96 protein-coding genes and 1 pseudogene (1 of these 97 only partly in view) are annotated in these 115,343 nt (G+C 71.5%); 47 read left to right on the top strand and 50 right to left on the bottom strand.

All coding sequences use genetic code 11. The features are described from left to right. Positions 1-508 precede the first annotated feature (508 nt). Entirely contained in the window at positions 509-1,744 is a 1,236-nt protein-coding gene (locus GWK25_RS12080; RefSeq protein WP_215449804.1) for an acyl-CoA dehydrogenase family protein, read from the top strand. Between the two features lie 234 nt (positions 1,745-1,978). Here GWK25_RS12080 and GWK25_RS12085 read toward each other — a convergent pair whose 3' ends face one another. The 6 genes from GWK25_RS12085 to GWK25_RS12110 all read right to left on the bottom strand — a co-directional run bounded on the left by GWK25_RS12085 (position 1,979) and on the right by GWK25_RS12110 (position 7,303). Next, entirely contained in the window at positions 1,979-2,563 is a 585-nt protein-coding gene (locus tag GWK25_RS12085) for a GAF domain-containing protein (RefSeq protein WP_184900606.1), read from the bottom strand. A gap of 37 nt (positions 2,564-2,600) precedes the next feature. Beyond that, positions 2,601-3,203, bottom strand: coding sequence for an ATP/GTP-binding protein (locus GWK25_RS12090; RefSeq protein ID WP_215449805.1), 603 nt, complete (start codon positions 3,201-3,203; stop codon positions 2,601-2,603). Then, complete coding sequence (locus GWK25_RS12095) at positions 3,181-3,549, bottom strand: DUF742 domain-containing protein (RefSeq protein ID WP_033529367.1); 369 nt, start codon at positions 3,547-3,549, stop codon at positions 3,181-3,183. Before GWK25_RS12095 ends, GWK25_RS12090 begins: the two co-directional genes overlap by 23 nt. Before the next feature lie 4 nt (positions 3,550-3,553). Further along, on the bottom strand, positions 3,554-3,991 hold the full coding sequence (locus tag GWK25_RS12100) for a roadblock/LC7 domain-containing protein (protein WP_033529461.1): 438 nt from the start codon (positions 3,989-3,991) through the stop codon (positions 3,554-3,556). Further along, positions 3,978-5,777: an ATP-binding protein gene (locus tag GWK25_RS44265; RefSeq protein WP_215449806.1), complete on the bottom strand. Its 1,800-nt coding sequence runs from the start codon at positions 5,775-5,777 to the stop codon at positions 3,978-3,980. Before GWK25_RS44265 ends, GWK25_RS12100 begins: the two co-directional genes overlap by 14 nt. Positions 5,778-6,346: 569 nt before the next feature. Beyond that, a complete protein-coding gene (locus GWK25_RS12110) occupies positions 6,347-7,303 on the bottom strand; it encodes a helix-turn-helix domain-containing protein (protein WP_215449807.1) in 957 nt (318 codons plus the stop codon). A gap of 362 nt (positions 7,304-7,665) precedes the next feature. Here GWK25_RS12110 and GWK25_RS12115 point away from each other — a divergent pair, with 362 nt between their 5' ends. The 5 genes from GWK25_RS12115 to GWK25_RS12135 all read left to right on the top strand — a co-directional run bounded on the left by GWK25_RS12115 (position 7,666) and on the right by GWK25_RS12135 (position 11,905). After that, positions 7,666-9,129 (top strand): ATP-binding protein, encoded by a 1,464-nt coding sequence (locus GWK25_RS12115; RefSeq protein ID WP_215449808.1) that lies wholly within the window; start codon positions 7,666-7,668, stop codon positions 9,127-9,129. After that, a complete protein-coding gene (locus tag GWK25_RS12120; RefSeq protein WP_215449809.1) occupies positions 9,126-9,539 on the top strand; it encodes a roadblock/LC7 domain-containing protein in 414 nt (137 codons plus the stop codon). Before GWK25_RS12115 ends, GWK25_RS12120 begins: the two co-directional genes overlap by 4 nt. Next, positions 9,536-9,928: a DUF742 domain-containing protein gene (locus GWK25_RS12125; protein ID WP_215449810.1), complete on the top strand. Its 393-nt coding sequence runs from the start codon at positions 9,536-9,538 to the stop codon at positions 9,926-9,928. The genes GWK25_RS12120 and GWK25_RS12125 overlap by 4 nt, the downstream gene beginning before the upstream one ends. Further along, positions 9,906-10,508, top strand: a complete 603-nt coding sequence (locus GWK25_RS12130; protein ID WP_215449811.1) for an ATP/GTP-binding protein — start codon at positions 9,906-9,908, stop codon at positions 10,506-10,508. The genes GWK25_RS12125 and GWK25_RS12130 overlap by 23 nt, the downstream gene beginning before the upstream one ends. Positions 10,509-10,603: 95 nt before the next feature. Beyond that, positions 10,604-11,905, top strand: a complete 1,302-nt coding sequence (locus tag GWK25_RS12135; protein ID WP_215449812.1) for a cytochrome P450 — start codon at positions 10,604-10,606, stop codon at positions 11,903-11,905. Positions 11,906-12,013: 108 nt separating this feature from the next. On the opposite strand, the gene GWK25_RS12140 is transcribed toward GWK25_RS12135, so the two are convergent. Beyond that, a complete protein-coding gene (locus GWK25_RS12140; protein WP_215449813.1) occupies positions 12,014-13,261 on the bottom strand; it encodes a cytochrome P450 in 1,248 nt (415 codons plus the stop codon). A 198-nt stretch (positions 13,262-13,459) separates the two neighbouring features. On the opposite strand from GWK25_RS12140, the gene GWK25_RS12145 reads away from it, so the two are divergent. Then, a complete protein-coding gene (locus GWK25_RS12145; RefSeq protein WP_215457336.1) occupies positions 13,460-13,846 on the top strand; it encodes a hypothetical protein in 387 nt (128 codons plus the stop codon). Positions 13,847-13,927: 81 nt separating this feature from the next. Here GWK25_RS12145 and GWK25_RS12150 read toward each other — a convergent pair whose 3' ends face one another. Then, positions 13,928-14,350 carry a DUF6114 domain-containing protein gene (locus GWK25_RS12150; protein ID WP_251829714.1) on the bottom strand — a complete coding sequence of 141 codons (423 nt, stop codon included), beginning with the start codon at positions 14,348-14,350 and terminating at the stop codon, positions 13,928-13,930. 47 nt (positions 14,351-14,397) lie between these two features. Continuing rightward, positions 14,398-15,057, bottom strand: coding sequence for a DUF6230 family protein (locus GWK25_RS12155; RefSeq protein ID WP_184900622.1), 660 nt, complete (start codon positions 15,055-15,057; stop codon positions 14,398-14,400). A 734-nt stretch (positions 15,058-15,791) separates the two neighbouring features. On the opposite strand from GWK25_RS12155, the gene GWK25_RS12160 reads away from it, so the two are divergent. After that, complete coding sequence (locus GWK25_RS12160) at positions 15,792-16,445, top strand: Tat pathway signal sequence domain protein (protein ID WP_215449815.1); 654 nt, start codon at positions 15,792-15,794, stop codon at positions 16,443-16,445. A 104-nt stretch (positions 16,446-16,549) separates the two neighbouring features. On the opposite strand, the gene GWK25_RS12165 is transcribed toward GWK25_RS12160, so the two are convergent. Further along, positions 16,550-17,614, bottom strand: coding sequence for a lytic polysaccharide monooxygenase (locus tag GWK25_RS12165; RefSeq protein ID WP_251828833.1), 1,065 nt, complete (start codon positions 17,612-17,614; stop codon positions 16,550-16,552). A 406-nt stretch (positions 17,615-18,020) separates the two neighbouring features. Here GWK25_RS12165 and GWK25_RS12170 point away from each other — a divergent pair, with 406 nt between their 5' ends. From GWK25_RS12170 to cyc2, 4 genes are all read left to right on the top strand, one after another. After that, positions 18,021-19,835 carry a S8 family serine peptidase gene (locus tag GWK25_RS12170; protein WP_215449817.1) on the top strand — a complete coding sequence of 605 codons (1,815 nt, stop codon included), beginning with the start codon at positions 18,021-18,023 and terminating at the stop codon, positions 19,833-19,835. A gap of 139 nt (positions 19,836-19,974) precedes the next feature. Further along, positions 19,975-20,601 (top strand): hypothetical protein, encoded by a 627-nt coding sequence (locus GWK25_RS12175; RefSeq protein WP_251828834.1) that lies wholly within the window; start codon positions 19,975-19,977, stop codon positions 20,599-20,601. Beyond that, positions 20,594-21,748 (top strand): damage-control phosphatase ARMT1 family protein, encoded by a 1,155-nt coding sequence (locus GWK25_RS12180; protein WP_215449818.1) that lies wholly within the window; start codon positions 20,594-20,596, stop codon positions 21,746-21,748. Before GWK25_RS12175 ends, GWK25_RS12180 begins: the two co-directional genes overlap by 8 nt. Positions 21,749-21,955: 207 nt before the next feature. Beyond that, positions 21,956-24,163 (top strand): germacradienol/geosmin synthase Cyc2, encoded by a 2,208-nt coding sequence (gene cyc2 / locus GWK25_RS12185; protein WP_215449819.1) that lies wholly within the window; start codon positions 21,956-21,958, stop codon positions 24,161-24,163. On the opposite strand, the gene GWK25_RS12190 is transcribed toward cyc2, so the two are convergent. Next, the gene (locus GWK25_RS12190) at positions 24,151-24,939 is read right to left on the bottom strand and encodes a hypothetical protein (RefSeq protein WP_215449820.1); all 789 of its coding nucleotides are present in this window, start codon (positions 24,937-24,939) and stop codon (positions 24,151-24,153) included. The genes cyc2 and GWK25_RS12190 overlap by 13 nt on opposite strands. A 185-nt stretch (positions 24,940-25,124) precedes the next feature. Here GWK25_RS12190 and GWK25_RS12195 point away from each other — a divergent pair, with 185 nt between their 5' ends. Continuing rightward, positions 25,125-25,997, top strand: a complete 873-nt coding sequence (locus GWK25_RS12195) for a LysR family transcriptional regulator (protein ID WP_215457338.1) — start codon at positions 25,125-25,127, stop codon at positions 25,995-25,997. Positions 25,998-26,119: 122 nt separating this feature from the next. Continuing rightward, entirely contained in the window at positions 26,120-26,815 is a 696-nt protein-coding gene (locus GWK25_RS12200; protein ID WP_215449821.1) for a PDZ domain-containing protein, read from the top strand. Between the two features lie 16 nt (positions 26,816-26,831). On the opposite strand, the gene GWK25_RS12205 is transcribed toward GWK25_RS12200, so the two are convergent. After that, on the bottom strand, positions 26,832-27,587 hold the full coding sequence (locus GWK25_RS12205) for a metallophosphoesterase (RefSeq protein ID WP_215449822.1): 756 nt from the start codon (positions 27,585-27,587) through the stop codon (positions 26,832-26,834). 255 nt (positions 27,588-27,842) lie between these two features. Here GWK25_RS12205 and GWK25_RS12210 point away from each other — a divergent pair, with 255 nt between their 5' ends. Beyond that, positions 27,843-28,955: an aminopeptidase P family protein gene (locus tag GWK25_RS12210; protein ID WP_215449823.1), complete on the top strand. Its 1,113-nt coding sequence runs from the start codon at positions 27,843-27,845 to the stop codon at positions 28,953-28,955. A 47-nt stretch (positions 28,956-29,002) separates the two neighbouring features. Further along, positions 29,003-29,941, top strand: a complete 939-nt coding sequence (locus GWK25_RS12215; protein WP_215449824.1) for an aminoglycoside phosphotransferase family protein — start codon at positions 29,003-29,005, stop codon at positions 29,939-29,941. A 128-nt stretch (positions 29,942-30,069) separates the two neighbouring features. Here GWK25_RS12215 and treZ read toward each other — a convergent pair whose 3' ends face one another. Then, on the bottom strand, positions 30,070-31,815 hold the full coding sequence (gene treZ, locus GWK25_RS12220; RefSeq protein ID WP_215449825.1) for a malto-oligosyltrehalose trehalohydrolase: 1,746 nt from the start codon (positions 31,813-31,815) through the stop codon (positions 30,070-30,072). Positions 31,816-32,017: 202 nt separating this feature from the next. On the opposite strand from treZ, the gene GWK25_RS12225 reads away from it, so the two are divergent. From GWK25_RS12225 to GWK25_RS12235, 3 genes are all read left to right on the top strand, one after another. Then, complete coding sequence (locus tag GWK25_RS12225; RefSeq protein WP_215449831.1) at positions 32,018-32,569, top strand: DUF1707 and FHA domain-containing protein; 552 nt, start codon at positions 32,018-32,020, stop codon at positions 32,567-32,569. Positions 32,570-32,735: 166 nt separating this feature from the next. Beyond that, positions 32,736-34,163 (top strand): M14 family zinc carboxypeptidase, encoded by a 1,428-nt coding sequence (locus GWK25_RS12230; protein WP_251829716.1) that lies wholly within the window; start codon positions 32,736-32,738, stop codon positions 34,161-34,163. Continuing rightward, the gene (locus GWK25_RS12235) at positions 34,160-34,567 is read left to right on the top strand and encodes an SSI family serine proteinase inhibitor (RefSeq protein WP_215449835.1); all 408 of its coding nucleotides are present in this window, start codon (positions 34,160-34,162) and stop codon (positions 34,565-34,567) included. Before GWK25_RS12230 ends, GWK25_RS12235 begins: the two co-directional genes overlap by 4 nt. 130 nt (positions 34,568-34,697) lie before the next feature. Here GWK25_RS12235 and GWK25_RS12240 read toward each other — a convergent pair whose 3' ends face one another. The 3 genes from GWK25_RS12240 to glgX all read right to left on the bottom strand — a co-directional run bounded on the left by GWK25_RS12240 (position 34,698) and on the right by glgX (position 40,791). Continuing rightward, entirely contained in the window at positions 34,698-35,951 is a 1,254-nt protein-coding gene (locus GWK25_RS12240; protein WP_215457339.1) for a M14 family zinc carboxypeptidase, read from the bottom strand. A gap of 199 nt (positions 35,952-36,150) precedes the next feature. After that, complete coding sequence (gene treY / locus GWK25_RS12245; RefSeq protein WP_215449837.1) at positions 36,151-38,475, bottom strand: malto-oligosyltrehalose synthase; 2,325 nt, start codon at positions 38,473-38,475, stop codon at positions 36,151-36,153. Between the two features lie 168 nt (positions 38,476-38,643). Then, positions 38,644-40,791, bottom strand: a complete 2,148-nt coding sequence (gene glgX / locus GWK25_RS12250) for a glycogen debranching protein GlgX (protein ID WP_215449838.1) — start codon at positions 40,789-40,791, stop codon at positions 38,644-38,646. Between the two features lie 326 nt (positions 40,792-41,117). Here glgX and GWK25_RS12255 point away from each other — a divergent pair, with 326 nt between their 5' ends. The 3 genes from GWK25_RS12255 to GWK25_RS12265 all read left to right on the top strand — a co-directional run bounded on the left by GWK25_RS12255 (position 41,118) and on the right by GWK25_RS12265 (position 43,718). After that, positions 41,118-42,365, top strand: coding sequence for an SAV2148 family HEPN domain-containing protein (locus GWK25_RS12255; RefSeq protein ID WP_215449840.1), 1,248 nt, complete (start codon positions 41,118-41,120; stop codon positions 42,363-42,365). A 148-nt stretch (positions 42,366-42,513) separates the two neighbouring features. Then, a complete protein-coding gene (locus GWK25_RS12260) occupies positions 42,514-43,236 on the top strand; it encodes a 3'-5' exonuclease (RefSeq protein WP_215449842.1) in 723 nt (240 codons plus the stop codon). Then, on the top strand, positions 43,233-43,718 hold the full coding sequence (locus GWK25_RS12265) for a GNAT family N-acetyltransferase (protein WP_215449844.1): 486 nt from the start codon (positions 43,233-43,235) through the stop codon (positions 43,716-43,718). Before GWK25_RS12260 ends, GWK25_RS12265 begins: the two co-directional genes overlap by 4 nt. 16 nt (positions 43,719-43,734) lie before the next feature. Here GWK25_RS12265 and GWK25_RS12270 read toward each other — a convergent pair whose 3' ends face one another. Beyond that, positions 43,735-44,598 carry a phosphotransferase enzyme family protein gene (locus tag GWK25_RS12270; RefSeq protein ID WP_215449846.1) on the bottom strand — a complete coding sequence of 288 codons (864 nt, stop codon included), beginning with the start codon at positions 44,596-44,598 and terminating at the stop codon, positions 43,735-43,737. 143 nt (positions 44,599-44,741) lie between these two features. Here GWK25_RS12270 and GWK25_RS12275 point away from each other — a divergent pair, with 143 nt between their 5' ends. From GWK25_RS12275 to GWK25_RS12295, 5 genes are all read left to right on the top strand, one after another. After that, positions 44,742-45,689 (top strand): carbohydrate ABC transporter permease, encoded by a 948-nt coding sequence (locus GWK25_RS12275; protein ID WP_215449848.1) that lies wholly within the window; start codon positions 44,742-44,744, stop codon positions 45,687-45,689. Then, positions 45,686-46,519 carry a carbohydrate ABC transporter permease gene (locus tag GWK25_RS12280; RefSeq protein WP_215449850.1) on the top strand — a complete coding sequence of 278 codons (834 nt, stop codon included), beginning with the start codon at positions 45,686-45,688 and terminating at the stop codon, positions 46,517-46,519. Before GWK25_RS12275 ends, GWK25_RS12280 begins: the two co-directional genes overlap by 4 nt. Continuing rightward, positions 46,519-47,802 (top strand): ABC transporter substrate-binding protein, encoded by a 1,284-nt coding sequence (locus tag GWK25_RS12285; protein ID WP_215449852.1) that lies wholly within the window; start codon positions 46,519-46,521, stop codon positions 47,800-47,802. Before GWK25_RS12280 ends, GWK25_RS12285 begins: the two co-directional genes overlap by 1 nt. Positions 47,803-48,071: 269 nt before the next feature. Next, the gene (gene mgt, locus GWK25_RS12290) at positions 48,072-49,262 is read left to right on the top strand and encodes a macrolide-inactivating glycosyltransferase (RefSeq protein WP_215449854.1); all 1,191 of its coding nucleotides are present in this window, start codon (positions 48,072-48,074) and stop codon (positions 49,260-49,262) included. 260 nt (positions 49,263-49,522) lie between these two features. Further along, a complete protein-coding gene (locus tag GWK25_RS12295) occupies positions 49,523-50,467 on the top strand; it encodes a CDP-alcohol phosphatidyltransferase family protein (protein WP_215449856.1) in 945 nt (314 codons plus the stop codon). A gap of 110 nt (positions 50,468-50,577) precedes the next feature. On the opposite strand, the gene GWK25_RS12300 is transcribed toward GWK25_RS12295, so the two are convergent. Next, positions 50,578-52,854 carry an MMPL family transporter gene (locus GWK25_RS12300; protein WP_215449858.1) on the bottom strand — a complete coding sequence of 759 codons (2,277 nt, stop codon included), beginning with the start codon at positions 52,852-52,854 and terminating at the stop codon, positions 50,578-50,580. Between the two features lie 245 nt (positions 52,855-53,099). On the opposite strand from GWK25_RS12300, the gene GWK25_RS12305 reads away from it, so the two are divergent. Then, positions 53,100-53,648 (top strand): DUF1697 domain-containing protein, encoded by a 549-nt coding sequence (locus tag GWK25_RS12305; RefSeq protein WP_215449860.1) that lies wholly within the window; start codon positions 53,100-53,102, stop codon positions 53,646-53,648. Between the two features lie 7 nt (positions 53,649-53,655). Here GWK25_RS12305 and GWK25_RS12310 read toward each other — a convergent pair whose 3' ends face one another. The 19 genes from GWK25_RS12310 to GWK25_RS12400 form a co-directional block, all read right to left on the bottom strand. Beyond that, on the bottom strand, positions 53,656-54,399 hold the full coding sequence (locus GWK25_RS12310; RefSeq protein ID WP_215449862.1) for a sirohydrochlorin chelatase: 744 nt from the start codon (positions 54,397-54,399) through the stop codon (positions 53,656-53,658). 5 nt (positions 54,400-54,404) lie between these two features. Then, positions 54,405-55,319, bottom strand: coding sequence for an ABC transporter permease (locus GWK25_RS12315; protein WP_215449864.1), 915 nt, complete (start codon positions 55,317-55,319; stop codon positions 54,405-54,407). After that, the gene (locus GWK25_RS12320) at positions 55,306-56,091 is read right to left on the bottom strand and encodes an ABC transporter ATP-binding protein (RefSeq protein ID WP_215449866.1); all 786 of its coding nucleotides are present in this window, start codon (positions 56,089-56,091) and stop codon (positions 55,306-55,308) included. The genes GWK25_RS12315 and GWK25_RS12320 overlap by 14 nt, the downstream gene beginning before the upstream one ends. A 36-nt stretch (positions 56,092-56,127) precedes the next feature. After that, positions 56,128-57,237, bottom strand: a complete 1,110-nt coding sequence (locus tag GWK25_RS12325) for an aliphatic sulfonate ABC transporter substrate-binding protein (protein WP_215449868.1) — start codon at positions 57,235-57,237, stop codon at positions 56,128-56,130. Between the two features lie 235 nt (positions 57,238-57,472). Further along, positions 57,473-58,807, bottom strand: coding sequence for a sulfate adenylyltransferase subunit 1 (locus GWK25_RS12335; RefSeq protein WP_215449872.1), 1,335 nt, complete (start codon positions 58,805-58,807; stop codon positions 57,473-57,475). 2 nt (positions 58,808-58,809) lie between these two features. Continuing rightward, positions 58,810-59,748 carry a sulfate adenylyltransferase subunit CysD gene (cysD, locus tag GWK25_RS12340; protein WP_215449874.1) on the bottom strand — a complete coding sequence of 313 codons (939 nt, stop codon included), beginning with the start codon at positions 59,746-59,748 and terminating at the stop codon, positions 58,810-58,812. Continuing rightward, entirely contained in the window at positions 59,745-60,290 is a 546-nt protein-coding gene (gene cysC / locus GWK25_RS12345; protein ID WP_374105888.1) for an adenylyl-sulfate kinase, read from the bottom strand. The genes cysD and cysC overlap by 4 nt, the downstream gene beginning before the upstream one ends. Before the next feature lie 83 nt (positions 60,291-60,373). Continuing rightward, positions 60,374-61,144: a phosphoadenylyl-sulfate reductase gene (locus GWK25_RS12350; RefSeq protein ID WP_215449876.1), complete on the bottom strand. Its 771-nt coding sequence runs from the start codon at positions 61,142-61,144 to the stop codon at positions 60,374-60,376. Then, positions 61,141-61,320: a hypothetical protein gene (locus GWK25_RS43390; protein ID WP_251828837.1), complete on the bottom strand. Its 180-nt coding sequence runs from the start codon at positions 61,318-61,320 to the stop codon at positions 61,141-61,143. Before GWK25_RS43390 ends, GWK25_RS12350 begins: the two co-directional genes overlap by 4 nt. A 103-nt stretch (positions 61,321-61,423) precedes the next feature. Next, positions 61,424-63,115 carry a nitrite/sulfite reductase gene (locus tag GWK25_RS12355; protein WP_215449877.1) on the bottom strand — a complete coding sequence of 564 codons (1,692 nt, stop codon included), beginning with the start codon at positions 63,113-63,115 and terminating at the stop codon, positions 61,424-61,426. Between the two features lie 345 nt (positions 63,116-63,460). Further along, positions 63,461-64,042 carry a GNAT family N-acetyltransferase gene (locus GWK25_RS12360; protein ID WP_215449878.1) on the bottom strand — a complete coding sequence of 194 codons (582 nt, stop codon included), beginning with the start codon at positions 64,040-64,042 and terminating at the stop codon, positions 63,461-63,463. An 87-nt stretch (positions 64,043-64,129) separates the two neighbouring features. Continuing rightward, positions 64,130-65,530 carry a hypothetical protein gene (locus tag GWK25_RS12365; RefSeq protein ID WP_215449879.1) on the bottom strand — a complete coding sequence of 467 codons (1,401 nt, stop codon included), beginning with the start codon at positions 65,528-65,530 and terminating at the stop codon, positions 64,130-64,132. A 193-nt stretch (positions 65,531-65,723) separates the two neighbouring features. Further along, a complete protein-coding gene (locus GWK25_RS12370) occupies positions 65,724-67,052 on the bottom strand; it encodes a helix-turn-helix domain-containing protein (protein ID WP_215457340.1) in 1,329 nt (442 codons plus the stop codon). A 373-nt stretch (positions 67,053-67,425) separates the two neighbouring features. Beyond that, entirely contained in the window at positions 67,426-69,069 is a 1,644-nt protein-coding gene (locus GWK25_RS12375) for an acyl-CoA dehydrogenase family protein (protein WP_215449880.1), read from the bottom strand. Between the two features lie 112 nt (positions 69,070-69,181). Continuing rightward, complete coding sequence (gene sbnA, locus GWK25_RS12380) at positions 69,182-70,192, bottom strand: 2,3-diaminopropionate biosynthesis protein SbnA (protein WP_215449881.1); 1,011 nt, start codon at positions 70,190-70,192, stop codon at positions 69,182-69,184. A 46-nt stretch (positions 70,193-70,238) separates the two neighbouring features. Continuing rightward, positions 70,239-71,297 carry a 2,3-diaminopropionate biosynthesis protein SbnB gene (gene sbnB, locus GWK25_RS12385; protein ID WP_215449882.1) on the bottom strand — a complete coding sequence of 353 codons (1,059 nt, stop codon included), beginning with the start codon at positions 71,295-71,297 and terminating at the stop codon, positions 70,239-70,241. Next, positions 71,294-72,391, bottom strand: coding sequence for a TauD/TfdA family dioxygenase (locus GWK25_RS12390; protein ID WP_215449884.1), 1,098 nt, complete (start codon positions 72,389-72,391; stop codon positions 71,294-71,296). Before GWK25_RS12390 ends, sbnB begins: the two co-directional genes overlap by 4 nt. Continuing rightward, on the bottom strand, positions 72,388-74,895 hold the full coding sequence (locus GWK25_RS12395) for an amino acid adenylation domain-containing protein (protein WP_215449887.1): 2,508 nt from the start codon (positions 74,893-74,895) through the stop codon (positions 72,388-72,390). The genes GWK25_RS12390 and GWK25_RS12395 overlap by 4 nt, the downstream gene beginning before the upstream one ends. 14 nt (positions 74,896-74,909) lie before the next feature. Further along, the gene (locus tag GWK25_RS12400; RefSeq protein WP_308404220.1) at positions 74,910-77,396 is read right to left on the bottom strand and encodes a Pls/PosA family non-ribosomal peptide synthetase; all 2,487 of its coding nucleotides are present in this window, start codon (positions 77,394-77,396) and stop codon (positions 74,910-74,912) included. A gap of 605 nt (positions 77,397-78,001) precedes the next feature. Between GWK25_RS12400 and GWK25_RS12405 the strand changes: the two genes are divergently transcribed. Both GWK25_RS12405 and GWK25_RS12410 read left to right on the top strand, forming a co-directional pair. Further along, the gene (locus GWK25_RS12405) at positions 78,002-79,126 is read left to right on the top strand and encodes a YihY/virulence factor BrkB family protein (protein WP_215449891.1); all 1,125 of its coding nucleotides are present in this window, start codon (positions 78,002-78,004) and stop codon (positions 79,124-79,126) included. 260 nt (positions 79,127-79,386) lie between these two features. Next, on the top strand, positions 79,387-80,073 hold the full coding sequence (locus tag GWK25_RS12410) for a helix-turn-helix domain-containing protein (RefSeq protein WP_215449895.1): 687 nt from the start codon (positions 79,387-79,389) through the stop codon (positions 80,071-80,073). 49 nt (positions 80,074-80,122) lie between these two features. Here the strand turns inward: GWK25_RS12410 and GWK25_RS12415 are convergent, their stop codons facing one another. Continuing rightward, positions 80,123-80,527, bottom strand: coding sequence for a VOC family protein (locus GWK25_RS12415; protein WP_215449896.1), 405 nt, complete (start codon positions 80,525-80,527; stop codon positions 80,123-80,125). Between the two features lie 128 nt (positions 80,528-80,655). Here GWK25_RS12415 and GWK25_RS12420 point away from each other — a divergent pair, with 128 nt between their 5' ends. Further along, entirely contained in the window at positions 80,656-81,309 is a 654-nt protein-coding gene (locus tag GWK25_RS12420; protein WP_215457341.1) for a hypothetical protein, read from the top strand. Between the two features lie 212 nt (positions 81,310-81,521). Here GWK25_RS12420 and GWK25_RS12425 read toward each other — a convergent pair whose 3' ends face one another. From GWK25_RS12425 to GWK25_RS12435, 3 genes are all read right to left on the bottom strand, one after another. Next, entirely contained in the window at positions 81,522-83,621 is a 2,100-nt protein-coding gene (locus GWK25_RS12425; RefSeq protein WP_215449898.1) for a sulfatase, read from the bottom strand. A gap of 190 nt (positions 83,622-83,811) precedes the next feature. Continuing rightward, the gene (locus GWK25_RS12430) at positions 83,812-84,852 is read right to left on the bottom strand and encodes a LacI family DNA-binding transcriptional regulator (RefSeq protein WP_215449900.1); all 1,041 of its coding nucleotides are present in this window, start codon (positions 84,850-84,852) and stop codon (positions 83,812-83,814) included. 245 nt (positions 84,853-85,097) lie between these two features. Further along, positions 85,098-86,153, bottom strand: coding sequence for an aldo/keto reductase (locus GWK25_RS12435; RefSeq protein ID WP_215449902.1), 1,056 nt, complete (start codon positions 86,151-86,153; stop codon positions 85,098-85,100). Positions 86,154-86,258: 105 nt separating this feature from the next. Here GWK25_RS12435 and GWK25_RS12440 point away from each other — a divergent pair, with 105 nt between their 5' ends. Next, entirely contained in the window at positions 86,259-86,888 is a 630-nt protein-coding gene (locus tag GWK25_RS12440) for a TetR/AcrR family transcriptional regulator (RefSeq protein ID WP_215449904.1), read from the top strand. Between the two features lie 341 nt (positions 86,889-87,229). Beyond that, on the top strand, positions 87,230-88,819 hold the full coding sequence (locus GWK25_RS12445; protein ID WP_215449906.1) for a carboxylesterase/lipase family protein: 1,590 nt from the start codon (positions 87,230-87,232) through the stop codon (positions 88,817-88,819). A 29-nt stretch (positions 88,820-88,848) separates the two neighbouring features. Here the strand turns inward: GWK25_RS12445 and GWK25_RS44270 are convergent, their stop codons facing one another. Continuing rightward, entirely contained in the window at positions 88,849-89,604 is a 756-nt protein-coding gene (locus GWK25_RS44270) for a GbsR/MarR family transcriptional regulator (protein WP_215449908.1), read from the bottom strand. Positions 89,605-89,872: 268 nt separating this feature from the next. Between GWK25_RS44270 and GWK25_RS12455 the strand changes: the two genes are divergently transcribed. From GWK25_RS12455 to GWK25_RS12465, 3 genes are read left to right on the top strand one after another with little or no spacing between them, the layout of a single operon-like run. Beyond that, a complete protein-coding gene (locus tag GWK25_RS12455) occupies positions 89,873-90,544 on the top strand; it encodes a DUF4097 family beta strand repeat-containing protein (protein ID WP_215449911.1) in 672 nt (223 codons plus the stop codon). A gap of 26 nt (positions 90,545-90,570) precedes the next feature. Then, positions 90,571-91,524: an ATP-binding cassette domain-containing protein gene (locus GWK25_RS12460; protein ID WP_215449912.1), complete on the top strand. Its 954-nt coding sequence runs from the start codon at positions 90,571-90,573 to the stop codon at positions 91,522-91,524. Beyond that, positions 91,521-92,333: an ABC transporter permease gene (locus GWK25_RS12465; RefSeq protein ID WP_215449913.1), complete on the top strand. Its 813-nt coding sequence runs from the start codon at positions 91,521-91,523 to the stop codon at positions 92,331-92,333. Before GWK25_RS12460 ends, GWK25_RS12465 begins: the two co-directional genes overlap by 4 nt. 105 nt (positions 92,334-92,438) lie before the next feature. Here GWK25_RS12465 and mmuM read toward each other — a convergent pair whose 3' ends face one another. Continuing rightward, positions 92,439-93,392, bottom strand: a complete 954-nt coding sequence (mmuM, locus tag GWK25_RS12470) for a homocysteine S-methyltransferase (protein WP_215449928.1) — start codon at positions 93,390-93,392, stop codon at positions 92,439-92,441. 136 nt (positions 93,393-93,528) lie between these two features. Here mmuM and GWK25_RS12475 point away from each other — a divergent pair, with 136 nt between their 5' ends. Next, positions 93,529-94,929: an amino acid permease gene (locus GWK25_RS12475; RefSeq protein ID WP_215449930.1), complete on the top strand. Its 1,401-nt coding sequence runs from the start codon at positions 93,529-93,531 to the stop codon at positions 94,927-94,929. A 35-nt stretch (positions 94,930-94,964) separates the two neighbouring features. On the opposite strand, the gene GWK25_RS12480 is transcribed toward GWK25_RS12475, so the two are convergent. Further along, positions 94,965-95,408 (bottom strand): peptidase inhibitor family I36 protein, encoded by a 444-nt coding sequence (locus tag GWK25_RS12480; protein WP_215449932.1) that lies wholly within the window; start codon positions 95,406-95,408, stop codon positions 94,965-94,967. A 140-nt stretch (positions 95,409-95,548) separates the two neighbouring features. Here GWK25_RS12480 and GWK25_RS12485 point away from each other — a divergent pair, with 140 nt between their 5' ends. Continuing rightward, entirely contained in the window at positions 95,549-96,535 is a 987-nt protein-coding gene (locus GWK25_RS12485) for a helix-turn-helix transcriptional regulator (RefSeq protein ID WP_215449934.1), read from the top strand. A gap of 18 nt (positions 96,536-96,553) precedes the next feature. Here GWK25_RS12485 and GWK25_RS12490 read toward each other — a convergent pair whose 3' ends face one another. Then, entirely contained in the window at positions 96,554-98,671 is a 2,118-nt protein-coding gene (locus GWK25_RS12490) for an autotransporter (protein WP_215449936.1), read from the bottom strand. Positions 98,672-98,896: 225 nt separating this feature from the next. Here GWK25_RS12490 and GWK25_RS12495 point away from each other — a divergent pair, with 225 nt between their 5' ends. Both GWK25_RS12495 and GWK25_RS12500 read left to right on the top strand, forming a co-directional pair. Beyond that, on the top strand, positions 98,897-99,979 hold the full coding sequence (locus tag GWK25_RS12495; protein ID WP_215449938.1) for a family 43 glycosylhydrolase: 1,083 nt from the start codon (positions 98,897-98,899) through the stop codon (positions 99,977-99,979). 11 nt (positions 99,980-99,990) lie between these two features. Then, entirely contained in the window at positions 99,991-101,403 is a 1,413-nt protein-coding gene (locus GWK25_RS12500; RefSeq protein ID WP_215449940.1) for an RICIN domain-containing protein, read from the top strand. A 7-nt stretch (positions 101,404-101,410) separates the two neighbouring features. Here the strand turns inward: GWK25_RS12500 and GWK25_RS12505 are convergent, their stop codons facing one another. Continuing rightward, a complete protein-coding gene (locus GWK25_RS12505; protein WP_215449945.1) occupies positions 101,411-103,030 on the bottom strand; it encodes a rhamnogalacturonan lyase B N-terminal domain-containing protein in 1,620 nt (539 codons plus the stop codon). A 191-nt stretch (positions 103,031-103,221) separates the two neighbouring features. Between GWK25_RS12505 and GWK25_RS12510 the strand changes: the two genes are divergently transcribed. After that, positions 103,222-104,265: a rhamnogalacturonan acetylesterase gene (locus GWK25_RS12510; protein WP_215449946.1), complete on the top strand. Its 1,044-nt coding sequence runs from the start codon at positions 103,222-103,224 to the stop codon at positions 104,263-104,265. Positions 104,266-104,573: 308 nt separating this feature from the next. Beyond that, the gene (locus GWK25_RS12515) at positions 104,574-106,340 is read left to right on the top strand and encodes a DUF2264 domain-containing protein (RefSeq protein ID WP_215449947.1); all 1,767 of its coding nucleotides are present in this window, start codon (positions 104,574-104,576) and stop codon (positions 106,338-106,340) included. Between the two features lie 278 nt (positions 106,341-106,618). On the opposite strand, the pseudogene GWK25_RS12520 reads toward GWK25_RS12515, so the two are convergent. From GWK25_RS12520 to GWK25_RS12540, 4 genes and pseudogenes are all read right to left on the bottom strand, one after another. Beyond that, positions 106,619-106,894 (bottom strand): annotated as a pseudogene (locus GWK25_RS12520) (hypothetical protein); the annotation flags it as partial. A 144-nt stretch (positions 106,895-107,038) separates the two neighbouring features. Continuing rightward, positions 107,039-107,764: a hypothetical protein gene (locus tag GWK25_RS12530; RefSeq protein ID WP_215449948.1), complete on the bottom strand. Its 726-nt coding sequence runs from the start codon at positions 107,762-107,764 to the stop codon at positions 107,039-107,041. Next, positions 107,751-108,269 (bottom strand): SigE family RNA polymerase sigma factor, encoded by a 519-nt coding sequence (locus GWK25_RS12535; RefSeq protein WP_215457342.1) that lies wholly within the window; start codon positions 108,267-108,269, stop codon positions 107,751-107,753. Before GWK25_RS12535 ends, GWK25_RS12530 begins: the two co-directional genes overlap by 14 nt. A 203-nt stretch (positions 108,270-108,472) precedes the next feature. Then, positions 108,473-108,982 carry a SigE family RNA polymerase sigma factor gene (locus GWK25_RS12540; RefSeq protein WP_374105890.1) on the bottom strand — a complete coding sequence of 170 codons (510 nt, stop codon included), beginning with the start codon at positions 108,980-108,982 and terminating at the stop codon, positions 108,473-108,475. A gap of 390 nt (positions 108,983-109,372) precedes the next feature. On the opposite strand from GWK25_RS12540, the gene GWK25_RS12545 reads away from it, so the two are divergent. From GWK25_RS12545 to GWK25_RS12565, 5 genes are all read left to right on the top strand, one after another. Continuing rightward, the gene (locus GWK25_RS12545; RefSeq protein WP_215449953.1) at positions 109,373-110,308 is read left to right on the top strand and encodes a hypothetical protein; all 936 of its coding nucleotides are present in this window, start codon (positions 109,373-109,375) and stop codon (positions 110,306-110,308) included. Next, positions 110,305-111,720, top strand: coding sequence for a peptidoglycan-binding protein (locus GWK25_RS12550; RefSeq protein WP_215449955.1), 1,416 nt, complete (start codon positions 110,305-110,307; stop codon positions 111,718-111,720). Before GWK25_RS12545 ends, GWK25_RS12550 begins: the two co-directional genes overlap by 4 nt. Then, entirely contained in the window at positions 111,717-112,442 is a 726-nt protein-coding gene (locus GWK25_RS12555) for an ABC transporter ATP-binding protein (RefSeq protein WP_215449958.1), read from the top strand. Before GWK25_RS12550 ends, GWK25_RS12555 begins: the two co-directional genes overlap by 4 nt. Continuing rightward, a complete protein-coding gene (locus GWK25_RS12560) occupies positions 112,439-113,785 on the top strand; it encodes an ABC transporter permease (RefSeq protein ID WP_215449961.1) in 1,347 nt (448 codons plus the stop codon). The genes GWK25_RS12555 and GWK25_RS12560 overlap by 4 nt, the downstream gene beginning before the upstream one ends. Positions 113,786-113,929: 144 nt before the next feature. Beyond that, positions 113,930-115,343, top strand: the 5' end (the start) of a protein-coding gene (locus tag GWK25_RS12565) for a S8 family serine peptidase (protein WP_308404222.1). The gene runs 1,976 nt beyond the window's last position; the window shows 1,414 of its 3,390 coding nt (coding positions 1-1,414); its start codon is at positions 113,930-113,932; its stop codon lies beyond the right edge, outside the window.

Here is a 115,343-nt window from a genome sequence, read left to right on the forward strand (position 1 = left end):
GGCCGGAGAGCGCCGGGGGAGGAGCGGCGGAGCGTAAGGTTCCGGGGGCGTCACGGAAAGCAGACTTGTCGACACGGCAGCCCCGCAGGATCGGCACCTCATGGCCACAATCGCCTGCTTGGGGCGTGGCTTGAAATCTATGGCGACCTGCTCAAACCCCCACACGGGGCGCCGCGGTTTGGTATTTGGCGGTGCACATCGCGAACCATCCTTGTGCCGTACGGGGTTTGGCTGGTCGTCCCGTCCGCCGTCGCCTGGTCCCCAGTTGAGGCAGTCGTGCAAGTTCGGCTCGGAAAGTATCAAAATATGGACATCGGCGTACTCGTATCTCACATTTGGGCTCATAATTCAACTGTCAATATTTCGGCCAAACCCCCTAAACGATCTTGGCGTAAGAGGTTGATTTGTAGACCATGTTCCAGTCGGTCAGACTCCCAACCGGAACCATGATCGGCGCACAGCCACCGCGTCTCCCCCGGGCGCGGGTGAACGCCTAGAAGGGCTTGGCGTGGAACACGTCTTCACAACCCAGGACCACGAAGATCTACGGCAGCGCGTACGCGAGTTCGCCGAGCGGGTGGTACGCCCCCTGATACCCGAGATGGAGGCCTCCCGCACCGCCCTGGTCGGGCTCTCCCGTCTGATCGCCCAACAGGGGTGGATCGGTGCCACCATCGACCCGGTTCACGGTGGCATGGGCGCGGGCCACCTCGCCAAGACCATCATCATCGAGGAACTGTCCCGGGTGAGCGGCGCGATGGGGGCCATGGTCCAGGCCTCCCAGCTGGGCGTCGCCAAGATCATCCACTTCGGCGACGACAACCAGAAACGGCACTGGCTGCCGAAGATCGCCGCCGGAGAGGTGCTGCCCACCATCGCCGTCACCGAGCCGGGGTCGGGGGGCCATGTGGCCGGCATGGAGAGCAGCGCGGTACGGGACGGCGACGACTACATCCTCAACGGCCGCAAGGTCTTCGTCGGCAACAGCCATGTCGGCGACGTGCACGGGGTCGTGGTGCGCACCGGGCCGGGCTCGAAGGGCATGACGGCCTTCCTCGTGGAGTCCGACCGTCCCGGCTTCTCCCTGGCGCCCCAGGTGCCCTCCATGGGCCTGCACGGGTTCAGCTTCGGGGAGCTCATCTTCGACAACTGCCGGGTGCCGGCCGCCAACCGGCTCGGCGAGGAGGGCGAGGGGCTGGCCGTCGCCTACTCCTCGTCGGTGCTCTACGGCCGCCTCAACCTCACCGCGGTGTCCCTGGGCATCCACCAGGCGGTGTTCGAGGAGACCGCGCGGTACTGCGGGGAGACCCAGCGCTACGGCAAGCCGCTCGGGCACCTGCCCAACATCAAGATCGAGCTGGGGCGGATGCTGCAACGCCTCACCCTCGCCCGGCAGAGCGCCTATCTCGCCGCGCACCTGCTCGACAACGGGCGGCCCTGCGACGTCGAGTTGATGTCAGCGAAGCTCTACAACGTCGAGGCGTCCATCGAGTCGGCCCAGGAGTCCGTCAAGATGCACGCCGCGTGCGGTCTGTTCACCGACCGCCCGGTGGAGCGCTATCTGCGCGACGCCTTCCACATCTACGCGCCCGCCGGCACCTCCGAGATCCAGGGCCTGAGGCTGGGCGAGTTCGCGCTCGGCGAGAACAAGGGCGAGTGGTCCGAACGGCTCGCCGAGCTGGTTCGAACACCGCAGGTCGAGCAGCGGCAACCGGAACCTGTCCCGGTCGGAGAACTGGTCTGAGAGCCGGTCGAAAAGGTTCCGCGGGTTCGGAAGCGGCACCGCGCCCCGCAAGGGGCGCGGGGAACTGCGAGGCAAGCCCCACCGGCCCGCGGGTCATGACGGCTCACCCGGCGCGGGCAAACGCAGAGAACCGCGGACACGACGACGTGTCCGCGGCTTTCGTCTCCCGGGGGCCGGAACACCCCGCGGCCCGTCTCCCCTCGACCGCGACGGACCGGCGGCGCCGGATCGGCCTCAGTGGCCGCCGGCGATGGCCTGGATCCGGTCGGACATCTCCTGGGCCATGTGCTTGATGATCTCCAGTCGCTGCCGTCCCCAGGTACGGGAGTCGGTGTCGACGACGCAGATCGTGCCGAGGTTCATGCCGCCCAGCGTGTCGACCAGCGGCGCCCCCATGTAGGAGCGGATGCCGATCTCGTCGACGACCGGGTTGCCCGCGAACCGCGGGTAGTCGCAGACGTCGTCGAGCACCAGGGCCGCCGTCCGCTTGACGGTGTGCGGGCAGAACCCGTGGTCCAGGCGCATCTCCCGGCTCATCGAGGTCTCGGCCGCCTGCCCCTGCGCGATGTTCACGGGGCCGGCGTCCGGCGTGTAGAGCCCGGCGAAGAACTGACGCCTGTCGTCGACGAAGTTGACCATCGCGTACGGAGCGTCCAGCTCCAGGGCCAGCCGGCGCGCGAACGCGTCGAACTCGGCCCGGGGGGTGTCGGCGAGCCCCAGCTGGGCGAGCCTCGCGGCACGCTGCGGCGCCCCCGGATCCTCGGGGGTGAGGAGCAGGCGGTCGAGCGGTGGCTCATAGGCGGAATAGGGGCTGTTCATCAGAACTCCGTTCGAGGTCGGCCGAGTTGAGCTGGCGTCAACGCAGCGCGGGCGGCTGGTGCGAAGCCACGGGTGGGGTCATGCTGAGCAGATGCTGCACGAGTTCGACGAGCACGCCCGTACCGGAGCTGCAGTGCCGGGCGTCGCAGAACACGATCGGTGCGTGGGACTTCAGGCCGATGGCGTCCCGGACCTCCTCGACGGAGTACTGGTAGGCACCGTCGAACTCGTTCACCCCCACGACGAACGGGATGCCCCGCACCTCGAAGAAGTCCACCGCGGGGAAGCACGCGTCGAGCCGACGGGTGTCGGCGAGCACCACCGCGCCCAGCGCCCCGTCGGAGAGTTCGTCCCACATGAACCAGAACCGTTCCTGCCCCGGCGTGCCGAACAGGTACAGCACATGGTCCGAGCCGAGGGTGATCCGGCCGAAGTCGAGGGCCACCGTGGTGGTGGACTTCTCCTCGACCCCGGTGAGGCTGTCCGTGCCGGCGCTGGCCGTGGTGATGACCTCCTCGGTGCTCAGCGGCGCGATCTCGCTGACCGCCCCCACGAAGGTCGTCTTGCCCACCCCGAATCCGCCCGCCACGAGGATCTTCAGGGCGGTCGGGAACGGGTCAGAGTCGTGCGCGTAGGCCATCAAGCACCGCCTCCAGAACTTCTCGGTTGGCCGCGGAGGCCGCCTCTACGGCACGGGGCGCCCGTGCGGTGAGCGCCTCGTGCTGCACCAGGTCGGACAACAGGACTTTGGTGACCGCGATCGGCAGGTTCATTCGCGCGGCCACCTCGACCACCGGCACCGGCCTGACGCACAGCCCGAGCACCATGTCGTGATCGGGGCCGAGGTCTGCGAGCGGCCGGACACCGGTGGCCATCACCAGAGTGAGCAGGTCGAAGGATGTCGAGGGTCGAGTGCGCCCGTTGCTGACGGTGAACGGCCGTACTAAGCGTCCGGCCTCCTCGTCCAGGAACAGCTCGTCCGTCATCGCGTCACATCCCCGCGCTGGACGGCGCGATGGTCGGGCGGCGGGCAGGCGTGGCGAGGAACGGCTGCACGGCCCGGATGAGCATGCCCATCTCGTAGCCGAGCGTCTCGGTGTGCGTGGACGCGTCCGCGGTCACCGCCAGCACGGCGCCGTGGCCCGCGGAGGCCACGATGAGGATGCCGTTGTGCAGCTCCACGATGACCTGGCGCACTGTGCCGCCGTTGCCCAGCACCCTGTCGTGACCGAAGGAACGGCCCAGGGAGTTGAGCCCGGAGGCTATCGCCGCCAGCCGGTCGGCGTCGTCGGTGCTCAGATCCACATGTGCCTTGCTCAAGCCGTCGGACGACAGCAACAGGACCTGCCGGGTACCGGGAACGGTCTTCTTGAGGTTGTCCAGCAGCCAGTCGATGTTCTGCCCGGTGGGGTGGCTATCGCTCACCATGGTGGGGTTCTTCTCCTTGCGGTTGGGGCGGGGCCCAGCGCGCGTCGTCGACGGGGATCGCGTCGGAGATCGCGCCGGCGAGACCGAAGCCTCGATTGATTCCGGCCAGGAGGCCGGGGCTGAAGTTCAGCTCCTGCTCGGTGGTGTCGGGACGCGGCACGGGGCCCTGGCGGAGTTCGGGCGCCAGGTGCTCCATCGCACGCCGCTTGGGCAGGTTCGGCCTGCCGGACGCGCCGGGTCCGCGCGGGGCGGCCGCCGGGCGGTCGTACCCGGAGGGGCGGTACTCCGACCGTACGTCGGAGACGGGCTGGGCCCGCTCGTGCCGGGCGGCCGCCGGGGGCGGCGCGGGCGCGGCCGACCGCTGCGGCATGCCCGGCGGGGGACCGGCCGGGGAGGGGGTGTGGGCCGGGGGAGCCGCGTGCGCGTGCGACGGTGCGGCGGCCGGGGGAGCCGCGTGCGGAGATGGCTGCCAGGCGGCGGGCGGGGGCGTCTGCGCCGGCCGGGGGGCGGCGGGCGGCCGTGCCTGGACCGGGGCCTGGACGGGTGCCTGCCCCTCCTCGTCGCCCAGCAGACCCTGCGGGAGCACCAGGATCGCCTGCACACCGCCGTAGATGTTGCCCTGCAACTGGACCGCGATGCCGTGCCGGCGGGCCAGCGAGGAGACCACGAACAGACCGATCCGGCCGTCGGCGAGCAGCTTGGCGACATCGATGCGGGCCGGGTCGGCGAGCAGGGCGTTGATCCGGTCCTGGTCCTCCTGGGGTATGCCCAGGCCGCGGTCCTCCACCTCGATGGCGATGCCGGCGGTCACCCGGCGGGAGCGCAGGAGGATCTGGGTGTCGGGGTGGGAGAACATCGTGGCGTTCTCGACCAGCTCGGCCAGCAGGTGGATGACGTCGGCGACCGCGTGGCCGCGCAGCGTGCCCTCGATGGGCGGCACCAGTTTGACGCGGGAGTACTGCTCGACCTCGGCGATGGAGGAACGCAGCACCTCGGTCAGGGTCACCGGGTTCGTCCACTGGCGCCGGGAGACCGCCCCGCCGAGCACCGCGAGGTTCTCGGCGTGCCGGCGTATTCGGGTGGCCAGGTGGTCGATGCCGAAGATCCGGCGGAGCAGGTCCGGGTCCTCGACCTGGTTCTCCAGGTCGTCCAGCTCACGGATGGTGCGGTGCACCAGCGACTGGAGCCGGCGGGCCAGGTTGACGAAGACCTCGACCTTGTCGCTGTTGTCGTCGGAGGCCGCCTGGAAGTAGCTCGCCGCCCAGACGAGGGCCTCCCGGGCCCGGTGCTGGGCCTCGGTGACGTCGTACTCCAGCTTCTGGTACGGGTCCTCGCCGCGTGGGGCCTGGTAGGCGAAGCCGCGCGAGAGCAGCTGTTCGCCGCGCTTGAGGCGGGTCAGGTCCTCGTCGAGCGCCCAGTTGCCGCTGGTGATGGCCTGGCGCAGCGACTCGGCACGCCGCGCGTCCGACCTCGCCCGCTTCCTGGCCGACAGCACGGCGCCCGCCAGGCAGCCGCAGCCCAGCACCGCCCCGCCCGCCAGCACTCCCCAGGTTGCGGGGTCGGCCGTGCCCTCCTGGAGCCGCAGGACCGTGCCCGTGACGGCGGTGGATATTCCAGCCATGAAAGCGGCCGGGAGAACGGCGAGCCGTGTCAGTCGGGACTGTGCTGCGGAGGAGTTCGCGGAATCCGACACCCCGGGCTTTCCGTGCCGGTGACGGGACGGGGCAGTGGTGGTGTCCCGCCGACCGTGATCCGGGGTCGTTGCGAAGGGTGGGGGTTCAGGCATCGGAGTCCTCTCGATCAGCCAGTACGCGACAGAGTAGCGAAGAACGTCAACTATCTGACCAGCGGTCCTAGACGCTCAGTGGAGGTCTGTCACCTGAGGTGCCGTCAGCGCGGCAAGGGTCTGTGACGCCTTTCTACCTTCTCCGCGCAAGGCGGCGCCGGTGGAGTTCTTCACACCTCCGTCATGGTGTCGCGCCGGCTGTGAACGAGGGGCTGCCGGGCGGGGGGTCACCTGCGGATTCGGCCGTTCCGGGTGCTGCTCCCGGCCGTGGCGATCGCATGATTCACGCCAGCGCGCGGTGCGTTGCCTCGTGTCAACGCCCGGCCGGACGAGCGGAGTCGGGTGCGAAAGGTGCGAGTTCGCACCCGGTGGGCACGACGCATTCCAGGAACATTCACACCACGGGGGCCGGAAAGCGGTCAGGGGCGACCGTCGGCCATGCTTTGACCAAGCTTTAGACTTCAATGGAACGATACGGCAGTCTGATGTGAGAATGTGAGAACCTGCTCGCGGATGGACCCAGTTGCCCCGGTCGCGCCCGAACTCCCTTGTTAGCACGATCAGTTGAGTCAGCGTATGCTCTGTCGCATCTCCCGGGGGCTGACGCCGTAGCGTCGCCGGAAGGCCGTGCTCAAGGCGCTCGCGGACGAGAAGCCCGCGGCGTAGGCGAGGTCGGTGATCGTCAGGTGCTCGCACTCCGCGCACAGCAAGCGGTCCCGGACCAGGCGCAGCCGTTCCTCCCGGATCAGCTCTCGGGGCGTGGTGCCCGCTTGCTGCAGGGCCAGTTGGATCTGGCGCAGCGACCAGCCGAGGGCGCGCGCCACCGCCGTACCCGTGAGATTCGGATCCGCCGCGTGGTCGCGCACATAGCGGCGGACCATCGCCTCCACCTCGCCCAGCTGCCCGGGGGCGTCGGGGCGGTCGTCGCCGACGGTCAGCATGCACACCAGCTCCACCACCCGGTCGGAGACGGCGTTGAACTCCGGGTCGGTGAGGTGTTCGCGCTCCTCGTGCAGTCCCGTCAGCATCGAGCCGACGATCCGGCCGAGACCGGTGGCGAGGTTCAGTCCGCTGGCCACGGGTGACCGGGTGTTGAGCCGGCCGTCCACCTCGCGGGCCGGGATGGTGAAGATGAACGCGTCGATGGCGTCGCTCTGCAGGCACTGGAACGGAGAGGCGAAGGTGACCAGCGCGGCCGTGCCCGGGGTCAGCCGGGCCTCCTCGCCCCCCTGCCGCAGCACGATCTCACCGCTCATCGGCAGCAGCAGCCGGTAGTCCTCGTCGGGATCCTGGCGTACCTGACGCATCGTGCGGGTGTACTCGATCTCGTCGGACCGGTACTTCACCAACTGGTACGTGTCGGTGCGCTGTCGGAGCGTCTCGCCGCGGAAGTTCTCCGCCCGTGCGTATCTGAAGCCCATCCGGGACTGGTACGAGCCGATCTGCTCGGTCCAGAAGTCGGCACGCTCGCGCGGGGCCAGCTCCTCGGTGGTCAGCGCCTCGACGCTGTAGCTTCCCGCGGGCAACGCTCTCCCTCCCTGGTGCCGGGCCCCCGACGACGTCCTCGTTGTCTTTTACGGTCTCCCGTAGGAAAATCTTCAACTTCTGCTTGATCAAAGATAGTTACCGTCCGGTCGGACACGGAGGGCACCCTAGCGCGGCAAGCGGTTGCCGTGCCGCCCGGCCGATTGGCTGAATATGCCTCTGGGAACCTCGTCCTTGGCATCGTGCCCCTTGCGCCACTTCTGCGCCCTGTGACAACTTCCCTGCGCGTCACGGAAAGTACCCGCGCGGTCGCGCCGCTAGCGTCGTGCGCTCCGTCAACTCCCGCCGGCGTCCCGGGACCCCCCGTCGCCTGGGGACTTGAGGACGTTAGGACTCGTACTTCATGACCGAACCGATATCGCAGGCGGTGATCTGGGCTCTCGCGGCGGCCCTGCTCGCCACCGCCGTACTCCTGCTGCGCCAGCACGGGATCACCAGGCGACTGCGCGGGAGGAACGCCGTTCTGGCCGATGAGGTGCGGGTCCGGGACGAGGAGCTGCGCCATCTGGTCACGGTCCGTCTGCCGGCCCTCGTCGACCGTCCCGGCCAGGCCGTGCCCGGCGTCGGACCGCTCGACGGCCGTCTCGCCGGCACGGACTTCGGCAAGGGACTCGACGAGGTGCTCGCCCGCTTCTCCGGCGCCGTCGAGCACGCGCAGCACCGCGCCGACCAGTCCGCGAAGGCCGCGCTCAAGGCGTCCATGCGCTCCATCCAGGCCCTCGCCAACGAGCAGCAGATGTCCATCTCCGAGATGCAGGAGCGGCACGACGACCCCGACGTGCTGCGCGACCTCCTCGAAGTCGACCACACCAACGCCCAGTTCGGGCGGCGTGCCCAGGCCATCGCCGTCCTCTGCGGCTCCTGGCCGGGCCGGCAGCGGGCCACCTCCCCGCTCGTCGAGGTCGTCCGGGGCGCCACCTCGCGCATCCGTGACTACCGGCGCGTCCGTGTCCACGGCCAGGTCGACCTCGCGGTGGTGAGCCGCGCCGTGGAACCGGTCGTCCTCGCCCTCGCCGAACTCCTCGACAACGCCGCCCGGCACTCCCAGCCCAACACCACCGTCGAGGTCAACGTCCAGACCGTGCACAACGGCGCCTGCGTGATCGTCGACGACGCCGGTGTCGGCATGGACGCCCACGGCGTGCGGCGCGCCACCCTGCTGCTCTCCGGCGACGACGAGGTGGACGTCACCCGCCTCGGCGACCCGCCCCAGTTCGGCCTCGCCGTCATCGGGATGCTCGCCCGGCGCTACGGATTCACCGTCTCCGTGGACACGCGCTCCCCGTACGGCGGTGTCCGCGCCGTCGCCTTCCTGCCGAACGCGCTGCTCACCCACGGGGAGCCCGCCGCCCCGGAGCCACGGCTCGACCGTACGCCCGTGACCGAGGCCGCCCCCGGCCCCCGCCCGGCGACCGTCGAGACCGCTCCCGCCGAAACGACCGACGGCGGACTGCCCAAGCGCCGCCGACGCACCCCCAGGCGGACCGCGGCCCCGGAACCGGAGCCCGTGGCACGGGCCGAGGAGCCTCCCGGCCGCTCGCCCGAGGAGAACGCCCGCCTCATGGGCGCCTTCGCCCGCGGCACCCGGTTCGGCCGGGCGGCGGGACGCATCCTCGACGAGGAGGAGTACGTCCCGGACCGCGACCGCGACCGCGACCGCGACCGCGACCGCGACCGCGACCGCGACGGTGACCGCGACCGCGACCGCGACGGTGACCGCGACCGCGACCGCGACGGTGACCGCGACCGCGACGGTGATCCCGCGGCGCCCACCCCCCACCAGAACGAAGGGACCCCCCACGCATGATCGAGCCCACGAACAACGAGCTGGGCTGGATGCTCGACGACGTGCTGCAGGTTCCCGAGGCGCGGCACGCCATCCTGCTCTCCGCCGACGGCATGCTCCGCGCCCACTCCGCCGACATCGACCGCGACGACGCCGAGCGCCTCGCCGCCGGACTCTCGGCGTTGCAGTCCATCAGCCGCAGCACCTCGGAGTTCTGCGGCCCCGCCGACCGCCCGTGGCGCCAGACCCTGATCGAGTTCGGACACGGCTTCGTCTTCCTCGTCGCGGCCGGCGAGGGCGCCTACCTCGCGGTCTCCACCGGTGACGAGGTCGACATGGAGGCGGTGACGTACCGCATGCACAAGCTCGTCGACCGCCTCGGCAAGGAACTCACCAGCCCGGCACGGCTGGACACGGGCAGCAGGTCATGACCCCCCGCCGGCCACGGGGGCGGCTGGTGCGGTCGTACGTCGTCACCGACGGCCGCGCCCGTCCGACCCGCAACACCCTGGACCTGGTCACGCTGCTGGTCGCCGCGACCGATCTGCCGCTGACCGGGCTCAGTCCGGAGAAGCGCCGGGTGATGGACCTGTGCCGGCCCGGCTCGCTCTCCCTGGCCGAGGTGGCGAGTCGTCTGGAACTGCCCGTCAGCGTGACCAAGGTGCTGGTCGCCGACCTGATGGACAGCGGCCACATCGTCACCCGCGCATCGTCACCCGCGCTCGAACACGCTCGCGCGCGGGCATCCCGCTCGGCCGCCCGGCCGTCCGACGCGAAAATCCTCCAGGAGGTCCTCGATGGGCTCCGCGCCCGCCTCTGACGACGTCTACCTGCGGCCCACGGTGAGAACGGCGGCCAAGCTGCTGGTCGTCGGTCACTTCGCGGTCGGCAAGACCACGTTCGTCGGCACGCTCTCCGAGATCCGGCCGCTGCGCACCGAGGAGGTCATGACCGAGGCCGGCGCGTTCGTCGACGACCTCGCGGGCACCCATGACAAGACCACCACCACGGTCGCCCTGGACTTCGGCCGGCTCACCCTCGACGACTCCCTGGTGCTGTACCTGTTCGGCACCCCCGGACAGCAGCGCTTCACCAGGCTCTGGAAGGACATGACCCGCGGCGCCCTCGGCGCGCTGGTCCTCGCCGACACCCGCCGGCTGTCCCACTCCTTCGAGGTGATGGGCGTCCTGGAGGAGCTCGACCTGCCGTACGCCGTCGCCGTCAACGACTTCGACGGCGCGCCCGTGCACGAACTGGACGAGGTGCGCGAAGCGCTCGACCTGCTGGACGAGACGCCGCTGGTGCGCTGCGACGCCCGTGACCCGGACTCCTCCACCCGGGCGCTGATCGCCCTCGTCGAATACCTCCTGGACCGCAAGACCGAACTGGAGCCCGCGTGACCCCCGCACCGCCGTCCGGTCCCTCCGCCCCCCTCGGTCCCTCCGACTCATCCGGCCCGTCCGGTCCGCCGCCGGGGTGTCCGGCCCACCAGTCCATGCACGGGCCGGAGTTCGCCGCCGACCCGGCCGCGTTCTACCGGCGGGTGCGCGCGACCGGCCCGACCGCACCCGTCGAGCTGGCCCCCGGCGTACGGGCCACGCTCGTCACCTCCTACGACGCCGCCCTGCACGTGCTGCGCAGCACGGAGACCTTCTCCAAGGACCCACGACGCTGGAACGACCTCGCGGACGGCACGGTCCCCCCGGACAGTCCCGTCGTCCCGATGATGATGTACCGCCCCAACGCCCTGTTCTCCGACGGCGAGGAGCACCGGCGGCTGCGCGGTGCCATCACCGACAGCCTCGCCCGCGTCGAGCCCCACACCCTGCGCGGCTATGTCGAACGCAGCGCCGACACCCTCATCGACCGGTTCGCGCCCACGGGCAGGGCGGATCTCCTCGGCGAGTACGCCCAGGTGCTGCCCCTGCTGGTCTTCAACCACCTCTTCGGCTGTCCGGCCGAGCTGGGGCTGAAGCTGGTGGAGGGCATGTCCGGCATCTTCGACGGGGTGGACGCCGAGCGCGCGAACGAGCTGCTCACCACCACGCTCTTCGAACTGGTCACGCTCAAGCGGAAGCGGCCGGGGGCCGACGTGACGTCCTGGCTGACCCTGCACCCGGCGGAACTCACCGACGAGGAGATGATCCACACCCTCGTCGTGCTCATGGGGGCGGGCACCGAGCCCCAGCAGAACCTCATAGCGGGCGCGCTGCGGCTGCTGCTCTCCGACGACCGGTTCGCCGGTGATCTGTCCGGGGGCAGCCTCCCCGTGGAGGACGCGCTCGACGAGGTGCTGTGGACCGATCCGCCGATGGCCAACTACGCCGTGCACTACCCGAAGCGGGACGTGGTGTACGAGGGCGCGCTGCTGAGGGCCGGCGATCCGCTCGTCGTCTCGCTGGCGGCGGCCAACACCGACCCGGCACTGACGAGCGATCAGCGGACAGGCAACCGGGCCCACTTGGCGTGGAGCGCGGGCCCGCACAACTGCCCCGCGCAGAGCGAGGCCCGGCTGATCGCGTCGGTAGCGGTGGAGAAGCTCCTGGACCGGCTGCCCGACGTCGATCTCGCCGTGCCCGTGGGGGCGTTGGAATGGCGGCCAGGCCCCTTCCACCGGGCCCTGGCGGCACTGCCGGTGACCTTCCCGCCGACGACGACGGTGGTCACGCAGCCCCCGCGCCCCAGGCTCGCAGCCCCGGACCGCCCTCGCGACCCGAACGACACCCCCCGGCCCCCCGCCCCCACCCGCCCGGACAACGGCTGGTCCCGCCTGCTGGCCTGGTGGCGGGGAGAGTAAGGGGCCCTGCACCCCCGGCGGTGGCGACCGGGGCTGGGCGGTGGCGACCCGGGCTGGGCGGTGGCGACCGGGGCGGGGCAGAGGCGGCGGGGCCGGCGCCGGGCCTCGTCAGACGCGGCGGACCGGCAGGCGGCGGTGGCCGTTGGAGATGAAGGACTCCACGTGGCCCAACTGTTCTTCTGTGTCCGCCAGTTCGAGCGCCGGGAAGCGGGCGAAGAGTGCCGGGAGTGCGATGCGGGCCTCCAGACGGCCGAGCGGGGCACCCAGGCAGTGGTGGACTCCGTGGCCGAAGGCGAGGTGTTCCTTGTCGGCCCGGGTGACGTCGAAGGCTTCGGCCTCCTTCCCGTGCCGCTCGGGGTCGCGCCCGGCGGCGGCGTACGCGGCCAGGATCGGCTCACCCTTGGCGATCACCACCCCCTCGGGCCCGCCGAGTTCGGCGAGGGCGAGGTCCTCCACGGCGTAGCGCAGCGGCAGGCTCGCCACCGGCGCCTGCACCCGTAGCGTCTCCTCGATCACGTCGTCCCAGGTCGCCCGCCCCTGTCGGACATGGGCGAGCTGCTCGGGGTGGGTCAGCAGGGCGTGAACGGCCTGGTCGAGGAGGTTGACGGTGGTCTCGTGCCCGGCACTGATCATCAGCACCAGCGTGTCGATGAGTTCCTGCTCGCTGAGCCGGGTCTCGTCCTCGTCGCGGGCGGAGATCAGCCCGGAGGTGAGGTCGTCGCCGGGCGACTCCCGCTTGGCGAGGACGAGTTCGGCCAGCACGGCCTGCAGCCGCCCGAACGCGGCGGTCATCTCACCGGGGTCGGCGGAGGTGTCGAAGATCCTGTCCACCAGGTCCCGCAGTTCCAGGCCCCGTTCCTCGGGCAGCCCGAAGAGTTCGGTGATCACCTGGATCGGCAGCGGATAGCAGAACTCCTCCCGCAGATCGACGGTCCCGGAGCGCCGGAAGCCCTCCTCGATCCGGTCCAGCAGCCCCTTGGTGATCTCCTCGATACGCGGCTGGAGGGCGTTGGTGCGGCGCGCGGTGAACGCCTTGGCGACCAGCGTGCGCAGCCGTTTGTGGTCCCCGCCGTACGCGGTGAACATGTTCTGCACGGCCACCCAGGTGAACAGCGGCCACTCCGGCGTGATCTCACCGGCGGCGAACCTCGGCCAGTGCTGCCGCGCGTCCTTCGACACCCGGGGGTCGGTGAGCAGCCGCTTGAGCAGCTCGGGGCTGCTGACGGCCCATGCCTCGACGGCCGGCGGCCCCGGCAGCACGACCCGGGTCGCCGGACCCGTCTCGCGGATACGGGCGGCCTCACCGTGGATGTCACGGCCGGTCGGATCGATCACTAAGGGGCTCGGGTGGCCCATGGGGGTCCTCCTGGGTCGAAGACGGTCCAACAGCGCAACGTGCAAGCCCGGTCACGCTACGGCTCGACGGCACGGCCGGGCGAGATCGTGTCCCGTGCGCTGCGTACGACGGCAACTTCCCTGCGCGTACTCGCAAGTCGGCCGCGGGGACCGCTCCTAGGATCGGGCCCACCCCCCCACGAAGAGCCGGTGAGTTCCATGATGGTCAGCAGGGCCCCGCGCTGGATGTGTTCCTACAGCCCCGAAGTACGCACCGTGCCCGCCGGGCGGTGGTGGAACGCCGTACGGGTGCCGGTCGCCCTCGGCGCACCGGCCCTCGCGTCCCTCGGGCACGAGAGCGGCGCCGTCATCAAGGACGGCTACGGCGGCATCATGTACTGGCTGGTCCCGCCGGGCGACGCGTCCGCCTGGCACCTGCCCGACGTCCAGGTCCTCGGCCGGGGCAGCCACGTGGCCGTCCCGCCGCTGCGCCGTACCGCGGGCCCCGGCCTCTACTGGCGCGTCCCGCTCACCCACGACACCTACTGGACGAACATGGCCCGGCTGCACTCGGCGCTGACGGCGGCGGCGTCGGCCTCCTTATGAACGCCGAACCCCGCACCCCTCAGGGGCGCGGGGAACCGCGCGAACAACCACGACGGACCGGTACTCGCCCGACAACCGCGACTACCCGAGCTCTGCGGCGTGCTTCTCCGAAGCCGAAGCCGAAGCCGAAGCCGAAGCCGAAGCCGAAGCCGGCGCCTGTGCCGAAGCCCGCGCCGCCTTCTCCGCCCGCTTCTCCGCCCGCTTCCGCCGGGGTTCCTGATCGGGCAGCCAGCCGAAGGCCAGCGTGCTGCCCACCGCCCCCATCAGCAGTCCGACGACGAACCCGCCGATGTTGGACGTGAGCCACGTGCCCAGCGAGAGCATGATCCCGAGGATGGAGTAGAACAGGCGCTGAGCGGGGTTGAAGATGATCAGCAACCCGCACACGATCATCAGCGAGGGCAGGAGATAGCCCGCCAGCCCCTGCATTCCGATCTTCAGGATGACCGGGAGCGGCGCCTTCATCGTCAGCAGGATCTCGGCGCCGCCCAACGCCAGCAGCAGACCACCGGCGAACGGCCGGTGACCTCTCCATTCCCGGAAGTCGCTCACTAGTCGCAGCCCTCGCTCCGGAAGTTCATGTGCAGGTCGGGGAGCTTGAAGACGGCCGCCGTGGCGGCGTAGTTGTGCTGGTACAGGTCGGTGATGGTGACCGTGTCGGCCTGCTGTCCGTAGACACCGGGCTGACCCTTCTGGTCCACCTTGTCGAACGTGCTGGAGTCACGGCCGATCTCGATGTTGTTGAACGAGGCGTCACCCGAGATGTCGTCGGAGTCGATCGCCAGGTTCTTCACGCTCACCGGCGTGCCCTTGTTGCCGGCGGTGAGGACCAGCTGGATGCCGCCGAGGTCCACGCTCTGGCAGAGGTTCGTCAGCTTGCCGTTCTTCACGACCGAGGTCACGACCAGCACCTGACCGCCGGTGTCACCCTCGTTCGGGCTGTTCTCGATCATGTGGTCCAGTGCGCCGAACTGGGCGAAGCCCTCGCCGTCGAGCTTGTCGGCGGTGACGACGAACGGCATGCCCGAGATGGCGAACTGGACACCCAGAGCACCCTGCGCGGTCATGATCATCAGACCGGCGGCGACCGCCGTGGCCGGCACCGCCATCACCGCGGCGCGCTTCAGACGGACCCGCCCGCGTCTTCCGGACGCTTCGGGACCCTCGGGTCTTTCGTTGGTGGACGCCGTGGCGTCCGAGGACGAGGCCATGTGTGCTCCCTGGACTTCCAAGTCATTGCAGTTGGGGCAACGGCACGTTGTCCTGGCGCGGACAGCGGTTGCGGCGCACGCCTGAGAGCACCTCCCGTGGTGCAAGGGCTTACTTGCTACGCCGCAGTAGCCATTCGGGAAGTTACCGGTGGTTACAATCAAGGGTCAAGGTGCTTGTGGCAAAAGGATGTTGGTTGTGCCGTCCCTGTGAAAGGTGAACATCTCTCACCTTTGGTTTTGTCCCCGGAAGCCGCTGATCTCGGCCAACCCCGAGGCGATGCTTGGCCATCAACTTGCTTGCGATGCCTTGACGTTGACTCTTCTTCAGGTCTACAACTCTCCCGGGTTTCCCCCACGGATCCGTGGCGCCGGATCCGACGCGCAGCGCCTGTCACCGTCCCGAACGCCCCGTCGCCGACGGGGCGTGGGTGACCCACCTGAACGCGCTGCGCGGCCCACGCAGCACCACCCCTCGCCGCGGTGCCGGGCACGGTCGCCTTCCCCTCCACTGGGCCGTGTCCCGGTCCCCGGCTGTCGCTGCCGGTCCGTCACGTACGGAGAAGGCGTGCCACGGATCGGCGGCGACCGTACGGCGCCGTGCGGCATCGCCGCGTTCCCCCGCGCGAACGGTGACCACTCGCGCGCGATCACCGCAGTCCACGCACCGTCGAGGGCTGTCACCCGCACTTGCCGAGGGCCCGACCGGCCCTCGCTTCCCGAGAAGAGGCACCCCCATGCGTACGCGATCCCTCCTTGCCCTCGCCGCCGGCACCGCCGCCCTGCTGGTGTCGGCCGTCAGCCCCGCCTCCGCCGCGGACACCGTGCTCACCACCGGCGGTCCCGCCGGTGACGCGGTCGCGGTCGGCGACGTCCTCAGCGCCTCGCTGGCCTCCGGCACGGCGGCCACGTTCTACTCCAGCGCGACCGGGACGAGCGGCGTCTCCTGCGCCGCGTCGAACTTCACCGCCACGGTCACCGACAACCCGGCGGCCCCCGGCACGGCCACCGAGACCGTGGACGCCCACACCTTCGGCAGCTGCACCAGCAACGTCTTCGGTGTGACCGGCGTCAACAGCGTCACCGTCAACAACCTGCCCTACACCACCTCCGTGACCTCCGACGGCGTCGTCACGGTCAGCCCGGCCGCGGGCTCGGTCCTGCAGACCACCGTCGTGCTGCGCACGCTGCTGGGCACCATCAACTGCGTCTACCAGGCGCCCAGCATCACCGGCACCTCCAACAACACCGACAACAGCATCAACTTCACGGCCCAGGTCTTCACCAAGACCTCGGGCTCCTCGCTGTGCTTCGCCAACGGCTACTTCACGGCGAAGTACGCGCCCGTCACGGACACCACCCAGGGCGGCGCGACGGTCTTCACCAACTGACCGCACCAGCAGGTCGGTCACCGGTCCGGCGGTCGGTGACCGGCCCGAGGCGCTGACCGGTCGTCCGGCCGGCGCCTCGATCGGCGGCCAGGTCGCTTGCCCGATCAGCCGTCGACGCGAGAGCGGCGCCCTCGTCCGCGGAAGTGGAGGGCGGCGCCCACGGTGAGCACCAGGACCGTGGCGCCGCCCGCCACCAGCGGTACGGAGGTGCCGCTCTCGTCGGTCGTGGAGGCGACGGGACGGCCTGCGTCGGCCGCCCGCGCATCGCCCCCGGCGTCGTCGGGACCGGTGGCCGGTGCCTCGGTGGACCGCGTCGGCGCCGTCGTCGCGGGCTCGGGCTTCTCCTCGCCCGCCTTCCCGGTGGCCGGCTCGTCGCTGGCCGGCTTCTCGGCCGCGGTCTCCTCGCCGCCGGCCGGCGCCCCGTCCGAACTCCCGCCGCCCGCACCGGAGTCGGCCCGTTTCGCCTTCGGGAACACCACGTCCGAGCACGAGTAGTAGGTGTCGACCGTGCTCGTGTTCTGCCAGATCGTGTAGAGCACATGGTGCCCGGCCCGATCGGCCGGCAGTTTCGACGAGAATCGGTACGCGCCGTTCCGCAGCGGCGGGTCGGTGACCGAGGCGAACGGCTCCTCGGGCAGATCCGACCACTTCAGCGGCTTCGCTGGGTCGTACCCCGGCTTCGTCAGGAACAGCTTGAAGGTCCCGGAGTGCGGGATCGTCGACCGGTACGTCAGATCCAGCGTGGCCCCGGGGGAGAAGCGGGTCGACGGCCAGTCGGCGCGGGCCAGGTCGAGCCCCTTGTAGGCCGCGAGCCCTCCACTGCACAGCCGCCCGTCGGGGACGACCTCCCGGTCCCGCCCGTTCACACCGGCGATCCGCATGTTGTCCCACGCGGTGAAGGGCGCCCCGTTCGCGGCGACGGCGGCCCGGCACGCCGCCGTGCCCTGACCGTCCCCCTCCGGTGAGCACGCCGAGACCCGGCTCACCGGATCCGTCGGCGCACCGTGCGCCCGGGCCGGTCCGGCGACGCCCACGGTGAGAAGCAGAGGCGCCACCGCGGTGGCCGCGGCGGCCAGGACGACGGCGCGGCCACCGCGGCCACGACGAACGGTCGCGGGGCGGCCGGTGCCACGACGGGCGGTCGCGCGGTGGGCGGACAAGCGGTACATCCGGTACGTCCGATCCATGGAGGTCGAGGGCTGACGGTCGGTGCACCGTGTCGTACGGGACCCATGAGCGCCGCGTTCAACGCCCGAGCCTGTTCGACCGGTCGGATCCGGCCAGCGGGTCGTGCGGCGGCGGAGCGTCGGCAAAACCGGCGAAGCGGCACATCGAGCCACGACTCCCGGGCGGCGTAGGGGAGTTCCCCAGGGGTCGAGGGTTTTCCCCGTATCCCCATGACCTGGGCCTTGCCTAATGTCATCGCACAGCCGAACCATAGGTAACCCCTGGTGGAACGGCCCGCGCTTGGCCGGTTTCTGCGCCATCCCTTTCCGGACCCCCGCCGCTTCGATGAAGAAGCGCTTCACCGCCGGCTCCTCCCCTGACATGAGCAGGCCACGAAAGGCGAAGCCCTTGCGTACTTCTCCCTCTCGTACCGCAGGACGGAAGCTCATCTCCGTCGCCGCGGTCTCCGTCGCCCTGGTGGCGGGCATGACCTCCTCGGTCGCCGTCGCCCAGGCCCCGTCCGCGAAGGCAGACACCGCCGCCCCCGCCGTGGCCGGTGCCACCGAGGCCGCGCCCGGCACCGTCGCCGAGCGCCTGATCGTCGGCTACAAGTCCGGTGCCGCCGAGGCCACCTCGAACAAGGCCGCCGACGCCGACGCCGCCGCCAAGGGCAAGGAGGCCGGCGAGAGCCTCGACTTCCAGCGCCGGCTCGGCAGCGGTGCCGCCCTGGTCGACCTGGGCGACGACCTCACCAAGACGGACGTCGCCGACGTCATCTCCGAGTACCGGGCCGACCCGCAGGTCGCCTATGTCGTCCCGGACCGCCTGAACAAGGCGCTGGCCACCCCGAACGACACCGAGTACACCAAGCAGTGGGACCTCTACGAGTCCACGGCTGGCATGAACCTGCCAGGTGCCTGGGACAAGACCACCGGTTCCGGTGTGACGGTCGCCGTCATCGACACCGGTTACGTCGCCCACTCGGACCTCGCCGCGAACATCGTCGGCGGCTACGACTTCATAGCCGACACCACCGTCGCCAACGACGGCAGCGGCCGTGACAGCAACCCGGCCGACCCCGGCGACTGGACGGCGGCGGGCGAGTGCGCCGCGGGCGACCCGGCCGGCACCTCCTCCTGGCACGGCACCCACGTCGCCGGCACCATCGCCGCCGTCACCAACAACAGCAAGGGTGTCGCCGGTGTCGCCTACGGCGCCAAGGTCTCCCCGCTGCGCGTCCTCGGCAAGTGCGGCGGCTACGACTCCGACATCATCGACGCCATCACCTGGGCGTCCGGCGGCACCGTCTCCGGCGTGCCCGCCAACACCAACGTCGCCAAGGTCATCAACATGAGCCTCGGCGGGGGCGGCGCCTGCACCTCCGCGACCCAGTCCGCGATCAACGCCGCCGTGAACCGCGGCACCACGGTCGTCGTCGCGGCGGGCAACAGCAACGCCAACGCGGCCAACTACTCGCCGGCCAGCTGCAACAACGTGATCTCGGTGGCGGCCACCAACCGCGCCGGCTCCCGCTCGTACTACTCGAACTTCGGCTCGGTCGTCGACATCGCGGCCCCCGGCGGCGAGACCCGCACCGTCGAGACCGGCGGCATCCTCTCGACGCTGAACGCGGGCACCTCGACCCCCGGCAGCGAGTCGTACGACTACTACCAGGGCACCAGCATGGCCGCCCCGCACGTCGCGGGCCTCGCCGCGCTGGTGAAGTCGGCGAGCTCCGCGCTGACCCCGGCCCAGATCGAGTCCGCGATCAAGACCAACTCGCGTGCTCTGCCGGGTACCTGCTCGGGCGGCTGTGGCGCAGGCCTCGCCGACGCGGCCAAGACGGTGCAGGCGGTGACCGGTGGAGGTTCCACGGGGGGCACCACCTTCACCAGCACCACGGCCCTGTCCATCCCGGACAACGGCGCGGCGGTCGAGTCCTCGATCTCCGTCACCGGCCGCACGGGCAACGCCCCCTCGGCCCTCCAGGTCGGCGTGGACATCACCCACACCTACCGCGGTGACCTGGTCCTGGACCTGGTGGCCCCCGACGGCTCGACCTACCGCCTGAAGAGCTCCAGCTCGGACTCCGCGGACAACCTGGTCACCACCTACTCGGTGAACGCTTCCAGCGAGGTCGCCAACGGCACCTGGAAGCTCCGCGTCCAGGACGTCGCCGCCGCGGACACCGGTCGGCTGAACAGCTGGCAGCTGACCTTCTGAGTCCCGGGCCGTCAGGCCCGTGACCCCGGCCGATCGGCCGGACCCGATGGACCGCCACCCCCCACTGCCGGCGGCCGACCGATGCGAGCGGGCACCGGTCGGCCGCCGGCGCATGTATGCCGGGCGTTAGCGTATGCGCATGGCGACAGAGAAGTCCGGGGAAGCGAAGCAGACGTCGGCCGGGGCATCTGGTGCGGCTCCGGTCGTGACGGTGTGCCCCCGCTGCGGCGCCTCGGGGCCGTCGGTGCGTACGGTTCCCGATGCCTGCGCCGCCCCCGACTCCCCGGGCTCGGGTCTCTCCGACCGGCTGGCGAAGGCCCCGGGCGTGGAGTCGAGGTTCGACAGCTTCACCCACTTCCTGGAAGGCATGGTCCTGGCCTTCGTCTGCGCGGGCCTCGCCCAGCACGGAGTCCAGAACGACAAGCCCCTCTTCACGATCGGCGGCGCCGTCCTCGCCGTCCTCCTCTTCGCCGGCACCCTCTGGGTGGTCCGCGGCGAGGCCCGCGAACGCGCCGCCGTCGCCGCGGGCAGGCCCCGCGCCGAGGAGCTCTGGACCGCCGCCTGCCACTGCGCGTCCTGCGAGTCCGTCTTCTACCCCACCGGCAGCCCGTGGCCGGGTCCGCTGACGACGGACCAGTTCCGCAAGTACGTCTGGACCGAGGCCGGCTACACCGAGCAACTCGACGAGCAGCTGAAGCAGGTGGAACTGCCGCCCCGCACACCCGCCGACCCCACGGCCCCCGGAGGAGCCCACGGCCATGCCTGACGCCCCCGCCCCCGCCCCGGTCGTCCGCGGCGACGACCCGGCCTCCTTCCCGCACAGCGTCCTCGCCGAACGGCACCCCGCCCTCATCCGCAAGGTCCAGGACGCCACACCCTACGGTCCCGAACAGCGACGCGCGCTCGACGAGTTGCTGCACGACACGCTCCACGGCACCGTCGTGCCACCGGCCGACGACGACTGGTGGGACACCTGGGACGCCCGCCGCCATGCCGGCCGCTCCTGGTTCTCCCTCCCCTTCCTGGTCGCCGAGAGCTGCTTCTACCGCCAACTCCTGCGCGCCGTCGGCTACTTCGACCCCGGCCCCTGGCAGGGGGTCGACCCGTTCCGCCCTTTCAAACTGGCCGAGCTGGAGACCCCCGAGGCCGCCGCCGAACTCACCGCTCTCGGACCCCTGGCGGAACGCCCCCTGCCCGACCAGCTCGACGCCCTCCTCCACGGTTCCCTCTGGGGCAACCGGGCGGACCTCGGCTTCCGTCTCCAGAGCACCGAGGAGAAGGCGACCGACTCCCCGTTGGTCGCGGACGACAGCGACGCGCTCCTCTCCCTGCTGACCGGCCCCGCCGGCCGCACGCTCTGCCTGGTGGCCGACAACGCGGGCCGCGAACTCATCCCCGACCTGCTGCTCGTCGACCACCTCCTCACCCACGGCCACTTCGACCGCGCCCTGTTGCACCTGAAGCCGTACCCGTACTTCGTCTCGGACGCCACCACCGCCGACACCCTGGACGCGGTGCGCCACCTGATCGCGGCGAAGGCCGACGCCGGGCAGCGACTGCACGCCGCGCTCCGCGAGGGCCGCCTGGTCCTGCGCACCCACCCCTTCTCCTGCGCCCCGCTGCCCTACGCGGACATGCCCGCCGACCTGCGCGCGGACTTCGCCTCCGCCGACCTGACCGTGATGAAGGGCGACCTCAACTACCGCCGACTGGTCGGCGACCGCCTCTGGCCCGCCACCACCCCCTTCGCGGAGGTCACTTCCTACTTCCCGGCCCCCGTGGCGGCCCTGCGCACCCTCAAGTCGGACGTCATCACCGGCCTGACCCCGGAAACGGAAACCACCCTCACGACGACGGAAGGCCACCACTGGCGCACGAGCGGCACGAGGGCCGTGATCCAGCTGAACACCTGAACCCCGAGGAGACGAGCGCCTCAAGGGGTGCGGGGACCTGCGCGAGAACCCCCACCGGACCGTCAGACGGGGGTCGAAGGGGCGCAGCCCCTTCAGGACGGGAAGGGCAGGGGCGGCGGGGGGCGAGAAATTCCCCAGGTTCACGCGATGGTGTGATCATGTGCCCCCATCCGGATGCCGGCCGGAGGCCACGGGTAGGGCCCGGCCATGACGCAGCCGTTCGAACTCCCGCACTTCTACCTGCCGTACCCCGCGCGGCTGAACCCCCACCTCGAAGAGGCCCGTACACATTCCTCCGCGTGGGCCCGGGAGATGGGCATGCTGGAGGGCTCCGGCGTCTGGTGCCAGGCGGACCTGGACGCGCACGACTACGGTCTGCTGTGCGCGTACACCCACCCCGACTGCGACGGTCCGGCGCTCTCACTCATCACCGACTGGTACGTGTGGGTGTTCTTCTTCGACGACCACTTCCTGGAGCTGTTCAAACGGTCCCAGGACCGCCCCGGCGGCAAGGCCCACCTCGACCGGCTCCCGCTCTTCATGCCGCTGGACCTCGCGACTCCCGTACCGGAACCGCGGAACCCGGTGGAGGCCGGCCTCGCCGACCTCTGGGCGCGTACGGTGCCGTCGATGTCGATGGACTGGCGCCGCCGTTTCGCCGTCGCCACCGAGCATCTGCTCAACGAGTCGATGTGGGAGCTGTCCAACATCAACGAGGGCCGGATCGCGAACCCGGTCGAGTACATCGAGATGCGCCGCAAGGTCGGCGGCGCCCCCTGGTCGGCCGGTCTCGTCGAGTACGCGACCGCCGAGGTCCCCGCGTCGGTCGCGGGAACGAGGCCGCTCAGGGTCCTGATGGAGACGTTCTCCGACGCCGTCCATCTGCGCAACGACCTGTTCTCGTACCAGCGCGAGGTCGAGGACGAGGGCGAGAACAGCAACGGCGTCCTCGTCCTGGAGACCTTCTTCGGCTGTGACACCCAGCAGGCCGCCGACACCGTCAACGACATCCTGACCTCCCGGCTCCACCAGTTCGAGAGCACCGCACTCACCGAAGTCCCCGCCCTGGCCCTGGAGAAGGGCCTCACCCCGGCCGAGGTCGCCGCCGTCGCGGCGTACACGAAGGGGCTCCAGGACTGGCAGTCCGGCGGCCACGAGTGGCACATGCGGTCCAGCCGGTACATGAACCAGGGCGCCGAGTCCGCGCGCGGACCGCTCGACCTCGGGGGCGCGGTCCTCTCCGGCCCCGCCCTCCTCGCCCAGCCCGGTTTCGGTACGTCCGCCGCCGACGTCGGCGCCCTGCTGGCGACCGCCGCCGCGGAACGGTTGCGCGCCCACACCCATGTGCCGTACCAGAAGGTCGGGCCCTCGCGACTGCCCGATTTCCAGATGCCGTTCCAGGTCGAGCTCTGCCCGCACCTGGACAGCGCCCGCCCCCGCCTCATCGCGTGGACGCACGCGATGGGCATGCTGAGCGAGGGCGTCTGGGACGAGGAGCGGCTCGCCGCGGCCGACCTGCCGCTCTGCTCGGCAGGCCTCGACCCGGACGCCACCCCCGAGCAGCTCGACCTCAGCTCCGCCTGGCTGGCCTGGGGCACCTACGGCGACGACTACTACCCCCTCGTCTTCGGCCACCGCCGTGACCTCGCCGCCGCCCGTCTGACCACGGCCCGGCTCTCCGACTGCATGCCCGTCGACGGGGAGCCGGTCCCCGTCCCGGTCAACGGCATGGAACGGGGTCTCGTCGACCTCTGGGCCCGTACGACGGCCGCGATGACCCCCGACGAGCGGCGCGGCCTGAAGGAGTCCGTCGACAAGATGACGGAGAGCTGGGTGTGGGAGGTGTTCAACCAGATCCAGAACCGCGTCCCCGACCCCATCGACTACCTGGAGATGCGGCGCGCCACCTTCGGCTCCGACCTGACCCTCAGCATGTGCCGGATGGGCCACGGCCCGCAGATCCCGCCCGAGGTCTACCGCAGCGGCCCCGTCCGCTCCCTGGAGAACGCGGCCATCGACTACGGCTGCCTCATCAACGACGTCTTCTCGTACCAGAAGGAGATCGAGTACGAGGGCGAGGTCCACAACGCGATCCTCGTCGTGCAGAACTTCTTCGGCTGCGACTACCCGACCGCGCTCGGCGTGATCCATGACCTGATGACCCAGCGGATGCGGCAGTTCCAGCATGTAGTCGCCCACGAACTCCCCGTCGTCTACGACGACTTCGCGCTGTCTCGGGAAGCACGCGCCATCATGGACGGCTATGTGGCCGACCTGCGGAACTGGCTGGCCGGCATTCTCAACTGGCACCGTCGGGTCGACCGCTACAAGCCCGAGTTCCTCGCCCGCCGGGCCCACGGCTTCGTCCCGGACCGGCCACCGGTTCTGTCCTTCACCCCGGCTCACGCGGGCTGACGCGCCGCCGCCCTGGTCGCGTGGTCGACCGCGGCCCGGGCGAACGCGCGCACGATCGGGTGCGGGCGGCTGCCGTCACCGGCCAGCTCCGGCTGGAAGAGCGTCGCCAGGAAGAAGGGGTGGCCCGGGAGTTCGGCGATCCGGACCTGCCCGTCCTCGTCGTGCCCCGAGAACCGCAGACCGTGGGCGCGCAGGGTGTCGAGGTGACGGGTCGGGCCGTACGCGCAGAAGTACCGCTCGACCGACCGCTCGGCGTTCATCACGGACTGCGCGAGCGAGCCGGGTGCGATGACGACCGTCCCCTCGTGCCCGACCAGGGAGCAGGCGAGCGGCTCGATCAGGAAGTCCTCGGCGCCCGGCTCGTTCTCGGCGTGCGCGACCCGGGTGAGCCCGCACACGTGCCGGGCGTACTCCAGCAGCGCGTGCTGGAAGCCACCGCACGTGCCGAGGAACGGGATGCGCTCCTCCCGCGCGGTACGGATGGCGGAGAGCACCCCGGCCTCGCTGCGGTAGGGGCTGCCCGGCACCACCCACACCGCGTCGAACCCCCGTACGGCCGCCGCGTCGGCGGCGGCGTCCTCGGAGGGGATCCAGTACGCGTCGAGGACCAGCCGGTCCTGGCCGGTGAGGGCGTCGAGGAGGAGCGGGATCCGGCTGTGCGAGACGACGTCGGGGGACCGGTCGCCGACGACGGCCAGCCGGGCGGCGGGGGCGGACGGGGCGGTTCGCAAGGAGGTGGTCCGGGGAGGGGCGGGCTGCGCCGCGTTGTTCGTCATGCACGTCATCCTGGGCGCGGCCTCGACTTCACGTCCAACGATGATTTCTGTATCCCCGATAAGCATTCCTGATGAGAACTCCTGATGAGAACTCGTGATGGGCACTCCTGATGGACAGCTCTGTGGGCAGTTCTGATGAGGTCGCCGACGAACCGGCGGCCGCCCGATGCGCGATCCTGTCCGCCATGGACCCGCATCTGCTGCGTACGTACGTCACCGTGGCCCGGCTCGCCTCCTTCTCCGAGGCCGCGCGCGAGCTGGGCTACACCCAGTCCGCGGTGTCCCAGCACATTGCCGCGCTGGAGCAGGACCTCGGTGCCCCGCTGCTGACCCGGCGCCCCGTGCTGCCCACGGCGGCCGGCGAGCGGCTCCTCGAACACGCCGGGCCCCTGCTGCTGCGCCTGGAGGCGGCCCGCGCCGACGTCGTCCGGATCGCGTCCGCGCCCGAGCACGGGCTCACCCTCGCGGTCACCCCGACGGCCCTCGGCCCCCGTGTCCTCGCCGCGCTGCCCGCCGCCGGCGTGACCCTGCGGACCCTCGCCCGCGACGAGATCCCGGCGGCCGTCGCCACCGGCGCCGCCGACCTCGGTCTGGTCGACGGGCTCGCCGCCCCCAGCGACCCCCTCCGGCTCCCCGACGTGGCGCCCCTGACCACCCGGGGCGTCGGCGAGGAACCCGTCTGCGTCCTGCTGCCCGCCGACCACCCCTTCGCGCGCCGCCCCGGCCTCCGCCTCACCGACCTCGTCGACGCCCGCTGGCTCGACGCCCCCGGCGCCGGTCTCCCGCTGGACCGGCTCCGCACCGCGAGCGGCACCGGCGGTGTCCGCACCGCCCTCCGCTACGAGGGCACCGACTTGCGCACCCTCACCACCCTCGCCGCCGCCGGACACGGACTGACCGTCCTGCCGCGCGGCTTCGCCGCCGACGTCCCCGGCGCGGTCGCCGTGCCCCTCGTCGCACCACGCCTCGTGCACCGTACGGAGATCGTCCACGGCGGAACGCCCGGCGGCGCGGCGGCGGCACTGGTGCGGGAGCTGACCGGGGCGGAGCAGCTCTAGATGCCTCATGCGACGGGCCGAGCAGCGCTGGACGCCCTCATGTGACGGGGCGTCAGTCTCACTCTTTCGTGGCTCGTCGTGCCGTGGTGCCCCGGGTAGGTCTCCGGCCGGAGGTGGCCACCATGGAACAGACAGCGTTGCGGCCCAAACCCATGCCGGGCGGGGAGCCCTGCGGCGACCGCCCGTCCGGCCCGACCCGGCGCCCGCACGCCGCGCCCCGCCGCGCCCGGCAGCGACTCGTCACCCTGCTGCTCGCCCTGGCCGCCTGCGTCGCCCTCGTCCTGTCGGGCGTCGGTCTGGGCACGATGGGCGCCACGGTGATCGGCATGAGCAGACTCGCGGAACTGCGGGAGCGGGCGGCGGGCGAGCGAGGAGCTGCCACCCGCCCCGACCCCGACGACCGGGCGCGGAGCGGCGTGCCCAAGTCGACCCCGGGGCAGGGGAGTTCGCTGTCGCCGGGCACCGGCGCGCCCACCCGCCCCACCCTCGGTGTCGAAGCCGTCGACGTGCCCGCATCCGCATCCGCATCGGCACCCGAAGCCGCCCCCGCAGCCACACCCTCCGCCGCCCCCACGTCCGCGGGGGGCGCGGGTCGCGGCGCCCTCGTCGTCGGTGTCCACGTCCCCGGCCCCGGCCACGCGGCCGGCCTGGTCCGTGGGGACACCGTCCTCGCCCTGGGCGGCACCCGGACCGGCTCGGCCTCCGACCTGGCGCGGGCCGTCGCCGCCGCGCGCCCCGGGGTGGCCCTGAAACTCCTCGTGCGCCACGCGAACGGCACCCGGCAGTACCTGGTCGCCGTCCCGGGCGTCGTGACCTGAGTGGCCCCGCCGCCCCCTACACGGCCACCCTGAAGTGACTGGTCAGCCGCCCCTCGTCGTCCAGGACATGGAAGGCGAACCCGGGCGGGGCCTCCCGGTCCGCTACCGCGTCGCCCTCCCAGGGCAGCCGCAGCGTCCAGGTGACCCCGGGGCCGACGACCAGCGGGCGCCCGGCGAAGGTGGTCGCGGCCGGTGTGTGGGCGTGACCGGTGATGATCCCCACGATCTCCGGCCGGCGTTCCAGCAACCGGCCGAGCTTCGCGGGCCGGCCCAGTCGGTACCGGTCCGGGAGCGGGTGGTGGAGCGCCACCGGCGGGTGGTGGAAGGCGAGCAGGACGGGCCGGTCGCCGTCGAGCCCGTCCAGGGTCTCCTCGATCCAGGCGTGGGTCTGCGCGTCCAGTTCGCCCTCGTCCTGCCCCGGGATGCTGGTGTCGCACATCAGGACGGCCGCGTCCGGGAAGACGTGCACGCTGTTGACCGGTCCGTCGGTGGGCGGCTCCCCGAGCAGCGCCTTGCGATAGGGGGCCCGGCTGTCGTGGTTGCCCGGACAGGTCAGCACCGGGAAGGGCGCCGCGCTCCCGCGCAGCCCCAGCAGACGGGCCGCCTCCTCGTACTCGGCCTCGGTGCCGTGGTCCGCGATGTCCCCCGTCACCAGCAGCGCGTCCACCGGTCCCGGCAGCCCCCACAGCAGATCCCGCACCCGCTCGGCCCGCCGGGCGGCCCGGTCGCTCCCGTCCAGATGCAGATCACTGATGTGTGCGAGTACGAGCATCGTCGTACGCCTCCCTCGGGCGTCGCCTTAATGGAACACTCGAATCCAAGCATTAGTGCTAATGGAAAAGCAACGCGCAAGCATTAGAGCGGGGGGTGGGGGAGAACTCGGCGGCGGTGCGGAACGCACTGGTCGGAGCCGACGCCCGGGTCGTACGACAGTTGACGCCGCGCGCCAATCGGCTCGCGTGCGGTGCGGCGGAGGGGCAGGATGCTGCCCGTAGCCCCAGGGAACTCCGAGCACACGGAGGCATGGATGAGCGCCGCCTTCACCACCGACGACCACCGGGCCCGGATGCGCCGCGCGGCGCGGGCCGCAGCGGACGCCGGGCTCGACGGGCTGCTGGTCGCGCCCGGCCCGGACCTGGTGTGGCTGACGGGGCACCGGCCGCCCGAGACCGAGCGGCTGACGATGCTGGTGCTGCGCGACGGTGCGGACCCGGTGCTGGTGGTCCCCACCCTGGAGGCCCCCGACGCCGCCGGGGCACCCGGCGGACCCGCTCTGACCCTGCGCGACTGGACCGACGGCCAGGACCCCTACGAGGCGGCCGTCTCCGTCCTCGGACCCCGCGGGCGCTTCGGTGTCAGCGACAACGCCTGGGCCCTGCACCTGCTGGGCCTTCAGCGTCTGCTGCCGGGCACGGTGTTCGTCGCGCTCACCGAGGCGCTGCCCATGCTCCGGGCCGTGAAGGACGCCGCGGAGCTGGAGCTGATGGCGGCGGCCGGCGCGGCGGCCGACCGGGCGTACGAGGAGATCCGGCAGGTGCCCTTCGCCGGGCGCCGCGAGAGAGACGTCGCCGCCGATCTCGCCGAACTGCTGCGGCGGTTCGGACACTCCCAGGTGGACTTCACCATCGTCGCCTCCGGCCCGAACGGCGCCAACCCCCACCACGAGGCGGGCGACCGGGTCATCGGGCACGGCGACATGGTCGTCCTCGACTTCGGCGGCCTCAAGGACGGCTACGGCTCCGACACCTCCCGTACGGTCCACGTCGGCGAACCGGCCGCCGAGGAGCGCGAGGTGCACGACCTCGTGCGGGCCGCCCAGGAGGCGGGGTTCCGCGCCGTACGTCCCGGCGCGGCCTGCCAGGACGTCGACCGGGCCGCCCGCGCCGTCATCGTCGAGGCCGGCTACGGCGACCGCTTCATCCACCGCACCGGGCACGGCATCGGCGTCACCACCCACGAGCCGCCGTACATGATCGAGGGGGAGGAACGGCCCCTGGTGCCCGGCATGTGCTTCTCGGTCGAACCCGGTGTCTACCTGCCGGGCCGCTTCGGCGTCCGCATCGAGGACATCGTGACGGTCACGGAGGACGGCGGCCGGCGTCTCAACACCACATCGCGGGAGATGGCGGTGGTCGAGTGACCCTCCCCGTACCCCCGATCCCCTGACCCCCGGACGACGGCGCGACCATGACCCAGGCACCGACACCCACCGCGGACAGCGTCCGCAGACTGGTCCGTTCCCTGCTGAAGAACGGGGAGGGCAGGCCCGGCGGCAAGGGCGCGGGCGGCCCCGACGTGCGACCCGTCGCCGGGGACGACACGCACAGCACCTGGTGGGTCGGCACCCGCCACGTCCTTCGCCTCGTGACCGACCGGCACGGCGTCGGGCGGCAACTACGCGAACTGCGGCTGCGGGACCTGGTCCGCCCGCACATCGGCGTCGCCGTCCCGGTGAGCGTGGCGCACGGCGAGTGGTCCGGCGGGCTCACCTACACACTGGACACGCGGCTGGCCGGGGGCACGGCCGAGGAGCACGAGGTGTCCGCCGTGGGCGAGGCCGACCTGGCGGCGCTCCTCACGGGGCTGCGCGAGGTGCCGCCGCGACAGGCCGATGCGCTCGGGGTGCCGCGGCTCGCCCCGCGTCCGCTGGAGGCCCTGCGGGCGGCTGCTGGGCGGGCGGCGCGCCGTCTCGCCGAGGCGGACGAGTTCGACGCGGGGCGGCTCGGGCAGCTGACGTCGGCGACGGCGGCGCAGCTGACCGCGCCGGCCGCCGTCCTGGTCCACCACGGGCTCACCGGCGACCACCTCGTCGTCAGCGCCGACGGCCGGGTCCGGGGGGTGCTCGGCTGGACCGACGCGGCCGTCGGCGACCCCGCCGAGGACATCGCCGGACTCGCCGCGGCCGTCGGCTCACCGGCCGCCGTCCGAGCCGCGACGCTGGCCGGCTACGGCGTCCGCCCCTGTCTGCGCGGGCTCTGGCTGGCCCGCTGCGACACGGTCGTCACCCTCGCGGAGGCTCTTCAGGGGCGCGCCGCCGCACCCCTTCCCGTCCTCCGCCACCGGCTGCGTCGCGCGTGGGAGCCGATCCTGCTGGAGAGGGTGACGGATCTGCGCGGTGAGGACTGACGAAGCAGCGCCTCAGGGTGCGGGGGCGCGCGTCACAGGGCGGCCGCGCGTCGGAGGGCGGCCGCGCGTCGGAGGTGGCTGATCGCGCAGCCCCGCGCCCCCGAAGGGGCCTGCGGCCCCTGGTCGCCTCACGCCACCATGAGCACCACGCACGACTCCCCACCGACGGTCAGCACCCCGTCGGCCCCCGGGGCCTCCACCGGATCCCATGCCGCGAGGACCCGCGCGTGGGGCACTCCGACCGGGATCTCGGCCGTCTCCTTGCCCAGGTTCAGCGCCACGAGGACGTCGCCCCGGCGGAAGCCGAACCACCGGGCCTCCTCGTCGAAGGCGACCTTGACGTCGGAGAGGTCGGGGTCGGAGAGATCGGGCAGGGAGTGACGGAGGGCGATGAGGGTGCGATACCACGACAGCATCCGGGCGTGGGGCTCGCGCGCGGGCTCGGACCAGTCGAGGCAGGAGCGGTCGCGGGTCGCGGGGTCCTGGGGGTCGGGGACGTCCTCCTCGGCCCAGCCGTGCTCGGCGAACTCCCGGCGCCTGCCCCGCCGTACGGCCTCCGCGAGCTCCGGATCGGTGTGGTCGGTGAAGAACTGCCAGGGCGTGGAGGCGGCCCATTCCTCACCCATGAAGAGCATGGGCGTGAAGGGGCCGGTGAGGACGAGCGCCGCCGCGCAGGCCAGCAGGCCGGGGGAGAGGATCGCAGCGAGCCGGTCGCCCTGGGCGCGGTTGCCGATCTGGTCGTGGGTCTGGCTGTAGCCCAGCAGCCGGTGCGCGGAGACGCTCGTACGGTCCAGGGGGCGGCCGTGGCAGCGCTCCCGGAAGGACGAGTACGTGCCGTCGTGGAAGAAGCCGCCCGTCAGGGTCTTCGCCAGGCCCGCCGGGCCCGCGTGCGCGAAGTCCGCGTAGTAGCCCTGGGACTCCCCGGTCAGCGTGGTGTGCAGGGCGTGGTGGAAGTCGTCGTTCCACTGGGCGTGCAGGCCCAGTCCGCCGCGTGCGCGCGGGGTGATGAGGCGCGGGTCGTTGAGGTCGGACTCGGCGATCAGGAACAGCGGTCGGCGCACCTCCTCGGCGAGCGCGTCCACCGCCGTCGACAGCTCCTCCAGGAAGTGCAGGGCCCGGGTGTCCTTGAGCGCGTGGACCGCGTCCAGCCGCAGCCCGTCGAGGCGGTAGTCGCGCAGCCAGGCGAGCGCGCTCTCCCGGAAGTACGCCCGCACCTCGTCCGAGCCGGGCGCGTCCAGGTTCACCGCCGCGCCCCACGGCGTGTGGTGCCGCTCGGTGAAGTACGGCCCGAAGACGGGCAGGTAGTTGCCGGAGGGGCCCAGATGGTTGTGCACGACGTCGAGCACCACCCCGAGGCCCAGTTCGTGGGCCGCGTCCACGAACCGCTTCAGCGCCTCGGGACCGCCGTACGGTTCGTGCACGGCCCACAGCGAGACGCCCTCGTAACCCCAGCCGTGCGTCCCGGGGAAGGGGCACAGCGGCATCAACTCGACGTGGGTGACGCCCAGTTCGGTGAGGTGCCCAAGGCGTTCGGCCGCCGCGTCCAGGGTGCCCTCGGGTGTGTACGTGCCGACGTGCAGCTCGTAGAGGACCGCGCCCGGCAGCCCGCGTCCGGGCCAATCCGAACGCCAGGTGTACCGCCCCTGGTCGACGACCGCGCTCAGTCCGTCGGGGCCGTCCGGCTGCCGGCGCGAGCGCGGGTCGGGGCGCACCGGACCGTCGTCGACGGCGAATCCGTAGCGTGTGCCGTCCGACGCCTCCGCCTCGGCCGTCCACCAGCCCGGCCGTCCCGGATCGCGCTCCATGGCGTGCGTGGCGCCCGCCCGGTGGAGGGTAAGACGGTCGGCCTGCGGTGCCCACACCTCGAACTGCACGGAACGGTTCTCCCTCGGCTGCCGGTCGTGGTCCTGGGTAGTCAGGGGGTTGCTCGTCCATCGTGGAGCAAACGAGATCGTCGCGCGCTCGGATCGGTGCTTTTGCCGCGCGAGTCGCAGTCGTCCACCCGCATGTCCGCGGATGGTCACCGTTTACGGGTTGTCTGGACACCTCCCGCCCCGCTGACCGACAATCACACGCGTGACGTCGTCCTTCGAGTTCCACACGTACCCCGCGCGGCTGTCGGACGCGGAGCGCGACCGCGCGCTGAGGGTGCTCCGTGACGGTGTCGCGCTCGGCCGTCTGTCGCACGACACGTTCATCCGGCGGATGGAGCTGGCTCTCGTCGCCCGCCGCTCCGACGAACTCGCCGTGCTCACCGCCGACCTGCCCGTGGAGAACCGCTGGTCCCGGCTGGTGCTCGGCACCGTGGGCGCGATCTCCGGCTTCGGTGTGAAGCTGCGCCGGGCCTGGCAGGCCGAGCGGCTCCCCAAGCTCCAGCTGCCGCACCCGGCGGGCGGCCACGCCCTGCGCATAGGCCGCGACCCGGCGAACGGGCTCCGGCTCAGTCACGAGACGGTCTCCCGAGTGCACGCCGAGCTGAGCCGGCAGGGCGGCTTGTGGATCCTGCGCGACCTCGGCTCCACCAACGGCACCACCGTCAACGGCCGTCGGGTGATCGGCGCGGCCGTCGTCCGCGACGGCGACCAGGTGAGTTTCGGCCGGATGGTCTTCCGCCTCTCCTCCGAATGACCTTGTGACCGGCCCCACGACAAAGCTCTGGCCTGGGATTTACGCAGCGAGTTTGTCAACCTTCCTTCTCTTGCGGGGTGTTGACGTACGTTCTCGGCCATGACTGACTGTGCTTACACCATGCACACCAGGTGAACCGACGGCACCACATTCGTGGAGGTGTGCCCTGCCGCCACTCCTCCGCTACCCGACCGTCGACGAGCTGTCCGCCCGCGCCGCCGCCCTCGTCGCCCGCCATCCGCACCGCGCCCGACTCCGCCGCGTGGGCACCTCACGGGCGGGCACCCCGATGTGGCTGCTCTCCGTCGGGCACGGCAGCCGCCACACCCTGATCGTCGCCGGCCCGCACGCCAACGAGCCCGTGGGCGGCGCCACCGTCCTCCGGCTCGCCGAACGGGCCCTGGCCGACCCCCGGTTGAGCGACGCCGCCGACACCACCTGGAACCTGCTGCTGAGCCTCGACCCCGACGGCTCCCGCCGCAACGAGGGCTGGCTCCGCGGCCCGTACACCCTCGACCACCACTTCCGGCACTTCTTCCGCCCCGGCTTCCTGGAACAGCCGGAATGGCTGCCCGACGGCGCGGCCGGCGCCGTGCTGCCGGAGACCCGATGCCTGCTCGACCTCCAGGACGAACTGCGGCCCTTCTTCCAGTGCTCGCTGCACGGCGTCGACGTCGGCGGCGGATTCGTCGAACTCACCCGGGAACTGCCGGGCCTCCCCGAACGCGTCGCCCGCATCGCCGCCCGCCTCGGCATCCCCCGCGAGCTGAGACCGTACGACACCCTGTACTGGCCCTGCCTCGGCCCCGCCGTCTACCGCATCCCGCCCCCGCGCCGGGGCGACCTGGCCGCCGCCATCACCGAGGCGGCCGTCGAGTCCACCTGGTTCCACCCGCACCGCCACGGCACGGTCACCGCCGTCGTCGAGGCGCCGATGTGGGGCGTGGCCGCCGTCGAGGACGCCTCCCCGGCGCCGGACGCCGACGCCGTACTGCGCACCGTCAGCCGTGCCCTGCGCCACGACACCCGGCTCCTGGAGGACCTCCTCACCCGCGTCCGCCCCTCGGTGAGCGGGACCCCGGACGCGGCCAGGATGCTCGCTCCGGTCGACGACTACGTCCTGGTCTGGCCGGGCCTCGCCGACGCCTGGGACCCCGACGTCCACACCACCGCCCGGCCGCTGCCGCCGCTCGACACCGCCCGGCTCACCACCCTGGCCCTCTCCGGCCGCCGGGTCGCCCTGCGCACCGCCGGGCTGCTGCACCAGCTGGTGACCCGAGCCGGTCACGACCCGGCCGGCGTACTGCCCGAGTTGGACCGCCTGATCGACGAGTGGTGCGCCGACTACCGCGACGGCCACGGTGCCCGCTGGATCCCCGTGGCCCGCCAGGCGGAGTACCAGGCCCGTGTGGTCCTCGCCGCGTTCGAACTGGCGGCCGGCAGCCCGCACCCGTCCGGGCCCTCCTCGCAGGGGCCCTGCACGGACAGCCGTGCGGATTCCCGAGCGGACCCGCGAGCGGACCGCCGTGCGGATTCCCATTCGGGTGAGCAGGGATGGAGTTCCGAGCCCGCCGTGCCGATGCACCGGGAATGACGAACCCGACCCACGCGGTACGCGGCTGCCTGCTCGCCGCTCTCGCCCTCCTCACCCTCGGCGCCTCCGCCCCCGACCGGACGACCGCCGTCCAGGGCGACTGGCTCTACGTCACCGTCACCCGGGGCGACGCCCGCTCCTCCGACACCCGCGGCACCCTCCTCCTCTGCGACCCGCCCCAGGGCCACGGCCGGGCCGCCGAGGCGTGCGCGGAACTCCGCCGGACCGACGGCGACATCACCCGCATCCCTCACCGGAACGCCATCTGCACCGAGATCTACGCCCCCGTGAGGGCCTCGGCGGAGGGCCAGTGGGGCGGCAGACCGGTCACCTACGAGCAGACGTTCGCGAACCCGTGCGTGATGGCGGCCCGCACGGGCGCGGTGTTCGCGCTGTCGAGTTAGCGGGGCGCCCCCGAAGGGGTGCGGGGAACTGCGCGACCGGCCTCGACGCTCCCGCACCCGCCCGACGACATGACGAGGCATCCCGGAAGGCGCACCGCGCACACCAGGCACCCTCCCTCAACCCTTCATCTCAACCCTTCATCTCACCCCGCGCACACGCCGCCGCCGCCAACACCGTCCGCACCTGGTGCTCGACCTGGTCGCCCACCGGCACCCACCGTGCGCGGAACCGCTCGGTGAAGGACTCGCACCACTCGGCGACGAGCCCTTCCAGGAGCGGCGCCCCCGGGTCGCCGGCCTCCCTCAGCACCCGCAGCAGCATCGCCGCCGCCCGCAGCGGAAGCCGGCGCCCGAACGCGTCCACACTGCCCACGTACGCCGTCGACAGATCCGCGGGCGGTCCGTCCCTCCAGTCCCGGGCCAGCCCCGGCACCAGCGCCAGCGCCCACCGGGCGGCCCGCAGCAGCGGTCCCTCGGGCCCCGGCAGCCGGGGCAGCGCCTCGGCGAGGACCCCTTCCACCCGGCCCGCGTCCGTCAGCAGCCGCCGGGACAGGTGCCGCAGCGCCGCCGCCGGGGCCGGGTGCGGGGCGGTGTCGTCCACCAGGTCGCTCGCCCACATCGGCACCTCGACGACCGCCGTCAGACCGCCGTACCGGTGAGCGTGGTACCAGGTGCTGTGCCGGGCGTCGTCCGGCATGCTCGGGTACGCCGCGAGGCCGCCGGGCCGCGGCATCACGAACACCCCGGGCCCGGACACCGGCCAGCCGGCGGCGTCCGACGCGCCCCTCTCCACCGGTATCCCCAGCTCGGCCGCGGACTTGGCGAACGGTTCGGCGAGGCCCGGCACGTCCCTGGTCAACTGCACCCAGCTGCCGCCCAGATCGGTGCCGTGCAGGGTCACCTGGAGGTAGGGCCGCAGCTCGTCCAGCACACCCATCAGGGCGTGCGTCTCGGGCGGCAGCCGGTCCGGCGGCAGCACGGACGGCGACCACTCCGGCTGCTCCGGACCGGCCGGCCGGAAGAACCCGAGGTGGTAGTCGAGCAGGGTGCGCGGCAGGGGAGTGGTGTGCAGGCTGGCGCCGTCCGGGTCCGCGCAGAGCAGGAAGTGCCAGGACACCCCGGACCGCAACCGCTGCTCCCGAGCCACCCGTTCGGCCAGGGCGAGCACCGTGGAGCCGCCGGTCGGCTCATTGGCGTGGGCGCCCGCGACGACCAGGACGGCGCGTCTCGCACGCCCCACGGACAGCAGACGCAGCGGGCGGCCGGCACGCGAGGAGCCGATGCTCCGCAGAGCGCACAGCCCTGGCCGACGTGCCGTCAGGGCTTGTGCCGCCGACTCCAGTTCAGCCACCGTGGGATAACCGAGCTCCGACAGCAGACCCACCCCCGTCCCGTCCGCCTGACACCCGAGTCCGCGCGCCCGGCCGGGCCGGGCGGGGGACATACCCAGTGTCCCCGCGCGGCAGGGGCGGCGCCCAGGGGCGCCCAGTCGCATTCACCGTCCCCCGGTACGAGGTTCACCGCTACCCGGCCCGGGGAATGCCGCCACCCGGCACGGGGTGTCCCGCCACCCGGTGCGCGCGTCACGCCTCGACCCGCTCCAGCAGCGCGACCGGCAGGGCTTCGAAGAGTTCCGCCAGTCGCACCTCACCCGTGAACTCACGCCCCCCGCCCAGCACTTCGGCCCACCGCCCCGCGGGCAGCGTCAGCCGGGTGTCACCCCAGCCCCCGGCCTGCGCCAGCCGCAGCGACAACCGGGTCACCGCCGTGACCACCTCGCCGGATCGGCTGAAGGCGACACAGTGGTCGGCGCCCGCTCCCTGTGCCGGCAGCGGCGCGTACGTCGCCGTCTTCCCGAAGACCTCAGGCCGCCGCCCGCGCAGCCGCAGCGCCGCCCCGGTGAGCCGGAACTTCTCCGACCCCTCCTCGTGCGGAGCGAAGGCCCGCCGGTTGTCCGGGTCCACCAGGGCCCGGTACTCGGCCTCCGTCCCCTGGTACACGTCCGGCACCCCCGGCATCGTCAGCTGCACCAGGGCCGCGCCGAGAGCGTTCGCCCGCACATGGGGCGCCAACTCCTCGCGCAGCGCGGCGACCCGGGCGTCCAGGGCCGGTCCCCGCGCGACGAACTCCGCCACCTCCGCCTCGTAGGCGGGGTTCTGCTCGGTCCAGGAGGTGTGCAGACCGGCCTCCCGCACATGCTTCAGCAGGGCCCCCTGAAGCCGCTCCTCGGCGGCGGGGCCGAGCCCGAACGCCGTCTGCCAGGCCGCCCACGCCAGCTGCGGATCCGGCACTCCCGCGCCGTCCCGCGTCACTTCCCCCAGCAGTTCGGCCCACCGCCCGGGGCACTCCGCGAGCACCGCGATCGCCGCCCGTACGTCCGCGCTGCGCTTGGTGTCGTGGGTCGACAGCACGGTCCCGGTGGCCGGCCAGTCGCGCTGCACCCGCGCGCAGTAGGCGTGGAAGTCCTGGGGCGACACGGCCGGACTCCCCGGATCGCCCCCCACCTCGTTCGCCGACAGCAGCGGCACATAGCGGTAGAACGCCGTGTCCTCCACCGACTTGGCCCGCAGCGCCGACGAGGTCTGCGCGAACCGCGCCCGGAACTCCACCTCGTCCGGCCCGTCCCCCCGGCCCAGCACCAGATCCCGTACGGCGTCCACCGACCGGGCCTCCTCGGGCACCACGAACAGCGCGCGCGCCTCGGCCGCGGCCTCCTCGGTGACGACGAGGGAGGCGTCCTCGGAGGTGTACGGCCGGTACACCTCCATCCGTGCGAGCAGCTCGCACAGCGCGGTGCGCAGCGCCCAGGGCGCCTGGTCGCGCAGGGAGAGGTCCAGGGAGCGCTCGCACAGCCGGTGTGCCACCCGGGTGAGCCGCTCCACCTCCGCGACCAGCTCGTGCGTGAGCACCCGGTAAGCGGCCCTCCGCACGGTCGCGTCCCAGGTCCCGCCCCGGTCGGACTGCGCGGCCGTGAACCGCCGGTACTGGCCCAGCAGTTCACCGGCCCCCGCCGGATCGGTGAACAGCCCGTCGATGTGCCGCAGCGCGTCGTAGCCGGTGGTCCCCGCGACCGGCCACGCCCCGGGCAGCGCCTCCCCGTCGGCCAGGATCTTCTCGACGACGGTCCACCGCCCACCGGTCGCCTCGTGCAGCCGTCGCAGATAGGCGTCGGGATCGGCGAGCCCGTCGGGGTGGTCGACCCGCAGCCCGTCGACGACACCCTCGTCCAGCAGACGGAGGACCTTCGCATGGGTGGCGTCGAAGACCTCCGGCTCCTCGACCCGTACCCCGATCAGCTCGGAGATGCTGAAGAACCGCCGGTAGTTCAGCTCGGTGCGGGCCAGCCGCCACCACACCGGCCGGTACCACTGCGCGTCCAGCAGTTGCGGCAGCGGCAGCTTCTCGGTGCCCTCCCGCAGCGGGAACACATGGTCGTAGTACCGCAGCTCCCGCCCGTCCACCACGAACTGCTCGATCTCCGCGCCGAGCGGCCCGCCGAGCACCGGCAGCAGCACCCGGCCGCCCTGCGCCTCCCAGTCGATGTCGAACCACCGCGCGTACGCCGATTCCGGCCCCTCCCGCAGCACCTCCCACAGGGCCCGGTTGTGCCGGGGCGCCATGGCCATGTGGTTGGGGACGATGTCCAGGACGAGCCCGAGCCCGTGGTCGCGCGCGGTCCGGGCCAGCTCCCGCAGCCCCTCCTCGCCCCCGAGTTCCTCCCGCACGCGCCCGTGGTCGACCACGTCGTACCCGTGCGAGGACCCCGGCACGGCCTCCAGCACGGGGGAGAGGTGCAGATGCGACACACCGAGCGAGGCGATGTACGGCACGGCGGCCGAGGCGGCGGAGAAGGGAAAGCCGGGCTGAAGCTGAAGCCGGTAGGTGGCGGCAGGCACGACTGAAGTCATGGGTTCCTACGTACCCGCCATACGAGACTTGGAGCGCGTTGACACGCGAGGACGCGCGGTTTTCAGGGGCGCGGGCTGTGCCCATGTGCGGCTCCGCCGCGTGGGCGCGACCAGCCACGAACCACCCGCGCCCCGCAACGAACGGCCACCCCTGTGGCGAACCCCGCCCTACGTCGGCCTCCGGAACACCACCAGACTCCGGTCCACCAACTCCACCCGCTCCCCGGCCGCCACCTTCGGCCCGTCCGCAGGCACCGCGTCCTCCCGTCCCGTGTCCACCACCATCTGCCACTGCGGCCCGTGGTTCACCGGCACCACGAACTCCAGCGGCTGCGCGGACGCGTTGACCATCAGAAGGAACGAGTCGTCGCTGATCCGCTCGCCGCGCGGACCAGGCTCGGAGATCGCGTTCCCGTTCAGGAACACGCTCAGCGCCCCCGCCTGCGAGGAGTCCCAGTCCCGCTGCACCATCTCCCGCCCCTCGGGCGTGAACCAGGCGATGTCCGACAGCTCGTCGTGCGTGCCCTCCACGGGCCGTCCGTGGAAGAACCGACGCCGCCGGAAGACGGGGTGGTCCTTGCGCAGCCACACCATCGCCCGGGTGAACTCCAGCAGATCCCCGAAGACCCGACCGTCGCCGTCGCCGTCGCCTTCGTCCCCGTCCGCACCGGAGGGCCACGGCACCCAGGACACTTCGTTGTCCTGGCAGTACGCGTTGTTGTTGCCGCCCTGGGTCCGCGCGAACTCGTCGCCGTGGCTGAGCATCGGCACCCCCTGCGACAGCATCAGCGTCGCGATGAGGTTCCGCATCTGCCGGACCCGCAGCGCCGTCACCCCGGGGTCCTCCGTCTCGCCCTCGGCCCCGCAGTTCCAGGACCGGTTGTGGCTCTCCCCGTCCCGGTTGTCCTCGCCGTTGGCCGCGTTGTGCTTCTCGTTGTAGGAGACGAGGTCCCGCATCGTGAACCCGTCGTGGCAGGTCACGAAGTTGATGGAGGCCAGCGGGCGGCGCCCGTCGTCCTGGTAGAGGTCGGAGGAGCCGGTCAGCCGGGACGCGAACTCCGCGAGCGTGCGCGGCTCGCCCCGCCACAGGTCGCGCACCGTGTCCCGGTACTTGCCGTTCCACTCGGTCCACAGCGGCGGGAAGTTCCCCACCTGGTAGCCGCCCTCGCCGACGTCCCAGGGCTCGGCGATCAGCTTCACCTGGGAGACCACCGGGTCCTGCTGGACGAGGTCGAAGAACGACGACAGCCGGTCCACCTCGTGGAACTGCCGGGCCAGGGTCGCCGCGAGGTCGAAGCGGAACCCGTCGACGTGCATCTCGGTGACCCAGTACCGCAGCGAGTCCATGATCAGCTGGAGCACGTGCGGGGACCGCATGAGCAGGGAGTTGCCCGTGCCGGTCGTGTCCATGTAGTAGCGGGGGTCGTCCGTCAGCCGGTAGTACGACGGGTTGTCGAGCCCCTTGAAGGAGAGCGTGGGGCCCAGGTGGTTGCCCTCGGCGGTGTGGTTGTAGACCACGTCGAGGATGACCTCGATCCCGGCCTCGTGCAGGGCCCGGACCGCCGACTTGAACTCCAGCACCTGCTGGCCCCGGTCGCCCCAGGAGGCGTACGCGTTGTGCGGGGCGAAGAAGCCGATGGTGTTGTAGCCCCAGTAGTTGCTGAGGCCCATGTCGGCCAGCCGGTGGTCGTTCACGAACTGGTGTACGGGCATCAGCTCCAGCGCCGTGATGCCCAGTTCGGTCAGGTGTTCGATGATCGCCGGGTGGGCGAGCGCCGCGTAGGTGCCGCGCAGCTCCTCGGGCAGCCCCGGGTGGCGCATGGTGAGGCCCTTCACATGGGCCTCGTAGATCACCGTGTGGTGGTACTCGGTCCGGGGCCGCCGGTCGTCGCCCCAGTCGAAGTACGGGTTGACCACGACCGAGGTCATCATGTGCGGTGCCGAGTCGAGGTCGTTGCGCTTCTCGGGCGCCCCGAAGTGATAGCCGTACACCTCCTCCCCCCAGGTGACCGAGCCGCTGATGGCGCGCGCGTACGGGTCGAGCAGCAGCTTCGCGGAGTTGCAGCGCAGCCCCCGCTCCGGCGCGTACGGGCCGTGCACACGGAAGCCGTACCGTTGCCCCGGCATCACGCCGGGCAGGTACGCGTGCCGCACGAACGCGTCCGTCTCGCGCAGTTCCACCGCCGTCTCGGAGCCGTCGTCGTCCAGCAGACACAGCTCTACTCGGTGCGCGGCCTCCGAGAAGACCGCGAAGTTGGTACCGGCGCCGTCGTACGTGGCGCCGAGCGGATACGCCTGTCCAGGCCAGACCTGCATGGATACGACTCTTCCAGTTGTCGCGCGCCGCTGGGGGCGACTCCGGATGGAGTCTCCCCCAATCTGATGGAACCTCCTAGGACATACGTCCCTCCTGCCCAGAGTGGACACATCGTGACGCCCCGAGGGCCCCCGAGTCGGGTCCCGGTGGCCCGATCGCTATGAATCGGCTCACTCCCCACGCGGTAGCGCCCCGGAACGACCAAGTCACGTGCGGTAGTTGAGAAACGACCTGTCCATCCGGCTGTATCGTCACCCGCTACCGGAGTACCCTTCCTTGATCGTTGCGTAGGGGTGAGCTCGGGGGAGCGGAAGGCGGTGCGTGGGTGGGCTCGGGAGGGCTGGAGTTGCCTCCTGGTGACGCGGGCGACACGGGTCACGAGGGGGACCCCACGGATGTCCCACCCGGCGCGGTGTCCCTGGCGCGGCCGATGGAGCGGGGCTCCATCGGCCCGGAACTGGACTGGAACGCCGACGCCTGGCTCGAAGTGCGTACGCGCGCCCAGCGGGCCGGCCGCGCCTACATCTGGCTGAACCTCGTCGAGCAGCGGCTGCGTGCCGTGGTGGCCGCCGTGCTGCGGCCCGTCTACGAGCCCGTCCACGGCGACGACTGGGTGGTCGCCGCCGCCGGACCCGCCGGGCAGGAATGGGTGCAGCGGGCCGTCGCGGTCCGCGAGGTCAGCCGCCGCAAGGGCTATCTGCTCGACCCGGCCGACGACAACGTGCTGAGCTTCCTCACCCTGCCGCAGCTGCGTGAGCTGATGGTGCAGCACTGGCCCTGCTTCGAGCCGTACGTCGACGAGCGGCGCGACGTGGAACTGGCCCTGGACGAGCTGGAGGTCACCCGCAACGTCGTCTCCCGCAACCGGGCCCTGTCCGAGGCCGTCCTCGCCCAGGCCGAGCGCGCCTCCGCGAAGCTGCTGGAGATCCTGGGCGCCGGCAGCGACGTGCCCTCCGCGCGCCGGTTGCCCGTCGACGCGGTCGAGGACCTCGTCGGCGACCGGTACGCGGACGTCGTCGGCGTCCACCCCGACCGGGTACGGCTGCTGCGGCAGTTCCCCGCCGAGGACCTGTTCGGCGGGGCCCGCCGCCTCGACGCCATCGGCATAGGCCTGAACCTCCTCGTGCAGAACTTCTCCGGGCGCCGGCTGGTCCGGCTCGCCGAGTCCGGCTGCCGCGTGCGGCTGCTCTTCCTCAACCCCGCCTCCAGCGCCGTGAAGCGACGTGAGCGCGAACTCGGCATAAAGCGCGGCGAGTTGAGCCGTGCCGTGGAGATGAACATCCTCCATATGCGCCGAGTCCGCTCCCGACTGCGCGATCCCGGCGCCTTCGAGATCCAGGTCTTCGACGAGACCCCGCGCTTCACCGCGTACCTCGTCGACGGCGACGGCACGGACGGGGTCGCGGTCGTCCAGACCTATCTGCGGCGCACCCGGGGCATGGAGGCGCCCGTCCTCGTCCTGCGTGGCGGCAACCGTGTCCTCAAGGCGGACGAGAACGGCGAAGTCGGCCTTTTCGATACATACCGCGAAGAGTTCGAAGTGGCCTGGGCGGACTCCCGACCGGTCTCGTGACGGCCGTGGGAGAGGCCGTGCGGAGGGCCGCGACGCCGTGCCCCCACGCCCGGCGCACGGCGTAGCGGAATGCGGCCCTCGGATTGTCAGTGGCCCGTGCGATGGTGGTGGTCACTGGGGGAAAGCACCACCGAGGAGGGGGGCCAGCATGGGTTGGCACCGGCAGTTGCTGATCGGCTTCGACCTGGAGACCACCGGGACGGACCCGCGCGAGGCGCGCATCGTCACGGGCGCGGTCATCGAGGTCAAGGACGGGGAGCCGGTCGGACACCGGGAATGGCTCGCCGACCCGGGCATGGAGATCCCGGAGGAGGCGGTGGCGGTGCACGGCATCACCAACGCCCGTGCGACGGCCGAGGGCAGGCCCGCCGACCAGGTCGCCGACGCCATCGCCGACGTCCTCGTCTCCTACTGGAGGACGGGCGTCCCGGTCGTGGCGTACAACGCGGCCTTCGACCTGACCCTGCTCTCCGCCGAACTGCGCCGGTACGCCCTGCCGTCCCTGCGCGACCGGCTCGGCGGACGCGATCCGGCGCCCGTCGTCGACCCCTACACGATCGACCGCTCCGTCGAGCGCTACCGCCGGGGCAAACGCAACCTCGAAGCGGTCTGCGGCGAGTACGGCGTCCCCCTGGACGCCGCGCACAACGCCTCCGCCGACGCCCTGGCCGCCGCCCGGCTCGCCCGTGCGATAGCCCAGCGCCACCCGAAGGTCGCCGCCCTCGGCCCGGCCGAGCTGCACCGCCGCCAGATCGAGTGGTACGCGGAGTGGGCCACCGATTTCCAGGCGTTCCTCCGCCGCAAGGGCAACCCGGAAGCGGTCGTGGACGCGGTCTGGCCGCTGCGCGAACTGGAGGACGAGACGGTATGACCGCCACGGAGATCTCCCTGCGCGAAGTACGCGACAGTGACCTGCCATTGTTCTGGGAGCACTGGTCCGACCCCGAGGCGCGGCGGATCGCCGCCTTCACCGGGGCGTACCAGTACGATCGGGTGCTCTTCGACAGCCACTGGGCGAAGCTCCGCGCCGACCCCGAGGTGCTGAACCGCACGGTGGTCGCCGACGGCGAGGTCGTCGGCAACGCGGCGGTCTACGGCCCGCCGGACGAACGCGAGGTCACCTACTGGATCGACCGCGCCCACTGGGGCCGGGGCATCGCCACCGCCGCCCTCACCGCGCTGATCGCCCTCGACCCGACCCGTCCGCTGTACGCCCACGCCGCCGCCGACAACACCGGCTCGGTCCGCGTCCTGCAGAAGTGCGGCTTCGTCGTCACGGGCCACGAGCGCGGCTTCGCCCGGGCCCGCGACGCCGAGATCGACGAAGTGGCGCTCATACTCCGGGCCGTCTGAGCGGGCACCGCGCGGGTCAGAACGGATACCAGCGAACCGTCTCGTCGCCGTCGCGCAGCGAGGCGACGCGGCGTTCGAACTCGGCCAGCGCCTTGGGGTTGCTCGGCGCGTGCTGCGCGACCCAGGCACAGCTGGCCGTCTCACGGGCACCCCGCAGCACCGAGCAGCCGTCCCATTCCCGCACGTCCCAGCCGTACGCGGCCGTGAAGGCGTCGTACTCCCGCGTCGGCAGGCCGTAGCGGTCGTGCGAGAGGGCCATGACGACGAGGTCGTGCTCGCGGAGGTCACCGGAGAAGGTCTCCAGGTCCACCAGGACCGGGCCGTCCGGGCCGATGTGCACGTTGCGGGGGAGCGCGTCGCCGTGGATCGGGCCCCGGGGCAGACGCGGGGCGAGAGCGGCCGCGGCCGCCGCGAAGCCGTCACGGCGTTCCCGGAGGTACGCCGCGTCCGCCGGGTCGATCGCGTCACCGGCGAGCCGCAGCCAGCGCTCCACACCGCCCAGCAGTTCACGGCGGGGAAGGGCGAAGGAGGGGGTGGGGAGGGCGTGGACCAGGCGTAGGAGTTCAGCCAAATCGCGCGGCCCGGCGGGGCGTACGGGATCGGGCAGGCGGTGCCACACCGTCACCGGGTGCCCCTCCACGAGCAGGGCATCCGGCTCGGCGGGCCGCACCGCCGGGACGCCCCGCGCGGCCAGCCAGTCCGCGATGCGCACCTCGCGCCGGGCCCGGTCGAGGAGTTCGGCGTCACGGCCCACCTTGACCACCAGGTCACCGGCGGCGAACACCGCGTTCTCGCCCAGCGCGAGCAGCCGCGCCTGCCCGGCAGCACCGGGCAGCACGCCGGCCGCGACCACCACGTCCCGGGCCCGAGCCTCGTCCATCCGTCGCCTCCCTGTCCGTACCGCCGACACGCGCTCGTGGCGTCGGCTTCACGCCATCCAGCGGCCAGTCTCGCATTCGCACAGGTCGGGCCCGTGTGCGCGGTGTCTTGACGCCCTGTCATGCCCTCAGCACCATGACGGACATGACCTTGGCGACCGCGAAGCCGCAACGCCCGCGACCGGCCAAGCGGCGCACCCCGGCGGACGGCCGGGACCGGCGCCTGATCGACCACGGTGCCTGGTTCCTGGTGCTGCCCGCGCTGATCCCCATCCTGGTGCTGAGCGTCGGACCGCTGCTGTACGGGATCGCGCTGGCGTTCACCGACGCCCAGTCCGGCCGGACCGAGCCCACCCGGTGGATCGGCACCCTCAACTTCCAGGACCTGCTGCACGACACCCTCTTCTGGGACTCGTTCCGCATCGGCCTGCTGTGGGCGGTCGGGGTCACCGTCCCGCAGTTCCTGCTGGCCCTCGGCCTCGCCCTGCTCCTGAACCAGCCCCTGCGGCTGCGCTGGCTGGCCCGCGCGCTCGCGATCATCCCCTGGGCCATGCCCGAGGTGGTCGTCGGCATCATGTGGCGGCTGGTCTACAACCCCGACGCGGGCATCCTCAACGAGACCGTCCGCGACCTGGGCCTGGGCGACGGCCGCGACTGGCTGAGCGGACTGGCCACCGCGCTCCCCGCCGTCATACTGGTCGGGATCTGGGCGGGCATGCCGCAGACGACCGTCGCGCTGCTCGCCGGGCTGCAGAACACCCCGCGCGAACTGCACGAGGCCGCCGCGATGGACGGCGCGGGCGCCTGGCGCCGCTTCCGCACGGTCACCTGGCCCGCCATCAGACCCATCGCCCTCGCCGTCTCGGCGCTCAACCTGATCTGGAACTTCAATTCCTTCGCCCTGGTGTACGTCCTGACCAACGGCGGTCCGGGCGGCCGTACCCGTCTGCCGATGCTCTTCGCCTACGAGGAGGCCTTCCGCTACGGGCAGTTCGGGTACGCGGCGGCGATGGGCTGCGTGATGGTCGCGGTGATCTCGACCGTCCTGGCGTTCGTGCTGGTCGGCCGATTGCGCCGGGGGGAGGACGCATGAGGAGCGGCAGGGCGGCACGGACCGGGCAGTACCTGGCCCTGGCCGCGTATCTCGTCTTTCTCGCGTTCCCCTTCCTCTGGCTGGTCTCCACCGCCTTCAAACCGGCCCGCGAACTGGGCAGCCTCCACCCGACCTGGATCCCCGAGGACCCGACCCTCGCCAACTTCCGGCAGGCATTCGACGAGCAGCCCCTGTTCGAGGCCGCGCTCAACTCGCTGGTCGCGGCGGTCGGCGCGGCCGTCGTCGCCGTAGTGATCGCGACCCCGATGGCGTACGTGATGGCCCGGCACCGCACGACGCTGTCGCGCATGGCGAGCGGCTGGGTGGTGGTCAGCCAGGCGTTCCCGTTCGTGCTGGTGATCATTCCGCTCTTCCTGGTGCTGAAGAACCTCCGGCTGATCAACTCCGTGCCCGGACTGATCATGGTGTACGTGGTGTGGGCGCTGCCGTTCGCGCTGTGGATGCTCGTCGGTTATGTCCGCGCGGTGCCGGCCGAGCTGGAGGAGGCGGCCGCGGTCGACGGGGCCGGGAGGCTGCGCACCCTGGTGTCGGTGACGGCGCCGCTGCTGGCGCCGGGCATCGTGGCGACGGCCCTGTTCGCGTTCATCACCGCGTGGAACGAGTTCTTCTTCGCGCTGGTCCTGCTGAAGACGCCGGAGAAACAGACGCTGCCGGTCGTCCTCACCCACTTCATCGGCGCGGAGGGGGTGGCCGACCTGGGCCCGCTGGCGGCGGCGGCCTTCCTGGCCACGCTCCCGTCCCTGGTCGTCTTCGCGGTCATCCAGAAACGGATCACGGGCGGCATGTTCGCCGGGGCGGTGAAGAACTGATGCGCGCACGACGGCTCGTCGCGGCCCTGCTGCTCTGCCTCCTCGTCGCCGGCTGCACCGACGGCGGGGCGACCTCCGACGACGGCCGGATCACCCTCCGCTTCCAGTCCCTCGCCTGGCAGGCGGAGTCGGTCGCCGTCAACAAGGAGCTGGTGCGGGAGTGGAACGCGGCCCGTCCCGACGTCCAGGTCGAGTACGTCCAGGGCAGTTGGGACAGCGTCCACGACCAGCTCCTCACCTCCTTCGAGGGCGGTGAGGCGCCGGACATCATCCACGACGCCTCCGACGATCTCGCGGACTTCGCGTACGGCGGTCACCTCGCCGATCTGCGCGAGCTGCTGCCCGAGCGGCTCAGGAAGGACATCCCGCGGCACAGCTGGGAGACGACGACCTTCGGCGAGGGGATCTACGGGGTGCCGTTCCTCCAGGAGCCCCGCGTCCTCATCGCCGACGCCGACCGGCTGCGCGAGTCCGGGGTGCGTCTGCCGACCCCTGAGGACCCGTGGACCTGGACGGAGTTCCGCGCGGTGGCGAAGGAGCTGAGCGGCGCCGGGAAGTACGGTGTGGCCTGGCCGTTGAAGGAACCGGTGTCGGCCTCGCTGAACCTCTCCCTCTCGGCGGGCGGACAGCTGTTCCACCGGGGCCCGGACGGCAAGGTCGAGGTCCGGTTCGAGGGCGCCGACGCGGTCGTCCCCAAGACCGTGCGCGACATGGTGAACACCGACGGCAGCGCGCCCGCCACCACCCTCGGCATGGGCGGCTCCGACACGCTGCCCGGCTTCTTCGGCGGCCGGTACGCGATGGTGCCGCTCGGCTTCTCGTACCGTCAGCAGATCGTCCAGCAGGCGCCGAAGGGCTTCGACTGGCAGGTGCTGCCCGCTCCCGCCGGCGCCGACGGGCTCACCCAGGGCGTCAGCCCGCAGACACTCTCCGTCGCCGAGGACAGCCCGCACAAGGAGCAGGCCGCCGCGTTCATCGACTTCCTGCTGCGTCCCGAGAACATGGTCCGGCTGGCCCTCGGCGACTGGATGCTCCCGACCGGCACGGCGGCCCTCCGGGATCCCGCACTGCGCACCACCGAGCACGACTGGGCCACGGGGACCGCGCTCGCCGGGCATCTCCGGCCGGCGCCCGCGCAGTCCGTGCGGGGCTATCCGGAGTGGAAGGACAAGGTGGCCACCCCCGCGTACCAGGAGTACTACAGCGGGGCGATCGGCTTGGGTGAGCTGCGGGAACGGTTGGAGGACGACGGAAACCGGGTGCTGGCGCGGTATCAGCGGTGAGGGTTGGCCGTCGGGGCGCGTTGTCGGGTGCTGGTGGGTGGGGGCTTCTCGCGCAGTTCCCCGCGCCCCTGAAAAGCAGGGGCTGCGCCCCGTGCTTTTCATCCCGCAGCCCCGTCGCGTTGCAGGCCCCCGGAACCATGGTCTTTGTCTTTCAGGGGCGCGGGGAACTGCGCGAGAAGCCCCCACCGGAACCGCATCCGACAACGCACCTCCCACCGCTGCCACCAAACTAGTTGCACGAGACGTCTCGTCTCGCATACCGTCGGCTCATGACCTTCCACATCGCCATGTTCTCCATCGCCGCCCACGGCCACGTGAACCCGAGCCTCGAAGTGATCCGCGAGCTGGTGGCCCGCGGTCACCGGGTCACGTACGCGATCCCGCCGGCCTTCGCGGAGAAGGTCGCCGAGACCGGCGCCGAGCCGAAGCTCTGGGACTCCACACTGCCCGGCCCCGACGCCGACCCCGAGGCGTGGGGGAGCACGCTCCTCGACAACGTCGAGCCCTTCCTGGAGGACGCGATCCAGGCCCTGCCGCAGCTCGTCGCGGCCTACGAGGGCGACGAGCCCGACCTCGTGCTGCACGACATCACCTCGTACCCGGCGCGTGTCCTCGCCCACCGCTGGGGCGTCAAGGCGATCTCCCTCTCCCCGAACCTGGTCGCCTGGGACGGCTACGAGGAAGAGGTCGCCGAGCCCATGTGGGCCGAACCGAAGAAGACGGAACGCGGCAAGGCGTACTACGCCCGGTTCCGGGCCTGGCTGGAGGAGAACGGGATCACCGAGCACCCCGACCCGTTCGTCGGCAGGCCCGCCCGCTCCCTCGTCCTCATCCCGAAGGTGCTCCAGCCGAACGCCGACCGGGTCGACGAGAGCCGCCACACCTTCGTCGGCGCCTGCCAGGGCGACCGCTCTGCGCAGGGCGACTGGCAGCGGCCGGCCGGCGCGGAGAAGGTGCTGCTCGTCTCGCTCGGGTCGGCCTTCACCAAGCAGCCCGACTTCTACCGTGCGTGCCTGCGGGCCTTCGGTGAGCTGCCCGGCTGGCACATGGTGCTCCAGGTCGGCCGGCACGTCGACCCGGCGGAGCTGGGAGAGATCCCGGAGCGGGTGGAGGTGCGGGAGTGGGTGCCGCAGTTGGCGATCCTCCGACAGGCCGACGCGTTCATCACCCACGCGGGTGCCGGCGGCAGCCAGGAAGGGCTCGCCACCGCCACTCCGATGGTCGCCGTGCCGCAGGCCGTCGACCAGTTCGGCAACGCCGAGATGCTCCAGTCGTTGGGTGTCGCCCGCCATCTGCCCATGGAGGAGGCGACCGCCGAGGCCCTGCGCGAGGCGGTCCTCTCCCTCGTCGACGACCCCGACGTGGCGCGCCGACTCAAGGAGATCCAGCGGGAGATGGCGGGTGAGGGCGGCACCCGGCGGGCCGCCGACCTCATCGAGGCGGAACTCGGAACCCCGTGACGGGGGGCCTCAGAACCCCCTGATAGCCGGGCAAGCCGGTCGGTTCCACGCCTGTCGTGAAATCACGGCACTTATTAGGTCACGATCAGGTCACTCAGTAACGCTCAGATAACGTCCGGTCCGCGCGGAACGCGCACTGACTCTGTTACCGGGTTCGACCGTTACCCCCTCCGAAAGGTTGTGTTCGGCGCTTCTTGTGCCTCGGGTGAACGACTTCCAAGCTGATGATGAACTCATTTCGAACGCCAGGAAGTTGACCCATGCGCCGAGACATACCCGACCTCGCGGAAGTGCGCCGCGTCACCCAGAAGAAGCGGGACGCCTGGTGGACCGTGCTGCTCGTGGACCCGGTCGCCACCCCCCTGGTGCGGCTGACCGCCAAGTACACGAGGATCACGCCCAACCAGCTGACGTGGGGCGCCTTCCTGCTGGGTCTGGTCTCGGCCGCCTTCTTCGCGCTGGGCGACTGGCGCTGGCTGATCGCCGGCGCCGTCGTCTACCACCTGAGCTTCATCCTCGACTGCATGGACGGCAAGGTCGCCCGGCTCACCGGCCAGGGTTCCGTGTTCGGTGCCTGGCTCGACTTCGTCTTCGACCGCGTCCGGGTCGCGGCGTGCTCGGTGGCCCTGATGGCCGGCCAGTACCAGCGCACGGGGGAGACCTTCTACATCTGGCTCGCCGCCGCCGTCATCGGCTGCGACGCGCTCCGCTACATCAACTCCCTGGAGACCTTCAAGGTCCGCCACACCATGCGCAAGCAGATCAAGGCACGGCTCCGCGAGGCCCGCCGTGCCGAGAACGAGCGGGAACTGGCCTTCATGGAGGACCTGCTGCGCGAGAACCCCGAGGCCGACATCGAACAGGACCTGCGCACGGTCGCCGCCGAGGTCACCCAGGCGGCGCCGCAGGCCCAGGTCGTCGACCTGCACCAGGAGTTCCGCCGACGCTTCCCCTTCTATCTGCGTGTCCGGTCCTTCCTGCTGCGCCACCGGGTCCGCCCGCATCTGATCAGCGGCATCGAGTTCCAGATGGGTGTCTTCATGATCGGCCCGATCGTCGACTCGGTGATGACGGCGACCATCGTCTCCGGTGTCCTGCTGCTCGTCTTCGAACTGGCCATCGTCTACAAGCTGTTGCTCTCCACCCGCGACTTCACCCGGACCCTCGACTCCTTCGACCGGGGAGACGTCGCCACGGCGGCCTGAGCCACCGGGCACGGAGAGGTGCACGGACAGGCGCACCGGCAGGCGCGCGGACACGGTCGTGGGCCGGGGCGGCGACGCCACCCCGGCCCACGACCGCGCTCAGGCCCCGATCAGACGCGAACCCGCTGGTCCAGGGCCGGCGGCGTCGACTCCGGCCCCGTTCCCGGTCCGGGCTCCGGCGACTCGTCGTGGGTGAGGTCCGGCAGCCGGTTCAGCCACGTCGGCAGGTACCAGTTGCGCTCGCCCAGCAGGGCCATCACGGCCGGCAGGAGCACACCGCGGATGACCGTCGCGTCGATGAGGACGGCGGCCGCGAGACCCACACCCATCTGCTTCATCGACTGCATGGACAGCGTCCCGAAGATCGCGAAGACGGCGACCATGATGACGGCCGCGCTGGTCACGACCCCGGCGGTGGTGACCACTCCGTGCCGGATGGCCTCCTTCGTCGTACGACCCCGCAACCGCGCCTCACGGATCCGGGACACCACGAACACGTGGTAGTCCATCGACAGCCCGAACAGGATCACGAACAGGAACAGCGGCAGCCAGGTGATGATGGCGCCCACACCCTCCGCGCCCACCAGCGAGGCACCCCAGCCGTGCTGGAAGACCGCGACGAGGATGCCGTACGCGGCGCCCACCGACAGCAGGTTGAGCACGATCGACGTCGCCGCGATCGTCAGGGAGCGGAACGACAGCAGCATCAGCAGGAAGGCGAACACCACGACGAAGGCGAAGACCGGGACCACGGAACCGACCAGCTGGTCGTTGAAGTCCTGGTTGCCCGCGACCTGTCCGGTGACGGGCGCCTCGACGCCCTCGACCTTGCCGAGCGTGGCGGGCCGTACCTCGTCGCGCAGCTTGTCCAGGCTCGCTCCCGCCTTGTCCTGGTCGGAGCCGCCGACCAGCGGCACGTACACGAACGCCACGTTCCGCTCGTCGTGCACCTTGATCTCCACCGGGCCGCGCGAGGCACCCGAGGCGACGGCCTCCGCCTTGAAGTCGGCCAGTGCCGCCCGCACCTCGGGAGCGTCGATGTCCTTCGCCTTGACGACCACCTCGGCCGGCTCGGAGCCGCCGGGGAAGGCCTCGTTGACCCGGTTGTAGGTCTGCACGATCGGCAGCGAGTCGCCGAACTCCTGGTCCAGGGTCAGGTTCTGGGTCTTCATCCCGAGCGCCGGCGCGGCCACGGCGAGCAGTGCGCCGGTCGCCACGACCAGCGACAGCGCCGGCTTGGCGAGCACCACCCGCAGGACGGCGTTCCAGAAGCGGCTCTCCGCACCGGACCCGGAACGGCCGTTCTTGCGCCGCTTGTCCGGGTGCAGGAACGGGATACGGCCCTTCTCGACCCGCCCGCCCAACAGCGACAGCAGCGCGGGCAGCACCGTGACCGAACCGACCATCGCGACGGCCACGACCATCAGGGACGCCAGGCCCATCGCCTCGAACTCGGCGAGCCCGGTGAACAGCATGCCCGCCATGGCCACGCACACCGTGACACCGGAGACGATGATGGCACGGCCACTGGTCGCGGCGGCCACCCGCAGCGCGGTCCGCGCGTCCCGGCCCGCCGCCCGCTCCTCGCGTTCACGACGCAGATAGAACAGGCAGTAGTCGACACCGACGGCCAGACCCACCAGCAGCATCACGGAGTTGGCGGTGTCGCTCATCGGGATCACATGGCTGACGATGGCCATCAGCCCCATCGTCGCGATGATCGCGGTGATCGCCAGCGCCACCGGCAGCAGCGCCGCGACGACCGCGCCGAACGCGATCAGCAGGATGCCGAGCGCCACCGGCACGGCCGAGTACTCGGCCTTCTGGAAGTCGTCCCCGAACGCGTCGTCGAACGTCTTCATCATCGAGGCGCCGCCGATCTCCTCGATCCGCAGCGTCCCGTGCTCCTTCTGCACGTCCGCGACGGCCTTCAGCACCGGCTCGATCCGCTCGCCCGCCGTGTCCGACGCGCCCCGCACGTCGAACTGCACCAGCGCGCTGCGGCCGTCCTCCGAGATGGTCCCCGTGTCGTACGGGGAGGTCACGTCGGCGACCTCCCCGGTCTTCCCGACAGCCTTCATCACGTCGTCGACGGCGGCCCGGAACGCGGGGTCCGTGGCCCGGGTACGGTTGTCCTTCGCCTGGATCAGGACCGTCTCGCCGGCGGGCTCCTCGATCCCCGCCTCCTCGACGATGTGCGCCGCCGCGCTGGTCTCCCCCTTGAGCTGATCGCTGTCCTTGACCTCGACCGAGCCCATCGCCGAGCCGATCCCCATGGTCAGCACCACGAACAGCAGCCAGATCCCGACCGCCGCCCAGCGGTGTTGGGCGCTCCAACCGCCCGCCCGGGCGGCGACTCCCCGCACCCGTACCTCTCCGTTCCCCATGACGGGCCAGCCCCCTCGCAAGCGATGGCGACCCCGTGCCGCCACCTTTCGTTTCGAAGGTATGAGCCGGATAAGGGCATCTCGTCGTGCTCTCCGGTGAACCCCACCGCCCCCGGATCCCCCGGATCCTCCGCTCGGACCCCGCTCCCTCCCCATCAGGGAGGACAGCGGCCCCCTACACCCATCCCGGGTTCTCGGGGCCGCACCTCAGGGTGGCCGTGCCGTCCGGTGCCTATCGTGGGCCCATGACGACGTACGCGGCGCTCCTGCGCGGAATCAACGTGGGCGGCAGCAAGAAGATCCCGATGGCCGACCTCCGCAGCCTGCTGACCGGCCTCGGCCACGACGGGGTGGCCACCTACCTCCAGAGCGGCAACGCGGTCTTCACCAGCGACCACGGCGACGAGGACTCCCTGGCCACCGAGATCACGACCGCCATCGCCGAGCACTTCGGCTTCACCGTGGACGTCCTGGTGCGCGACCACACGTATCTGGATGCCGTCCGGGAGGCGTGCCCGTTCCCGGCGGCGGAGCTGGAGGGCAAGCAGCTCCACGTGACGTACCTGTCGGAGACGGTGGACGCGGGCCGCTTCGAGGGCATCGACCAACCGGCCTTCCTGCCCGAGGAGTTCAGGATCGGGGACCGGGCGCTGTACCTGTACGCCCCCGAGGGCCTGGGCCGCTCCAAGCTCGCGGAGGCCCTGTCGAAGCCCCGCCTCCTGAAGGGCCTGACCGCCACGACCCGCAACTGGAACACCGTGGTGAAACTGGCGGAGCTGACACGGGCCGGCTGAGTCCGACTCAGGCGGCGACGAGCTGACCCTGCCGGAGTGCCTCGGCGTACCGGCGCAGCAGCAGCGCGGCCAGTTCGGGAGCCGGGCCGAGCACCTCGGCCAGCAGGTCCGCGCCCGCCTCGCCGGCACCCGCGGCGATCCGGTCGGGCAGCCGTCCCGGTGCGATGACATACGGCGCCACGGCCACCCGTGCGCAGCCGAGCGCCCGCAGCTCCCGTACGGCGTCCTCCGTGAGGGGAAGGGACGCGGAGGCGAACGCGGGCCGCACGGCGCACCAGCCGGTGTGCCGCCACTCCCGCGCGATTTCTGCGATCACCGCGATCGCCTCCGGGTCGGTGGACCCCGCCGAGGCCAGCACGACCCCGGTCGAGGACTTGTCGGCGGGGCTCAGCCCCGCCTCGTACAGCCGGCGTTCGAGGGCCGACAGCAGCAGGGGCGACGGGCCGAGCACCTCCGCCTGGCGGACGCGCAGACCCGGCGGGGCCTCGCGCAGGACCGCAGGGATGTCCGCCTTGGCGTGGAAGGCGCGGGTCAGCAGCAGCGGCAGGGCTACCACGTCCCGTACGCCCTCCGCCGCCAGTGACTCCAGCACCCCTTGCACCGAGGGGACGTTGAAGTCCAGGAAGCCGGTCTCCACCCGCAGCCCGGGGCGCAGCGCCCGCACCCGCCGCACCAGGGCGTGCACGGTCGCGGCGTGCCGCGGGTCGCGGCTGCCGTGGGCGACGAGGAGGAGGACCGGCTTCGTGACCATGGGGATCAGCTCTTCACCAGCAGGCCGCGGCCGCGCAGGACCCGCCGCTCCAGCGGGCTGAAGAGCAGCAGGTCGATGGCGATACCGACCAGCAGGATCAGGAAGATGGCGAGGAACACGGTGGCCATGTCGATGTTGGTGCGGCCGTTCTCCAGCAACTGGCCGAGACCGACGCCGAGATCGGGGTGGCTGGCGATGATCTCCGCCGCCATCAGTGAACGCCACGAGAACGCCCAGCCCTGCTTCAGACCGGCCAGATAGCCGGGCAGCGCGGCCGGCATCACGATGTGCCAGGCGCCCTGCAGTCCGGTGGCGCCCATGGTGCGGCCCGCCCGCAGATACAGCGGGGGCACCTGGTCGATGCCGGAGACCAGCCCGTTGGCGATCGAGGGGACCGCACCGAGCAGGATCACCGCGTACATCATCCCGTCGGTCAGACCCAGCCAGACCACGGCCGGCGGCACCCACGCCACCGACGGCAGCGACTGCAGCCCCGAGAGGATCGGACCGATCGCCGACCGCACGAACCGCACCCGGGCGACCAGGATGCCGAGCGGCGTGCCGATCGCCAGCGCGATCAGGAAGCCGAACAGGCCGCGCGAGACACTCGTCCAGACGTAGCCGAGCAGCTTGCCTTCCAGCCAGGCCTGCTCCGCCGCGTCCCACACGGCGGACGGAGGGGGCAGCTTGCCCGGGTCGGTGACGACGCCGAACGACACCAGTCCCTGCCACACCGCGAGCACCAGCACGATCGCGGTGATCGGCGGCACGATCTTCTGCCGGAACGTCTGGCTGAACGGAGGCCGGCCGGTGCCGGGCGTCTCCAGGGCGTCGAGGCCCGCCTCCACCGCCCCGAGCCGGTCCTTGTCGGCGGCCGGGGCGTCGATCGTGTCCGTCGCCCTCGTCTCACTGCTGGCCATGACGGCGGATCTCCTCACGAAGGACATCGGTGATCTCCAGGGACAGCTCCGCCACCGGAGCGTCCTCGATACGGCGGGGCTGCGGGATGTCCACTCGCCACTCCCGGGCGATCCGGCCCGGGCGCGAGGACAGCAGCACCACGCGCTGCGCGAGCCGCACCGCCTCGCGCACGTTGTGCGTGACGAACAGGACGGAGAGCTGGGTCTCCTCCCAGATCCGGGTCAGCTCGTCGTGCAGCACGTCCCGGGTGATGGCGTCGAGCGCCGCGAACGGCTCGTCCATCAGCAGGAGCTTGCTCTCCTGACCGAGGGCACGCGCCAGCGCCACCCGCTGCCGCATACCGCCGGACAGCTCGTGCACCCGCTTGCCGTACGCGCCCTTCAGCCGGACCAGGGCGAGCAGGTCCTCGGCGCGCCCGCGCCGTTCGTTCTTCGGAACTCCCCTGAGCTTCAGGGCGAGTTCGATGTTCTTGCCCGCGGTCAGCCACGGGAACAGGGCGTGCTCCTGGAACATCAGAGCGGGGCGCCCGTCGGTCGTGATGCTGCCCTGGGACGGGGCGTCGAGGCCCGCCACCAGGTTCAGCAGGGTGGACTTGCCGCAGCCCGAGGCCCCCAGGAGGGTGACGAACTCGCCCGGAGCGACATCGAGCGTGATGTCGTCGAGCACGAGCTGCTGCCCGGTCGGTCCGGCGAAGGACTTCGATACGTGCTCGATGCGGGCTGCGTGCTCCACTGCCTCGGTGTCCTCGGCCTTGGCGAGGGTGGTGGCCATGGTCGTCACCTCCTGGGGACTCGTCGGTCTACCGCGTTACTTGGCGCCGAGACCGGCGTCGTCGACCTCGGACTCGCCCTCGGACTTCAGGACCTTGTTGAGGATCGACAGGTCGTAGATGCCGTCGAGCAGCGGGTCCTTGAGCAGACCGGCCTTCACCGCGTGGTCCGCCTCGGTCTGCAGGGTGGAAGCCAGCGGGTCGTTGGTGAACTGGATGGACGTCCACGCCGGGTCGAGGACCTTGGCGTCCAGCGCCTTGCCGGAGTCCTCCTTCAGCCGGGCGTTGGCCGCCTCCTTCGCCTTCTCCGTGTCGGAGTTGATGAAGGCGTTCGTCTTGACCGCGCCCCGCAGCACGGCCTCGACGACCTTGGGGTGCTCCTTGAGGAAGTCCTGCCGCACGATGATGTTCGTGATCACGAACTTCTTGTCCGGCCACAGGTCGGCCTCGTCCAGCAGCACCTTGGCGCCCTCGGCGACCAGCTTGGACGCGGTCGGCTCCGGCACCCAGGCACCGTCGACGGAGCCCGACTTGTAGGCGTCCGGGACGATCTTGTTGTCCGTGCGGACCACGGAGACGTCGCCCTTGCCGCTCTCGGCGTCGACCTTCCAGCCCTGCTCGGCGATCCAGTTGAGGAACGCCACGTCCTGCGTGTTGCCGAGCTGCGGCGTCGCGATCCTCTTGCCCTTGATGTCCTTCAGGGACTTGATCTTGTCCGGGTCGACGACGAGCTTCACACCACCGGAGGCCGAACCGCTGATGATGCGCAGACCCTTGCCCGCGGACTTGGTGTAGCCGTTGATGGCAGGGGAGGGGCCGATCCAGCCGATGTCGATCGACTTCGAGTTCAGCGCCTCGATCTCGGAGGGGCCGGCGTTGAAGATCGCGTACTCGGCCTTCGTGGCCCCGAGCTCCTTCTGGAAGATGCCCTCCTGCCGGCCGACCAGGGCGGTGGCGTGCGTGAGGTTGCCGAAGTAGCCGATCTTGACGGTGTCGAGACCCTCGATCTTCTCGGCGCCGGCGGCGACCTGGGCGGTCTCGTCGTCCTTGGCCTGGGAGCCGTAACCGCAGGCGGCGAGCGCCAGCAGGGGCAACGCGGCGGCCACGGCGACGCCGCGGCGGAGAAGGGCGGAGCGGTGTGCAGGCACGGGAGGTGGTCCTCTCGGAGGCCCGGCGGTCACGAACTCGTATGTCGTGGCCGGGAATTCAGGAAAATGGTCTTCGTCGCAACCGGGACGTCGGGTGGGGGGACGGGGCGCGCATGCGGTGCGCGTACGTCATCGCACACATCGCGCCACGCCGCCCTGCCCGCTGCCGAGGGCGCCGCTGCCCACACGGCCGCCCTCCTTCGCGAACAACCCGTAGAAGTCCTGGGGGTTCATGTCAGAAGTCCCACCCGTCGTCCTCGGCCTCGTCCTTGACGGGCTCCGGGGAGGCGAACGACTCGCCGACCATGCCGGCCGTCAGGGTCGTGCCGTCGGCGGGGTCGATCAGGATGAAGGAGCCGGTGCGGCGGGAGTCGGCGTAGGAGTCGACCGGCAGGGCCTCCGCCGTGCGGACCTTCACCCGGCCGATGTCGTTGGCGACGAGCTGTCCCGGGTGCGGGTGCAGGGACAGGTCGTCGAGCGTCAGCCGGGACGGGATGTCCTTGACGATCGCCTTGACCGTACGGGTGCCGTGCTTGAGCAGCACCCGGTGGCCCACCGTGAGCGGCTGGTCGGCCACATGGCAGACGGTCGCCTCGATGTCCTGTGTGGTCGCGGGCGCGTCCTTGCTGGGCACCAGCAGGTCGCCGCGCGAGATGTCGATGTCGTCCGCCAGCAGCAGGGTCACCGACTGCGGGGTGTACGCCGCGTCGACCGGCTTGCCGAGCAGGTCGATGCCGGTGACCTTCGTGGTCCGGCCGGACGGCAGCACCGTCACCGAGTCGCCGACGCGGAAGGTGCCGGCCGCGATCTGGCCCGCGTACCCCCGGTAGTCCGGGTGCTCGGCCGTCTGCGGACGGATCACGTACTGCACGGGCAGCCGGGCGTGGCAGTGCGCCAGGTCGTGGCTGACCGGCACGGTCTCCAGGTGCTCCAGGACCGTGGGGCCGCCGTACCAGTCCATGTTCGCGGACGGCTCCACCACGTTGTCGCCGGCGAGCGCCGAGATCGGGATCGCGGTGATCTCCGGGACGCCCAGCTCGGACGCGTACGCCGTGAACTCCTCGGCGATCCGCGCGAAGACCTGCTCCTCGTAGGCGACGAGGTCCATCTTGTTCACCGCGAGGACCACGTGCGGGACCCGCAGGAGCGCGGCGATCGCGGCGTGCCGGCGGGTCTGCTCGACGACGCCGTTGCGGGCGTCGACGAGGATCACCGTCAGTTCGGCGGTGGAGGCGCCGGTGACCATGTTGCGGGTGTACTGCACGTGGCCTGGGGTGTCGGCGAGGATGAACCGGCGGCGGGTGGTGGCGAAGTAGCGGTAGGCCACGTCGATGGTGATGCCCTGTTCGCGTTCGGCGCGCAGCCCGTCGGTGAGCAGGGCGAGGTCGGGGCCTTCCTGGCCGCGGCTAGCGGAGACCCGTTCCACGGCCTCCAGTTGATCGGTGAGGATCGACTTGGAGTCGTGCAGCAGACGGCCCACGAGCGTGGACTTGCCGTCGTCGACGGAACCGGCGGTCGCGAACCGCAGCAGCGTGGTGGCCGAGAGCTCCTCGGCGGTGATCGTGCTCATGCCTAGAAGTACCCCTCGCGCTTACGGTCTTCCATAGCGGCCTCGGACATCTTGTCGTCGGCGCGGGTCGCGCCCCGTTCGGTGAGCCGGGAGGCGGCGATCTCGGTGATCACGGCGTCCAGCGTGGTCGCGTCGGAGTCGACCGCGCCCGTGCAGGACATGTCGCCGACGGTGCGGTAGCGCACGAGGCGCTTCTCGACCGTCTCGCCGTCCTTGGGGCCGCCCCACTCGCCGGCGGTCAGCCACATCCCGGCCCGCTGGAACACCTCACGCTCGTGCGCGAAGTAGATCTCCGGCAGTTCGATGCCCTCGCGGGCGATGTACTGCCAGACGTCCAGCTCGGTCCAGTTGGACAGCGGGAAGACCCGGACGTGTTCACCGGGCGCGTGGCGGCCGTTGTAGAGGTTCCACAGCTCGGGGCGCTGGCGGCGCGGGTCCCACTGGGAGAACTCGTCCCGCAGCGAGAACACCCGCTCCTTGGCGCGCGCCTTCTCCTCGTCGCGGCGGCCGCCGCCGAAGACGGCGTCGAACTTCTCCGCCTGGATCTTCTCGGTGAGCGGCACGGTCTGCAGGGGGTTGCGGGTGCCGTCGGGCCGTTCGCGCAGCACCCCGCGGTCGATGTAGTCCTGGACGGAGGCCACGTGCAGCCGCAGTCCGTGTCGGGCCACCGTGCGGTCGCGGTACTCCAGCACCTCGGGGAAGTTGTGTCCGGTGTCGACGTGCAGCAGGGAGAAGGGGACCGCGGCGGGGGCGAAGGCCTTCAGCGCCAGGTGCAGCATGACGATGGAGTCCTTGCCGCCGGAGAAGAGGATCACCGGCCGTTCGAACTCGCCCGCGACCTCGCGGAAGATGTGGACGGCCTCGGACTCCAGCGCGTCCAGGTGCGACAGCGTGTACGGGGTGCCGGTCTCCCCCGAGACGGCGGCGACGGTGGTCGTCATGCCAGACCCCTCTCGGTGAGCAGCTTGTGGACCAGCGCGGCGGACTCCTGGACCGTCTGGTCCTGCGACTCGATGCGCAGGTCCGGGGTCTCGGGAGCCTCGTAGGGGTCGTCGACACCGGTCAGCCCGGAGATCTCACCGGCCGCCTGCTTGGCGTACAGGCCCTTCACGTCACGCTCGCTGCACACCTCGACCGGCGTCGCCACGTGCACCTCGACATACGCGGCACCGCTCGCCTCGTGGCGCCGGCGGACCGCCTCGCGGCTGTCGGCGTACGGCGCGATGACCGGCACGAGCGCCTTGACGCCGTTGCGGGCGAGCAGATCGGCGAGGAAGCCGATGCGCTGCACGTTGGTGTGCCGGTCGGCGCGGGTGAAGCCGAGGTCCGCGGTGAGGAACTCGCGGATCTCGTCACCGTCGAGGACCTCCACGAGGTGGCCCTCCTCGCGCAGGCGGCCCGCGAGTTCGTAGGCGATGGTGGTCTTGCCGGCGCTCGGCAGACCCGTGAGCCAGACGGTGGCTCCGGTGGCTCCGGTCGTCACTTGGTTCTCCTGGTTCGTCGCGGGAGCACGGCCCGTCCCGGGGCCCGTGTTCCCGACGGTGTCGGCTGTCTCGGCTGTCTCGGTCACAGGTGCAGCCCGCACTCGGTCTTGGCGTTGCCGGCCCAGCGGCCGGCCCGAGCGTCCTCGCCGGGGGCGACCCGCCGGGTGCAGGGGGCGCAGCCCACGGAGGTGTAACCGTCCATCAGCAGGGGGTTGGTGAGCACACCGTGCTCGGCGACGTACGCGTCCACGTCGTCCTGCGTCCAGCGGGCGATCGGGGAGACCTTGACCTTGCCGCGCTTCTCGTCCCAGCCGACGACCGGCGTGTCGGCCCGGCTCGCGGACTCGTCGCGGCGCAGCCCGGTCGCCCAGGCGTCGAAGCGGGTCAGGCCCTCTTCGAGCGGCTTGACCTTCCGCAGGAAGCAGCACAGGTCGGGGTCGCGGTCGTGCAGCTCGGGGCCGTACTCGGCGTCCTGCTCGGCGACCGTCTGCCGCGGGGTGATCGTGATGACGTTGACGTCCATCACGGCCTCGACGGCGTCCCGGGTGCCGATGGTCTCCGGGAAGTGGTAACCGGTGTCCAGGAACACGACGTCGACGCCGGGCCTGGCGCGGGAGGCGAGGTGCGCGACGACCGCGTCCTCCATGGAGGAGGTCACGCAGAAGCGGTTGCCGAAGGTGTCCACGGCCCATTGGAGGATCTCCAGGGCCGAGGCGTCCTCCAGATCGCGGCCGGCCTGCTCGGCGAGCCCCTTGAGTTCGGCGCGCTTCGCCGCGTCCGGGTCGGTCGTCTCCTGATCGGCCGCGTCCGCCTGGGACGCGGATGTGTCGGAATCCGCCTTGACGGCAGTCATATGTGATCCCCTCCGCTGTCGGCTCGCCGAAGCCCTCGGGACAACAACCCGAGGAACTTCAACTGGAAGGCTCGATTGCACGCTCCGCATTCCCAGGCCCCGTGACCCTCTTCGCTCGGGCGCAGGTCCTCGTCACCGCAGTAGGGGCAGTGGAAAGGGGCGGCTCGCTCGCTCATCGGTCGCGCCCCCCGTCCGTGCGCACGCGGGTGACGACGGCGCCGATCACCGCGCCGATGCCGGCGCACAGGAGGATGCCCATGACCGAGGTCATGACGAAGCTCATGACAGGGCCTCCTCGGAGGCGCGGGCGACCCATGTGGCGAAGCGCTCGTCGTCCTCGCGCTCTTCCTGGAAGCGCTTGAGCACGCGCTCGACGTAGTCGGGGAGCTCGTCGGCGGTGACCTTCAGACCGCGGACCTTGCGGCCGAAGCCGGCCTCCAGGCCGAGCGCCCCGCCCAGGTGCACCTGGTAGCCCTCGACCTGCTCGCCCGCGTCGTCGAGGACCAGCTGGCCCTTGAGACCGATGTCCGCCACCTGGATACGCGCACAGGCGTTCGGGCAGCCGTTGATGTTGATGGTGATCGGCTCGTCGAACTCCGGGATCCGGCGCTCCAGTTCGTCGATCAGCAGGGAGCCGCGCGCCTTCGTCTCGACGATGGCGAGCTTGCAGTACTCGATGCCGGTGCAGGCCATCGTGCCGCGCCTGAACGGCGAGGGGTTCACGGTGAGGTCCAGGGCCTCCAGGCCCGCGACCAGCGAGTCGACCTGCTCCTCGGTGACGTCGAGCACGATCATCTTCTGCTCGACGGTGGTCCGGACCCGGCCGGAGCCGTGCGCCTCGGCGAGGTCGGCGATCTTCGTCAGCGTGGTGCCGTCCACGCGGCCCACGCGCGGGGCGAACCCGACGTAGTAGCGGCCGTCGTTCTGCTGGTGCACACCCACGTGGTCGCGCCAGCGGGCCACCGGCTGGTCCGGCGCCGGGCCGTCGACCAGCTTCCGCTTGAGGTACTCGTCCTCCAGGACCTGCCGGAACTTCTCCGTGCCCCAGTCGGCGAGCAGGAACTTCAGCCGGGCGCGGGTGCGCAGCCGCCGGTAGCCGTAGTCACGGAAGATCGAGATGACGCCCTCGTACACGTCCGCGACCTCGTCCAGCGGCACCCAGGCGCCGAGCCGCTGCCCGATCTTGGGGTTGGTGGACAGGCCGCCGCCGACCCAGAGGTCGAAGCCGGGGCCGTGCTCGGGGTGGCGGACACCGACGAAGGCGATGTCGTTGATCTCGTGCGCCACGTCGAGCAGCGGCGAACCGGAGATCGCGGACTTGAACTTGCGGGGCAGGTTCGAGAAGTCCGGGTTGCCGATGATCCGCCGGCTGATCTCCTCCATCGCGGGCGTGCCGTCGATGATCTCGTCGGCGGCGATCCCGGCGACCGGTGAGCCGATGATCACACGCGGGGTGTCACCGCAGGCCTCGGTGGTGGACAGGCCGACGGCCTCCAGCCGCTCCCAGATCTCGGGCACGTCCTCGACGCGGATCCAGTGGTACTGGACGTTCTGCCGGTCGGTGATGTCGGCCGTGCCCCGCGCGAACTCCTGCGAGATCTCGCCGATCACCCGCAGCTGCTGGGTCGTGAGCCGACCGCCGTCGATCCGCACCCGCAGCATGAAGTACTTGTCGTCCAGCTCCTCCGGCTCCAGGATCGCGGTCTTGCCGCCGTCGATCCCGGGCTTGCGCTGGGTGTAGAGGCCCCACCAGCGCATGCGGCCGCGCAGGTCGTTGGGGTCGATCGAGTCGAAGCCGCGCTTGGAGTAGATCGTCTCAATGCGTGTCCGCACATTGAGACCGTCGTCGTCCTTCTTGAACTGCTCGTTGCCGTTCAGCGGGGTGAAGTGACCCGCGGCCCACTGGCCCTCGCCACGGTGACGGCTCACCTTGCGGCGGGGCGTGGCGGGGTTCTGCGGGGTGGCGGCCATGGTGTGTATGTCCTTCGGGAAAGGCGTGGAATCGGCTCTGACCCGCGCTTGCGCGCGCATGCGGGCACACGCGGGCAGCGTGTGCGGCGCCTGCGCGTCCTTGCGCGGGCTGAAACAGAGAAAGGTGCGGCGCTGTCGCCCGGGGTCGTCCAACCCCTCGCGGTCGGGCTCAGCTCACCGGACAGATGGCGCTGGACATGCGGCCGAGGTCGACGTGCCGCCGACTCACCAAGGCAATTCCAGTTCCAGACATGACGGAAGCGTGGCACGCCTCTTTAGACCGAGTCCACCGTCGTCCACATTCCGGACAAGGATGTCTTGTATCGCGAGACGATGTGACGTGGGTCATGGTGTGGACGGGGTCGCCCCGGGCCAAGGCCCCGGCGCGATGGCGTCGGCCTCGTCGGTCACTTTGGTGTCGAACAGGGTGAAACCGCGCCGCAGATAGTTCGCCATGGCGTGCTCGCCGTCCCGGGAGCAGGTGTGCAGCCAGACCCGCTTGGTGGGCGGCAGCTCCGGCCACCGCTCGGCGAGGTCCCAGGCCCGTGCCGTGCCGTACGACAGCAGGTGCCCGCCGATGCGCCGCCCCCGGAACCCGGGGATCAGCCCGAAGTAGACGATCTCCACGACCCCGCCGTCCTGCGGCTCCATCTCCACGTAACCGGCGGGCGTCCCCCGGTCGTAGGCGACCCAGGTCTCCACGCCCGGCCGCTCCAGGTGCTCCCGCCACCGGGCGTACGACCACGACAGCCGGTCGATCCACAGGACGTCCCCGCCGACCGAGGCGTACAGGAAGCGGCTGAACTCGGGGGAGGGGACCTCGGCGCGCACGATACGCACGTCGTCGCCCTCGGGCGCCGCGGCGGGAAGCAGATCGCTCGGCGAGGTCTGCTCCAGGGACCAGGTGGTGACGGGACTGCTGCTCATGGGCCCAGGGAATCACGTGCCCCGACTCACCTCCAAGGGCGGGCCGGGTCCCTGCGGGTCAGGGGCCCGGCCTCTCGGTGGCGCGGCCTAGTCGAGCGCGCCGGTGACGTCCGACAGTCTCACCGCGTACAGCACCCGCTCCGGGATGGGGTCGGTCAGCGTCCAGAGCTCGTCGCTCTCCGGCGAGTAGGCGAGGGAGGCGGTGTGCCGTCCCCAGCAGGCGTACGACCGGATGCCCGACTTCTCGTCGGCCTCGTCCGCCGCGCACCTCGGCGCCGCGGCGCCTTCGTCGTCCTGCCGCCAGAGCGTGCCGTGGCCCTCGCGCTCCTCGGCGGCCTGGTCGACGTACCAGTGTCCCTGGTGGGCGAGGACACCCCGGACACCGGACGCCTCGGTCTCGTACGCCTCGGTGGGGACCGCCCTGCTCGCGCGTCCCGTGGTCAGCAGGCCGGTGCGGTCGGCGGTGACGTCGAGGGCGTAGCGCCAGACCCGGGCGGGCCGCTCACCACCCGGCGCGGTCCGCTCGCTCGCGACGACGGCGGGCGGGGTCGACGTCCGGTCGAGGGAGAGCGAGCCGAGGCAGGGCACCCCGTCGTCGTCCCGCGCGTCGCAGCCGCGGCCCCTCGGCGGGCTGTACGAGGCGACCGCCGGCAGCGCGTACCGGTAGTGGTGGGCCGACCAGCCGTCGCCGGACCTGCCGATGGTCTCGCTGTCGGTCACGTCGGTGCGGAGGAAACGGGCCAGGTCGAACACGTACAGGGAGTCGTCCTCGCCGCCCTGGCTCCGCGGACCCCGCGCGGTGACGATCAGCTTGTCCTGGTACCAGGCCATGCCGCCGAGCCGGGCGCGCAACCCCTCGAAGCCCCGCTCCCCGGACGTCGGCACGACCAGCAGGACCCAGCGGTACCTGAGGTTCGACGGATCACTGGCGTCGACGAACGCGACCCTGGCGAGCCCCTCGTCCTCGGCACCGCCGGTCCGCGCGCCGGCGCCGGACGCCGCGCCGTCGGGTGTGACGCGCTCGGCGCCGCTGTGCGTCCAGCCGGACGCGATCACCTGGTTGTCCCGGGACGTGGTGACGGAGCGGGGGACCCACCGGTCGTCGACCGCGTCACCGGGTTCCCAGCAGTACGCCCGTGCGGCGACCGGCTCGACGGGCAGATTGTCCTTCTCGGTGCTGAAGCAGTCGGCCTCGCCGCGCATCACGTGGTTCGCGCTGCCCAGCACCTGGTCCAGACCGACTCCGCCGCCCATCTCAGCGGTGAGGGTGCGCAGCTCGGCGCCGTCCGTCGACGTCTCCCGGAGCTGGAGCGCGCGCAGCCCACCGGCCGACGTGATCGAGGAGAGGGCGCCCGGCGTCTCGCCGCCCGCCGCCTGCGACGTGCTGATCAGGGTGGCCGCCGCCGTGAGCGCCAGCGCGGTCCCCGCCAGGGACGCGCGGAGCGCACGCCCCCTTCTGCGTCGTCGGTGCCTGCCGCGGTGCTTCATCAAACCTCCCGGGGACGGCCAACTGCCTACCCAGAACAAGATCTTGACGGAGAGGCAGGTGGGGCGGCCTGGCAGCGATGCTACGTCAGTGGGACACGTGTCACGCCGAGGTCCCGGGAAATACAGGGAGATCCCTCACCCCGAGACCATGATCCGTTCACCGGTGCGAGGGCTGGGATGTTCGGCGAGGGGCTCAGAGGTTCGGCCCGGCCCGCTCGTGCCCCCCGGGCCCGTCCACCCGGAGGAGGCCACCCGGCGCACCACCGCGCGACCTCACCACCCCCGGCGCGACCGAGTGCGGCAACAGGTCCAACGGGGTCTCGGGCAGCAGGACTTCGACGTCGGCGCGTTCGGTGAAACGGTACGGCCGGTGATCGAGGAAGGTACCGAGATAGCGGCGCACCCGAGACATCTCGGCGCGGACCGTGACGGTGCGCCCAGGATCGCCGAACATGTCGTCGGCGAGCGCGGAGGCGCTGCGCCCACCCCGGTGCAGGGCGAGCAGGTACAGGAGTTCGGCGTGGCGAGGCGTGAGCTCATGCGTCCAGGAACCCGCCCCGCCGTCGACGGTCACGGTCCAACTGCGCGGGTGGGAGACGTCCAGAGTGATGTGTGTGGCGGTCGGGGCGGACGCGGGCTCCGCCACGGGCCGTATCAACCAGCCCGCCGGCAGTGGCTCGGCGATGCACGGACCGAGCGCCGGCAGCCGGCAGCGGCCGGGGGAGAGGGACGTCGGCAGCGCGACCCGGCTGGTGTACGGCATGCCGGTGACCGCGGCCGTCCAGCCGTCCCGGTCCACGGCGATCGCGCGGCCGCCGATCCGGGCCAGCACCGGAGCCGCCACCGCGCGCAGCTGTTCGAGCGAGGCGAGGTGCAGCTCCCGGAGGTGCGCCTGGGCGAGTTTGGCGACCGAGTCGACCAGCGCGAGCGTGGACGGGTGCAGCGTCTCCAGGGGGCCGCTGATGTCGACCGCGCCGAGCAGCCGGCCGTCGCGCGGATCGATGACGGGGGCGCCGGTGCAGGTCCAGGGGTGCAGGGCGCGCACGAAGTGCTCAGCGGAGAACACCTGGACGGCACGGCGGGAGACCAGGGGCGTACCGACGCCGTTGGTGCCGACGATCTCCTCGCGCCAGTCCGAGCCGATCCCGAGTCCGTGCCCGTCCGCCTTGCGGAGCACGGCCGCACTGCCCTCGCGCCACAGCACCCGGGCGTCCGCGTCCGCGACCATCATGATGTGCTGCGTGGTGTCCGCCAGGGAGAGCAGCCCCTCGCGGAGCACCGGCAGGACATGGCGCAGCCGCGAGGTCCGACGACGGCGCTCGACCTCGTCGCGGCCGAGCAGATCGGACCGGAAGTCGTGGTCGGGGTCCACGCCACCGCGCGCCGTGCGGCCCCAGGACTCCCGGATCACGGGGCGCGGGGCGGGTTTCGACGTCCGCCCGTCGAGGGCGGCGGCGCGCACCTCGCCGAGGACTCGGGCCGCCCGGGCGGCGTCCGTGGCGGTCAGCCGCGTGACTTCCATCGGCGAGTGCGGCACACGTTCCTCCCCGGCAGGCCGTCCGCTCCGCGGCCCCTGGTGGCCGTGGAAGTCCGGATCCGCGCGACGGCGTCGACTGCGGGTCTCCCAGTGTGCCGTTCTTCGGCCACGGAGGGGCGGCCTCCGGCCACAGAGAGGTCGAGTTGCAACCCTCTGCAACCCTGGCGGACCGGACCGTGCTCCTTGACACTTGTTCAACGTCGCCCGGTGCGGCGTCTGCGCTCCGTTCCGAGGGGCCACAGAAGCGGGGGTGGTGCCGTGTCGGCGCAGCACCACCCCCGCCTCGGACGGCCGGGCCGCACCACTCGAAAGAGGGGGCGCCCGACGCGAGAACGGGCGTACCCCGTACGGCTGCGGCTCAGCCCACCGGCCGTGCCCGGTCCACCACCGAGGCCAGATCCAGGGTGTGCGGCAGCGTGCCGAACGCCGAGCCCCAGTCCCCGCCGAGCCGGGAGGCGCAGAAGGCGTCGGCGACCGCCGGGGGCGCGTACCGGGTGAGCAACGCGCCCTGGAGGACGAGCGCGAGCCGTTCCACGAGCCGGCGGGCGCGGGCCTCGATGCCGTCCAGATCCGCGAGTTCGGTCAACAGGCCCTTGATCGCGCCGTCGAGACGGTGGTCGGCACCGCGCGCCCGGCCCACCTCCCGCAAGTAGGCGTCGAGGGCCCGCGGTTCGCGTTGCAGAGCCCGCAGCACATCGAGCGCCTGTACGTTCCCGGCGCCCTCCCAGATGGAGTTGAGCGGGGACTCTCGCAGCAGGCGCGGCATGCCGGACTCCTCGACGTAGCCGTTGCCGCCCAGGCACTCGGACGCTTCCACCACCAGCGGGGCGCACCGCTTGGTGATCCAGTACTTGGCGACCGGCACCGCGAGCCGCAGGAAGGAGCGCTCGTCCTCGTCGCCCGCCTCGGCCGCGTCGTACGCCGAGGCCAGCCGCATCGCCAGCGTCGTCGCCGCCTCCGACTCCAGCGCCAGATCGGCCAGCACGTTGCGCATCAGCGGCTTGTCGACCAACCGCCCGCCGAACGCCTCCCGATACGTGCAGTGATGCACGGCCTGCGCGACCGCCTGCCGCATCAACGAGGCCGCGCCCAGCGCGCAGTCCAGCCGGGTGGCCGCCACCATCCCGATGATCGTGCGCACGCCCGCACCCTCGTCCCCGACCCGGCGCGCCCACGTCCCGTCGAACTCGACCTCGGCGGAGGCGTTCGACCGGTTGCCCAGCTTCTCCTTCAGCCGCTGGATGCGGAACACGTTCCGTGAGCCGTCCGGCAGCACCCGGGGAACCAGGAAACACGTGAGCCCGCCGGGAGCCTGCGCGAGCACCAGGAACCCGTCCGACATCGGCGCCGAGCAGAACCACTTGTGGCCCGTCAGCTCGTACGTGCCGTCCTCCGCCAGCGGTCGCGCCGTGCTCGTGTTGGCGCGTACGTCGCTGCCGCCCTGCTTCTCGGTCATGCCCATCCCGAAGAGGGCCCCGGCCTTCTGGTCGGCGGGCCGCAGGTCCCAGTCGTAGAGCAGCGACGTCAACCGCGGCTCCCACTCGGCGGCGAGCGCCGGGTCCGTCCGCAGGGCGGGCACCGCCGCGTGCGTCATGGACAGCGGGCAGCCGTTGCCGGCCTCGACCTGGGTCCACACGACGAACGCCGCCGCCCGCCGCACATGACCGCCGGGCCGGTTCCAGGCCGCCGTCAGCCCCGCCGAGACCCCCTTGCCGAGCAACCGGTGCCAGGACGGATGGAACTCGACCTCGTCCACCCGGTTCCCGTACCGGTCGTACGCCCGCAGCTTCGGCGGGTTCTCGTTCGCGAGCCGCCCCCACTCCTGCACCTGCGCCGAGCCCGCCGTACGGCCGAACCCCGTCAGCTCGTCCCGCGCCTCCTCCAGGACCTCCGGCGCCAGATGCCGCTCGACCGCCTCCGTCAGGACCTCGTCGGCGGCGAAGACGTCGTAGTCCACCAGGGGCGGAGCCTGATTGGTCACTTCGTGGGTGCTGGATGCCATGTCCGGAACCTACCCGTCGACGTCCCGTCCTCACGGCGACGGCCAGGGGTGTCCCGCGGCGGGTGCCCGGCGCCGAGCCGAACCGGTCGGCGCCGGGCACCCGGAGGCCGGCTCAGACGGGCGCCGCCAGCTCGCCCGTCCCCAGGTCGCCCGCTCCGAACTCCTCCTCCGGGGCGAGCACGGCCTCGCCGTACTGCTCCAGCGGCCAGCCCGGCCGGTAGACGGTGTCCAGGTAGCGTTCGCCGAGGTCGGGCGAGATCGCCACCGCCGTGGTGTCGGGCGAGCCGTTGCGGGCGAGCCACTCACCGGCGCCGCTGACGACCGTGCCCGTGGAGCCCCCGAAGAGGAAGCCCCGGCGGGCCAGTCGATGACAGGTCCGTACGGTGTCGACCTCCTCCACCCGGACGACGTCGTCGACGTACGACGCGTCGAGGAGTGCCGGCGTCACGCTCGTGCCGAGCCCCGGGATCATCCGGCGTCCCGGCGCCCCGCCGAACGCGACCGACCCCACACTGTCCACGGCGACGATCCGCACCCGGCGCCGCCGCTCCCAGAACCACTGGGCGCAGCCCATCAGCGTCCCGGAGGTGCCGACCCCCACGAACAGCACGTCCAGACGCGGGAACTGCCGGGCGACGGCGGGTGCCGTGGTGCGGTAGTGCGCCCGCCAGTTCGCCTCATTGGTGTACTGGTCGAGCCACACGTACCGAGGATCGGTGGCGCACAGCGCGCGGACGTACGAGATCCGCGCCCCCAGGAAACCGCCGTGCGGGTCCGGCTCGGAGATGACGTGCACCCGGCTGCCCAGCGCCTCGATCACGCGCCGGGTCTGCGGATTGCACCGGGAATCGGTCACGCACAGAAACCGGTAGCCCCGGCTCGCCGCGATCATGCTCAGCGCGACGCCCAGATTGCCGGACGACGACTCGACGAGCGTCGAGCCCGGCCCGAGACGCCCCTCCCGTTCGGCGGCCCGCACCATCTCGGACGCGGCCTTGAGCTTGATCGAGCCGGCGAAGTTGAACCCCTCGCACTTCAGGAAGAGCTGCTGTCCGACGACCTGGCGCAGATCGACGTACAGCTCCTCCTCGTTGAAGTCCGTGGGAACGGATATGACTGGCACCGCTGCCCCCCTGGTTGTGCACGGTCGTACTCGCTGCGCCCGGCGGTCAGCCGTGGCGGCGCAGCTCGTGGAAGAAGTCGTCCACGATCCGCAGTCCGCCGGAGCGGGCCACCTCCTCGTGGACCTGAGCGCCGACCGCGAGGTCCAGGACCCCGAGGCCGAAGGGTGAGAAGACCACCGGACGGTCCGCCGGCACGGTCGCCCGGCCGGTGAGGACGTCGTGGAGCGTCCCGTCGAGGAAGTCCCGTGCTCCGGTGAGCTGTTCGGTCAGGTGCGGCGACGTGTTCGCCTTGAGGCAGTGCTCGACATCGTCGACGAAGTTCGCCGACGCGAGGATCACCTCGGGCGCGAGATCGCGCAGCGACACGTGCAGCACCAGCGGATCGTGGGCGAACCACTTCGGTTCACGGATGTGCGGCTCGCCCGCGATCGTCGCGAAGACCACCAGTTCGCTCGCCCGGATCACGTCCTCGGCGCCGTCGTACACGGTCACCCGCCCGGCCGCGCCGGACCGCTCCAGGTACCCCCGGAAACCGGCCGCGCTGTCCGCGGCCAGGTCGTGCACCCCCACCTGCTCGAACGCGAAGCCGGTCGCCGCGAGGAACGTGTGGATGTACCGGGCGATCAGACCTGTCCCGACGAAGCCGACCCGCGTCGGACGCGGGACCCCCCGGCGCGCGGCGCTCAGCCGGTCGGCCGCCAGCGCCGCCGAGGCCGCCGTCCGGGTCGCGCTGATGACCGAGGCCTCCAGACACGCGAACGGGTAGCCGGTGGCGTGGTCGTTCAGGATCAGCACGGCGGAGGCGCGCGGCAGCCCGGACACCGTGTTCTCCGGAAAGCTGGAGATCCATTTCAACCCGTCGACCTGGAACTTCCCGCCCAGTGAGGCGGGCAGCGCGATGATCCGCGAGGAGGGACGGTCGGGGAAGCGGAGGAAGTACGACGGCGGGTTGACCGTGTCGCCCGTCCTCCCGTCGCCGTGCAACAGATAGGCGGCCTCGACCAGTTCGACGATCTCCCGTTCCCGGCCCCGCAGGGCCTGCTGCACCTGGGCGCCGGAGATCACGGCGAAGCCCGGAACCTCGGTCGTCGCAATCTCGGTCATCGGAAACTCACCTCGTCCTTCGTGTCGGAGTCCTGTGCGGGGGATCGCGGCGGCCGTACCGGATCGGCCAGGCCCACCAGCACCTCGCGCGGCCCCTCGAAGGGCTCACGGCTGTGGGCGCAGCGGATGTTGTCGACGAGCAGCAGGTCGCCCGGTCGCCACGGGGTGGGGACGGTGTGCCTCTCGTAGACCTCGTTGAGCGTCGCGACGACATCGGCGCCGATCGGATCGCCGCCGCCGTAGCGGGTGTTGAAGGGCAGTCCGGCAGGCCCGTACAGGTCCACCAGGTACTCGCGGACCTCGGGATCCATGGTCCATTCGCTGAGGAACGCGATCTGGTTGAACCAGCAGCGGCGGCCGGTCACCGGATGCCGGAGCACGGCGGCCCGCCGCTGCCGGGTGTGCAGCGAGCCGTCGGGCTGCCAGGCGAACTCGATGGCGTGCGCCCGGCAGTAGGCCTCGACGACCGTCCGGTCGGCGGTGCCGAACGCCTCGGCGACGGACGCGCCGATCTCGTCGTGGTACGCACGCGTGAGCAGCCAGCCCTCCCGCTCGAACCGCTCGGTCACCTCGCGCGGCAGCGCCGCGTGTACGGCCTCGGCGTCCGCGATCCCGGTCGCCCCGCCCCGCTCGGCCGCCTGCAGACAGGCGAAGAGCAGCAGGCCGGGGAACTCCAGCGCGTAGCTCGACTCGTGGTGCATGCACATCGGCTGGTTCGACGGCCAGGCCGTCGAGGAGTGCACGCCGTCCGCGTACGTCCGGCGCGGCGCGAAGGCCTCCCGCTCGGCCGTCAGGGTGTCGGCCACCTCGTGGAAGACCGCGCCGGTCTCGGCCGCGTCCCGCAGCCCCAGGCCGCGCACCAGCAGCGAGCCGTGCTCGGCGACGGCGGCCCGCAGGGCGCCGCGGTGAGCGGCGGTCCAGTGGGCGGCGGGTTCGGCGGGGGAGACGGTGAGGAGCGGCGGCTTGTCGGTGGAGAGTTCGATGTCCGGCAGGGCGACGGCGGTCGGAGACGGCGACGGCGTCGATGTCTTCCCCGTCTCGCTGTCCCCGCGGCCGCGGCGCGCTCCGCCGCGCCGTCGGCTCAGAAAACTCATGACGACCTCCCCGTGGTGTCGGCGGCGGAGCGGGGCGCGGAGCGTGGCGCCCCATCGACGGTGTCGGCGCCGGCCCTAGCGTCGAGCAGCCCCGCCAGTCCCGTCAGGGTCGGGTGCGCGGCCACGTCCTTGGGGGACACCGCCCGGTCCAGGGCGATCGCCAGCTTCACCGCCGACAGCGAGGTGCCGCCCCGGTCGAAGAAGTGGTCGTGCCGGCCGATCCGGTCCCGCGGCACCCCGAGCACCTCGGCCCACACGACGGCCAGCCGCTGCTCGGTCGGGGTGAGCGGAGCTTCGCCCGACCCGTCGCGCGCCGTGTCGAGTTCCTCGGCCAGCGCGGTCAGCGTCCGCCGGTCGGTCTTGCCGTTGGCGGTCAGCGGCAGGCTCTCCCGCCAGTGGAACACCGACGGCACCATGTACGCAGGCAGCGTCGCCGCCAGCCGGTCCCGCAGCTCCTCGGCCGCGAGCGGCCGGCCCGAGTGGAAGGCGACCAGGTGCGCGCCCCTGGCGACCACCACCGCGCCGTCCCGGACGCCCGCGACCTGGAGCAGCGCGTTCTCCACCTCGCCGATCTCGATGCGGAAGCCCCGGACCTTGACCTGGGTGTCCCGGCGGCCCAGGAACTCCAGCTTGCCGTCGGGCCGCCAGCGCCCGTGGTCCCCGCTGCGGTAGAGCCGCTCACCGGGCCGGTACGGATCGGTGGTGAAGGCCCGCGCGGTGCGCTCGGGATCGTTGACGTACCCGCGCCCCACGCACACCCCGGAGAAGACGATCTCCCCCGGGGCGCCCAGCGGCACGAGGGAGAGGTGCTCGTCGACGACGTACACCCGGACGTTGCGGACGGGACGGCCGAGCGGCACCCGGTCCCCCTCCGGAACGCGGTCCATCACCTCGTGGTTGGTGTCGTCCGAGGTCTCGGTCAGCCCGTAGGCGTTGACCAGCGGTATCCCCGGCCCGGTGGCGAACCAGCGCTGCGCCAGCTCCTTCTTCAGCGCCTCCCCGGTGACCGACACCCGGCGCAGGTCGGGCAGTTCACGGGGGTGCTGCTCCAGATGGGCGAGGACCGCCTCGAGGTACGACGGCACCACCTGGACCACGTTCGCCCGGCCGTCCGCGATCCGGCCGACGAACCGCTCGACGTCCAGGATCACCTCCTGCTCCACGAGCAGGGTCCGCCCGCCGGCCAGAGGAGCGGCCAGCAGCTGCCACAGGGAGATGTCGAAGCACTGGGGCGCGGTCTGCGCGACCACGTCCCCCTCGCGGACGTCGAGGTCGTCGAGCTTGGCGTGGAGGTGGTTGACCATCCCGGCGTGCTCGCACATCGCGCCCTTGGGCTCGCCCGTGGAACCGGACGTGAAGTAGATGTACGCCAGCCGGTCCGGTCCGATGTCCAGGCCGAGGTCGGAGTCCGGGTGGGCCTCGTCGTAGGCGTCCTCGACCAGCAACCGCCGTACGCCGGGCAGGCCGGCCAGGGCCCGGTCCAGTGTGGCCGTGCTGCCCCGCTCGCTGAGCACCAGCTCGCAGCCGGCGCGGGCGAGGACGGTGGCCACGCGTTCGGCGGGGAAGTGCGGTTCGACGGGCAGATAGGCGCCGCCCGCCTTGAACACGGCGAGGACGGCCGCCATCCAGTCCAGGTTGCGCTCGGTCACCACGGCGACGACGCCCTCGTGACCGAGGCCCCGCACCAGCAGGGCCCGACTGAGCTGGTTGGCGCGGGAGTTGAGTTCGCGGTAGGTCCAGCGCCGGTCGCCGTGAACGGCGGCGACCGCGTCCGGGTGCGCCACCACCCGCTGCTCGAACAGCTCGTGCACCCTGCGGTCGGGCAGTTCGCGTCGTGGCCCGGCCAATCCGTCGAGCTGGAAGCGGAGTTCGTCGTCCGCCACCAGGCTCCGCCGCCCGTGCTCGGCGTCCGGTTCGGTGGCGAGCCGGGTGAGCGCGGTGACGTGGTACCCGGCGATCCGGGCGGCGGCCTCCTCGTCGAGCACGTCCGTGCGGTAGCGCAGTCGCAGTGCCGGACCGTCGTCCCGGTGCACCAGCCCGACCCGGAGGACCACCTCCCCGGCGAGGTCGCCGTCGCCCCCGCTCGTGTCGAGCACCGTCTCGAACGGCGGTTCTTCGAGGCCGAGTTCGTGCCGCAGGGCGGCCACCGGGAAGGCGGCGTGCGTCAAAAGCTCGGTGGTGGCCCGGCGGGTGTGTGACAGCAGGGCCCGCCAGGTGTCGCCGGGCGCGGCGGTGAGCCGGCAGGGCAGCAGCCGGCCGTCCTCCAGCCAGCCGGTGGTGATCTCAGCCTCGCCCGACAGCGTGGCGAGCACCCTGGCGTGCGCGGCGAGCAGTGCGACCGTACCGTCCCCGGCGATCGACAGCCCTTCGGCGAGGGGTACTTCGTAGGCGGCGACCCCTTTCACCGGGTCGGTGCTCCACCGCGGTATCGCGGTCCGCCCCCCGGCGGTGAGCACCTCGTGCCAGTACTTCCGGGCGGCGTCGCCCGGCTCCAACCGTTCCATGTTCTTCCCCCCGATTACCGTGTTCCGGTGGTCTCCGTCGCCGGGTTTCCGCCCCAGCGCGCGTGCGGCGGCACCTCCTCGCCCTTCATCAGGAAGGAGTCGGGTGCCAGCACGGCCCCCTCGCCCAGCGTCACGCCGTAGTGGACGAACGCCTGGACCTCCAGCGTGCTGCCGGCGCCGATGGTGATGTGGTCGGACTTGTAGGTGCCGTCCTCCTGCGAGTGCGCCTGGATCTTGCTGCCGGCGGCGAGGGTGCAGTCGTCCCCGATCTCCGTCAGCGTCCGTTCGGTGATGTACGCCCCGTCGTCGAACACCCGGCGTCCGATACGGACCCCGAGCAGCCGCCAGACGAGGTTCTTGTACGGGGTGCCGTTGAGGATCTCCAGATGTCGGTCGGGCAGCTTCCACAGCCGCTCCTGCCGCCAGAAGACGGGGTCGTAGATGGAGCACAGCCGGGGGCGCAGCGGGCGGAAGCCGGTCAGGGACCGTTCGACCAGCGCGTAGTAGAGGGCGTTGAAGACCAGTGCCGTCAGGGGCAGCGCGGCGAGGGCGAGCGGTGCCGCCGGGCCGTCCAGGTGGCCGTACAGGTCGAAGGCCGCGAAGCCGAGGACGGTGAGCGCGAAGGTGTGCAGCCAGCGCAGGAACAGGAACAGTGCCATCGAGCGCAGGTTGAAGCGGTTCTTCGCGGCGAGCCGGCGCCGCAGCTCCGCGCCCTCGCGCAGATGGTCGAAGCGGCTGTCGCGCTCGACCGAGCGGGGTATCTCGAAGGGAGGTGAGCCGAGCAGTCCGACCCCTTCGCGGACCTCGCCGTCGAGGGGCACCAGCACCTTGGTCGCCAGCAGACAGTTCTCGCCGGTCCGGCCGCCGACCGGGTAGGCGATGGCGTTGCCCAGGAAGTTGTGCCCGCCGATCGCCGTCCGGGAGATCCGGAACGAGGTGCTGGAGTAGTCCGCGTTCATGACCGAGAGGCCGTCGGCGACCATCGTGCCGCTGCCGACCTTCACCAGGTACGGCGTCTCGTGCTGCATCGCGGTGCCGAAGTTGGACCCGGTCTGCTCGACCCGCGAGAGGTCGTATCCGAGGGCCTTGAGGTAGGGGACGATGTACGAGCTGTCGCCGCACAGCCACTTGAAGAACCTGAGGTTGGTCAGACGGGTGATCGCGCGGTGCGCGGAGTAGTGGAAGCCGTACAGCGGATAGACGCGGTCGGGTTTCACCAGCGGGCGCAGCAGCCTCGGCACGACGAACACCGAGGCGGCCCCGACGACGATCGAGCCCGCGAACAGTGCCAGTGACAGGGCCATCGCCTCGACGTGGAAGCGGCCCGAGGTGACGTGCAGCGACGCCGTGTCGAGCAGGGTGTCCAGCTCGGGCGCGGCGGTGAGCAGCAGATAGGCGCCGCCGACGGTCAGCGGCACGTACAGCAGCAGGGTCTGGAGCAGGGCGGCGAGCGCGTAGCCGGCCCGGCGCAGGGGGCGGCGGGGGAGCGGGGGGACCCGGGTGTGGTCCACGTCCGTGGGGCGGGCCGGAGAGCCGTGCCAGCTCTCTCCGGCCGGGACGGACTCGCCGGCCCGCAGCGCGGAGGAGTGGCCGAGCTGGGAGCCGTCGCCGAGGGCGGTGCCGATGTCGAGGACGGTGTGCTCGCCGACGAAGGCGTCCCGGCCGAGGGTGACGGTGCCGGTGCGGATGCGCCCGGCGCGCGCCCGGTAGCAGAGGAAGTAGGAGTCCTTGCGGACGACGGTGCCCGCGCCGATGGTCAGCAGGTCGGTGCAGACCGGCAGGGTGCGGCTGAGGATGGTGACGCCCGGTCCGATGCGGGCGCCGAGGGCCCGCAGGTACAGCACGTACAGCGGGTTGCCGACGAACAGGGCCATCGGGCTGGTGCGCAGCAGGGTCCTGACGAGCCAGAACCGCAGGTACGCCGGGCCCCACACGGGGAACTCCCGGGGCTTCCACCGCCCGATCAGCAGCCACTTGGCGGCGACCGGCAGGACGCACAGGGCGAGGAAGGCGAGCGCGCCGAAGACGGCCGAACGCACATAGATCTCGACCACTCCGGAGGCGTCCGCCACCCACGCGTATCCCTGCGCGTATCCGGAGGCGGCGAGCAGGCAGTAGCCGCCGAAGAGGAGCAACTGCAGCACACCGCACAGGACGTAGCGGAACGTGCTGCCCGGGTGCACGGGCTCGGCGGGCTCGGGCGGGGCGGCCGGCGGGGCCGGTGCCTCGGTCAGCGCGGCGGCGAGGCCGCGGATCGTCGGGTGGGCGTAGACGTCCCGGATGGACACCGACGGCAGATCCGGGTGCTTCCTGACGCGGGCGCAGAAATGTGCCATTGTCAGCGAGTTGGCACCGAGATCGTCGAAGAAATGGCTTTCTGCGGGCACGTGTTCGACGTGTGCGACTCCGGCGAGAACTTCGCCGAGGAGTTGTTCGAGGGCGGTGTACGATTCCGCCGCGTCCGGCTCGGCCCCCTGGACCTCGCCCGGTATTTCCACCACGGGTCGTGGCGCTGGCAATGTCATTGAATTTCTCCGCGACAGGTATTGCGATGGAAGGCGCCCGGGGGTGAACGGGACGGCGCGCGGAATGACAGAAAGAGGGGGGAGAGTTACGGGAACGGAGAGCGGTGACGGCTGTGGCGGAATTGATCAGGCCTGGTCGGAGCCTTGACCGGTCCCCCGGTGTGCGCTGTGCCGGCATCTGGTCCAGAGGGGCGCAGCGGAATGCAATCCGGATTCTTTCGGTACATTCACGAACCGGTCAAGGGAGGTCGGGTAATTGGCGCTTTCCCGCTCCTTTCCCGCTCCTTTTCCGAGCCCGTTCCGACCTGTCGGATCCGGGGTCCCGGGGTGTTCCAGCGGGGAACTTTCGAAAGGGGCGGTGTAAACACGCTCGCGCGTTCCACTTCCGTCCCCTCATCGATTCAGCCAGCACGTTCATGACAGAAAAGGAGATTCGGAATCACCTTTGATTTCTGCTGGGTTTCCCTTTGTTTGCTGACCCGTGACGCGACCGGAGGGGACCGTGCGCCGCACGCGGACCGTGGCGCGGCAGGCGGCACCGGGAGGTGAGGGCGGCACGCGCAGGCGGATACCGTTAGGGCGTGCAGCCAGCAAGTCAGTCACCCCCACCGCCGGAGAGCCCCCACGGGCGTCTCCACCGCGCCCGTGCCCTCTACCGGGACGTCTCCAAGCGCAGGACCGCCTGGCTGCTCCTGAAGGACACCGTCAACTCCTGCATCGAGTACCGCATCCTGGGCCTCGCGGCCGAGGCGGCGTTCTTCACGCTGCTCTCCGTGCCGCCGCTGCTGCTCAGCATGATCGGCCTGCTCGGCTACGTCGACGACTGGACCGGCGCCGACACCATCGCCAGCCTGGAGCTCAACCTCCTGGAGGCGTCGCGCACCGTCCTGTCCGAGAAGGGCGTCGCGCAGATCGCGCAGCCCATCCTGGACGACGTGATGAAGGGCGGTCGCCCCGACGTCATCTCCATAGGCTTCCTGTTCGCCCTGTGGTCCGGCTCCCGCGCGGTCAACGTCTTCATCGACACCATCACCGTCATGTACGGCCTCGACGGAGTCCGCGGCATCGTCAAGACCCGGCTCATGGCGTTCCTGCTCTTCCTCGTGGCGCTGCTGATCGGCTCGATCGCGCTACCGCTGATGGTGGCCGGCCCCGACGCCGTCGTCCGGATCGTCCCGTGGTCGGCGACCGTCGTCCAGGTCCTCTACTGGCCTGTCGTGATCGTCCTGTCCATCGTCTTCCTGACGACGCTCTACCACGTGTCGGTGCCGGTCCGTTCCCCCTGGGTCGAGGACGTCCCCGGCGCCCTGGTCGCCCTCGGCATGTGGGTGCTGGGCAGCTTCCTGCTCCGCATCTACCTGACGAACACGGTCGAGGGGGCGACGATCTACGGCTCCCTGGCGGCCGCCGTCGCCGTCCTCCTGTGGATCGGCGTGGGCGCCTTCGCCGTCCTCGTCGGCGCCGCCGTCAACGCCGCGATCGACCGTGTCTGGCCCGCCGCGGCCACGGCCGCCGCCCGCGCCGCGAACGAGCGCCTCCGCGAGGAACAGGCAGCCGAGTACGTCGCCCGCGCCGCCGCCGCCCGCTCCCACGACCCGGAGGACCCCGACATGCCCTCGGAGTTCCCCGAACGCTGGTCCCGCTTCCTCCCCCCGGAGGACGTGACGTCGCGTCTGCGGTCCCCGGCGAAGAAGGGGGAGGAATAGGGCCGGGGCAGGGGGCCGTGGCCGGGGCCTGGGCGGGCGGTGTGCCGTCAGCCGCCGGGTGACGGCAGGTTTTCGCGGGGCGGCGCGCGCGGTGGACTGTCCTGTGCCGGGCGACGGTGGGATGTGGTGGGGCCTGGGCGGGCGGTGCGTCGTCTTGTGCACCTCCGGCATCCGCGGGCCGGCCGTGGTTCCTCGCGCAGTTCCCCGCGCCCCCGGGTCGGCCGGGCGGAGCCCTCGGCCTCAGGCGTAGCCTTTTCGTCGTGTATGTCGAAAGGGGTTCTCGGCTGGCCGGGGCCGTGGTGTGGGCCGACAACCCGAGTCGGCCGGGTGCGGGGCGGGTCCTGCCCGACGGGTGCATGGACCTGCTCTGGAACGAGGGACGGCTGGTGGTCGCCGGCCCCGACACCCGGGCGTACGTCACCGAAGGGGGGTCCGGCAGGTGGGCCGGGCTCCGGTTCTTCCCCGGGCAGGCGCCCGGCTTTCTGGGGGTGCCCGCCCACGAGCTGCGGGACCGGCGGGTGGACCTGGCCGAGCTGTGGTCACCGGCGGTCGTGCGGCGCCTCACGGCCCGGGTGAACGCGGCGGACGATCCGGCGAGCGGCCTCGAAGAGGTGGCCCTGGAGCGGGCGGCCGAGCTGGGGCGGCCCGATCCGGTACTGCGGCAGCTCGTCGGCGCCCTCGGGGAGGGCCGGCCGGTCGCGGCGACCGCCGACGAACTCGGCCTCGGGGCAAGGCAGTTGCACCGTAAGTCGCTCGCCGCCTTCGGGTACGGACCCAAGACGCTGTCCCGGGTGCTGCGGCTGCAACGGGCGCTCGCGCTCGCCCGGGACGGTGTGCCCTTCGCCGAGACGGCGGCCCGGACCGGCTACGCCGACCAGGCGCATCTCGCCCGGGACGTAAGGGAGTTGACGGGGCTGCCCCTCGGTGAACTGCTCGGTGGACGGTAGCCGCGACGGGTGGCCGCCCGCCGGATGGAGGCCACCCGTCCGCGGGCGGCTACCCCTCGGCGGGTGTCGGCAGGGGCGCGAAGAGGTCGACGCCGTTGCCGTCGGGGTCCAGCACCACGGCGTAGCGCTGCCCCCACACCGCGTTCCACGGCTTGAGTTCGCCGTGGTACCCCGCGCCGGTCAACTCCTCGTACACCGCGTCGACTTCGGCCGGACTGTCGCACAACAGGGCGAGCCCGGCACCGCCGCCCGTCCCCCGGCGGTACGCCGGATGGAAGGAGCGAACGGTCTCCTCGGTGTCGAGCAACAGCCTCAGCCCGCCCGGCAGTCGGGCCTCTGCGTGCGGCAGCTCCTCGGCACCCTCGGGGAAGGCGAAACCGAGTCGGCGGTAGAAGGTGACGGAGGCGGCCATGTCCGAGGCCACCATCCCGATCGCGTCGAGTCGTGGAGTCATGCGGCCACCGTAGGCCGAGGGGTGACGCCCGGTCTTGAAGGAATCGGACACGCGAGCAAGCGCTCTCCCGGAACGGAGCCTTTGGCTCACCTGTGAAACATCTGTGCGGCAGGATGGTGGGCATGTCCATGCTCCGTGCCGCTCGGTCTCTGCTGCCCCTGGCACTCCTGCCGGCGCTGCTCGCCGCCTGCGGCACCGAGGAGGTCGTGGTCGGGGACAGGGAGCCCGTCGCACCGCTCCCCGACCGGGCCGAACTGTACGCCCGTGCCGAGGCGCTGGGCCTCGCGCCGGGGCTCATCCACGTCACCGAGTCCCCCGGGTTCACGCTGGCCCGGCAGTCCGTCGGCGTGTACGGCGACGACGGGTTCTCCGCCGCCTACCGGTCCCACGAGAACAGCGCCCAGCTCCTGCTCCTCGTCGACCGGGGCACGATGACCGCCGCCGACTGTCCCGAGGAGCCGGTGGGCCGAGGTACCGGCGAGGTGGTCCACTGCGAGCGCGACGGGGAAACCTGGTACCGCACCTCGGCGGGCCGGCACGAGTACGCCGTACCGGAGGACGGGCACCTCCTGCGGATCAGCGCCGCCGAGACCGCCGTCGACCGCGGCGCCCTGCGGGCCGCCGCGCTCCACGCCCACCGGCCCACCGACGCCGAACTGGCCTTCCTTCTCCCGCCCCGCCACCGCGACATCCCCCCGCTCCGCGGTGTGCCGGTCGAACGCGGTGACCTGCCCCCGGCCGGCGACGGGGCCCCGCGCGAGCCCGTGGGCGCCTCGGGCTGAGCCCCCGCCGACCCGGGGAAGGCCCGCGAGGCCCTGCCCGGTGTGGGGCCGCTCGGCGGTGCGGCCTCGGCCCCCGGAGCCGCTTTTCGGGTGGATCGGTCCTCCGGCGCGGTCTCAACCCCGGTGCCGCCCCGCGCGGATCGGCCCTCCGGAGGGGCCTGACCCCCAGGGCCGACCTGCCGGATCGGCCCTCCGACGTGGCACGTCGGCGATCAGGGCGTGCCGCCCGGCTGCTGCGGCCCGAACGCCGTCATGAAGCGGTCACGGAACTTGTCCATCCGCCAGGTCGGCGTGGAGTCGGCGGGCTTGAGCCCGTCCGTCCAGCCCCAGTCGGAGATCTTCTCCAGCACCTCGGGGTCCTTGGCGACGATCGACACCGGCACGTCGTGGCTGGGATCGTCGCCGGTGACCGTCTTGTTGGGCTGGTGGTCGCCGAGGAAGACCAGCACGGTGTCCTCGGAGCCGTACTTCGCGACGAAGTCGACGAGGCTGGTCACCGAGTACTGGATGGACTTGCGGTACTCGTCCCGGACGGCCAGCGGATCCTTCCAGACCTCTGTCGGGTTCTTGCCCTCGGCCTTCTGGAGGGAGTGGTAGACCGAGCCGTCACCGATCTGCTCCTCGGGGATCGTGCTCGGGATCGGCGCCCACGGGTTGTGGCTGGAGGTCAGGATGATCTCCGCCATCATCGGCTCCCGGTCCGCCCTGCCGTGCTCCAGCTCCCGGAAGGCCTTCAGCGTGTACTGGTCGGGCATCGTGGACCAGCTGAACTTCGGCCCCTGGTAGCCCAGTTGGTCGGAGTCGTAGATGTGGTCCAGCCCGAAGTACTTGCCCTCGGGCCACGCCTTCTGGGTGCCGGGCACGATCCCGACCGTGCGCCAGGCGCCGGTGCGGCGGAACGCCTCGGTGAGGGTGAGCCGGTCGCTCGCGACGAGATGGTTGTACCGCGACTGGTTCTTGATCCACAGACCGGACAGGAACGTGGAGTGCCCCAGCCAGCTGCCGGCGCCCGTGATCGGGGAGCGCAGCCAGCCGCTCCGCGAGGCGTACCCGGCGTCCTTCAGCTCCTGCGTCTTCTGCGCGAGGGTCTCACCGAGGGGTTCGCCCATCCGCGGGTCGTCGATCGCGGAACGGCCGTAGCTCTCGATGAAGGTGATCAGTACGTCCTTGCCGCGCAGCCCCGTCAGCAACTGGTCCGGCGGTACGTCGGCGAAGGCGTCCACCGCGGCCTGCTTGCGGAACGCCTCGCCGTCCTTCAGACCGTTGCCGACCGCCTCGATCCGGTTCTCGACGAGGGTGGCCGCGCTGTGCGAGGCGACGGGGACGTCGGATATCTCCAGCGTCAGCGTCGAGCAGGTGATCCACGCGGTCCCCAGGACGAGGAGTGTACGGCTCGCCGTGTGCCGGTTGCGCACCATGAGCCGGCTCAGTCGTACGACCGCGAGCGTCATCAGGACGGGCAGCGCCACTGCGAGCGCGATCACCCCGACGGTCGCGGCCTGCGCGGCGGCCCCACCGAGCGAGTCCTTCATGAACGACAGCGCGTCGTCCAGCAGGATCCAGTCCAGCACCAGGTCGAACGGACGGTCGAGGGTCCAGTACGACCCCATGTCCAGCACCTTGACGATGGTCAGCAGGCCGAGCACCACGCCGACCACCACGACCGCCACGCGGCGCGCCTTCGCGGGCAGGACGAGCAGCAGGCCCGCCACGAGGATGCCCTCCGCCGGGATCCGCAGGAACCGGGCGGGGTCGAGGTCGGTGATGTCGTTCGGCACGACGAGCGCGAACAGCACGAGCACGAAGGCCAGCCCCGTAGCGGCCCAGGCGAGCCCACGCGCGGCCCGGGGGTGCCGCACGCGCCAGCCGGGGGAGGGGGCCGCGGCGGGAGCCGGGTCCGCGCCGGGGCCCGAGTCCGGGTCCGGGGCCGGGTCCGCGTCCGGGTCGGGAGTGGCTGTCTCGGGTGCGGAGGCGCCGGGCGCGGGTGTGGAGGACTCCGCCACGGGTGCGGGGATGTCCGTGTCGGGTGCGGTGATGTCCGTCTTGGGCTCGGCCGTGGCCTCGGAGTGCTCCCGATCTGCCTCGGGGGTGGGCGCCGAATCAGCAGACTCCTCGGACTGCCCGGACTCCTCGGGTGTCTCCGGCCTCTCCGCCCGCTCCGCCTTGTCAGCCGGTGTCTCCGCCCGCGTCCCCGCCGTCGGCTCGGTCTCCGCGGCCGCGTCCCGCCGCGGAGGGGCGGCGTCCTCCGGGGCCTTGTCGTCGTCCGGTGTCGGCGTCGGTCCCGGAAGCTGCGGAGAGCGTATGTGCGACAACCCGAAGGTCCTTCCCTGTGGAGCATGTGGAGCTCGGTGCTGGTGGTGCGGAGTGGGCCGGGGCCTCGGGACCGCCGGGACACCCGATCGGCCATCCCTATGCGTACGGTCCCACGACACTTACCGTTCACTCGAACCGAGGTCCCCCGCAACCAGTTGACCGAACCGCGACGCACTCCGCCCCACCGGCTCAGACCGGGCGCGGCGCCCCCGTACTGGCCCGCTCCACCAGCCGCGTCGACAACTCGGTGCGGGTGCCCTCCGGTTGGTCGCCCTCCATCATCCGCACCAGCAGCCGTAGCGCGGTCTGGGCCATCTCCGAGAGCGGCTGGCGGACGGTGGTCAGGCGGGGGGACGCCCAGCGGGCCTCGGGAAGGTCGTCGAATCCGACGACGCTGATGTCGTCCGGCACCCGCAGTCCCCGTTCGGCGAGTGCCTCGTAGACGCCGAGGGCCATCTTGTCCGAGCAGACGAAGACGGCGGTCGGGGGCTCGGGGAGGTCGAGCAGTTGCAGCATCCGGTGCCGGGCGGTGGTCTCCATGAAGTTGCCGTAACGGACGTACTCCGGCCGGTACGGCAGGCCCGCCGCCGTGAGCGCCGAGCGGTAGCCCGCGACCCGGGCGCTGCTGCACATCTTGCGCCGGTAGCCGGCGATCACGGCGATCCGCTCGTGGCCCAGGGACAGCAGATGGTCGGTGGCGGTCGTCCCGCCCTGCCAGTTGGCGGCGCCCACGGACGGTACGCCGGGCGGCGGCTCCAGAACCGGGTCGATCAGTACGAAGGGGATGCGGTGCTGGGTGAGCCAGGAGTACTGGGCGGGGGACAGTTCGGCCAGGTTGAAGAGCACTCCGGCGGAGCCGCGGGCGGTCAGCTTGTCGAACCAGCCGCGTTCGGGGCGGGCGCCCCGGGTGCGGGTCAGGCCGGCCGAGACGACGACCTCCAGGCCGGCGTCGTGGGCGGCCTGCTCGACGCCGTGCAGTACGGCGCCCGACCAGGAACTCTCCAGGGAGTGCACCACCAGGTCGACCATGCGGGGCGGCTTGGACGCGTCGAACCGGGGTCTGCGGACATAGCCGAGCCGGTCCAACGCCTCGGTGACCCGGCGCCTGGTCTCGGGGGCCACGTCCTCACGTCCGTTGACCACCTTCGAGGCCGTGGGCACGGACACCCCGGCCTCGCGCGCCACCACCGCCAGCGTCGGCCCGGTCGTCGCGCTCCCGCCACGCACCATCGCGACTCCACCTCTCAGGGCCCGTCCCGTGGGCCGGTGAAATTTTCGAACAGGGCTCCGCCCACGGCCGATCCCGAGCCGAGTAGCAAGCGCTCTCTACGTTAAGCCCAACTCAACACGGCGGGAAGAAGCAGGAATTCGGAGGATCACCCCGGCCAAAACTTTCGAAACCTCGAACAAGCGGGGCCTGTCGGCGAAGCCGCGAGCGGCGAGTCGCCGCGGGCGGCAGCAGGTGGCTGACCCGCCTATGAGCCGACGGACCGCCTGGTGGCAACCGGTGGGTTGAGGCGGGCGAAGCCTTCCTGGCGGTGGTAGGGGAAGTACGGGTAGGGCGCCGTCCTGTCGCTCGCCGCATCGAGTTTCGCCATCTGGTCGGGCGTGAGCGTCCAGCCGACGGCGCCGAGGTTCTGGCGAAGCTGGTACTCGTCGCGGGCGCCGATGATCACTGAGGAGACGGTCGGTCGCTGCAGCAGCCAGTTGATGGCGATCTGCGGAATGCTTCTGCCGGTCTCCTGCGCGATCTCGTCGAGGGCGTCGACCACACGGTAGAGGTGCTCGTCCTCGACCGGCGGGCCGTGGTCCGCGGTGCGGTGCAGTCGGCTGTTGGCCGGCAGCGGCCGGCCGCGGCGGACTTTTCCGGTGAGCCGTCCCCAGCCGAGCGGGCTCCAGACGAGGGCTCCGAGGCCCTGATCGAGCCCGAGGGGCATCAGCTCCCATTCGTAGTCGCGACCGATGAGTGAGTAGTAGACCTGGTGGGCGGCATAGCGGGGGCGGCCGTATCTCTCCGCGCTCGCGAGGGACTTCATCGCCTGCCAGCCGGAGAAGTTGGAGATGCCGACGTAGCGGACCTTCCCTGCTCGTACGAGATCGTCGAGTGTGGACAGGACTTCCTCGACCGGTGCGCCGGCGTCGAAGGCGTGCAGCTGGAACAGGTCGATGTGGTCGGTGTCGAGCCGACGCAGGGCGTCCTCGCAGGCGGTGATCAGCCGCGAGCGGGAGGAACCCGCGTCGCCCGGCCCGTCGCCCATCGGCAAGCCGGTCTTGGTGGACACGATCACCTGGTCCCTGCGGCCTTTGATCGCTCTGCCCAGCACCTCCTCGGATGCGCCGGCGGAGTAGACGTCGGCGGTGTCGAACATCGTGATCCCGGCGTCCAGGCAGATGTCCACGAGGCGGCGGGCTTCCTGGGCGTCGGTGTTGCCCCAGGCGCCGAACAGGGGCCCTTGGCCGCCGAAGGTGCCGGCGCCGAAGCTCAGGGCGGGGACCTTGAGCCCGGACGCGCCCAGCCGTCGGTGTTCCATCGCTGTTCCTCTCTTGCCGCATGTTCTGGCTAATGGGTCTGACGTGCCGTTAGTGTGGCCCTCAACGTAGCAGGCGCGAGAGATTAACGAAACTGGAGTCCCGTTATGGGGTTTGAGGGTGCGGATCCGGGGACCGTCCGTCCGGGTGGGCGCACGGCGCGGGTGCGGGCGTCGGTGCTGCGGGCGGCTGGTGACGCCCTGGCGGAGCATGGCTTCGCCCACTTGGACCTCGCCGACATCGCACGCCGCGCCGAGGTGGGCAAGACCACCGTGTACCGCCGCTGGGGAACGGTGACCAGCCTGGTGGCCGATGTGCTGGTGGACATGGCCGAGCAGTCCGTGCCGCGCACCGAGACCGGCTCGCTGCTCGGTGATCTCAAGGCCAACGCCCGACTGGTGCAGCGCACGCTGGCCGATCCGCGGCAGGGAGCGCTGTTCAAGGCGGTGATCGCCGCCGCCACCTGCGATGCGAAGACCGCCGAGGCCCTGCACCGCTTCTACGGCATACGCGTCAGGGAGTGGGCACCGTGCGTCCGACAGGCCGTCGACCGGGGTGAAGTGCCCGAGGGCACCGATGCCGAGGAGGTGATCCGTGCCGTCTCCGCCCCCCTCTACTACCGCCTGCTGACCAGCGGCGACCCACTCGACGAAGCCGACGCGGACCGGGCCGCCGAGGCCGCCGCGGCCGCGGCGTGTGCGGGAGCGTACGTGCGGGGCGACCAACGGCGTGCGTGAGGTGCTTCCCGTGGGCGTCGCCCGGCGCGGGACACCGGGCGTGCTGTCCGGGGGTACGCGCGCCGGGCTCTGCGGGCGATCCCCACAGAGCCCGCCCTGCCGGCCCGCGGCGGCACCGGCGAGAACCACGGCAACCTCCACAGCGACATCGACGACGTCTTCCCCCGCTCAACGGATGCACGCCAGATGGCCGCCGCCCCGCGCACGGCGCTCGCCCCGGCGCGGGCGCTGTCGCTCGAACGGCCGCTCAGAACCCCGCACGACCGGAATACCGCGAAGGGGTGTGGTGCTCTGAGGTGGACGACGGTGCACGAGCGGGTGGCGTGAGGAGCTGGTGCGCGATGACGGCAGACCGGCAGGACCCCGTGGTCAGGACGCCGTACGGCGACGTACGCGGCACGTACGAGTACGAGTACGGGGACGGCCACGGGGACCCGATCGCGGTGTTCCGGGGCGTCCCGTACGCGGCCCCGCCCTTCGGCCCCCGCCGGTTCCGCCCGCCCTCCCCGCCCGAGCCCTGGTCGGGGGTGCGTGACGCCCTCGCCTTCGGGCCGACGCCGCCGAAACCGGCGTACTCGGAGGCGTTCGCCCGCTATCTGTCGGACCCCGCCGTCCCGGGCGACGACTGCCTCAACCTGAACGTGTGGACACCTGAGCCGGGCCCCGGGGCACGGCTGCCGGTCCTGGTCTGGCTCCACGGCGGCGCCCTCACCCGGGGCTCGTCGGCGGTCCCGGTCTACGACGGCGCCGCCTTCGCCCGGGACGGGGTCGTGCTCGTCTCCCTCAACTACCGCCTGGGCGTGGAGGGTTACGGCCTCTTCCCGGACGCCCCGCCCAACCTCGGGCTGCGTGACCAACTGGCCGCGCTGGAGTGGGTGCGGGACTCGATCACGGCGTTCGGCGGTGATCCGGACCGGGTCACCCTGGCCGGCCAGTCGGCGGGCGCCATCAGCGTCGGCGCGCTGCTGGCGATGCCCCGCGCCCGGGGCCTGTTCCGTCGTGCCGTGCTGCAGAGCGGGCCGCCGGAGGCCCTGGACCGCGACAAGGTGCGGCGGATGGTCCGCCGGATGGCGAACCGGCTCAAGGTGCCGGCGACCGCCTCGGCCTTCGCCGCCGTGGACCGGACCGCGCTCGCCGAGGCGCAGGCCGAGGTCGGCCGCCTGAGCAGCCCGGTGCTCGGCGGTCCCGCCTTCGGCATCGTCGTCGACGGCGACCTGCTTCCCACCGACCCGCTCCAGGCGCTGACCGAGCACGGCGCGGCCCCGGGCATCGACCTCCTCATGGGCTGGACCCGCGACGAGCACCGGCTCTGGCTCGTCCCCGGCGGCCTCCAGGAACGCGTCGACCGCCTCGGGACGGTCGCGCTGGCCGGCGCGCGCGCCCGCTGCCACTGCGGCCCCGAGGTCCCGCGCGCCTACCGCGACCTGCACCCGGACAAGGGCACCGCCGACCTGGTGGGTCAGCTCGTCACCGACCACCTGCTCCGGGTCCCCCTGCACCGGGTGGCGGACGCCCGCGTCGAGCACGCCCGGTCCTACGTCTACGAGTTCGCCTGGTCCTCCGGCGTTCCCGCCCTCGGCTCCTGCCACGCCCTCGAACTCGGCTTCGTCTTCGACACCGGCGACACCGCCGCCTCCGCCAAGCTGGCCGGCGAGCACGCCCCCCGCGACCTCGCCACCGCCCTGCACGGCGCCTGGGTTCGCTTCGCGACGGTGGGCGACCCGGCCTGGCCGGTCTGGGACCACACCCATCCGGTCCGTGTCTTCGACTCCCCGGAGGCCGGGACCGTCGTCCACGGCCCCTACGACCCCGAGCTCGCCCTCTGGGCGGCGGACGCCCGGCGGCCGCGCAGAGTCCAGGGCGCCGGCACCTTCGTCACCTCCGGCGGAGGTCCGCTGCCGGCCCTGCGCCGCTTCCGCCGGAGCCCGTGAGGGACCGGGCGGTCCACGGACGGCTGCCCCTACCCGTGGTCGGCGCCCGGTCCGGCGGTGCCGTCCGTGGGCGTCCGAGGTTTGGTGTGCAGGATCTCGCGTGCCTGCTCGGCGGCGCGGGTGGTGTTCTCGCTGACGAAGTCGAGGAAGCGGGCGACGTTCTCCAGGCGGGCGGCGGCGGGGGTGCCGGGGCCGAGGACGCCGACGCCCTGGCGGGCGGTCTCGACGACCTGGGCGATGGCGCGGGCGCTGGCGATCATCGACTGGTACCAGACGTCGTCGTCGACGATGTAGCGCTCCCGGCGGCGTTCGCCCTGTTCCCGGCGGACCATGCCCTGGCTGTCGAGGAACGCGATCGCCTTCGAGACGGAGGCCGGGCTGACCTGGAGCCGCTGGGCCAGTTCGGACGCGGTGAGGCTGCCGCTGTCGGTGAGGGTGAGGCAGGCCATCACCCGGGCCATCATCGTGGGCATGCCCGAGGCCATCATGACGTTGGTGAACGTCTCCTCGTACTCGCGGACGGCCTCGGCGTCGCGGCCGGGAACCTGCTCGGGGGTCTGTGCGGCCCGGGGCGTGCTCCGGCGGCGCCGGTGGGCGCGGCGTTCGGTGGCGCGGTGGGCCAGGTCGGCGCGGTAGGCGGTGGGGCCGCCGTTGCGCATCACCTCACGCGTGATCGTCGAGGTGGGGCGCTCCAGTCGCCGGGCGATCTCCGCGTAGGCGAGGCCGTCGGCCAGCCCTAGTGCGATCTGCTGGCGTTCCTGCTGGGTGAGCCTGCCTCCCGGCATCGCTGTCTCCTTCTGTGCTCCGTGTGCGCCGACGCCGACTATAGCGTTCACGCCCAATCCATTGCAACGTTGCCCGTGCGGGTTGTTGCATTACTCTCGCATCCGTTGCAATGAAATTATGGCTCTGGCCTGCAAAAATCCTTTGTCTATGCAACAAGAGTGTTGCTGGAACTTCGAACGCAACGTAGCTTTTCCGTTGTCGGAAACGAAGCGCGAACGGCGAGAGCCGCAGAGCGAAGCCGCAGAGCGAAAGCCGAAGGAGAGCACCATGCAGAAGTTCGAGACCCCCGCCCCGATCTCCGCCGTCCTGAACATCCCCGCCGGGCGCGTGCGGCTCATCGCCGCCGACCGGGCCGACACCACCGTCGACGTCCGGCCCGCCGACGCCGCCAAGGGCCGGGACGTCAGGGCCGCCGAGCGGACCACGGTCGACTACCGCGACGGGGTGCTGCGGATCCAGGCCCCGCCGGCGAAGAACGAACTCCTCGGTCCCTCCGGAAGTCTGGAGGTGACCGTCCAACTGCCCGCCGGCTCCCATGTCGAGGCCAAGGCGGCCGCCGCCGAGTTCCGCGGCGTCGGGCGGCTGGGCGACGTCGCCATCGACGGTGCGCACGGTCAGGTCAAGCTCGACGAGGCGGCCAGCGCCCGCCTGAACATCCTGGCCGGCGACGCACTGGTCGGCCGCCTGGACGGCTCCGCCGACATCACCAGCGGCAAGGGCGACCTGCGCATCACCGAGGCCGCCGGCGGCACCGTCACCCTGCACACCGGGTACGGCGAGATCTCCGTCGGCGCCGCCACCGGAGCCTCGGCCTCCCTGGACGCCGGCACCTCCTACGGCCGGATCCACAACTCGCTCCGGAACAGCGGGGGCACCGGCTCCCGACTCGACATCCACGCGACCACCGGCTACGGCGACATCACCGCCCGCAGCCTCTGACGACCCCGGAAAGGGCGACACCCACCATGAAGAACCAGGCCATCGCGGCACACGGGTTGCGCAAGGCGTACGGCGAGAAGACCGTCCTCGACGGTGTCGACCTGACCGTGCCCGAGGGAACGATCTTCTCCCTGCTCGGCCCGAACGGCGCCGGCAAGACCACCGCCGTCAAGATCCTCTCCACGCTCGTCACCCCGGACGCCGGCGAGATCCGGGTCGGCGGCCACCAGCACCCCCAGGCCATCCGCTCCGTGATCGGGGTGACCGGACAGTTCTCCGCCGTCGACGGGCTGATCACCGGTGAGGAGAACATGCTCCTCATGGCGGACCTGCACCACCTGTCCAGGAAGGAGGGGCGCCGGGTCGCCGCCGAACTGCTGGAGCGCTTCGACCTCACCGAGGCCGCGCGCAAGCCCGCCTCCACCTACTCGGGCGGCATGAAGCGCCGGCTCGACATCGCCATGACCCTGGTCGGCGGCCCGCGGATCATCTTCCTCGACGAGCCGACCACCGGCCTCGACCCACGCAGCCGCCACACCATGTGGCAGATCATCCGCGAGCTGGTCTCCGACGGCGTCACCGTCTTCCTCACCACCCAGTACCTGGAGGAGGCCGACGAACTCGCCGACCGCATCGCGGTGTTGAACGGCGGCCGGATCGTGGCCGAGGGCACCGCCGACGCACTGAAGCGGCAGATACCCGGCGGCCACGTCCGCCTCCGCTTCACCGACCCGGCCGCCTACCGCTCCGCCGCCACCGCACTGCGCGAGGTCACCCGGGACGACGAGGCCCTCACCCTGCAGCTCCCCAGCGGCGGCACCCAGCGCGAACTGCGCTCCGTGCTCGACCGGTTGGACACCGCCGGCGTCGAGGCCGACGAACTCACCGTGCACACCCCCGACCTCGACGACGTGTTCTTCGCCCTGACCGGCACCGACGTCCCCACCCCGCCGAACCCGTCCAAGGAGACCGTCCGATGAGTGCCCCCCTGGCCCCCGCCCGCCCGAACTCCCTCGCCCTCGCCGTCCGTGACTCCTCGACGATGCTGCGCCGCAACCTCCTGCACGCGCGCCGCTACCCCTCCCTCACGCTCAACCTGCTGCTGACCCCGATCATGCTGCTGCTGCTCTTCGTCTACATCTTCGGCGACGTGATGAGCGCGGGCATCGGCGGCAGCGACCGCTCCGACTACATCGCCTACATCGTCCCGGGCATCCTGATGATGACCATCGGCGGCACCGTCGTCGGGACCGCGGTGTCGGTCGCCACCGACATGAACGAGGGCATCATCGCCCGCTTCCGCACGATGGCGATCCATCGCGGTTCCGTCCTCGTCGGGCATGTCGCCGGCAGCGTGCTGAGTTGCCTCGCCAGCGTGGTGTTCGTCGGCGCCGTGGGTGTCGCCATCGGGTTCCGTTCCGTCGACGCCTCGGCCCTGGAATGGCTGGCGGCCTTCGGGCTCCTCGCGCTGTTCTCCCTGGCGCTCACCTGGATCGCGGTCGGCATGGGTCTGTCCAGCCCGCACGCCGAGGCGGCCGCCAACAGCGCGCAGCCGCTGGTCCTGCTGCCGCTGATCTCCAGCGCCTTCATCCCGGCCGACACGATGCCGGGCTGGTTCCGGCCGATCGCCGAGTACCAGCCCTTCACCCCCGCCATCGAGACCCTGCGCGGACTGCTCCTCGGCACCGAGATCGGCCACAACGGCTGGCTCGCGGTGGCCTGGTGCCTGGGCCTCGCGGTTCTCGGCTACTTCTGGTCGACCTCGAAGTACGACAGCGAGGCGAAGTAGACGCCGGCGCCCCGCCGCCCCGTGCCCCGTGAGGGGCGCGGGGCACCGCGCGTTCAGCCCCCACCCGCCCGCACGCGGTCACGCACGGCGGACGCCCCGGTCCGGTCAGCCCAGTGACTTCGCGACGGCCGCGATCGCCTCGGGACCCACCCGGCAGCACCCGCCGATCAGCCGGGCCCCGGCCGCCCGCCACCCCTCCACCTGCTCGGTCGTGAACGTCGACCGCCCGGTCCAGGCCCGTGCCGACGCGTCCCAGGTCTCGCCGCTGTTCGGGTACACCACGACCGGCTTGCCGGTGACCCGGGCGGCCGTCTCGATCGCGCCGTCCACATCGTCGGGCGAGCAGCAGTTCACGCCCACGGCGACGATCTCCTCGGCGTCGGCTGCGAGCGCGAAGGCCTCCTCCAGCGGCTGCCCGGCGCGGGTGCGGTCACCGGCGACGGTGTACGACAGCCAGGCGGGCACGTCCAGCCCCTGGACCGCCCGCAGCAGCGCCTCGGCCTCGTCGGTGTCCGGGATCGTCTCCAGCGCGAGGACATCGGGGTGGGCGGCGGCCAACGCCTCCAGCCGGGGCCGGTGGAACCGTTCCAGCTCGGCCACGCTCAGTCCGTACCGGCCCCGGTACTCGGAGCCGTCCGCCAGCATCGCCCCGTACGGGCCGACCGAGGCGGCCGTCAGCAGCGGGCGCGTGATGCCCCGCGCATGCGCCGCCACCGCCGCGTCGACGGCCAGCTCGACGCTCAGCGCCATGAGTTCGGCAGCCCGCGCGCGCCCGATGCCACGCCCCGCGAAACCCTCGAAGGTGGCCTGGTAACTGGAGGTGATCGCCACGCTCGCGCCCGCCTCGAAGTAGGCGAGATGAGCCTCGGTGATCGCCTCCGGCCGCTCCTCGAGCAGCCGCGCCGACCACAGTTCGTCGCTCAGGTCGTACCCGGCCGACTCCAGCTGGTTGGACATGCCGCCGTCCAGGACGAGGACGTCGTCGGTGAGGGCCGCGGCGAAGGGGCCGACGCGGGGACCGGGGACGTGGGCGAAGCTGCCGGGTGCATTGCTGGTCATGCCGACGACGGTAGTCGAGGTGCCTGGGCCGCCCCCGAGTGTGTCCAGTACATGAACAGATTGACCACCATGTGGACCGCGGCGGTACGATCACGCCCTCCCCGTCCCCACCCCGCCCCCTCCCCCGGGAACCGTCATGACCACGACCAGCACCCCCGAGGCCACCGAGCCCGAACCGACCTCGACCCCCGGTGCGCCCGCCGCCCCAGGCCGCAAGTTCGGGCTCGCCGCCGCCACCGCCCTCGTCATGGGCAACATCATCGGCGGCGGCATCTTCACCCTCCCCGCCGCCGTCGCCCCGTACGGCACGGTCAGCCTGCTCGCCTTCGGCATCCTCTCCGTGGCCGCCGTTCTGCTCGCGCTGCTCTTCGGCAAGCTGGCCCGGCGCAGCCCGGTCACCGGCGGCCTCTACGTCTACCCGCGCGACGCCTTCGGGCCCTTCGCGGGCTTCCTGTCGGCCTGGTCGTACTGGACGATGTGCTGGGTCAGCATCGCCGCGCTCGCCGTCGGTGTCGTCGGCTACGTCGACGTGCTGATACCGCTGGGCGACAGCAAGGCGGTCCTGGCGCTGGTGGCCCTGGCCGCCCTGTGGCTGCCCGCCGCCGCCAACTTCGCGGGCACCCGCTACGTGGGCGCCGTGCAGATCGTCTCCACCGTGCTGAAGTTCGTGCCGCTGCTGCTGGTCGCCACCGTCGGCCTGTTCTTCGTCGACACCGACAACTTCGGCCCGTTCAACGCCTCCGGCGAGAGCGCCCCCGGCGCGGTCGCCGCCGCGGCCGCGCTCCTGCTCTACAGCTTCCTGGGCGTGGAGTCGGCCGCCGTCAGCGCGGGCGAGGTCGAGGACCCCGAGCGCAACGTCGGCCGCGCGAGCGTCCTCGGCACCCTCGCCTCCGCCCTGGTCTACATCCTCGGCACGGTCGCCGTGTTCGGCCTGGTCCCGCACGAGGAACTGGTCGAGTCCGGGGCGCCCTTCGCCGACGCCGTGAACGCGATGGCGGGCGGCAGCTGGGGCGGCACGGTGATCGCGCTGGTCGCCGTGGCCTCGATCGTGGGCTGCCTCAACGGCTGGGTCCTGCTCAGCGCCCAGATGCCGTACGCCGCCGCCCGCGACGGCCTCTTCCCGAAGCCGTTCGCCCGGGTCGGCAAGGGCGGTGTCCCCGGCTTCGGCGTCCTCGCCACCGCCGTCCTCGGCACGCTCCTCATCGTCGTCAACTACGCGGACGACCCGGACACCGCGTTCCGTGTCCTCGTCCTCATCACCACGTTCACCGGCTGCGTCCCCTATCTGCTCTCGGCCGCCGCCCAGCTGTACTGGCTGGCGCGCGGCACCCGGGAGCGGGTCCGCCCCGCCGGCCTGGCCCGCGACCTGATCGTCGCCGCACTCTCCTTCGCCTTCTCCTTCTGGCTGATCGCCGGAGCCGGCTACGCGGCCGTCTACCAGGGCGCGCTGTTCCTCTTCGCGGGCATCCCGGTGTACGTGTGGCTGCGGGGGCGGCAGGAGGGGTCCGAGCGCGAGGGGGGCGACGTCACCGCCTAGGCCCGGCCCCCCGGCCGCCCCGCATCAGGCGTGGATCAGCAACTGGCTTCCCAGCGGTGGGAACGGATCCTGACGTTGAGGTTCGGCCACTCGCCACCGTTCTGCGGGATGCAGTAGCCGTTGCCGGTGTAGTTGGGGCCGGTGTAGAGGACGACGTACTGGTACGCGGACGATGTGCCGCTGTTCTTGGCCGACCCGACGTTCTGGGTATCGGACCACGAACACTGGACGGAACCGTTCCACCAGTCCGCGTCGGCGTTGGACCACGAACAGCGGCTGCCGTTGCCGGCTCCGCCGGTGTAGGCACACAGATTGCCGCTGCCGCACGACCACGCCTGCGGCGCCGCACTCGCGGAGCTGGGTGCGATCAGGCCCAGACCGGCCGTGGCTACGGTGAGCGCCGCGGCGGCGAAGGCCCTGCGGCCTCGGCGGGTGGTGCGGCCGGACTTCCGGTCGTGCTTCTGCTCGTACGAGAACATCGGCGTGCCTTCCTCGTGGACGATGCCAACCGACCTACGGCTGGCGGGAATTCATGTTTCCTGCGCCACCCGGCGCTGTCATGCTCATGTGAGGGGAGTGAAAACACGCAGGTCGGAGACCGACGACCATGGGGAACGGGATGCTCCGCTTTCACTTCACACCCGAAGACCTCACCAAGGTGCGCGTGGCGACCGAGCCCCACGCGCTCTGGGAGATCGCGGTCAGCCTGCACCGGCTCCAGACCCGCGAAGGCCGCTGGGCCTACGCCTCCTGGTTCCGTGACGCGCGGGCGGCGCTGCGTCAGACCGGGCTCGACCGGACCGTGAAGAGCTTCCTGCTGCCGCTCTTCCCACGCGCCGGGTACTTCCCCGACTTCCTGACACCGCCGGAGGGCACGCAGGGGCTGGACGCCGGGCTGGAAGCCGTCCTGGCGACCTCGGACGAGAGGGTGGACGGCGAGATCGGGCTGCTCCACCGGGCGGTCGGCGCCCCGGCGTGGACCCGCCGGCTCGGCGAGCGGGGCATGCGGGAACAACTCGTGGACGCCCTGCGCGCCTACCACCGTGCCGTGATCGCCCCGCACGAGGAGCACATCGAGCAACGGCTGCGGGCCGAACGCGCCAGGCACACGCGCGCCCTGTTCCACGCCGGGACCGAGGGGATGCTCGACCAGCTGGGCCCCACGATCCGCTGGCGGCCGCCGGTCCTGGAGATCGACCCGTACCCGGACCGCCGCGACGTGCTCCTCGCGGGCCGGGGGCTGCTCCTGATCCCCTCCCACTTCTGCTGGCACGCGCCCATCGCCCTGGCAGACCCCGGGCTCCCGCCCGTGCTGCTCCACCCCCTGCACCAGCTGCCGGCGACGACCCGTTCGGTCGACTCGCCGCCCCTGAACGCCCTGCTGGGCACCACCCGCGCCGCCATCCTGCGGGCCGGCGCGACCGGCTGCACCACCACGGAGGCCGCCCGCCGGGCCGGTGTGACCCCCACGACGGCGAGCCACCACACCGCCGTCCTGCGCGACGCCGGCCTGATGGCCAGTCACCGTCACGCCAACACGGTCCTGCACACCCTGACTCCGCTCGGAGCCGCCCTGCTGGAGCAGAGGCCCCGGCAGGACGGCTGAGGACAGCGGCCGTCGGGCTCAGCCGGTGGCCGCGTGCCGGCCGCCCCGGCGCCGGTTGTTCCCGCGGCGTCTGGCCACCGGCACCAGCAGCCCGGTGAGGCCGCCGAGGGCGAGGGCGTACGGCCACCAGCCGAGGACGCCGTCGGCGGAGGCACTCGCGTTCTGTGTACGGGGGTCCCGCGCCCCGGGGCCGGAGCCCGCGTCGGCTGCCTTCACGGCCGGCGACGGGCTGCCCTTCACCTGCGTCAGGACGACGTCGTTCCCGTCGCCGCCGTTGTACCGGATCCGGTAGGTGCTGTCGGCCAGCTTGACCTCGGCGCCCTCGCGCAGACCGGTGAACGTGCCGACGTTCCTGCCCTTGCCCGTGCGGTTGATCACGGTGATCTTCTCGCCGGGCCCGCCGACCGCGCCCAGGGCCGCGAAGTCCAGCCCACCGGCGAGCCTCACCGCCCCCTTCACCTTCAACGGCTTCTCGCGCAGCACCAGTTCGCCCTGCTCGGTCTGGGTGTAGCCCCCGGTCACCGTGAGACCGGCCACGACGGCGCCCGCGTTGGTCACCGAGCCCTTCACCGTGCCCTTGCCCGACAGCGAGTGGGCCACGCGCAGGCCGGCCGAGCCCACGTCGAGCTTCGCCCCGGGCGTCGTGAGCCGTATCGCCTTGCTGCGTCCCAGGGTCGCTCCCGAGCGGAGCGCGAGCGTGCCCTTGGTGACGGTCGTCGTCCCGGTGTACGTCACCCCGCCGCCCGTCAGGGTCGTCGTCGCGGCGCCCGACTGGGTGAGCGAGCCGCTGCCGCTGATCTTGGGCAGCGTGACGGGCTTGGCGACGTTCCGGACCACCAGCCGACCGTTGTTGACCACCTTGTACAGGTCGCCCTTGGTGTAGAGCCCGCCGTCGCCGCCCGACCTGCCGCTGCCCAGCCGCAGCACCGCGCCCTTCTCGACCGTGGTCGAGCCGTTGTAGTACTGCACGGCGGCAAAGGTGACGTCGTTGCCCTTCGTCCCCTTGATGACGATGTCCCCGGCGCCGGGCGCGGCCAGCGTGTCGTGGAACACGCCGCCGCCGATGGGGGCGCCCAGGGTGACCGGCCCGTTGTAGTCGAAGGTGAGCAGCGAACGGGACCGCGCGGCGAGGAGGTTGATGTAGACCGTCTCGGCGGTGCCCGGCATGAAGATCTTGTTCGTCGTCCCGTCGCCCCACTGGACGTTCGCACCCTTGATGTTGGTGCCGCGCTTGTTGACGTTCTTGCGTGCGGGCGTCCAGTTCAGGGCGGGGTCGCTGAGCGAGGGATTGGTGTCGCCGCCCTGGTTCGACCAGCTGTACTGGCCGGTGAGGACCACCTTGCTGCCCGGCCGGGACTGGACGTTGATGTCGCTGCCGTACTCGCGCTGGTAGAAGTCCATCTGCTGGGTGACGGTCTGGCCCAGTGGGGTGTCCACGGTCCAGGTGCCCTGGTTGAGGACCTTGCGGGCGTTCGGCAGCGAGGTCGCGAACTCCGGGCTTCCGGCGTTCACCTGGGTGCCGTTGTCGATGACCCCGGTGAAGGGGTGGGTGCCCGACAGGTTCCAGGTGGCCCAGAGGAACCTCGGCTGGCTGACCAGGCCGGAGCCGCTGATGGTGCCCAGGTTGTATGCGACGTCCTTCAGGGCGAGCCGCAGGGTGCCGTCGACCCGGATGTTGTTCTGGTTGAGCCGGAACGCCGGGGTGTCGTACGGGTAGTGGCCGATCACGCCGGTCGAGCCGCTGTTGCCGTACTGCAGGGTCGCGCCCTTCGCGACGGTCACGGCGGGCGGGTCCGGGCGGGTGACGGTGACGTACGGGTGGTTCCCGCCGAGGACGCGCACGCGCTGCCGCTGCCGGGACTTCGGCAGGGTGAAGTCGCTGTTCCTGGTGAGGATCAGAGTCCCGCTGCCCCGCACGGTGAGTGTGCCGGTGCCGCTGAACACGCCGTCGTACGTGGTCGTCCCGGACGGCACGGTCACCACCGTGTCGCCGGCGAGCGTGACGTCCCGCCCGGCCAGGACGTCGGCGGTCGCGTCACGTGGGCCGGCGGCGGTCGCCGTCGGGGCGCCGAGCATCAGGGCGGTGACCGCCAGGGCTCCGGCGGCCGACGCTGTCTTGTGGATATGGGTGCGCACGTCATGGGGGACGGTCCGGGGCCCGCGCCGATAACAGAAATCTCGAACAGACATCTCGCCGTACCCCGGTCCCGTTGCTGTGAGCTTGTGTTGGTCACGCGCAACCCGTTGACCTCCCCGTAACACGCCCTTACCTTTTCGGCGTTCGGAATGAAAGATCTTGTGCGATATGTCGAACATTTCTGTTTCCTTTTGTTCCCCCCTCCGAGAGGAAGCCACCGCCCCATGGGTCGCGACCACGCCGTTCCCGAATCCCCGAACCGTCGGCTGCTCCTGAAGGGCGCCCTGGCCGCCGGCGCCCTCACGGCGGTGCCCGCGACCGCCGCCCACGCCGGTTCCCGGCGCGCGGCGAGGCCGCCGTACGCCAACCCGCTGGTCCGCAACCGCGCCGACCCGCACATCAACCGGCACACCGACGGCTACTACTACTTCACCGCGACCGCTCCCGAGTACGACCGGATCATCCTGCGCAGGTCCCGCACACTGCGCGGTCTGTCGACGGCCGCCGAGTCCGTGATCTGGCGCAAGCACGCCACGGGCGTGATGGGCGCGCACATCTGGGCGCCCGAGATCCACCGCATCGACGGCAAGTGGTACATCTACTTCGCCTCCGCCCCCGCCGAGGACATCTGGGCGATCCGCATCTGGGTCCTGGAGAACTCCCACCCGAACCCCTTCAAGGGCACCTGGGTCGAGCGCGGGCAGCTGAAGACGGCCTGGGAGACCTTCTCCCTCGACGCCACCACCTTCACCCACCGGGGCTCCCGCTATCTCGCCTGGGCACAGCACGAGCCCGGGATGAACAACAACACGGCGGTCTGGCTGTCGAGGATGGCCGACCCGCTGACCCTGACGGGACCTCAGGTGCGCCTCACCACACCGGAGTTGGACTGGGAGGTCATCGGCTTCAAGGTCAACGAGGGTCCGTCGGTCATCAAGCGCAACGGCCGGCTCTTCATGACCTACTCGGCCAGCGCGACGGACTCGAACTACTGCATGGGCCTGCTGACCGTCGACGCGGACGCCGACCTCATGGACCCCGCCAACTGGTCGAAGTCCCCGACCCCGGTCTTCACCAGCAACGACACCACCAAGCAGTACGGGCCGGGCCACAACAGCTTCACCGTCGCCGAGGACGGGTGCACCGACGTCCTCGTCTACCACGCCCGCCAGTACAAGGACATCGTCGGCGACCCCCTCAACGACCCCAACCGCCACACCCGGATCCAGCGCCTCGGCTGGAACCCCGACGGCACCCCCGACTTCGGCGTCCCCGTGGCCGACTCACCCGCCCCGAACGCCCGGTAAGGAGAGCAGAGATGAGACGTGCGTACGCGATGCTCCTCGCGCTCTGTCTGGCGCTGGCCGGCGCCCTCGTGACCGCCGGCCCCGCCCAGGCGGCACCGCAGACCGTCCCCAACGGCATCCAGTTCAAGGACACCTCGGGCAACCCCCTGCACGCCCACGGTGGCGGGGTCGTCAAGGTCGGCTCGTACTACTACTGGTTCGGCGAGCACCGGAACTCCGACAACACCTTCCGCTACGTGTCGGCCTACCGCTCCACGGACCTGAAGACCTGGGAGTTCCGCAACAACGTCCTGACCGAGGCCACCGACCCCGAGCTGGCGACCGCCAACATCGAGCGGCCGAAGGTCATGTACAACGCGGCCACCGGCAAGTACGTGATGTGGATGCACAAGGAGAACGGCGTCGACTACAGCGAGGCCCGCGCGGCCGTCGCCGTCTCCGACACCGTCGACGGCGACTACACCTGGCGGGGCAGCTTCCGCCCGCTCGGCACCCACATGTCCCGTGACATCACCACGTTCGTGGACACCGACGGCACCGGCTACATGATCTCGGCCGCCCGCGAGAACTACGACCTGCAGATCTACCGGCTCACCGCCGACTACACCGGCATCGCCGCCCTCGTCGCCGACCCCTGGCACGGCGGCCACCGCGAGGCGCCGGCCCTGTTCAAGCGCAATGGCGTCTACTTCATGCTCACGTCGGGCGCCACGGGCTGGAACCCCAACCAGCAGCAGTACGCCACCGCCACCAGCATCGCGGGCCCCTGGACCGCCATGGCCAACGTCGGCGACTCCACCACCTTCGGCTCGCAGACCGCGTACGTCCTGCCCGTGCAGGGCACCTCGACCACCTCCTACCTCTACCTGGGCGACCGCTGGGGCAACTCCTTCGGCGGCACGGTCAACGACTCCCGCTACGTCTGGCTGCCGCTGACCTTCCCGACCTCGACCACGATGTCCATGTCCTGGTCGCCGGAGCTCACCGTCGACACGGCCACCGGCACGATCAGCGGCACCAGCGCCACGTACCACACGCTCATCGCCCGCCACTCGTCCAGGTGCGCCGACGTCACCGGCCAGTCGCAGTGGCCGGGGGCCCAGATCAAGCAGTACGCCTGCAACGGCGGCAACAACCAGAAGTACTGGTTCAAGTCCGTCGGCAGCGGCTACTACCAGCTGACGACCCGGCACAGCTCCCTGTGCGTCCAGGAGAACGCCAACACGGTCACCCAGGAGAACTGCGACTCCTCGAACACCGCCCAGCAGTTCTCGCTCACCACCACCGGCTCCTACGTGAACGTCAGGTCCCGCGCGACCGGCGAGTGCCTGGACGTCAACGGCGGGTCCACCGCCGACGGCGCCGCCCTCATCACGTACACGTGCAACGGCGGCACCAACCAGCAGTGGACCCGCGGCACATGACGAAAGGTCAGCTCAACAGGTCGATCGCGTCGACCGCCGTCCCCGCACTGAGGTAGGAGGTCGTCCCCGAACCGCTCACCACGTTGATCCGCAGCACGTTGTACCGACTCGTGTCCGTCAGCCAGGCGGACGCCGGGACGCTGTAGGTGAACGTGTGGTTGTTGCCCCGGTAGGACCCGTTCGTCAGGGAGCGGGTGTTCGGCTGGGTGGGCGGGGAGGGGATCGCCGAGGTCCAGGTGTCGTTCACGACCACCTGCGCCGCGGTCAGCCGGAAGTAGACGAGGAGCCCGCTGTTCACGTCCTTCCAGAGGTAGCAGGGGAAGGCCGAGGTCTCGGTCCCGCTGCCGATGACCACATTGCCGGTCCAGGCGGCTGCCCGGGTGTCCGACGGGTGCGCGTACGTCATCAGGTCGGCGTTCTTGAAGCCGCTCGGCGTGCCGTTCCAGTCGTTGATCCGCCAGATCGCGGACGCGTTCGACGGGTCGTTGGTGGACGGGATCGCGATCGAGTTCAGCGTCGTCGTACCGCCCGCCGTGACCGTCACCGAGGTCGTGTACACCGCCAGCTCACCCTTGAAGACCCTGAGGGTGTACGTCCCCGGGAGCACCCCGGAAATGGAGTAGTAGCCGTCCGACGCGCGGGCCGAACTCCAGTACTGGGCAGCCGAGTTGGCGAGCCCCACCGTGTACGCGTAGGCCGTGTTCCGTCCGGTGATGCCGACGCCCGCCACCCGGCCCCGGCCGCTCGCGGGGACGTACCCGGACAGGCCGAGCGAGTCCGCCCACGGGGTGGTCAGGGTGCCCGGGAACAGCGACGAGGACGGCGCCCCGCCGTCCGTGAAGGCGATGACGTACGGACCCTGGAGACCGAACCGCTGCTCCTCGGTCTGGTTCTGGCCGTAGTACAGGATCTCGTAGAGGCCGCCGCCGTCCGCGCTCTGGTGGCGCAGCAGCGAGCGGTAGAAGGGGCCGCCGGAGGCCTTCTCGTGGTTGCTGCGGACCATCCACAGGCCGACGCCGTTCGCCGACCAGCCGACGTAGTCGTAGTCCATGACCCGGAGTCTGGAGAAGTGCTTGGAGCGGGTCTGCCCGTCGGACTTCCTGAACACGTCCGAGGCCTCGATGGTGGTGGGCGCGTAGGTGTAGGAGTCGGGCTGGTCGTTGAGGAACAGGCCCGCCTTCACGCGCACGATGAAGCGGGTCGCGGAGACCGAGGTGTCGGCCTTGTTCGTCCACAGGTAGACGTTGTTCTCGCCGCTGCGGGCCGCGTAGTAGTGCCGCAGCGTGCCGTGGGCGACGGAGACGAGGATCGTCGAGCCGGACTGCCTGATGGTGACGGTGGAGGTGCCGAGGCCGGACTCGACGTGCGAGTTCATGCCGCCGTAGCCCTGGTACTCCACGCCCCGGTAGACCAGCGACGACAGGTCGCCGTTGCTCTTCCTGACCTTGAACACGAGGTTCGCGCCGGTGTCGATCACGTAGTGGGTGCCGTCGTCGGTGTAACCGAAGGCCGCCGCGCTCGCGGTGCCGGCCAGCGGCCCGGCGAGCGCGGCGCCGGCGGCGGTGGCGGCGGTACCGACGACGAAGCCGCGTCGGCCGAGCGTCGCGCGGTGCGGGGATCCGGACATGGGGTGGCTCCTCGGAGGTGTGTGGGGGGAGTGCGGGTGATTCGGAGGGTGACAGTTGAATCGTTTTCCCGAAAGGGCTTTCGCAGTAGGGAAGTTGACAATCTTGTGAAAGTGGCCGGACATCTAGAAAGCGCTTGTCTAACGATGTACCGTCCAGCCGCCGGGTCATGTCACCCCTTCGAGGAGCCGCAATGAGACGTTTCACCGTCGCCGCGCTGACGGCGGCCGCGACCCTGGGCACCGTCCTCGCGGCCGCACCGGCCGAGGCGCACCGGGGCCGCCCCGTACCGGGCCTGGAGAACTGCGCCGCGAACGCCTGCCACTTCGACGTCCCGGCCGGCACGTACGACGTGACGGTCCGCCTCGGCGGCGAGAGCGCGGCGAGCACGAAGGTCACCGGCGAGAGTCGCCGCACGCTGCTCGCCGAGACGGCCACGGAGGCCGGCTCCGTCTCCCGCAGCTTCACCGTGAACGTCCGCACCCCCGAGGGCGAGCCGACCGGAGCCGACGGCACACCCGGTCTGGACCTCTTCGTCGCAGGCGCGGCGCCCGCACTGGCCGACATCCGGGTGACCCCGGCCGAGCGCGCCCGCCAGATCTTCCTCGTCGGCGACTCCACGGTCTGCGACCAGCCCGGCGACCCCTACTCCGGCTGGGGCCAGCAGCTCCCGCAGTACCTGCGCAAGGGCCTCTCGGTCGCCAACTACGCCGACTCCGGCGAGAGCACGGTGTCCTACCTCGCCGACTCCCGGCTCTGGGCCACCGTCCAGCCGCGGATCCGCCGGGGCGACCTGGTCCTGATCCAGCTGGCCCACAACGACAAGCAGACCGACGGAGCGACCTACCGGGCCAACCTGGAGACCCTGGTCGCGGGCGTCCGCGAGAAGGGCGGCCGACCGGTCCTGGTCACCCCGATCGTCCGCCGCTGGTTCAACGCCGACGGCACCCTGAACAACGGCACCGCCCTGCTGGTCAACGGCCTCGGCGTCGACCATCCGGCGGTCACGCGCGAGGTCGCCGCGGCGGGCGGGGTGCCGTTGATCGACCTCACCGCCGCGACGAAGGCGCTCGTGGAGTCGCTGGGTACCGAGGGCTCCAAGGCGCTGTACCTCTACAACGAGAAGCGCGACAACACCCACACGTCCGTGCACGGGGCGACGGTGTACGCCGGCCTCGTCCGTGACGGACTCGTCGCCCAGGGGCTGGTGCCCGAGGGGCGGACCAGGGTGGGGTAGAGACGCCTGGGGCGTCCCGACCGGAACCGGGGCGCCCCAGGTCTGGGGCCGTGTGGGTGGGGGTGCGTGGGGTGCGTCGTCGGCTGCGGGTGCGTCGTGGTTGCTCGCGCAGTTCCCTGCGCCCCTGAAGACCCAGGCCCTGCGCCCCTGAAGACCCAGGCCCTGCGGGCCTGAAAAGCACAGGTCGTAGCCCATGCTTTTCAGGGGCGCGGGGAACTGCGCGAGAAGCCCCGCGCACCCGCACCCGCCCACCGACCCGCACCCCCGAGCTACCAGGCGCCCTCGACCCACAGCAGAAAGCGCAGCGCATGCCCTCGCAGCAGCCCCACGACGACCGCACCCTCAGCCCGTACACCGGCTACACCCGCGCCCACTGGGAGGCGGCAGCCGACACGCTGCTGGCCGCCGTGGAGCCGTACGCGACGGCCGACGGCGCGCTCTACGACCTGCCCGGCGACCGCACCAGCTGGTCCGGCCGGCTCTCCGACGGCCTGGAGGGCTACGCCCGCACCCTCCTGCTCGCCGCCTTCCGCCGGGACGAGACCGCGCTCGCCCGTTACGCCGACGGCCTGGCCGCGGGCGTCTCGGGCGTCTGGCCGCGCATCGAGGACCGTAGCCAGCCCGTCGTCGAGGCCGCGTCGATCGCCTTCGCGCTGCGCGTGACACGCGAGGAGCTCTGGGACCGCCTCGACGACGGCGTCCGCCAGCGCGCGGCGGCCTGGCTCGGCGACGCGCTGACCGCCGAACCCTGGCCCTGCAACTGGGAGTTGTTCCCGGTGACCGTCGGCGGCTTCCTCGAAGAGATCGGGTACGAACCGGAGCTGTCCCGCCGGGTCGTCGAGCAGCGCCTGGACCGGATCGAGCAGTGGTACCTCGGCGACGGCTGGTACACCGACGGCGACGGCCGCAAGTTCGACTACTACAACGGCTGGGCCATGCACCTCTACCCGGTGCTGCACGCCTGGCTCGCGAACGACGACCGCCTTCTCGCCCGCTACGGCGACCGCCTCGCGGCCCATCTCGGCGACTACGCCCGCCTGTTCGGAGGCGACGGTGCCCCGCTCCACCAGGGCCGCTCCCTCACCTACCGCTTCGCGACGACCGTCCCCCTCTGGCTGGGCGCTCTCACCGGCCGTACGCCCCTGTCGCCCGGCGAGACACGGCGGCTGGCCTCCGGCGCGCTGAAGTACTTCCTCGACCGGGGCGCGGTGGACGACCGGGGCCTGCTGTCCCTGGGCTGGCACGGCCCGAAACCCGGTGTCCTGCAAGGCTATTCGGGGCCGGCCTCCCCGTACTGGGCCAGCAAGGGCTTCCTCGGCCTGCTCCTGCCGCCGGACCACGAGGTGTGGACGGCGACCGAGGAACCGGGTCCCGTGGAGCGCGAGGACGAGCTGCGCCCCGTGGGCCCGCCCAACTGGCTGCTGCAGTCCACACGCTCGGACGGCCTGGTCCGCCTCCACAACCACGGCAGCGAGGACGTCCGCTACGACCCCTTCTACACCCGCCTCGCGTACTCGACCGTGACGGAGCCCGTGCCCCTGGCGCAGCCGGCTGGGACGTACGACAACAGCGTGATCGTCGACGGCGACGCGGGACGTGTCGGCATCGAGCCGCTGGGCGTGGGGGAGGGGTGGGCCGCGTCCCGGCACGCGGTCGGCGACAGCGGTGTGCGGGTCACCAGCCTCGTCGTGGCCCGGGGCGCGGTCGAGGTACGTGCCCATCTGGTGAGCGGCGCGGCACCCGGCACCCCGGTGCGGGTCACGGGGTGGGCGGCGGCGAAGGGCGTACGGGCCGAACTCGCACCCGTGCACGGCCTGGGCCCGGAGGAGGCGGACGGGTCCGGACGTGCCGGCCGGACGACGGAGGACCCCACTCTCCTCGTCGCTGTCGCCCGGCTCACCGCCGACCCCGACCCCCTGCCGCTCACGGACCTGGTGTCCGTGGCGGTGGAGGGGGCGCACGACGTGGTCGTGACGTGGGCCGACGGCGAGCGGGCGGCGTTCCGCTTCGACCGCGCGGCCACGGCGTCGGACGGGCGAACCTCAGCGTCCTCGTGGTCGGTGCAGCCCCGCTGAGAGGTCGTACAGGACGGGATGACGGATGCGTACGCCCGGGTCGGCGTCCCGCCCCGGAGGAAACGACCAGCCACCCGTCCTCTGCAGGGAAGGCCGCATCAGAGGAGATGGCCGCGCAGGCTTCGAACTGATCGACGAGGGATCGGGGGCCCACCCGTTCCCACATGTTCGAGCATGTTCGGGACGATGAAGTACGCCGTCGGCCGAGTCATCACAGAGGTCTCGGCCCTGCCCCACGTCTGCGCCACCGCTACCGAGGGCCGCGCCTGCTCACCGACTCAAGCAGTGCACGAAGTCGCGGCGGGGCGCCGACCCGCGGTGAACTCGGCCGACGGGACACCCATGAAGTGGCGGAACTCGGCCGTCATGTGGGACTGGTCATAGTAGCCGGCCGTCGCGGCGATGTCCGCCCATCCGCCGGCATCGGCCGCGAGCACGGTGCGAACGCGGTCGATGCGTGCGAAGCGCAGTCCGCGTTCGTCGAGGGTGGTGCGGGTCATGCCCGAGTCGTGGCCGGCGTCCAGGTGCACGGTGATGTCGTCGGGCAGCGGGCCCGTCCGGCAGATCACGGTGATGGGCTGATCGTCGCTTCCTGATGCCGGTCAATCGCTCGCACTCACTGACCTGGACGTGGTGAGGGCGTCGTCGACGCCGATCACGCACAGCTACGGGCACCGGCGCATCCAGGGGCCCATGCACTATGCCCGCCCGGGATCAAAGGTCGCGGTGTCGAGTATCCCTGCGACTTCGGTGAGTGTCGCGGCCGAGGCACCTCTGAGGCAGACGTGGGCGTCGACGGGGAATGATGCCTCGTCAGGACGGGCCGTCCAGCCCCGCCGGACCAGTTCCTGATCCCCTCCCAGTGACCGGCAGCCCTCGCCGGGGCTGGAGTACGGGCTGGGCTCGACTTTCGTCCCCGAGTCTATGGCTTGTGGACGTTCCGTCAGCCGGAAGGAGATCAGCGCCTCTCCCTCTGCGAGAGTGGACAGGGGTGCGCAGTCATACTCACCAACAGGCGTCGACGGGCAGGATTTCGTCGCACCCAAGGGCCGGTTGGCGACGAAGACAGTGGCCGTGTTCGGCCGGTCCGCCTGATCACGCACAGACCAGCCGTGGGGCAGGGCGACGCCGAGTGTTCCGTCCGAGAGGTTGATCCGGTACTCCTCGGACGAGGGGGAGCCGACTTGAGTTCGGGGAGACGTGTGCACACCGAACAGCTGTGAGCCGAGGGTGCCGTAGAGCAAGGCAATCGCCGTCACCCCTGTCACGGTTGCCCCGACCGCCTTACGGCGCCGGCTGCGCGCCACCACCCGCCGGTGGACCTGGCGCATACGGTCTGGCGGTGCCTGCAGAAGCGGCACGGTGCGTTCGAGGAGTTCGCGCAACTGCTGCTCCTGCGAGTCCTTCCCGTCAGAGTTGTGCACCCTGCTCACCACCCTTCCCATGAGTGTTCAAGGCCGGCACGCCGCGCAGCGCATGCAGCGCCTTGGTGGCCTGGCTCTTGACCGTGCCCGGTCGGCAACCCAGCATCCTGGCCGTCTCCTCGATGCTCAGGTCCTCGAAGTAGCGCAGAACGACCACCGCCCGCTGCCGGGTCGGCAACGCACGAACCGCAGCGGCGAGCGAATGCTGCAGGTCGACGTCCGCGAACACGTCCGAGGTGGCGGACTCGGGCAGTTCCCCGTGCGGAACCTCGCCGCGCCAGCGTCGCTTCCACCACGACGAGAAGGTGTTGACCAAGGCCTTGCGGGCGTACGCCTCCGGGTTGTCCTCGGCGATCCGGGGCCATTTGGGCCACATCTTGGCCAGGACCGTCTGCACCAAGTCCTCCGCCAGGTGGGCGTCGCCGGTCAGCAGCCACGCCGCGCGAAGCAGCCGTGGACCGCGTGCGATCACGAACTCCTCGAAGTCCGACGACGAATCCCGCACGGACACCGACGCCCTGTCACCATGACGCCCCCGGCCCCTTCGTTGAGCCTTGACGCGGTCGGCCGACGGGAGAGGTGAGCCGGTCGCCTCGGCGCGGGCCAGCGCCTGGGCGCCTTGTGCCAGCCACACGGCGACTCGTCCTGCTCCACCTGCGGCGAACGCCTCCGGTCTGCGGAGTATGGCGGTGCCGGTCAGTTCGCTGCTCACGCCCGCACGCTCGCCACGGTGGGGACGATCAGCGAACGCAGGGTCGCCACGCCCCGCGAGACGAGCGACGAGACGGTCCCCCGGGCGCAGTTCAGGTTCTCGGCGACCTGGCCTTCCGGCAGATCGCAGTAGTGCCGTAGCACCACAGCTGTCCTTTGCCGCAGCGGCAGGTGGACCAGGGCGGCTTCCAGCCGAACGCGGTCTTCCACCAGGACGGCCGGGTCGGCCGTCGCCGCGAGTTCCGGCAGCCTCTCCGTGGGCCACTCGCCCCGCCAACATCGTTTGGCCGCTCGTGCGGCCGAACGCATCAGTATCCGCCGGGCGTATGCCTCCGGCGCTCCGTCTCCGAGTCGCGGCCAGGCCAGCCACAGTTTGACGAGTGCTTCCTGCAGCAGATCCTCGGCTGCGTGGCGGTCCCCGCCCGCCAGCGAGCCCGCGTAGCCCAGGAGCGCCGACCGGCGGGCCTTCACGAAATCGTCAAACGCTCGTTCCGGTGCACTTCTCATCTGCATGCGCTGCGCCCTTCTTCCACTGTGCCGCCGGTCGGGGGTGCGGCCCTCGCCGCGTGTCTCCAGCCTTGTAACCGGGTGGGGACGGGGTACGGCCGCCTGGACCGCGCGAATTGTGGCGCGCATCACATGAGGAGAGTGCAGGGAACGAGCACGGCCAGTGCCTTTTCCATGGCGCGGTGGCGTTACGGCGTCGACCACACAAGCCCGACGCGAGAACCCCTCCGGTCCCCCGGAGGCGGGCAGCGACAGTCGGGCACCGCCTGTGCGATGTCGGGCGGCACCCGACCGAGGGCAGACGACCCACGCGACGGGAGACCGGAACCACCGGTCTCCCGGCCCGAGCAGCGTCGAACCACCGCAGGACGACTCCCCACCGAAGGACAAGTGATCACCTTGCGGTTCCGCACCATCTGGATGGTGCTCGCGGCAGCGAGCATGCTGTCCCTGCCGGCATGCGGCCAGAGCGACTCCGACACACCCCCTGCCGCCGCAGGCGACGAAGGGAACGACCGGAGCGGAGGCGGCCCGTCGGCCGTCGGCGCGCTGACCATCCCCGAGGACGCCGACCCGGACACGAAGAACCACTACCTCACCGAGAACGCCATAGCCGCCTGCATGAAGAAGCGGGGGTTCACCTACACGCCGGATCCCGGCTCCACGCAGAACGAGGCGAGCTCGTCGATCGACGGGGCGGACTACGCACTGGCGAAGAAGTACCGGCAGAAGTACGGATTCGGCATCTACTCGAGCGCCGTCTACCCCGACGATCCGGCGGCACCCGGCCCCGCCGAGAACAGCGACCCCAACGCCTCCTACCGCGATTCCCTGCCCGCAGCCCAGCAGGGGGCGTACGACGAGGCGTTGGGGGCGCCGGGCGCGGCCCAGGACAACGGCAGGTACGAGGGTCCGGCCAAGGGCAGCTGCAGCGCGGAAGCCCACCTGAAGGTGTACGGCCCGGCCAAGTCGGCGGCTGAGCAGGAGCGGGAGAACGCGAAGCGGGCAGAGCGCGACAGACAGGCCGGGCAGGCTCTCAACGGTGACCAGCAACTCGTCTCCCTCGCCCAGGAGTACGCCTCCTGTCTGCGCAAGGTCGGCATCACGGTCGGCACGACTCAGCCGACCAGCATCGGCGACGCGGTGAAGTTCCAGGTGAGCGCCCAGATTCCGCCGGACGCCCAGCCGCTGGGCAAGGACGAGGCGTTGCCGAAGCTCACCCGCGAGATCGACCTCGCACTCAAGGACCTCGAGTGCGGCAAGGACTTCAGGGCCGCGTACTGGCCCAAGTACAAGAAGAACCCCTTCGTCGGGAACAACGGATGAAGCGCGACACGAAGCGCCAGAGCAGTCGTACGAAGCGACTGGGCGTGATCGTCGGCGTGGTCGCCCTGGTCGGGGCGGGCGGCTGGGTCGCCGGCACCCGGATGAAGTCGCCCGCAGACGCCGCGGCCGCGCACCAGCCGCCCAAGGCCGGTCCGGTGACCGTCCCCGTGGAGCAGCGGGCGCTGATCGCCACCGTGGTGGCCCAGGGAAGCCTGGAGTACGGCTCTCCGAGGACTCTCACCCTGGCCGGCGGCGTCGGCTCTTCCGAGGAGGGAGGCGAGGGCGATGCCGCGGTCCAGCGGGTCACCAAGGTGCCCGCCCGCGGAAGCGAACTCAAGGAGGGCGGTGTCCTCATGCAGGTGAGCGGCAGGCCGGTGATGGTGCTGCGCGGATCGGTACCGATGTACCGGACCATCGGCCCCGGTTCGTCGGGGGACGACGTCAGACAGCTGCAGAGCGCCCTGAACAGGCTGGGCTTCACCACCGGCGGCGTCACAGGGACCTACGGACAGGGCACCGCGTCCGCGGTCAGCCGCTGGTACCGCAGCAGGGGGTACGCGGCGCAGGAGCCCAGCACCGCCGACCGGCAGGAGCTGGGACAACTCGAGTCCACGGTGTCCGACGCACAGCTCGCGCTGCTCACCGCCCAGGGCTCCGGCGAGGGAACACAGGGCGGCGAAGGCGGGTCCGGAACGGAATCGGCAGCGGCACGGGCCCTGCAGATCAAGTCGGCGAAGAAACAGCTCGAGCTGGCGAACTCCGCTCTGAGCGACTTCAAGTCCACCTACGGAACCAAGGTTCCGGCGGGAGAGGTGATCTTCCTGCCGAAGCTTCCGGTCCGGGTCGACAAGACCAAGGTGCGCGCCGGCGACACTCCGGACGGGGAAGTCGCCACCGTGACGAGCTCCGACGTCGTGGTGGAGGCGGTGGTGCCCGGCACGGACGCCGGTTCGCTGAGAAAGGGGATGACGGTGCGGGTCACCACACCGGACGGCAAGGAAGCCGAGGGTGTCCTCAGCCGGATCGGTGGTGCAGGCGCAGGGCCGGAGGGCTCGGCGGAGAACGCCGGGACCGGTGGGGAGGCCGAGGCGGCCGAGGCTTCCGGTGGTGAGGCATCGGCGCCCGTGCCACTGAGAATCTCCCTTCCGAAACCCGGCCCGCTGGCAGACGCCGGGGCGGGCGGCGCGGCGACGGTGACCATCAAGGTGGGCGACTCGGACGGTGAGGTCCTGGCCGTGCCTGTCGCCGCGATCCAGACCTCGGTGGGTGGTCAGGCGCGCGTGCGCGTCCAGCGGGGCAAACAGGTGGTGGGTGTCGATGTCGACCTCGGAATCTCCGCCGACGGGCTCGTCGCGGTGGAGCCGGAGGGCAGCGCGCTCAAAGAGGGCGACCTCGTGGTGGTCGGCCTGTGACCGGACCACTCGCCCACGGTGACACGCCGGAAGAAGGTGACGTCATCAAGCTGACCGGGGTCCATCGCACCTTCGACTCGGATCCGCCCGTGCACGCACTGCGTGAGGTGAACCTGACGGTCCGGCGAGGGGAGCACCTGTCGATCGTCGGGCCTTCAGGGTCCGGGAAGTCCACCCTGCTGAACACACTGGGGCTGCTGGACAGGCCGGACTCGGGCGACTACTGGCTGGACGGAGTGAGGACCGGTGCCCTCCCCGACCGTCAGCGCACCGCGCTGCGCGGAAGCCGCATCGGCTTCGTCTTCCAGTCCTTCCACCTGCTTCCCTACCGGACCGTGGAAGAGAACGTCATGCTGGCGGAGATCTACCGCAAGCCCCGCCCGGGCAGGGGGCGTCGAAGCCGCGGCGAACGGGCCAGAGCGGCCCTGGACCGGGTGGGGCTCTCACACCGGCACGGCTTCAAGCCCGATCGCCTGTCCGGCGGTGAACGCCAGCGCGTGGCCATCGCCCGGGCCCTGATGAGCGAACCGGCTCTTCTGCTGTGTGACGAACCCACCGGCAACCTCGACAGCGAGAACACCCTCTCGGTTCTGGAGCTCTTCGACCAGCTCTGCACCCAGGGCATGACGCTGATCGTGATCACCCATGACGATGCGGTCAGCAGGCGTGCGAGCAGGCGCGTACGCATCAGTGACGGGCGGCTCAGCCAGGAGGCCGTATGAAGACCCGTCACCGTAGCGCTGCCCCGGACCCGGGGGCGGCCGACGCCCGCCAGAAGCGGCTGACCGGGCCACGGCGCGGCCGGCGTCCACGGCTACGCTCCGCTGCGGGGCCGGGCACCGAGGGAGCCGAGCGTCCCTGGATCTCTCCCACGGACCTGGGGGCGGAGGCGTTGTCGGGTGTGCTGGCCCGCCCGGTCCGGTCCGCACTCACCACTCTGGGCACGGTGCTGGGCATCGGCACACTGGTCATCACGATCGGGGTGGCGTCGACGGCCGCCAACCAGATCGTGGGCCGGTTCGACGCCCTCACCGCCACCTCGGTCACGGTGGTGGCGCCCCCTCCACCCCCGTCGTCCGACGCCGTGCCGCTGGTGGACTGGCGGGGTGTCGACGCCGTGGACCGGCTGGCCGGGGTGGAGTCGTCCGCCGCGCTCGCAGAGTCCGACAAGACGGCTGCCGTACAGGTGCGCGCCAACGATGTGGTCACGCCCGGCGGCGTGTCCGGCCAGACGCTGGCTGTCGTCGCTGCCTCGTCCTCCCTGCCCGCGGCGGTGCGCGGCGACGTCACCGCAGGCCGGTTCTACGACACCGGAGACATCGACCGGCACGACCGGGTGGCGGTACTCGGAGACCAGGCCGCTCGCCTCCTCGGCATCGAAGGCGTGGAGGACGCGCCCGCGGTCTTCTTCGCCGGACACTCCTTCACCGTGATCGGAATCCTCGGCGGATTCAAGCGTGAACAGCGCCTTTCCACCTCGGTGATCCTGCCTCCCACCACAGCGAAGGACCGCCTCGGCCTGGATCTGGTGAACCGTGTCCTGATCAACACCTCACTCGGTGCCGCGCAGCAGGTCGCCAGGCAGTCACCCATGGCTCTCTCGCCCAACAACGCCAAGGCGCTCACCGTGCTCGCGCCGCCCGATCTGTCGAAGGCCCGCAAAGGCGTTCAGGGCGACGTCAACGGCCTGTTCCTGGTGCTCGGACTGGTCTCGCTGATCGTGGGTGCCATCGGTATCGCCAACGTCACGCTGGTGACCGTGATGGAACGGGTCGGGGAGATCGGGCTACGGCGCGCCCTCGGCGCGTCGCGTCGGCAGATCGCCGGGCAGTTCCTCATGGAGTCGACCACGATCGGCCTGCTGGGCGGCGTCATCGGCGCCGCCCTGGGCATGGTCGTCGTGGTGTCCGTATCGGCGCTCAAGGACTGGACTCCCGTACTGGACGGCCGACTTGCGCTCGGCGCGCCGGTCGCCGGCGCACTGGTCGGACTGCTGGCGGGGGTGTACCCGGCGCTACGGGCTTCCCGAATGGAACCCGTCGAGGCGTTGCGCGCCCCGTCCTGAGCGCCGGTCCGAGGCCCACGGTGCCTGAGTCCCAAGAGCCCACGGCCCAGGCGCTGAAGGGCCTGGCCGGCACCGGAGTGTCTCGACAGCGGTTCTCCGTCTTCTTGTTCCTTTTCCTTCAACGAGAGATATGGACAGCTTTCAGTGCGCAGACCAAGCGGACATCTGGCGGGGGCCATCGCCCTCGCCGTGGCACTCACCTCAGGATCAACCGGCGGTGCCGCGGCAGCGCCACCGGACGGTGCCGGGGGCCAAGGCCTCGGCCGGGGCTCCGGCGCCCGGGCGACCACGGTGACACTGATCACCGGCGACAAGGTCTCCGTCGGTGAGGACGGTTCGGTCACCGGGATCGAGCGGGCCGAGGGGCGCGAGAACGGCTCGTTCTCGGTCCGGGAACTCGACGGGCACCGCTACGTGATACCGGGCGACGCGGCGTCGGCGGTGGCCCGGGGCACGCTCGACCGGCGGCTGTTCGACGTGACGCAGCTCGTCGCGTTCGGGTATGACGACACGCGCCGGTCCGATCTGCCGCTGATCGTGACCTACGCCGGGGACGAGACGCCCGCCGCGAGCGCTTTCAGCAGGGCACGGGCCAGGGTCGGCAAAGAGTTGCCGAGCATCAACGGCCTGGCGCTGAGGGCCGACAAGCGCGGTGGCTCCGCGTTCTGGGACACCTTCACCGACGGCGGTGACGGCGGGCAGGGGACGGCACGGCTGTCGGCCTCGGCAGCGGCGAAGCGGGTGAAGAAGGTCTGGCTGGACGGCAGGCGCCAGGCCGGCCTGGACAGGAGCGTGCCGCAGATCGGTGCGCCGACCGCATGGGAAGCCGGGTTCGACGGCAAGGGCGTCAAGGTCGCCGTGCTGGACACCGGGGTGGACCAGACCCACCCCGACCTGGCGGGTCAAGAGATCGCCGAGCGGAACTTCTCCGGCTCCGAGGACAGCGTCGACCGGTTCGGCCACGGCACCCATGTGGCCTCCACCGTGGCCGGTACGGGCGCCGCGTCTCCCGCGGGGTCCGGAGGCAGGTACAAGGGGGTCGCGCCCGGCGCGCGGATCCTCGACGGCAAGGTCCTCGACGACGGCGGCGCCGGCGAGGACTCCGGCATCATCGCCGGCATGGAATGGGCGGTGGCCGAGGGAGCCCAGGTCGTCAACATGAGCATGGGCGGGCCCGACACCCCTGGCATCGACCCGCTGGAGGAGGCCGTCAACCGCCTCTCGTCCGAGTCCGGCGTGCTGTTCGTCATCGCCGCCGGCAACGACGGGCGCCAGGGCGAGCACACAGTCGGTTCGCCGGGCAGCGCCGACTCCGCGCTGACGGTCGGCGCGGTCGACAAGGCCGACAAGCTCACCGACTTCTCCAGCCGTGGACCGCGCGTCGGCGACGGCGGGGTCAAGCCCGACCTGACCGCGCCGGGCGCGCAGATCACCGCCGCGGCCTCCACCACGAGCGGCATCGCATCGCAGCACCCCGCGGGGACGCCTGGTTACACCACCATGGACGGCACCTCCATGGCGACTCCGCATGTCGCGGGCGCGGCCGCCCTCCTGGCCC

The organism is Streptomyces sp. ATCC 21386 (assembly GCF_018728545.1).
Classification (GTDB): domain Bacteria; phylum Actinomycetota; class Actinomycetes; order Streptomycetales; family Streptomycetaceae; genus Streptomyces.

Coding starts and splice junctions, on each gene's coding strand:
- GWK25_RS12480 (WP_215449932.1), bottom strand. CDS start 95,408: ATGTTCTCGTACGAGCAGAAGCACGACCGGAAGTCCGGCCGCACCACC.
- GWK25_RS12135 (WP_215449812.1), top strand. CDS start 10,604: ATGCACGGGCCGGAGTTCGCCGCCGACCCGGCCGCGTTCTACCGGCGG.
- GWK25_RS12395 (WP_215449887.1), bottom strand. CDS start 74,895: ATGGAACGGTTGGAGCCGGGCGACGCCGCCCGGAAGTACTGGCACGAG.
- GWK25_RS12375 (WP_215449880.1), bottom strand. CDS start 69,069: ATGGCATCCAGCACCCACGAAGTGACCAATCAGGCTCCGCCCCTGGTG.
- GWK25_RS12100 (WP_033529461.1), bottom strand. CDS start 3,991: ATGGTGAGCGATAGCCACCCCACCGGGCAGAACATCGACTGGCTGCTG.
- GWK25_RS12550 (WP_215449955.1), top strand. CDS start 110,305: ATGAAGCGCGACACGAAGCGCCAGAGCAGTCGTACGAAGCGACTGGGC.
- GWK25_RS12165 (WP_251828833.1), bottom strand. CDS start 17,614: ATGTACCGCTTGTCCGCCCACCGCGCGACCGCCCGTCGTGGCACCGGC.
- GWK25_RS12125 (WP_215449810.1), top strand. CDS start 9,536: ATGACCCCCCGCCGGCCACGGGGGCGGCTGGTGCGGTCGTACGTCGTC.
- GWK25_RS12355 (WP_215449877.1), bottom strand. CDS start 63,115: ATGGCCGCCACCCCGCAGAACCCCGCCACGCCCCGCCGCAAGGTGAGC.
- GWK25_RS12390 (WP_215449884.1), bottom strand. CDS start 72,391: ATGAGTTTTCTGAGCCGACGGCGCGGCGGAGCGCGCCGCGGCCGCGGG.
- GWK25_RS12215 (WP_215449824.1), top strand. CDS start 29,003: ATGACCCAGGCACCGACACCCACCGCGGACAGCGTCCGCAGACTGGTC.
- glgX (WP_215449838.1), bottom strand. CDS start 40,791: ATGCAGGTCTGGCCTGGACAGGCGTATCCGCTCGGCGCCACGTACGAC.
- GWK25_RS12460 (WP_215449912.1), top strand. CDS start 90,571: ATGAAGAACCAGGCCATCGCGGCACACGGGTTGCGCAAGGCGTACGGC.
- GWK25_RS12300 (WP_215449858.1), bottom strand. CDS start 52,854: ATGGGGAACGGAGAGGTACGGGTGCGGGGAGTCGCCGCCCGGGCGGGC.
- GWK25_RS12140 (WP_215449813.1), bottom strand. CDS start 13,261: ATGGGCCACCCGAGCCCCTTAGTGATCGATCCGACCGGCCGTGACATC.
- GWK25_RS12120 (WP_215449809.1), top strand. CDS start 9,126: ATGATCGAGCCCACGAACAACGAGCTGGGCTGGATGCTCGACGACGTG.
- GWK25_RS12175 (WP_251828834.1), top strand. CDS start 19,975: ATGGCGACAGAGAAGTCCGGGGAAGCGAAGCAGACGTCGGCCGGGGCA.
- GWK25_RS12445 (WP_215449906.1), top strand. CDS start 87,230: ATGACGGCAGACCGGCAGGACCCCGTGGTCAGGACGCCGTACGGCGAC.
- GWK25_RS12510 (WP_215449946.1), top strand. CDS start 103,222: ATGAGACGTTTCACCGTCGCCGCGCTGACGGCGGCCGCGACCCTGGGC.
- GWK25_RS12310 (WP_215449862.1), bottom strand. CDS start 54,399: ATGGTCACGAAGCCGGTCCTCCTCCTCGTCGCCCACGGCAGCCGCGAC.
- GWK25_RS12275 (WP_215449848.1), top strand. CDS start 44,742: ATGACCTTGGCGACCGCGAAGCCGCAACGCCCGCGACCGGCCAAGCGG.
- GWK25_RS12315 (WP_215449864.1), bottom strand. CDS start 55,319: ATGGCCAGCAGTGAGACGAGGGCGACGGACACGATCGACGCCCCGGCC.
- GWK25_RS44270 (WP_215449908.1), bottom strand. CDS start 89,604: ATGCCGGGAGGCAGGCTCACCCAGCAGGAACGCCAGCAGATCGCACTA.
- GWK25_RS12130 (WP_215449811.1), top strand. CDS start 9,906: ATGGGCTCCGCGCCCGCCTCTGACGACGTCTACCTGCGGCCCACGGTG.
- GWK25_RS12155 (WP_184900622.1), bottom strand. CDS start 15,057: ATGGCCTCGTCCTCGGACGCCACGGCGTCCACCAACGAAAGACCCGAG.
- GWK25_RS12440 (WP_215449904.1), top strand. CDS start 86,259: ATGGGGTTTGAGGGTGCGGATCCGGGGACCGTCCGTCCGGGTGGGCGC.
- GWK25_RS12205 (WP_215449822.1), bottom strand. CDS start 27,587: ATGCTCGTACTCGCACACATCAGTGATCTGCATCTGGACGGGAGCGAC.
- GWK25_RS12095 (WP_033529367.1), bottom strand. CDS start 3,549: ATGACGGACGAGCTGTTCCTGGACGAGGAGGCCGGACGCTTAGTACGG.
- GWK25_RS12420 (WP_215457341.1), top strand. CDS start 80,656: ATGCTCCGTGCCGCTCGGTCTCTGCTGCCCCTGGCACTCCTGCCGGCG.
- GWK25_RS12430 (WP_215449900.1), bottom strand. CDS start 84,852: ATGGTGCGTGGCGGGAGCGCGACGACCGGGCCGACGCTGGCGGTGGTG.
- GWK25_RS12475 (WP_215449930.1), top strand. CDS start 93,529: ATGACCACGACCAGCACCCCCGAGGCCACCGAGCCCGAACCGACCTCG.
- cyc2 (WP_215449819.1), top strand. CDS start 21,956: ATGACGCAGCCGTTCGAACTCCCGCACTTCTACCTGCCGTACCCCGCG.
- GWK25_RS12540 (WP_374105890.1), bottom strand. CDS start 108,982: ATGAGAAGTGCACCGGAACGAGCGTTTGACGATTTCGTGAAGGCCCGC.
- mmuM (WP_215449928.1), bottom strand. CDS start 93,392: ATGACCAGCAATGCACCCGGCAGCTTCGCCCACGTCCCCGGTCCCCGC.
- GWK25_RS12115 (WP_215449808.1), top strand. CDS start 7,666: ATGACCGAACCGATATCGCAGGCGGTGATCTGGGCTCTCGCGGCGGCC.
- GWK25_RS12090 (WP_215449805.1), bottom strand. CDS start 3,203: ATGGCCTACGCGCACGACTCTGACCCGTTCCCGACCGCCCTGAAGATC.
- GWK25_RS12360 (WP_215449878.1), bottom strand. CDS start 64,042: ATGAGCAGCAGTCCCGTCACCACCTGGTCCCTGGAGCAGACCTCGCCG.
- GWK25_RS12200 (WP_215449821.1), top strand. CDS start 26,120: ATGGAACAGACAGCGTTGCGGCCCAAACCCATGCCGGGCGGGGAGCCC.
- GWK25_RS43390 (WP_251828837.1), bottom strand. CDS start 61,320: ATGAGCGAGCGAGCCGCCCCTTTCCACTGCCCCTACTGCGGTGACGAG.
- GWK25_RS44265 (WP_215449806.1), bottom strand. CDS start 5,777: ATGCCTGAACCCCCACCCTTCGCAACGACCCCGGATCACGGTCGGCGG.
- GWK25_RS12295 (WP_215449856.1), top strand. CDS start 49,523: ATGCGCCGAGACATACCCGACCTCGCGGAAGTGCGCCGCGTCACCCAG.
- GWK25_RS12260 (WP_215449842.1), top strand. CDS start 42,514: ATGGGTTGGCACCGGCAGTTGCTGATCGGCTTCGACCTGGAGACCACC.
- GWK25_RS12335 (WP_215449872.1), bottom strand. CDS start 58,807: ATGAGCACGATCACCGCCGAGGAGCTCTCGGCCACCACGCTGCTGCGG.
- GWK25_RS12465 (WP_215449913.1), top strand. CDS start 91,521: ATGAGTGCCCCCCTGGCCCCCGCCCGCCCGAACTCCCTCGCCCTCGCC.
- GWK25_RS12455 (WP_215449911.1), top strand. CDS start 89,873: ATGCAGAAGTTCGAGACCCCCGCCCCGATCTCCGCCGTCCTGAACATC.
- GWK25_RS12365 (WP_215449879.1), bottom strand. CDS start 65,530: ATGAAGCACCGCGGCAGGCACCGACGACGCAGAAGGGGGCGTGCGCTC.
- GWK25_RS12180 (WP_215449818.1), top strand. CDS start 20,594: ATGCCTGACGCCCCCGCCCCCGCCCCGGTCGTCCGCGGCGACGACCCG.
- GWK25_RS12190 (WP_215449820.1), bottom strand. CDS start 24,939: ATGACGAACAACGCGGCGCAGCCCGCCCCTCCCCGGACCACCTCCTTG.
- GWK25_RS12305 (WP_215449860.1), top strand. CDS start 53,100: ATGACGACGTACGCGGCGCTCCTGCGCGGAATCAACGTGGGCGGCAGC.
- GWK25_RS12085 (WP_184900606.1), bottom strand. CDS start 2,563: ATGAACAGCCCCTATTCCGCCTATGAGCCACCGCTCGACCGCCTGCTC.
- GWK25_RS12160 (WP_215449815.1), top strand. CDS start 15,792: ATGCGTACGCGATCCCTCCTTGCCCTCGCCGCCGGCACCGCCGCCCTG.
- treY (WP_215449837.1), bottom strand. CDS start 38,475: ATGACTTCAGTCGTGCCTGCCGCCACCTACCGGCTTCAGCTTCAGCCC.
- GWK25_RS12370 (WP_215457340.1), bottom strand. CDS start 67,052: ATGGAAGTCACGCGGCTGACCGCCACGGACGCCGCCCGGGCGGCCCGA.
- GWK25_RS12265 (WP_215449844.1), top strand. CDS start 43,233: ATGACCGCCACGGAGATCTCCCTGCGCGAAGTACGCGACAGTGACCTG.
- GWK25_RS12145 (WP_215457336.1), top strand. CDS start 13,460: ATGATGGTCAGCAGGGCCCCGCGCTGGATGTGTTCCTACAGCCCCGAA.
- sbnB (WP_215449882.1), bottom strand. CDS start 71,297: ATGACCGAGATTGCGACGACCGAGGTTCCGGGCTTCGCCGTGATCTCC.
- GWK25_RS12415 (WP_215449896.1), bottom strand. CDS start 80,527: ATGACTCCACGACTCGACGCGATCGGGATGGTGGCCTCGGACATGGCC.
- GWK25_RS12280 (WP_215449850.1), top strand. CDS start 45,686: ATGAGGAGCGGCAGGGCGGCACGGACCGGGCAGTACCTGGCCCTGGCC.
- GWK25_RS12210 (WP_215449823.1), top strand. CDS start 27,843: ATGAGCGCCGCCTTCACCACCGACGACCACCGGGCCCGGATGCGCCGC.
- GWK25_RS12195 (WP_215457338.1), top strand. CDS start 25,125: ATGGACCCGCATCTGCTGCGTACGTACGTCACCGTGGCCCGGCTCGCC.
- GWK25_RS12560 (WP_215449961.1), top strand. CDS start 112,439: ATGAAGACCCGTCACCGTAGCGCTGCCCCGGACCCGGGGGCGGCCGAC.
- GWK25_RS12515 (WP_215449947.1), top strand. CDS start 104,574: ATGCCCTCGCAGCAGCCCCACGACGACCGCACCCTCAGCCCGTACACC.
- GWK25_RS12485 (WP_215449934.1), top strand. CDS start 95,549: ATGCTCCGCTTTCACTTCACACCCGAAGACCTCACCAAGGTGCGCGTG.
- GWK25_RS12505 (WP_215449945.1), bottom strand. CDS start 103,030: ATGTCCGGATCCCCGCACCGCGCGACGCTCGGCCGACGCGGCTTCGTC.
- GWK25_RS12320 (WP_215449866.1), bottom strand. CDS start 56,091: ATGGCCACCACCCTCGCCAAGGCCGAGGACACCGAGGCAGTGGAGCAC.
- GWK25_RS12235 (WP_215449835.1), top strand. CDS start 34,160: ATGACGAACCCGACCCACGCGGTACGCGGCTGCCTGCTCGCCGCTCTC.
- mgt (WP_215449854.1), top strand. CDS start 48,072: ATGACCTTCCACATCGCCATGTTCTCCATCGCCGCCCACGGCCACGTG.
- GWK25_RS12500 (WP_215449940.1), top strand. CDS start 99,991: ATGAGACGTGCGTACGCGATGCTCCTCGCGCTCTGTCTGGCGCTGGCC.
- GWK25_RS12285 (WP_215449852.1), top strand. CDS start 46,519: ATGCGCGCACGACGGCTCGTCGCGGCCCTGCTGCTCTGCCTCCTCGTC.
- GWK25_RS12350 (WP_215449876.1), bottom strand. CDS start 61,144: ATGACTGCCGTCAAGGCGGATTCCGACACATCCGCGTCCCAGGCGGAC.
- GWK25_RS12270 (WP_215449846.1), bottom strand. CDS start 44,598: ATGGACGAGGCTCGGGCCCGGGACGTGGTGGTCGCGGCCGGCGTGCTG.
- cysD (WP_215449874.1), bottom strand. CDS start 59,748: ATGACGACCACCGTCGCCGCCGTCTCGGGGGAGACCGGCACCCCGTAC.
- GWK25_RS12435 (WP_215449902.1), bottom strand. CDS start 86,153: ATGGAACACCGACGGCTGGGCGCGTCCGGGCTCAAGGTCCCCGCCCTG.
- GWK25_RS12495 (WP_215449938.1), top strand. CDS start 98,897: ATGGGTCGCGACCACGCCGTTCCCGAATCCCCGAACCGTCGGCTGCTC.